General features: G+C 57.1%; 108 protein-coding genes, 1 tRNA gene and 1 riboswitch (2 of these 110 cut by a window edge). Of the genes, 55 read left to right on the plus strand and 54 right to left on the minus strand.

Annotation, left to right across the window (positions count from 1 at the left end; translation table 11 throughout):
- The 3 genes from speB to yqgB form a co-directional block, all read right to left on the minus strand.
- On the minus strand, positions 1-671 hold the 5' portion of the coding sequence (gene speB / locus INF73_RS02555; RefSeq protein WP_193540900.1) for an agmatinase. The gene continues 250 nt to the left of window position 1, outside the view; 671 of the gene's 921 nt are visible here — the first part of the coding sequence; it begins with the start codon at positions 669-671; the stop codon falls past the left edge of the window.
- Between the two features lie 209 nt (positions 672-880).
- On the minus strand, positions 881-2,857 hold the full coding sequence (speA, locus tag INF73_RS02560; RefSeq protein WP_045629995.1) for a biosynthetic arginine decarboxylase: 1,977 nt from the start codon (positions 2,855-2,857) through the stop codon (positions 881-883).
- 8 nt (positions 2,858-2,865) lie between these two features.
- A complete protein-coding gene (gene yqgB / locus INF73_RS02565) occupies positions 2,866-2,997 on the minus strand; it encodes an acid stress response protein YqgB (RefSeq protein WP_127312443.1) in 132 nt (43 codons plus the stop codon).
- 189 nt (positions 2,998-3,186) lie between these two features.
- On the opposite strand from yqgB, the gene INF73_RS22205 reads away from it, so the two are divergent.
- The 9 genes from INF73_RS22205 to ruvX all read left to right on the plus strand — a co-directional run bounded on the left by INF73_RS22205 (position 3,187) and on the right by ruvX (position 10,731).
- On the plus strand, positions 3,187-3,474 hold the full coding sequence (locus INF73_RS22205) for a hypothetical protein (RefSeq protein WP_045260764.1): 288 nt from the start codon (positions 3,187-3,189) through the stop codon (positions 3,472-3,474).
- A gap of 186 nt (positions 3,475-3,660) precedes the next feature.
- A complete protein-coding gene (gene metK, locus INF73_RS02580) occupies positions 3,661-4,815 on the plus strand; it encodes a methionine adenosyltransferase (RefSeq protein ID WP_041908329.1) in 1,155 nt (384 codons plus the stop codon).
- 359 nt (positions 4,816-5,174) lie between these two features.
- Entirely contained in the window at positions 5,175-6,572 is a 1,398-nt protein-coding gene (galP, locus tag INF73_RS02585; RefSeq protein WP_028014363.1) for a galactose/proton symporter, read from the plus strand.
- Between the two features lie 58 nt (positions 6,573-6,630).
- Positions 6,631-7,128, plus strand: coding sequence for a SprT family zinc-dependent metalloprotease (locus INF73_RS02590; protein WP_028014364.1), 498 nt, complete (start codon positions 6,631-6,633; stop codon positions 7,126-7,128).
- 94 nt (positions 7,129-7,222) lie between these two features.
- Positions 7,223-7,930 carry a deoxyribonuclease I gene (gene endA, locus INF73_RS02595; RefSeq protein WP_028014365.1) on the plus strand — a complete coding sequence of 236 codons (708 nt, stop codon included), beginning with the start codon at positions 7,223-7,225 and terminating at the stop codon, positions 7,928-7,930.
- 51 nt (positions 7,931-7,981) lie between these two features.
- Positions 7,982-8,713 carry a 16S rRNA (uracil(1498)-N(3))-methyltransferase gene (gene rsmE, locus INF73_RS02600; RefSeq protein ID WP_041908327.1) on the plus strand — a complete coding sequence of 244 codons (732 nt, stop codon included), beginning with the start codon at positions 7,982-7,984 and terminating at the stop codon, positions 8,711-8,713.
- A 19-nt stretch (positions 8,714-8,732) separates the two neighbouring features.
- On the plus strand, positions 8,733-9,680 hold the full coding sequence (gene gshB, locus INF73_RS02605; protein ID WP_193540902.1) for a glutathione synthase: 948 nt from the start codon (positions 8,733-8,735) through the stop codon (positions 9,678-9,680).
- 74 nt (positions 9,681-9,754) lie between these two features.
- Positions 9,755-10,315, plus strand: coding sequence for a YqgE/AlgH family protein (locus INF73_RS02610; protein WP_028014368.1), 561 nt, complete (start codon positions 9,755-9,757; stop codon positions 10,313-10,315).
- Positions 10,315-10,731 (plus strand): Holliday junction resolvase RuvX, encoded by a 417-nt coding sequence (ruvX, locus tag INF73_RS02615; protein ID WP_193540903.1) that lies wholly within the window; start codon positions 10,315-10,317, stop codon positions 10,729-10,731. Before INF73_RS02610 ends, ruvX begins: the two co-directional genes overlap by 1 nt.
- Before the next feature lie 10 nt (positions 10,732-10,741).
- Here ruvX and INF73_RS02620 read toward each other — a convergent pair whose 3' ends face one another.
- Complete coding sequence (locus INF73_RS02620) at positions 10,742-11,722, minus strand: type IV pilus twitching motility protein PilT (RefSeq protein ID WP_041908325.1); 981 nt, start codon at positions 11,720-11,722, stop codon at positions 10,742-10,744.
- Between the two features lie 17 nt (positions 11,723-11,739).
- Between INF73_RS02620 and INF73_RS02625 the strand changes: the two genes are divergently transcribed.
- The 6 genes from INF73_RS02625 to INF73_RS02650 all read left to right on the plus strand — a co-directional run bounded on the left by INF73_RS02625 (position 11,740) and on the right by INF73_RS02650 (position 15,456).
- Complete coding sequence (locus INF73_RS02625; protein WP_028014370.1) at positions 11,740-12,441, plus strand: YggS family pyridoxal phosphate-dependent enzyme; 702 nt, start codon at positions 11,740-11,742, stop codon at positions 12,439-12,441.
- A gap of 21 nt (positions 12,442-12,462) precedes the next feature.
- Positions 12,463-13,029 (plus strand): YggT family protein, encoded by a 567-nt coding sequence (locus INF73_RS02630; RefSeq protein WP_193540904.1) that lies wholly within the window; start codon positions 12,463-12,465, stop codon positions 13,027-13,029.
- Positions 13,026-13,322, plus strand: a complete 297-nt coding sequence (gene yggU, locus INF73_RS02635; RefSeq protein WP_193540906.1) for a DUF167 family protein YggU — start codon at positions 13,026-13,028, stop codon at positions 13,320-13,322. Before INF73_RS02630 ends, yggU begins: the two co-directional genes overlap by 4 nt.
- Before the next feature lie 3 nt (positions 13,323-13,325).
- Entirely contained in the window at positions 13,326-13,919 is a 594-nt protein-coding gene (locus tag INF73_RS02640) for an XTP/dITP diphosphatase (RefSeq protein WP_010435473.1), read from the plus strand.
- Positions 13,912-15,054: a radical SAM family heme chaperone HemW gene (hemW, locus tag INF73_RS02645; protein WP_192971636.1), complete on the plus strand. Its 1,143-nt coding sequence runs from the start codon at positions 13,912-13,914 to the stop codon at positions 15,052-15,054. The genes INF73_RS02640 and hemW overlap by 8 nt, the downstream gene beginning before the upstream one ends.
- Positions 15,055-15,117: 63 nt before the next feature.
- Entirely contained in the window at positions 15,118-15,456 is a 339-nt protein-coding gene (locus INF73_RS02650; protein WP_192987102.1) for an endonuclease domain-containing protein, read from the plus strand.
- 82 nt (positions 15,457-15,538) lie between these two features.
- Here INF73_RS02650 and INF73_RS02655 read toward each other — a convergent pair whose 3' ends face one another.
- From INF73_RS02655 to trmB, 3 genes are read right to left on the minus strand one after another with little or no spacing between them, the layout of a single operon-like run.
- Complete coding sequence (locus tag INF73_RS02655) at positions 15,539-16,255, minus strand: DUF2884 domain-containing protein (protein WP_041908321.1); 717 nt, start codon at positions 16,253-16,255, stop codon at positions 15,539-15,541.
- 57 nt (positions 16,256-16,312) lie between these two features.
- Positions 16,313-16,639 carry a YggL family protein gene (locus INF73_RS02660; RefSeq protein ID WP_028014375.1) on the minus strand — a complete coding sequence of 109 codons (327 nt, stop codon included), beginning with the start codon at positions 16,637-16,639 and terminating at the stop codon, positions 16,313-16,315.
- On the minus strand, positions 16,639-17,358 hold the full coding sequence (trmB, locus tag INF73_RS02665; RefSeq protein ID WP_193540908.1) for a tRNA (guanosine(46)-N7)-methyltransferase TrmB: 720 nt from the start codon (positions 17,356-17,358) through the stop codon (positions 16,639-16,641). The genes INF73_RS02660 and trmB overlap by 1 nt, the downstream gene beginning before the upstream one ends.
- Positions 17,359-17,502: 144 nt before the next feature.
- Here trmB and mutY point away from each other — a divergent pair, with 144 nt between their 5' ends.
- The 4 genes from mutY (at position 17,503) to INF73_RS02685 (ending at position 21,947) form a co-directional block, all read left to right on the plus strand.
- Positions 17,503-18,555: an A/G-specific adenine glycosylase gene (gene mutY / locus INF73_RS02670; protein WP_193540910.1), complete on the plus strand. Its 1,053-nt coding sequence runs from the start codon at positions 17,503-17,505 to the stop codon at positions 18,553-18,555.
- Positions 18,556-18,581: 26 nt separating this feature from the next.
- Complete coding sequence (locus INF73_RS02675; RefSeq protein ID WP_023309138.1) at positions 18,582-18,854, plus strand: oxidative damage protection protein; 273 nt, start codon at positions 18,582-18,584, stop codon at positions 18,852-18,854.
- A 56-nt stretch (positions 18,855-18,910) separates the two neighbouring features.
- Entirely contained in the window at positions 18,911-19,987 is a 1,077-nt protein-coding gene (mltC, locus tag INF73_RS02680) for a membrane-bound lytic murein transglycosylase MltC (RefSeq protein ID WP_045260773.1), read from the plus strand.
- 703 nt (positions 19,988-20,690) lie between these two features.
- A complete protein-coding gene (locus INF73_RS02685; RefSeq protein ID WP_041908317.1) occupies positions 20,691-21,947 on the plus strand; it encodes a nucleoside permease in 1,257 nt (418 codons plus the stop codon).
- A 90-nt stretch (positions 21,948-22,037) separates the two neighbouring features.
- Here INF73_RS02685 and citG read toward each other — a convergent pair whose 3' ends face one another.
- From citG to INF73_RS02725, 8 genes are read right to left on the minus strand one after another with little or no spacing between them, the layout of a single operon-like run.
- A complete protein-coding gene (gene citG / locus INF73_RS02690; protein WP_193540912.1) occupies positions 22,038-22,841 on the minus strand; it encodes a triphosphoribosyl-dephospho-CoA synthase CitG in 804 nt (267 codons plus the stop codon).
- A complete protein-coding gene (citX, locus tag INF73_RS02695; RefSeq protein WP_193540914.1) occupies positions 22,819-23,358 on the minus strand; it encodes a citrate lyase holo-[acyl-carrier protein] synthase in 540 nt (179 codons plus the stop codon). The genes citG and citX overlap by 23 nt, the downstream gene beginning before the upstream one ends.
- Entirely contained in the window at positions 23,355-24,878 is a 1,524-nt protein-coding gene (citF, locus tag INF73_RS02700; protein WP_193540915.1) for a citrate lyase subunit alpha, read from the minus strand. The genes citX and citF overlap by 4 nt, the downstream gene beginning before the upstream one ends.
- Positions 24,879-24,888: 10 nt before the next feature.
- Positions 24,889-25,764 (minus strand): citrate (pro-3S)-lyase subunit beta, encoded by an 876-nt coding sequence (gene citE, locus INF73_RS02705; protein ID WP_028014383.1) that lies wholly within the window; start codon positions 25,762-25,764, stop codon positions 24,889-24,891.
- Complete coding sequence (gene citD / locus INF73_RS02710; RefSeq protein ID WP_150145036.1) at positions 25,761-26,054, minus strand: citrate lyase acyl carrier protein; 294 nt, start codon at positions 26,052-26,054, stop codon at positions 25,761-25,763. The genes citE and citD overlap by 4 nt, the downstream gene beginning before the upstream one ends.
- 16 nt (positions 26,055-26,070) lie before the next feature.
- Positions 26,071-27,093, minus strand: a complete 1,023-nt coding sequence (gene citC / locus INF73_RS02715; RefSeq protein ID WP_153656863.1) for a [citrate (pro-3S)-lyase] ligase — start codon at positions 27,091-27,093, stop codon at positions 26,071-26,073.
- A 10-nt stretch (positions 27,094-27,103) separates the two neighbouring features.
- Positions 27,104-27,967 carry a fumarylacetoacetate hydrolase family protein gene (locus tag INF73_RS02720; RefSeq protein ID WP_059355464.1) on the minus strand — a complete coding sequence of 288 codons (864 nt, stop codon included), beginning with the start codon at positions 27,965-27,967 and terminating at the stop codon, positions 27,104-27,106.
- A gap of 17 nt (positions 27,968-27,984) precedes the next feature.
- Positions 27,985-29,346, minus strand: a complete 1,362-nt coding sequence (locus INF73_RS02725; protein WP_193540917.1) for a 2-hydroxycarboxylate transporter family protein — start codon at positions 29,344-29,346, stop codon at positions 27,985-27,987.
- 345 nt (positions 29,347-29,691) lie between these two features.
- Here INF73_RS02725 and INF73_RS02730 point away from each other — a divergent pair, with 345 nt between their 5' ends.
- Both INF73_RS02730 and INF73_RS02735 read left to right on the plus strand, forming a co-directional pair.
- A complete protein-coding gene (locus INF73_RS02730) occupies positions 29,692-31,317 on the plus strand; it encodes a sensor histidine kinase (RefSeq protein ID WP_193541036.1) in 1,626 nt (541 codons plus the stop codon).
- A complete protein-coding gene (locus INF73_RS02735) occupies positions 31,307-31,999 on the plus strand; it encodes a response regulator (protein WP_047367414.1) in 693 nt (230 codons plus the stop codon). The genes INF73_RS02730 and INF73_RS02735 overlap by 11 nt, the downstream gene beginning before the upstream one ends.
- Before the next feature lie 44 nt (positions 32,000-32,043).
- Here INF73_RS02735 and INF73_RS02740 read toward each other — a convergent pair whose 3' ends face one another.
- A complete protein-coding gene (locus tag INF73_RS02740; protein WP_193540919.1) occupies positions 32,044-34,182 on the minus strand; it encodes an ornithine decarboxylase in 2,139 nt (712 codons plus the stop codon).
- A 181-nt stretch (positions 34,183-34,363) separates the two neighbouring features.
- On the opposite strand from INF73_RS02740, the gene INF73_RS02745 reads away from it, so the two are divergent.
- From INF73_RS02745 to INF73_RS02755, 3 genes are all read left to right on the plus strand, one after another.
- Positions 34,364-35,077, plus strand: a complete 714-nt coding sequence (locus INF73_RS02745; RefSeq protein ID WP_045260780.1) for a DUF554 domain-containing protein — start codon at positions 34,364-34,366, stop codon at positions 35,075-35,077.
- Between the two features lie 95 nt (positions 35,078-35,172).
- Positions 35,173-35,248: transfer RNA gene (locus INF73_RS02750), tRNA-Phe, on the plus strand.
- Between the two features lie 519 nt (positions 35,249-35,767).
- On the plus strand, positions 35,768-36,586 hold the full coding sequence (locus INF73_RS02755) for a DUF4225 domain-containing protein (protein ID WP_059358309.1): 819 nt from the start codon (positions 35,768-35,770) through the stop codon (positions 36,584-36,586).
- Here INF73_RS02755 and INF73_RS02760 read toward each other — a convergent pair.
- From INF73_RS02760 to INF73_RS02770, 3 genes are all read right to left on the minus strand, one after another.
- Positions 36,564-36,890: a hypothetical protein gene (locus INF73_RS02760; protein ID WP_023298582.1), complete on the minus strand. Its 327-nt coding sequence runs from the start codon at positions 36,888-36,890 to the stop codon at positions 36,564-36,566. The two genes, INF73_RS02755 and INF73_RS02760, sit on opposite strands and share 23 nt — an antisense overlap.
- A gap of 398 nt (positions 36,891-37,288) precedes the next feature.
- Positions 37,289-39,076: a hybrid sensor histidine kinase/response regulator gene (locus tag INF73_RS02765; protein ID WP_193540921.1), complete on the minus strand. Its 1,788-nt coding sequence runs from the start codon at positions 39,074-39,076 to the stop codon at positions 37,289-37,291.
- Complete coding sequence (locus tag INF73_RS02770) at positions 39,073-39,705, minus strand: response regulator transcription factor (protein ID WP_028014393.1); 633 nt, start codon at positions 39,703-39,705, stop codon at positions 39,073-39,075. The genes INF73_RS02765 and INF73_RS02770 overlap by 4 nt, the downstream gene beginning before the upstream one ends.
- A 175-nt stretch (positions 39,706-39,880) precedes the next feature.
- On the opposite strand from INF73_RS02770, the gene INF73_RS02775 reads away from it, so the two are divergent.
- Both INF73_RS02775 and INF73_RS02780 read left to right on the plus strand, forming a co-directional pair.
- Positions 39,881-40,195 (plus strand): lipoprotein, encoded by a 315-nt coding sequence (locus INF73_RS02775; RefSeq protein ID WP_028014394.1) that lies wholly within the window; start codon positions 39,881-39,883, stop codon positions 40,193-40,195.
- Positions 40,196-40,309: 114 nt separating this feature from the next.
- Positions 40,310-43,312 carry an autotransporter outer membrane beta-barrel domain-containing protein gene (locus tag INF73_RS02780; RefSeq protein WP_193540922.1) on the plus strand — a complete coding sequence of 1,001 codons (3,003 nt, stop codon included), beginning with the start codon at positions 40,310-40,312 and terminating at the stop codon, positions 43,310-43,312.
- 61 nt (positions 43,313-43,373) lie between these two features.
- On the opposite strand, the gene INF73_RS02785 is transcribed toward INF73_RS02780, so the two are convergent.
- Positions 43,374-43,901 carry a helix-turn-helix domain-containing protein gene (locus INF73_RS02785; protein ID WP_045260784.1) on the minus strand — a complete coding sequence of 176 codons (528 nt, stop codon included), beginning with the start codon at positions 43,899-43,901 and terminating at the stop codon, positions 43,374-43,376.
- Between the two features lie 673 nt (positions 43,902-44,574).
- Here INF73_RS02785 and pgaA point away from each other — a divergent pair.
- Genes pgaA through pgaD form a run of 4 tightly spaced genes read left to right on the plus strand, consistent with a single transcriptional unit; the run spans position 44,575 to position 50,714 of the window.
- The gene (gene pgaA / locus INF73_RS02790) at positions 44,575-47,013 is read left to right on the plus strand and encodes a poly-beta-1,6 N-acetyl-D-glucosamine export porin PgaA (protein WP_193540924.1); all 2,439 of its coding nucleotides are present in this window, start codon (positions 44,575-44,577) and stop codon (positions 47,011-47,013) included.
- 8 nt (positions 47,014-47,021) lie between these two features.
- Positions 47,022-48,959: a poly-beta-1,6-N-acetyl-D-glucosamine N-deacetylase PgaB gene (pgaB, locus tag INF73_RS02795; RefSeq protein WP_193540926.1), complete on the plus strand. Its 1,938-nt coding sequence runs from the start codon at positions 47,022-47,024 to the stop codon at positions 48,957-48,959.
- Positions 48,952-50,283, plus strand: coding sequence for a poly-beta-1,6-N-acetyl-D-glucosamine synthase (pgaC, locus tag INF73_RS02800; RefSeq protein WP_028014399.1), 1,332 nt, complete (start codon positions 48,952-48,954; stop codon positions 50,281-50,283). The genes pgaB and pgaC overlap by 8 nt, the downstream gene beginning before the upstream one ends.
- A complete protein-coding gene (gene pgaD / locus INF73_RS02805) occupies positions 50,280-50,714 on the plus strand; it encodes a poly-beta-1,6-N-acetyl-D-glucosamine biosynthesis protein PgaD (protein ID WP_045260787.1) in 435 nt (144 codons plus the stop codon). Before pgaC ends, pgaD begins: the two co-directional genes overlap by 4 nt.
- Positions 50,715-50,768: 54 nt before the next feature.
- Here the strand turns inward: pgaD and gss are convergent, their stop codons facing one another.
- The 6 genes from gss to INF73_RS02835 all read right to left on the minus strand — a co-directional run bounded on the left by gss (position 50,769) and on the right by INF73_RS02835 (position 58,121).
- Positions 50,769-52,631: a bifunctional glutathionylspermidine amidase/synthase gene (gene gss, locus INF73_RS02810; protein WP_193540928.1), complete on the minus strand. Its 1,863-nt coding sequence runs from the start codon at positions 52,629-52,631 to the stop codon at positions 50,769-50,771.
- Between the two features lie 116 nt (positions 52,632-52,747).
- Positions 52,748-53,719, minus strand: a complete 972-nt coding sequence (locus INF73_RS02815; protein ID WP_045260789.1) for an ABC transporter ATP-binding protein — start codon at positions 53,717-53,719, stop codon at positions 52,748-52,750.
- Positions 53,716-54,690 (minus strand): ABC transporter ATP-binding protein, encoded by a 975-nt coding sequence (locus tag INF73_RS02820; RefSeq protein ID WP_193540930.1) that lies wholly within the window; start codon positions 54,688-54,690, stop codon positions 53,716-53,718. The genes INF73_RS02815 and INF73_RS02820 overlap by 4 nt, the downstream gene beginning before the upstream one ends.
- On the minus strand, positions 54,683-55,528 hold the full coding sequence (locus INF73_RS02825; protein ID WP_028014404.1) for an ABC transporter permease: 846 nt from the start codon (positions 55,526-55,528) through the stop codon (positions 54,683-54,685). The genes INF73_RS02820 and INF73_RS02825 overlap by 8 nt, the downstream gene beginning before the upstream one ends.
- Before the next feature lie 5 nt (positions 55,529-55,533).
- Positions 55,534-56,487, minus strand: a complete 954-nt coding sequence (locus INF73_RS02830; protein WP_082071011.1) for an ABC transporter permease — start codon at positions 56,485-56,487, stop codon at positions 55,534-55,536.
- 44 nt (positions 56,488-56,531) lie between these two features.
- On the minus strand, positions 56,532-58,121 hold the full coding sequence (locus INF73_RS02835; RefSeq protein ID WP_045260792.1) for an ABC transporter substrate-binding protein: 1,590 nt from the start codon (positions 58,119-58,121) through the stop codon (positions 56,532-56,534).
- Positions 58,122-58,366: 245 nt separating this feature from the next.
- Here INF73_RS02835 and yghU point away from each other — a divergent pair, with 245 nt between their 5' ends.
- Both yghU and INF73_RS02845 read left to right on the plus strand, forming a co-directional pair.
- On the plus strand, positions 58,367-59,233 hold the full coding sequence (gene yghU / locus INF73_RS02840; protein ID WP_023333386.1) for a glutathione-dependent disulfide-bond oxidoreductase: 867 nt from the start codon (positions 58,367-58,369) through the stop codon (positions 59,231-59,233).
- Between the two features lie 158 nt (positions 59,234-59,391).
- Complete coding sequence (locus INF73_RS02845; RefSeq protein WP_041908148.1) at positions 59,392-59,724, plus strand: glycine zipper domain-containing protein; 333 nt, start codon at positions 59,392-59,394, stop codon at positions 59,722-59,724.
- 49 nt (positions 59,725-59,773) lie between these two features.
- On the opposite strand, the gene INF73_RS02850 is transcribed toward INF73_RS02845, so the two are convergent.
- The gene (locus tag INF73_RS02850; protein ID WP_045260793.1) at positions 59,774-61,321 is read right to left on the minus strand and encodes a methyl-accepting chemotaxis protein; all 1,548 of its coding nucleotides are present in this window, start codon (positions 61,319-61,321) and stop codon (positions 59,774-59,776) included.
- 219 nt (positions 61,322-61,540) lie between these two features.
- Between INF73_RS02850 and INF73_RS02855 the strand changes: the two genes are divergently transcribed.
- On the plus strand, positions 61,541-62,581 hold the full coding sequence (locus INF73_RS02855; RefSeq protein WP_193050810.1) for an aldo/keto reductase: 1,041 nt from the start codon (positions 61,541-61,543) through the stop codon (positions 62,579-62,581).
- Positions 62,582-62,657: 76 nt separating this feature from the next.
- On the opposite strand, the gene INF73_RS02860 is transcribed toward INF73_RS02855, so the two are convergent.
- Together INF73_RS02860 and INF73_RS02865 are read right to left on the minus strand one after the other, a co-directional pair.
- Positions 62,658-63,146: a TIGR00645 family protein gene (locus INF73_RS02860; protein ID WP_003862473.1), complete on the minus strand. Its 489-nt coding sequence runs from the start codon at positions 63,144-63,146 to the stop codon at positions 62,658-62,660.
- Between the two features lie 81 nt (positions 63,147-63,227).
- Positions 63,228-63,731: an ESA_00282 family adhesion-associated protein gene (locus INF73_RS02865; protein WP_193052540.1), complete on the minus strand. Its 504-nt coding sequence runs from the start codon at positions 63,729-63,731 to the stop codon at positions 63,228-63,230.
- A gap of 103 nt (positions 63,732-63,834) precedes the next feature.
- On the opposite strand from INF73_RS02865, the gene INF73_RS02870 reads away from it, so the two are divergent.
- A complete protein-coding gene (locus INF73_RS02870; RefSeq protein WP_041908138.1) occupies positions 63,835-64,239 on the plus strand; it encodes a hypothetical protein in 405 nt (134 codons plus the stop codon).
- A gap of 1 nt (position 64,240) precedes the next feature.
- Positions 64,241-64,693, plus strand: a complete 453-nt coding sequence (locus INF73_RS02875; protein WP_193540932.1) for a cytoplasmic protein — start codon at positions 64,241-64,243, stop codon at positions 64,691-64,693.
- Between the two features lie 42 nt (positions 64,694-64,735).
- On the opposite strand, the gene exbD is transcribed toward INF73_RS02875, so the two are convergent.
- Both exbD and exbB read right to left on the minus strand, forming a co-directional pair.
- Positions 64,736-65,161, minus strand: a complete 426-nt coding sequence (gene exbD, locus INF73_RS02880; protein WP_032643392.1) for a TonB system transport protein ExbD — start codon at positions 65,159-65,161, stop codon at positions 64,736-64,738.
- A gap of 4 nt (positions 65,162-65,165) precedes the next feature.
- Positions 65,166-65,897 (minus strand): tol-pal system-associated acyl-CoA thioesterase, encoded by a 732-nt coding sequence (gene exbB / locus INF73_RS02885; RefSeq protein ID WP_028014417.1) that lies wholly within the window; start codon positions 65,895-65,897, stop codon positions 65,166-65,168.
- A 251-nt stretch (positions 65,898-66,148) separates the two neighbouring features.
- On the opposite strand from exbB, the gene metC reads away from it, so the two are divergent.
- The gene (gene metC, locus INF73_RS02890; RefSeq protein ID WP_193540934.1) at positions 66,149-67,336 is read left to right on the plus strand and encodes a cystathionine beta-lyase; all 1,188 of its coding nucleotides are present in this window, start codon (positions 66,149-66,151) and stop codon (positions 67,334-67,336) included.
- Between the two features lie 143 nt (positions 67,337-67,479).
- Positions 67,480-68,139, plus strand: coding sequence for a DedA family general envelope maintenance protein YghB (yghB, locus tag INF73_RS02895; RefSeq protein WP_028014419.1), 660 nt, complete (start codon positions 67,480-67,482; stop codon positions 68,137-68,139).
- Positions 68,140-68,184: 45 nt separating this feature from the next.
- On the opposite strand, the gene INF73_RS02900 is transcribed toward yghB, so the two are convergent.
- Positions 68,185-69,084 carry an AraC family transcriptional regulator gene (locus INF73_RS02900; protein WP_193540936.1) on the minus strand — a complete coding sequence of 300 codons (900 nt, stop codon included), beginning with the start codon at positions 69,082-69,084 and terminating at the stop codon, positions 68,185-68,187.
- Between the two features lie 195 nt (positions 69,085-69,279).
- On the opposite strand from INF73_RS02900, the gene yqhD reads away from it, so the two are divergent.
- Both yqhD and dkgA read left to right on the plus strand, forming a co-directional pair.
- Positions 69,280-70,443 carry an alcohol dehydrogenase gene (gene yqhD, locus INF73_RS02905; RefSeq protein ID WP_041908132.1) on the plus strand — a complete coding sequence of 388 codons (1,164 nt, stop codon included), beginning with the start codon at positions 69,280-69,282 and terminating at the stop codon, positions 70,441-70,443.
- 105 nt (positions 70,444-70,548) lie between these two features.
- On the plus strand, positions 70,549-71,376 hold the full coding sequence (dkgA, locus tag INF73_RS02910) for a 2,5-didehydrogluconate reductase DkgA (protein ID WP_193540938.1): 828 nt from the start codon (positions 70,549-70,551) through the stop codon (positions 71,374-71,376).
- Positions 71,377-71,449: 73 nt separating this feature from the next.
- On the opposite strand, the gene INF73_RS02915 is transcribed toward dkgA, so the two are convergent.
- From INF73_RS02915 to INF73_RS02935, 5 genes are all read right to left on the minus strand, one after another.
- Positions 71,450-73,621: a YgiQ family radical SAM protein gene (locus INF73_RS02915; protein WP_048959528.1), complete on the minus strand. Its 2,172-nt coding sequence runs from the start codon at positions 73,619-73,621 to the stop codon at positions 71,450-71,452.
- A 131-nt stretch (positions 73,622-73,752) separates the two neighbouring features.
- Positions 73,753-75,165 (minus strand): cell division protein FtsP, encoded by a 1,413-nt coding sequence (ftsP, locus tag INF73_RS02920; RefSeq protein ID WP_028014423.1) that lies wholly within the window; start codon positions 75,163-75,165, stop codon positions 73,753-73,755.
- A gap of 58 nt (positions 75,166-75,223) precedes the next feature.
- Positions 75,224-75,961 carry a 1-acylglycerol-3-phosphate O-acyltransferase gene (gene plsC, locus INF73_RS02925; protein ID WP_028014424.1) on the minus strand — a complete coding sequence of 246 codons (738 nt, stop codon included), beginning with the start codon at positions 75,959-75,961 and terminating at the stop codon, positions 75,224-75,226.
- Between the two features lie 162 nt (positions 75,962-76,123).
- The gene (gene parC, locus INF73_RS02930) at positions 76,124-78,382 is read right to left on the minus strand and encodes a DNA topoisomerase IV subunit A (RefSeq protein ID WP_041908127.1); all 2,259 of its coding nucleotides are present in this window, start codon (positions 78,380-78,382) and stop codon (positions 76,124-76,126) included.
- 118 nt (positions 78,383-78,500) lie between these two features.
- Positions 78,501-78,902: a YgiW/YdeI family stress tolerance OB fold protein gene (locus INF73_RS02935; protein ID WP_023309189.1), complete on the minus strand. Its 402-nt coding sequence runs from the start codon at positions 78,900-78,902 to the stop codon at positions 78,501-78,503.
- 139 nt (positions 78,903-79,041) lie between these two features.
- On the opposite strand from INF73_RS02935, the gene qseB reads away from it, so the two are divergent.
- From qseB to lysM, 5 genes are all read left to right on the plus strand, one after another.
- The gene (gene qseB, locus INF73_RS02940) at positions 79,042-79,701 is read left to right on the plus strand and encodes a quorum sensing response regulator transcription factor QseB (RefSeq protein WP_047364588.1); all 660 of its coding nucleotides are present in this window, start codon (positions 79,042-79,044) and stop codon (positions 79,699-79,701) included.
- Entirely contained in the window at positions 79,698-81,035 is a 1,338-nt protein-coding gene (qseC, locus tag INF73_RS02945) for a quorum sensing histidine kinase QseC (protein WP_193540940.1), read from the plus strand. The genes qseB and qseC overlap by 4 nt, the downstream gene beginning before the upstream one ends.
- A 105-nt stretch (positions 81,036-81,140) precedes the next feature.
- On the plus strand, positions 81,141-81,722 hold the full coding sequence (locus INF73_RS02950; RefSeq protein ID WP_041908121.1) for an NAD(P)H-dependent oxidoreductase: 582 nt from the start codon (positions 81,141-81,143) through the stop codon (positions 81,720-81,722).
- A 31-nt stretch (positions 81,723-81,753) separates the two neighbouring features.
- Entirely contained in the window at positions 81,754-82,068 is a 315-nt protein-coding gene (locus INF73_RS02955; RefSeq protein WP_008502984.1) for a putative quinol monooxygenase, read from the plus strand.
- A gap of 85 nt (positions 82,069-82,153) precedes the next feature.
- Positions 82,154-82,594: a peptidoglycan-binding protein LysM gene (gene lysM / locus INF73_RS02960; RefSeq protein ID WP_028014428.1), complete on the plus strand. Its 441-nt coding sequence runs from the start codon at positions 82,154-82,156 to the stop codon at positions 82,592-82,594.
- Positions 82,595-82,626: 32 nt separating this feature from the next.
- On the opposite strand, the gene INF73_RS02965 is transcribed toward lysM, so the two are convergent.
- Genes INF73_RS02965 through INF73_RS02975 form a run of 3 tightly spaced genes read right to left on the minus strand, consistent with a single transcriptional unit; the run spans position 82,627 to position 86,944 of the window.
- Positions 82,627-83,814 (minus strand): glycoside hydrolase family 88 protein, encoded by a 1,188-nt coding sequence (locus INF73_RS02965; RefSeq protein ID WP_193540942.1) that lies wholly within the window; start codon positions 83,812-83,814, stop codon positions 82,627-82,629.
- 17 nt (positions 83,815-83,831) lie between these two features.
- Complete coding sequence (locus INF73_RS02970) at positions 83,832-85,097, minus strand: oligosaccharide MFS transporter (RefSeq protein WP_193540944.1); 1,266 nt, start codon at positions 85,095-85,097, stop codon at positions 83,832-83,834.
- 32 nt (positions 85,098-85,129) lie between these two features.
- Positions 85,130-86,944 (minus strand): DUF2264 domain-containing protein, encoded by a 1,815-nt coding sequence (locus tag INF73_RS02975; RefSeq protein ID WP_193540946.1) that lies wholly within the window; start codon positions 86,942-86,944, stop codon positions 85,130-85,132.
- 166 nt (positions 86,945-87,110) lie between these two features.
- Between INF73_RS02975 and INF73_RS02980 the strand changes: the two genes are divergently transcribed.
- Positions 87,111-87,950, plus strand: a complete 840-nt coding sequence (locus tag INF73_RS02980) for an AraC family transcriptional regulator (RefSeq protein ID WP_059358347.1) — start codon at positions 87,111-87,113, stop codon at positions 87,948-87,950.
- 41 nt (positions 87,951-87,991) lie between these two features.
- Here the strand turns inward: INF73_RS02980 and INF73_RS02985 are convergent, their stop codons facing one another.
- Genes INF73_RS02985 through INF73_RS03005 form a run of 5 tightly spaced genes read right to left on the minus strand, consistent with a single transcriptional unit; the run spans position 87,992 to position 92,653 of the window.
- Complete coding sequence (locus INF73_RS02985; RefSeq protein ID WP_028014433.1) at positions 87,992-88,867, minus strand: MurR/RpiR family transcriptional regulator; 876 nt, start codon at positions 88,865-88,867, stop codon at positions 87,992-87,994.
- Positions 88,864-89,814 carry an iron-siderophore ABC transporter substrate-binding protein gene (locus tag INF73_RS02990; protein WP_193540948.1) on the minus strand — a complete coding sequence of 317 codons (951 nt, stop codon included), beginning with the start codon at positions 89,812-89,814 and terminating at the stop codon, positions 88,864-88,866. Before INF73_RS02990 ends, INF73_RS02985 begins: the two co-directional genes overlap by 4 nt.
- Before the next feature lie 9 nt (positions 89,815-89,823).
- The gene (locus INF73_RS02995; protein WP_193540950.1) at positions 89,824-90,864 is read right to left on the minus strand and encodes an iron ABC transporter permease; all 1,041 of its coding nucleotides are present in this window, start codon (positions 90,862-90,864) and stop codon (positions 89,824-89,826) included.
- Positions 90,861-91,844 carry an iron ABC transporter permease gene (locus INF73_RS03000; protein ID WP_193540952.1) on the minus strand — a complete coding sequence of 328 codons (984 nt, stop codon included), beginning with the start codon at positions 91,842-91,844 and terminating at the stop codon, positions 90,861-90,863. Before INF73_RS03000 ends, INF73_RS02995 begins: the two co-directional genes overlap by 4 nt.
- On the minus strand, positions 91,841-92,653 hold the full coding sequence (locus INF73_RS03005) for an ABC transporter ATP-binding protein (protein ID WP_028014437.1): 813 nt from the start codon (positions 92,651-92,653) through the stop codon (positions 91,841-91,843). The genes INF73_RS03000 and INF73_RS03005 overlap by 4 nt, the downstream gene beginning before the upstream one ends.
- Before the next feature lie 385 nt (positions 92,654-93,038).
- Between INF73_RS03005 and INF73_RS03010 the strand changes: the two genes are divergently transcribed.
- The gene (locus INF73_RS03010) at positions 93,039-95,177 is read left to right on the plus strand and encodes a TonB-dependent siderophore receptor (RefSeq protein WP_193540954.1); all 2,139 of its coding nucleotides are present in this window, start codon (positions 93,039-93,041) and stop codon (positions 95,175-95,177) included.
- An 83-nt stretch (positions 95,178-95,260) separates the two neighbouring features.
- Here the strand turns inward: INF73_RS03010 and parE are convergent, their stop codons facing one another.
- From parE to nudF, 5 genes are read right to left on the minus strand one after another with little or no spacing between them, the layout of a single operon-like run.
- Positions 95,261-97,153 (minus strand): DNA topoisomerase IV subunit B, encoded by a 1,893-nt coding sequence (gene parE / locus INF73_RS03015; protein ID WP_028014439.1) that lies wholly within the window; start codon positions 97,151-97,153, stop codon positions 95,261-95,263.
- Between the two features lie 28 nt (positions 97,154-97,181).
- Positions 97,182-97,763 (minus strand): esterase YqiA, encoded by a 582-nt coding sequence (yqiA, locus tag INF73_RS03020; protein ID WP_041908103.1) that lies wholly within the window; start codon positions 97,761-97,763, stop codon positions 97,182-97,184.
- On the minus strand, positions 97,763-98,590 hold the full coding sequence (gene cpdA, locus INF73_RS03025; RefSeq protein ID WP_028014441.1) for a 3',5'-cyclic-AMP phosphodiesterase: 828 nt from the start codon (positions 98,588-98,590) through the stop codon (positions 97,763-97,765). The genes yqiA and cpdA overlap by 1 nt, the downstream gene beginning before the upstream one ends.
- Before the next feature lie 27 nt (positions 98,591-98,617).
- Positions 98,618-99,040 (minus strand): DUF1249 family protein, encoded by a 423-nt coding sequence (locus INF73_RS03030; RefSeq protein ID WP_003862516.1) that lies wholly within the window; start codon positions 99,038-99,040, stop codon positions 98,618-98,620.
- Positions 99,037-99,669, minus strand: coding sequence for an ADP-ribose diphosphatase (gene nudF / locus INF73_RS03035; protein ID WP_028014443.1), 633 nt, complete (start codon positions 99,667-99,669; stop codon positions 99,037-99,039). Before nudF ends, INF73_RS03030 begins: the two co-directional genes overlap by 4 nt.
- 204 nt (positions 99,670-99,873) lie before the next feature.
- Here nudF and tolC point away from each other — a divergent pair, with 204 nt between their 5' ends.
- From tolC to INF73_RS03050, 3 genes are all read left to right on the plus strand, one after another.
- Positions 99,874-101,352, plus strand: coding sequence for an outer membrane channel protein TolC (tolC, locus tag INF73_RS03040; protein WP_028014444.1), 1,479 nt, complete (start codon positions 99,874-99,876; stop codon positions 101,350-101,352).
- A 161-nt stretch (positions 101,353-101,513) separates the two neighbouring features.
- The gene (locus INF73_RS03045; RefSeq protein WP_028014445.1) at positions 101,514-102,179 is read left to right on the plus strand and encodes a DUF1190 family protein; all 666 of its coding nucleotides are present in this window, start codon (positions 101,514-101,516) and stop codon (positions 102,177-102,179) included.
- Between the two features lie 2 nt (positions 102,180-102,181).
- A complete protein-coding gene (locus tag INF73_RS03050) occupies positions 102,182-103,342 on the plus strand; it encodes a glutathionylspermidine synthase family protein (RefSeq protein WP_193540956.1) in 1,161 nt (386 codons plus the stop codon).
- Positions 103,343-103,379: 37 nt separating this feature from the next.
- Here the strand turns inward: INF73_RS03050 and ygiD are convergent, their stop codons facing one another.
- Positions 103,380-104,168, minus strand: coding sequence for a 4,5-DOPA dioxygenase extradiol (gene ygiD, locus INF73_RS03055; protein ID WP_193540958.1), 789 nt, complete (start codon positions 104,166-104,168; stop codon positions 103,380-103,382).
- Positions 104,169-104,298: 130 nt separating this feature from the next.
- Here ygiD and zupT point away from each other — a divergent pair, with 130 nt between their 5' ends.
- The 5 genes from zupT (at position 104,299) to INF73_RS03080 (ending at position 110,294) form a co-directional block, all read left to right on the plus strand.
- Positions 104,299-105,072 (plus strand): zinc transporter ZupT, encoded by a 774-nt coding sequence (gene zupT, locus INF73_RS03060; RefSeq protein ID WP_028014448.1) that lies wholly within the window; start codon positions 104,299-104,301, stop codon positions 105,070-105,072.
- 333 nt (positions 105,073-105,405) lie between these two features.
- Positions 105,406-105,966: a fimbrial protein gene (locus tag INF73_RS03065; protein WP_045261131.1), complete on the plus strand. Its 561-nt coding sequence runs from the start codon at positions 105,406-105,408 to the stop codon at positions 105,964-105,966.
- Positions 105,967-106,039: 73 nt separating this feature from the next.
- Entirely contained in the window at positions 106,040-108,478 is a 2,439-nt protein-coding gene (locus tag INF73_RS03070; protein WP_192971924.1) for a fimbria/pilus outer membrane usher protein, read from the plus strand.
- Positions 108,479-108,487: 9 nt separating this feature from the next.
- Positions 108,488-109,249, plus strand: a complete 762-nt coding sequence (locus INF73_RS03075) for a molecular chaperone (RefSeq protein ID WP_028014451.1) — start codon at positions 108,488-108,490, stop codon at positions 109,247-109,249.
- Positions 109,233-110,294 carry a fimbrial protein gene (locus INF73_RS03080; RefSeq protein WP_193540960.1) on the plus strand — a complete coding sequence of 354 codons (1,062 nt, stop codon included), beginning with the start codon at positions 109,233-109,235 and terminating at the stop codon, positions 110,292-110,294. Before INF73_RS03075 ends, INF73_RS03080 begins: the two co-directional genes overlap by 17 nt.
- Before the next feature lie 45 nt (positions 110,295-110,339).
- On the opposite strand, the gene ribB is transcribed toward INF73_RS03080, so the two are convergent.
- Entirely contained in the window at positions 110,340-110,993 is a 654-nt protein-coding gene (gene ribB / locus INF73_RS03085; protein WP_028014453.1) for a 3,4-dihydroxy-2-butanone-4-phosphate synthase, read from the minus strand.
- A 107-nt stretch (positions 110,994-111,100) separates the two neighbouring features.
- Positions 111,101-111,251, minus strand: a riboswitch (FMN riboswitch).
- A gap of 121 nt (positions 111,252-111,372) precedes the next feature.
- Here ribB and ubiK point away from each other — a divergent pair.
- Entirely contained in the window at positions 111,373-111,669 is a 297-nt protein-coding gene (ubiK, locus tag INF73_RS03090; RefSeq protein WP_028014454.1) for a ubiquinone biosynthesis accessory factor UbiK, read from the plus strand.
- 64 nt (positions 111,670-111,733) lie between these two features.
- On the opposite strand, the gene hldE is transcribed toward ubiK, so the two are convergent.
- The gene (gene hldE, locus INF73_RS03095) at positions 111,734-113,164 is read right to left on the minus strand and encodes a bifunctional D-glycero-beta-D-manno-heptose-7-phosphate kinase/D-glycero-beta-D-manno-heptose 1-phosphate adenylyltransferase HldE (protein WP_003862540.1); all 1,431 of its coding nucleotides are present in this window, start codon (positions 113,162-113,164) and stop codon (positions 111,734-111,736) included.
- Positions 113,165-113,204: 40 nt separating this feature from the next.
- Positions 113,205-115,343, minus strand: the 3' portion of a protein-coding gene (gene glnE, locus INF73_RS03100) for a bifunctional [glutamate--ammonia ligase]-adenylyl-L-tyrosine phosphorylase/[glutamate--ammonia-ligase] adenylyltransferase (RefSeq protein ID WP_193540962.1). Its footprint extends 717 nt past the window's final position; the window shows 2,139 of its 2,856 coding nt (coding positions 718-2,856); its start codon lies beyond the right edge, outside the window; its stop codon occupies positions 113,205-113,207.

Raw genomic sequence — 115,343 nt, forward strand, 5'->3', positions numbered from 1 at the left:
GGCATATCGCCGACGATCTGCTTAACCTGAGTCAGAATATCGTCCACGCCGCGATCGTTCACCTGGCCCGCGTCCAGCACGGTGAAGCCGTTGTCTTTGTCGAACTCGGTACGGATGCCGATCTGCACGGAGTGGTTCGGGTCGATCAGCCCTTCGTTTGGCGCAGTGTAGAACATGGTGCCGTGGTCGAATTCGCAGCCGTTCGCGTAGGTGTCGGTATGCGCGTCAAAGTGCACCAGCGCCATTTTGCCGAAGTGCTTCGCGTGGGCGCGCAGCAGCGGCAGGGTCACGAAGTGGTCACCGCCGAAGGAGAGCATGCGCTTGCCGGCAGCCAGCAGTTTCTCGGCGTGCGCCTGCAATTTTTCGCTCATTTCGCGCGCGTCGCCGAAGGCGTACACCAGGTCACCGCAGTCCACCACGTTCAGGCGCTCGCGCATGTCGAAGTTCCACGGGAAGCGGTTGTGCTCCCAGGCCAGGTTGGTGGAAACCTGACGGATTGCCGCCGGGCCGTGACGACCACCCGCACGACCGGAGGTTGCCATGTCGAACGGTACGCCGGTGATCACCCAGTCCGCATCGCTGTCGTACGGCTGGAAGTTCATTGGAAGGCGTAAAAAACCAAACGCGTTAGATACCAGAGAGTTATCGTACTGATGACCTAAAGTGCTCATGTCCTGACCTCTTTTAACGTCGATACATTAAAAACAGATGAAAAAAATCCCCTCCGCGTCGTTAAACCCGACGAGGAAGGGATTGATTCGTAAATCGCATATTGGGGCGAATTATCGCCGGTAATTCATACGGGTTCAAGTGAGTATAGGGCATTGTGCGGTCTGATGCCCTCACCCCAACCCTCTCCCACCGGGAGAGGGAGGATTTACTACTCGTCTTCCAGGTAGGTGTACCCGTACAGACCCGCTTCAAACTCTTCCAGGAACTGCTGCTGCAAGGCATCGTCCAGACCGGTGTTTTTCACCTGGTCGCGGAACTGGGTGAGCAGTTTTTTCGGATCCAGCTGCACGTATTCCAGCATATCCGCCACGGTGTCCCCTTCATCGGACAGCTCAACCTCGACGCTGCCGTCAGGGAAGACAAACACGTCAACCGCTTCGGTATCGCCGAACAGGTTGTGCATGTTGCCGAGGATCTCCTGATACGCACCCACCATAAAGAAGCCCAGCATGGGCGGGTTCTCCGGATCGTACTCCGGCATTGGCATCGTCGTTGCGATACCGTCACCGTCAACGTAATGGTCAATCGCGCCGTCAGAGTCACAGGTGATGTCCAGCAGCACCGCGCGACGTTCCGGGGCGTGGTTCAGCCCTTCCAGCGGCAGAACCGGGAACAGCTGGTCGATACCCCAGGCATCCGGCATCGACTGGAACAGGGAGAAGTTGACGTACATTTTGTCCGCCATACGCTCCTGCAACTCGTCGATAATCGGACGATGCGCGCGGTTGCTTGGGTCGAGCTGTTTCTGCACTTCATGGCACATGTTCAGATAGAGCTGCTCCGCCCACGCGCGCTCCTGCAGGCTGAAGGTGCCCGAAGAGTAGCCGACGTGAATATCGTGCAGATCCATCTGGCTGTCGTGCAGCCATTCGCGCAGGGAGCGACGCGTGCCCGGCTCGTGCATCTCCTGCCAGGTTTCCCACATACTTTGCAGAGAGCGTGGCGCATCGTCTGCCGGAGGCGTCGCTTCGGTGATTTCACTCCGCTCAACGCCGATGATGTTAGAGACCAGCACCGTGTGGTGCGCGGTAACCGCGCGGCCGGACTCGGTGATCACCGTCGGGTGCGGCAGGCCGTGCTCTTCACAGGCATCGCCAATCGCCCAGATGATGTTGTTGGCGTATTCGTTCAGGCCGTAGTTTACGGAGCAGTCGGACTGCGAACGGGTCCCTTCGTAGTCCACGCCCAGGCCGCCGCCCACGTCGAAGCACTGAATATTCACGCCAAGCTTGTGCAGCTCAACGTAGAAACGGGCTGATTCACGCACGCCGGTGGCGATGTCGCGAATGTTGGCCATCTGCGAACCGAGGTGGAAGTGCAGCAGCTGAATGCTGTCCAGACGCCCGCGCTCGCGCAGGATCTCCACCAGCTGCAGCACCTGGTTCGCCGCGAGGCCGAACTTGGATTTTTCACCGCCGGAAGACTGCCATTTACCGGAACCCTGCGACGCCAGACGCGCACGCACGCCGAGGCGTGGGATCACGTTCAGACGCTCGGCCTCTTCCAGCACGATGGCAATTTCGGTCATTTTCTCGATAACCAGATAGACCTTGTGGCCCATCTTCTCGCCAATCAGCGCCAGACGAATGTACTCGCGGTCTTTATAGCCGTTACAGACGATCACCGACCGAGTCATGCCCGCGTGCGCCAGAACCGCCATCAGCTCCGCTTTGGAGCCTGCTTCCAGTCCCAGCGGTTCGCCGGAGTGGATCAGGGATTCGATTACGCGGCGGTGCTGGTTCACCTTGATCGGGTAAACCAGGAAGTAGTCGCCGTTATAGCCGTAGGATTCACGCGCGCGCTTGAACGCGGCGTTAATGGAACGCAGGCGATGTTGCAGGATCTGCGGGAAGCAGAACAGTGCAGGCAAACGCTGGCCCTGCGCTTCACGGGCTTTCACCAGCTTAGCGAGATCCACGCGCGCTTCAGGGACGTCCGGATCCGGGCAGACGCTGATGTGGCCCAGTTCGTTGACGTCGTAGTAGTTATTGCCCCACCAGGCAATATTGTAAGTGCGCAGCATCTTGCTGGCTTCCTGGGAGCTCATCGCAACCTCCTGCATAGAACGTAGTACACCCTGTTCGCCCGCTGACGAAGGCGAAAAAGAAGACATGTCGTCAGACATAGCGAACCTCAACTCTTTGTATTAAGTGTAAAACAGTTGACTACTATCGCAGCGTTATACGGCGATAACAACCCATAAACGGCTCCGTTTCCCAGCAGAGTATGCTGAAATCCAGACCGTGCGACCGGTTTCTTATTCATATCATTGTAAAACACGTATCCGAACTCTGTATGACAAGGTTCGGCGAAACCACGAGAAAACTCTTGTATTAACAAGAGCGCCCTTGTTCAGTTTTCACAGAGCGTAACCGGCCCTTGAATCCTGAGAAGCGCCGAGATGGGTATAACATCGGCAGGTTTGCAGACTAGAAATGCGGGTTGCGGGAATCAATGGCGCGCCAGAACGGCAGCGCTGAATTAGCGGAAAACGATGGTTCATTATCTCGTATCACCTCCACGGCCGCCTCTGATGAAACGGACCCCAAGCCAAAGCTAAAAGTTCACTGCTTAACCCGGCTGGAAGTGGCGACACGATGTATTCATCGAGCGCTGATTTTATATGAGCCGCGCGCCGCGTTTTATACCGAGAAGGGGGCTAAAAAGCAAAACAAAAATACGCGTGTTGCCAGCAGCGTCAGGAAAAATTTCCAGCAACCATTTCAACGCAGTGAGAGATGAATCAAAAAAAACTGGAAATCGGGCGAAGAAGTGACCTAAAATAGCCATCCAGATGTTAATCCATCTATACTGATTAACACTCATACTGCCAGTGTCAAAAACCTGCAGGCCTTGGTAGAATTATCTCCTTTGGCTATTCCACACAGCAGCTTGAGCTAACCAAATTCCTCTTAGGTGAAATAAAACATGGCAAAACACCTGTTTACGTCCGAGTCCGTATCAGAAGGACATCCTGATAAAATTGCTGACCAAATCTCCGATGCGGTACTGGATGCGATCCTGGCGCAGGATCCTAAAGCGCGCGTAGCGTGTGAAACCTATGTCAAAACCGGCATGGTTCTGGTTGGCGGTGAGATCACCACCAGCGCATGGGTTGATATCGAAGAGATCACCCGTAACACGGTGCGTGAGATCGGCTATGTGCATTCTGATATGGGCTTTGATGCCAACTCCTGCGCGGTACTGAGCGCGATTGGCAAACAGTCTCCGGACATCAACCAGGGCGTTGACCGTGCCGATCCGCTGGAACAGGGCGCGGGCGACCAGGGCCTGATGTTCGGTTATGCAACCAACGAAACCGACGTGCTGATGCCAGCGCCTGTGACCTACGCACACCGTCTGGTGCAGCGTCAGGCTGAAGTGCGTAAAAACGGCACCCTGCCGTGGCTGCGCCCGGATGCGAAAAGCCAGGTCACCTTCCAGTACGACGACGGCAAAATCGTCGGTATTGACGCTGTGGTGCTGTCTACCCAGCATGCCGAAGAGATCGATCAGAAATCCCTGCAGGAAGCAGTGATGGAAGAGATCATCAAGCCGGTACTGCCGACCGAATGGCTGAGCTCAGCAACCAAATTCTTCATCAACCCAACTGGACGCTTTGTTATCGGCGGCCCAATGGGCGACTGCGGCCTGACCGGTCGTAAAATCATCGTTGATACCTACGGCGGCATGGCGCGTCACGGTGGCGGCGCGTTCTCCGGTAAAGATCCGTCTAAAGTTGACCGTTCTGCCGCGTACGCTGCACGTTATGTGGCGAAAAACATCGTTGCTGCCGGCCTGGCCGACCGCTGTGAGATTCAGGTTTCCTACGCTATCGGCGTGGCTGAGCCAACCTCCATCATGGTGGAAACCTTCGGTACTGAAAAAGTGCCTTCAGAACAGCTGACCCTGCTGGTGCGCGAGTTCTTCGACCTGCGTCCATACGGCCTGATTCAGATGCTGGATCTGCTGCACCCAATCTACCAGGAAACCGCTGCATACGGTCACTTTGGTCGTGAACATTTCCCATGGGAAAAAACCGACAAAGCCGCTCTGCTGCGTGAGGCTGCCGGTCTGAAGTAATCGACAGCCGAGAGTATTAAACAGGCCAGCCTTTGTGCTGGCTTTTTTTATGTCGGGTGGCGGCTAAAGCCGCACAACTGAAAGCGATTACACCGCACCGGCACCACTCCGCTTTCAGAATAATCTCTTTGCATGTTCGCCTTTCTTCTGCTGTTACATTTCCTTTCAGTTAAGTCTGAAATTCAAACAAACGCGATGCGCATCACCTCGTTTACCTCTATATTTTCAAAGCTTTAATAATTTTTACGGTTGCACGTTAGTGTAACCGATTACACCATTGTGATTAATCTCACATATTTTTATGGGTCGCTCACCTACCCTTATCATCAATAAAACTGATAACCCAACTGGAGGGCATAATGCCTGACAATAAAAAACAGGGGCGTACGTCCAACAAGGCGATGACTTTCTTCGTCTGCTTCCTCGCCGCCCTGGCAGGATTACTCTTTGGCCTGGATATCGGCGTCATTGCCGGCGCTCTTCCCTTCATCGCAGACGAATTCCAGATTAACGCGCATACCCAGGAATGGGTGGTTAGCTCCATGATGTTCGGTGCGGCCGTTGGGGCCGTCGGCAGCGGCTGGCTCTCCTTCAAGCTCGGACGCAAAAAGAGTCTGATGATCGGTGCGATCCTCTTCGTCGCCGGTTCGCTCTTCTCCGCTGCCGCCCCTAACGTTGAAGTGCTTATTCTTTCCCGCGTGCTGTTGGGCCTTGCGGTGGGCGTGGCGTCTTACACCGCCCCGCTCTACCTCTCCGAAATAGCGCCGGAGAAAATCCGCGGCAGTATGATTTCCATGTACCAGCTGATGATCACCATCGGTATTCTCGGCGCTTACCTGTCCGATACCGCGTTCAGCTACAGCGGCGCATGGCGCTGGATGCTCGGCGTGATCATCATCCCGGCTATTCTGCTGCTGATTGGCGTCTTCTTCCTGCCGGACAGCCCGCGCTGGTTTGCCGCCAAACGTCGCTTCGTTGATGCCGAACGCGTGCTGCTCCGCCTGCGCGATACCAGCGCGGAAGCGAAAAACGAGCTGGAAGAGATCCGCGAAAGCCTGAAGGTAAAACAGTCCGGCTGGGCGCTGTTTAAAGAGAACAGCAACTTCCGTCGGGCGGTGTTCCTCGGCGTGCTGCTGCAGGTGATGCAGCAGTTCACCGGGATGAACGTCATCATGTACTACGCGCCAAAAATCTTTGAACTGGCGGGCTACACCAACACCACCGAGCAGATGTGGGGCACCGTCATCGTGGGCCTGACCAACGTGCTGGCGACCTTTATCGCCATCGGCCTGGTGGACCGCTGGGGACGTAAGCCAACCCTGACGCTGGGCTTCCTGGTGATGGCGGCCGGTATGGGCGTCCTCGGCACCATGATGCATGTGGGCATTCACTCCCCAACCGCCCAGTACTTCGCGGTGGGCATGCTGCTGATGTTTATCGTCGGGTTTGCGATGAGCGCCGGTCCGCTGATTTGGGTACTGTGCTCTGAAATCCAGCCGCTGAAAGGGCGTGATTTTGGTATCACCTGCTCTACCGCAACCAACTGGATTGCCAACATGATCGTCGGCGCAACGTTCCTGACCATGCTCAACACCCTGGGCAATGCCAACACCTTCTGGGTCTACGCCGGTCTGAATATCTTCTTTATTGTGCTGACCATCTGGCTGGTTCCAGAAACCAAACATGTTTCTCTGGAACATATTGAACGTAACCTGATGAAAGGTCGTCCGCTGCGCGAAATCGGCGCCCACGACTAATCCTCTTGCGGGAGGCGCCTCTTGCGCCTCCCCGCTTCCCGCTTTATGCTCTGCCCCTATGAAAGCTCCCCGTCTCCCCATCGCCATTCAGCAAGCCGTTATGCGCAGCCTGCGGGAAAAACTTGCCCAGGCGAATCTGAAACTCGGCCGCAATTACCCTGAACCGAAGCTGGTCTATCAGCAGCGCGGCACCGCAGCCGGCACCGCCTGGCTGGAATCGTACGAGATCCGCCTGAACCCGGTGCTGATGATGGAAAACCAGCAGGCGTTTATTGAAGAAGTGGTGCCGCACGAGCTGGCGCACCTTCTGGTATGGAAGCATTTTGGCCGCGTCGCACCGCACGGCAAAGAGTGGAAGTGGATGATGGAAGCGGTGCTCGGCGTTCCGGCGCGCCGTACCCATCAGTTCGAGCTGGAATCGGTGCGCCGCAATACCTTCCCCTACCGCTGCCAGTGCCAGCAGCACCAGCTTACCGTCCGCCGCCATAACCGCGTGGTGCGCGGCGAGGCGACCTACCGCTGCGTCAAATGCGGCGAACCGCTGATTGCGGAGTAATCACCTGAACTTTCAGGAACTTTCCTGATCTGACTGATTGCATACAGGAACAACATTCGTTACGTTGCGGGCTCGTTTTGACACGGAGTGTAAGATGTCCCGTAATGTTTCTCTCGCGGTCGCTTTTCTGGCGACGGCGCTTTCCGGTCAGGCCCTGGCCGACGGTATCAACAGTTTTTCCCAGGCCAAGGCAGCAGGCGTGAAGGTGAACGCCGATGTGCCGGGCGATTTCTACTGCGGCTGCAAAATTAACTGGCAGGGCAAAAAAGGGGTCGTTGACCTCGAATCCTGCGGCTATAAGGTGCGTAAAAACGAAAACCGCGCCAGCCGCATCGAGTGGGAGCATGTCGTTCCGGCCTGGCAGTTTGGTCACCAGCGCCAGTGCTGGCAGGACGGCGGACGTAAAAACTGCGCCAAAGATCCGGTTTATCGCCAGATGGAAAGCGACATGCATAACCTGCAGCCTGCGGTTGGTGAAGTGAACGGCGACCGCGGCAATTTCATGTACAGCCAGTGGAACGGTGGCGAAGGCCAGTACGGCCAGTGCGGTATGAAGGTGGATTTCAAAGAGAAAGTCGCCGAGCCCCCTGCCCGCGCGCGCGGCAGCATCGCCCGCACCTACTTCTACATGCGTGACCGTTATGACCTCAACCTTTCACGCCAGCAGACGCAGCTGTTCAATGCCTGGGATAAGCAGTATCCGGTGACGGAATGGGAATGCCAGCGCGACGAACGTATCGCCAGAGTCCAGGGGAATCATAACCCGTACGTCCAGCGGGCTTGCCAGGCGCAAAAGAGCTAACCTACACTACGGCAATTCGCTTATACCGCATGACATATGGAATTTTTGACTATGCGCATTCCCCGCATTTACCACCCTGAACTGATTACCGCAGGCCGCGAAATCGCCCTGTCTGACGACGCCGCCAACCACGTTGGCCGCGTGCTGCGCATGGGGGCTGGCCAGGCAATACAGCTGTTCGACGGCTCTAATCAGGTTTTCGACGCGGAAATCACGCGGGCGGATAAAAAAAGCGTGCATGTGAATGTCTTGCGCGGCGAAGTGGACGACCGTGAATCGCCGCTGCACATCCACCTTGGGCAGGTGATGTCGCGCGGAGAAAAGATGGAGTTCACCATTCAAAAATCCATTGAGCTGGGTGTAAGCCTCATTACGCCACTTTTTTCCGAGCGCTGTGGCGTTAAACTGGATGCGGAACGTCTGAACAAAAAGATCCAGCAGTGGCAGAAAATCGCCATTGCGGCCTGCGAACAGAGCGGTCGCAACCGTATTCCGGAGATCCGCCCGGCGATGGATCTGGAGGACTGGTGTGCAGAAGAGGATAGCGGGCTGAAGCTCAATCTTCATCCGCGCGCCAGCGCCAGCATCAATACGCTGCCGCTGCCCGTTGAGCGCGTACGCCTGCTGATTGGTCCCGAAGGCGGCCTGTCGGCGGACGAAATTGCGATGACGGCGCGCTACCAGTTTACTGATATTCTGTTGGGACCTCGCGTTCTGCGCACTGAGACAACGGCACTCACGGCCATAACCGCGCTACAGGTACGGTTTGGCGATCTGGGTTGAAGTATTAACGGAGAAGAACATGATAAAGCTCGGCATCGTGATGGATCCCATCGCAAACATTAACATCAAGAAAGACTCCAGCTTCGCCATGCTGCTGGAAGCGCAGCGTCGTGGCTATGAGCTCCACTATATGGAGATGAACGATCTTTATCTGATCAACGGTGAAGCCCGCGCACGCACCCGCATCGTTAACGTCGAGCAGAACTACGACAAATGGTACGAATTCGGCACCGAGCAGGACATTGCCCTGGCCGACCTCAACGTCATCCTGATGCGTAAAGATCCGCCGTTTGACACCGAATACATCTATAGCACCTACATCCTTGAGCGTGCCGAAGAGAAAGGGACGCTGATCGTCAACAAGCCGCAGAGCCTGCGCGACTGCAACGAGAAGCTTTACACCGCCTGGTTCTCTGACCTGACGCCGGAAACGCTGGTAACCCGCAGCAAAGCGCAGCTGAAAGAATTCTGGCAGAAGCACGGCGACATCATCATGAAGCCGCTGGACGGCATGGGCGGCGCGTCTATTTTCCGCGTGAAGAACGGCGACCCGAACATTGGCGTGATTGCCGAAACGCTGACCGAGCTGGGCACGCGTTACTGCATGGCGCAAAACTATATTCCAGCGATCAAAGATGGCGATAAGCGCGTGCTGGTCGTGGACGGTGAGCCGGTGCCTTACTGCCTGGCGCGTATCCCACAGGGTGGCGAAACCCGCGGTAACCTGGCGGCAGGTGGCCGCGGCGAGCCGCGCCCGCTAACCGAAAGCGACTGGGAAATTGCCCGCCGCGTTGGCCCAACGCTGAAAGCCAAAGGCCTGATCTTCGTTGGCCTGGATATCATCGGCGATCGCCTGACTGAAATTAACGTCACCAGCCCAACCTGCATTCGCGAAATCGAAGCGGAGTTCCCGATCTCGATCACCGGAATGCTGATGGACGCTATCGAAAAACGTTTACAGAAATAAACTGTGACAGCGCCTGGGTTTATCCCCATACTGGGCGCTGTCGCTTTTTAAACCAGGAAACAGTACCTCTGACAATGAATTTACAGCATCACTTTCTTATTGCCATGCCTGCTCTCCAGGATCCGATTTTTCGCCGCGCAGTGGTTTATATTTGTGAATACAATGAAGACGGCGCGATGGGTATTATCATCAACAAACCGCTGGAAAACCTGCAGGTTGAAGGGATTCTGGACAAGCTGAAAATCTCGGCTGAAGCGCGCCTGCCGGAAATCCGGCTTGATAAACCGGTGATGCTGGGTGGACCTCTTGCCGAAGATCGCGGCTTTATCCTGCATACCCCGCCGGTATTCTCTTCCAGCATTCGCATCTCCGATAACACCGTGATCACCACCTCGCGCGACGTGCTTGAAACGCTGGGCACCGCTGAGCAGCCTTCCGAAGTGCTGGTGGCGCTGGGCTATTCGTCGTGGGAGAAAGGCCAGCTTGAGCAAGAGATCCTCGATAACGCCTGGCTTACCGCACCTGCGGACATGAATATTCTGTTTAAAACCCCTATTGCCGATCGCTGGCGTGACGCGGCAAAGCTGATTGGCATTGATATTCTGACCATGCCTGGCGTAGCGGGGCACGCGTAATGAGCGGCACCCTTCTCGCCTTCGACTTCGGCACCAAAAGCATCGGCGTCGCCGTGGGTCAATGGATCACCGGCACCGCCCGCCCGCTCACGGCGCTGAAAGCTAACGACGGCACGCCGGACTGGAACCTTATTGAGCGCCTGCTCAAAGAGTGGCAGCCGGACGACGTGATTGTCGGCCTGCCGCTGAACATGGACGGCACCGAGCAACCGCTTACCGCCCGCGCGCGTAAATTCGCCAATAAAATCCATGGCCGCTTTGGCGTCTCCGTGAAGCTTCACGACGAGCGTCTCAGCACCGTCGAAGCGCGTGCAGGCCTGTTTGAACACGGTGGCTTCCGGGCGCTCAACAAAGGCAGCGTAGACTCCGCTTCAGCCGTTATCATCCTCGAAAGCTACTTCGAACAGGGCTTTTAAACGCAGGGGCCTACAGCCGCCCCTGTGCCCGTCTCTCCGCCAGGCTCTGGTCAAAGTTCTGCATTCCCGCCTGCTGGCCGGTTTGAATGATGCCGGGCAGCTGCCACGTCTTCCCCTCACGAATCAGATTCGCCGCCGCCGCGGTATTTACCAGCAGCTCGTACAGCGCGACGCGCCCGCCCTGAAGATCGGGAAGCAGCTTTTGTGCCAGCACTGCCCGCAGGCTGCCAGCCAGCTGGTTACGCACCGGATCTTTCTCCTGCGCCGGGAACGTATCGACCAGCCGTTCAATCGCCTGTGCTGCCCCGCGCGTGTGCAACGTCGCCAGCACCAGATGCCCGGTCTCCGCCGCCGTCAGCGCCAGGCGGATCGTTTCGCTGTCGCGCAGCTCCCCCAGCAAAATAACGTCCGGGTCCTCGCGTAACGCACTGCGCAGCGCCTCTGCAAATGACGGGCTGTGCTGGCCTATCTCCCGCTGCTGAATCAGGCAACGTTCACTCTGGTACATAAACTCCACCGGATCTTCAAGCGTGAGGATATGGCCGTCAGTATGGCGGTTGAGGAAGTCGACCATTGCGGCCAGCGTGGTGGATTTACCGCTACCGGTCGCTCCCGTTACCAGAATCAACCCGTTGTCGCTGGACAACAGTTCGGGAATAGCGCGCGGCACCCCAAGCGAAGGGAGCTGCGGACAGGAACGCGGCAACAGCCGCAGGGTAACGGAGATGCCCTTCATCTGCTTAAACGCACTGCCGCGCAGACGCTGGTCTCCTGCGACCGTCACGGCAAAATCGACCTGCCCGTTTGCCCACCATGCGCCCTGCTGTTCGTCGTTGAGCCACGCCTTTAGCAACGCCCCGACATCCGGCGGCGGAAACGGGGCCGGCTCAAGGCGGCCCAATCTGCGCCAGCGCGGTGGTGAATCACTGCACAGGTGTAGATCGGAGACGTTATGCTTTACACTAAGGGCCACAATTTCTTCCACATCCATAGACTACTCCTCGGAAAATGAACGACATTGCGCATAACCTGGCACAGGTCCGGGACAAAATCTCAGCCGCTGCAACGCGTTGCGGCCGTGCTTCAGAAGAAATTACGTTGCTTGCAGTCAGCAAAACCAAGCCTGCGAGCGCTATCGCAGAAGCGATTGCTGCAGGTCACCGGGCGTTTGGCGAAAACTACGTGCAGGAAGGTGTGGATAAAATTCGCTACTTCCAGGAGCAGGAGACGTCCGATCTGCAATGGCACTTTATTGGTCCCCTGCAGTCGAACAAAAGCCGTCTGGTGGCAGAGCACTTTGACTGGTGCCATACCATCGACCGTCTGCGTATTGCTTCCCGTCTGAGCGACCAGCGCCCGGCGGAGATGCCTGCGCTTAACGTGCTGATTCAAATAAACATCAGTGATGAAAACAGCAAGTCCGGCATTGCGCTGAGCGAGCTGGATGCGCTGGCAGCAGAGGTGGCCGCCCTGCCGCGCTTAACCCTGCGCGGGCTGATGGCCATTCCGGCACCTGAGTCAAGTTATGAAAGGCAGTTTGCCGTGGCACAGCAAATGGCTGTAGCATTTGAGGCGCTTAAAGCGCGCTATGAAACGGTAGACACGCTTTCACTGGGCATGTCGGATGATATGGAAGCCGCCATCGCGGCAGGCAGCACTATGGTGCGCATCGGCACAGCCATTTTCGGTGCGCGCGACTACACCAAATAATAAGGAAACCTGAGGAACGCCATGAAGACGTTGACTTTCCTGCTCTCAACGGTCATTGAGCTGTACACGATGGCGCTTTTGCTGCGCGTCTGGATGCAGTGGGCCCGCTGTGACTTTTACAATCCGTTCTCCCAGTTTGTCGTGAAAATCACGCAACCTGTTGTCGGACCGCTGCGCCGTATTATCCCGGCCATGGGCCCCATCGACAGCGCTTCGCTGCTGGTGGCGTTTATTCTGAGCGTGCTCAAAGCCATCGTGCTGTTTATGGTCATCACCTTCCAGCCGATTATCTGGATTGCCGCCGTTCTGATTCTGATCAAAACCGTCGGTTTGCTGATCTTCTGGGTACTGCTGGTGATGGCGATCATGAGCTGGGTAAGCCAGGGGCGTAGTCCGGTAGAGTACGCCTTGATTCAGCTGGCCGAGCCGCTGCTGCATCCGATCCGTAACCTGCTTCCGTCCATGGGCGGCATCGACTTCTCCCCGATGATCCTGGTGCTGCTGCTCTATGTGATCAACATGGGGATCGCCGAACTGCTCCAGTCTACGGGCGATATGCTGCTGCCGGGGCTGTGGATGGCGCTATGAGTGCAGTAAGCACCTGCGCCGTCGGGCTGGTTTTACGGCTGTATATTCAGCCGAAAGCCAGCCGTGACAGTATTGTTGGGCTGCATGGCGACGAGCTAAAGGTCGCCATCACCGCCCCACCGGTCGATGGCCAGGCGAACGCGCATCTGACCAAATATCTGGCAAAACAGTTTCGCGTCGCCAAAAGCCAGGTCATCATTGAAAAAGGTGAACTTGGGCGGCATAAACAGGTAAAAATCCTTAATCCTCAATCTATCCCGACGGAAGTCGCGGCTCTGACAGAACAGGACTAAACCATGCAGAAAGTTGTTCTCGCGACCGGTAACGCCGGTAAAGTGCGCGAGCTGGCCTCGCTATTAAATGATTTTGGGCTGGACGTGGTGGCTCAGACCGAGCTGGGCGTGGAGTCCGCCGAGGAGACGGGCCTGACGTTTATCGAAAACGCCATTCTGAAAGCGCGCCATGCGGCGCAGGTAACCGGCCTGCCCGCGATTGCCGACGACTCCGGTCTGGCCGTGGATTTCCTCGGCGGCGCGCCGGGAATTTACTCCGCGCGCTATTCCGGGGTGGACGCCACCGACCAGCAGAATCTGGAAAAGCTGCTCGTGGCCCTGAAGGACGTTCCCGACGAACAGCGTACCGCGCAGTTCCACTGCGTGCTGGTCTACATGCGTCATGCAGAAGACCCGACGCCGATTGTCTGTCACGGCAGCTGGCCGGGCGTGATTACCCGTGAAGCGGCGGGCAACGGCGGCTTTGGCTACGACCCGATTTTCTTTGTCCCGACCGAGGGCAAAACCGCTGCGGAACTGACCCGCGAAGAGAAAAGTGCGATTTCCCACCGTGGACGCGCGCTGAAACTGTTACTGGAAGCACTACGTAATGGCTAATTTGCCGCCTCTGAGTCTTTATATTCATATCCCGTGGTGCGTGCAGAAATGCCCGTACTGCGATTTCAATTCGCACGCGCTGAAGGGCGAAGTGCCGCACGATGACTACGTCGCGCATCTGCTGGCCGACCTGGACGCCGATGTGCCGTACGCACAGGGACGTGAAGTTAAGACCATTTTTATTGGTGGCGGTACGCCGAGCCTGCTGTCAGGCCCGGCAATGCAGACGCTGCTGGACGGCGTGCGTGCGCGCCTGAACCTGGCGGCGGATGCAGAAATTACGATGGAAGCCAACCCCGGCACCGTTGAGGCCGACCGTTTTGTCGAGTATCAGCGCGCGGGCGTGAACCGTATCTCCATCGGCGTGCAGAGCTTTAGCGAGCCGAAGCTGAAGCGTCTGGGGCGCATTCACGGCCCGGAAGAGGCCAAGCGCGCGGCGAACCTGGCAACGGGGCTTGGGCTGCGCAGCTTTAACCTCGATTTGATGCATGGCCTGCCGGATCAGTCGCTGGAAGAGGCGCTGGACGATCTGCGCCAGGCCATTGCGCTGAATCCACCGCACCTGTCGTGGTATCAGCTCACCATTGAGCCGAACACGCTGTTTGGCTCGCGCCCGCCGGTGCTGCCGGATGACGACGCGCTGTGGGATATCTTCGAGCAGGGCCACACGCTTTTGACCGCTGCCGGGTATCAGCAGTATGAAACGTCCGCCTACGCGAAGCCGGGCTTCCAGTGTCAGCACAACCTGAACTACTGGCGTTTTGGTGATTATCTGGGGATTGGCTGCGGCGCCCACGGCAAGGTGACCTTCCCGGATGGTCGCATCCTTCGCACCGCCAAAACCCGCCACCCGCGCGGATTTATGGAAGGACGCTACCTTGAGCGTCAGCACGACGTTGAGGCGGCGGATAAGCCGTTTGAGTTCTTTATGAACCGTTTCCGCCTGCTGGAAGCCGCGCCGCGCGCGGAGTTTTCGCTGTACACTGGCCTGGCGGAATCGGTGATTCGTCCGCAGATTGACGAAGCGCTGGCAAAGGGGTATCTCACCGAGAGTGAGGAATGCTGGCAGATCACCGAGCACGGCAAGCTGTTCTTAAACTCCCTTCTTGAGCTGTTCCTCGCCGAAGATTCCTGAAGGCTGATTCAGGATTTCGCATCCCGTTCTGCCGGCTAAGGGAAAGGCTGGCAGAGTATGGGGATGGAAAAATCAAAACAACTCCGTAAACAAATGACGCCCGAAGAGTTACGCCTCTGGTATTTACTCAGGGGACGCCGCTTCTTTGGCTATAAGTTTCGCCGCCAGATGCCGATTGGTGCATATATCGTGGATTTTGCCTGTTTTAAGGCAAGGCTGATTATCGAGCTGGACGGTGGCCAACATCAGAATAACGAAACCTATGATTCACGTCGTACTGAATTTTTGAATGCGAACGGCTGGGAAATACTACGGTTCTGGAATAACGAATTCAGGACAAACGAGGAGGAGGTGTTAATGGCTATCAGGCAACGACTGCGCTGCCTGATGCCCTCACCCTAGCCCTCTCCCACAGGGAGAGGGAACAATTACACCCTCTCCCCTGGGGAGAGGGCTGGGGTGAGGGGCCCAGCGCGCAGCGAACTTACTTCAGCGTCCCCACCAGCGCCTTCCGGCTGTCTTCCAGCGACACCACGCGTTTACACACGTCTTTGCCGAACTGCTGGAAATCATCTTCCTGGTTCTTCCATTCGTTCTGAATGGAAGTCTGCAAGCCGCCCAGGCTGCCCAGCACGCCCTGCAGCGGGTTACCGCCGCCTTTCAGCACGGCTTTGGCGCCCATCTCGTTGATGCTGTCCTGCAGGATGCCGCCCATCGCCTGGTTCACCAGCTGCTGGCCGTCAGCGCGGACCTGATCGATCGCCTTATAGTGGAACGTCAGGCCATCAGAGCGCGTCTCGATAATGCGGTTCATCTGCTCTTTGAGCTGCTTGTCGAGCTTCGTAAGGCGGGAGCGCATATTACTGCTCTCCCCCACCTCTTTAGTGATGATTTTGTCCAGCGCGACGCGGCTCTTTTCGACGCGCGTCAGGGCGCCTTCATTAATCCATGGCAGCGCGGTACGCAAATCGGCCTGATAATCTTTCGCCTGCTCACGCTGTGCGGCAGTCAGGTTGTACTGTTTGCCGTTAAAGGTGACGTTCCCTTCCGGCGTAATCACCAGATTGCCGTTCTCGCCTTTGACCTGCACGGTTTGCGGGCTTAACACCACGTCATCACGCGGGGTGACGCTACATTGATAATCCGCATGGGCGGTGAATCCGGTTGCCATCAAAGCAACAGCCAGCAACGTTTTGCGCATCTTAAACACTCCCTCAGACAAAATGGGCCAGCTAATGCTGGCCCGCTTACTGCTTTATTAGTCCCACCAAACGTCGAAAAGTTCGCTCACGCGGACATCTTCCAGCTTGTGCTCTTCAAGCCATTTGCGAACCAGGGCCTGATGTTCTTCGGTGCATTTGCCCACTTCCTGGGTGCAGATCAGACCTTCCCATGCCAGGTAGCCGCTACCGTCGAAGGCCAGCTTGTTAGGCTCGATCACCTCGTTGATGAACGCATCAACGTCCTGGTCGATCTGCTCAACGCTGGTGCCTTCCGGGAAACGCCAGGCAACGGAGAAGCCCACTTCCTGGAATTCTTCGATGTGCATCTTTTTACGCAGACGACGGCTACGATTCTTTGCCATTATTTCACCCTCTCGAACATTAAGTCCCATACGCCGTGACCAAGACGATGGCCACGCTGTTCAAATTTTGTCACCGGACGCGATTCCGGACGCGGTACGTAGTCGTTGCTCTCGGACTGATTTTTGTACCCGTCCAGAGACGACATCACTTCCAGCATGTGTTCCGCATAAGGTTCCCAGTCGGTCGCCATGTGGAAAACGCCGCCCAGCTTGAGCTTGCTTTTCACCAGCTCGGCAAACGGTGCCTGAACGATACGGCGTTTATTATGACGCGCTTTGTGCCATGGGTCAGGGAAAAAGAGCTGAACCATGTTCAAAGAATTGTCAGGAATCATTTTGTGCAGCACTTCCACCGCGTCGTGACACATCACGCGCAGGTTCTCAACGTCCTCTTCGTGGGCCGTTGCCAGGCACGCACCGACGCCCGGGGAGTGTACTTCAATGCCGAGGAAGTTCTGCTCCGGGCGCGCTTTCGCCATAGTGACCAGCGAGGTGCCCATACCAAACCCGATCTCCAGCGTGACGGGCGCGTCGCGGCCAAACAGCTCGGTAAAGTCGAGCGGCTGCTCGCTGAACTCAACGCCCATCACCGGCCAGTAGTTGTCCAGCGCGTGTTGCTGCCCTTTGGTCAGGCGGCCCTGACGGCGGACAAAGCTGCGAATACGGCGCAGCGGGCGACCGTTTTCATCAAATTCCGGTGAAATGACGTCGTTTTTCATAAAAGAGTTGTCTGCTTGTGAGAATGTTCGGGAAACGGGCATTATCCAAAGTTAAGGCTTCTATGCAAGCATGGGAAAGATCCGGTTTACAGCAGATTGACGCTGTGCTGCAATCTGCGTCCCTGATTATGCGAATCGATGACCATGCAAGCCTCTCAATTTTCAGCCCAGGTGCTGGACTGGTACGACAAATACGGGCGTAAAACCCTGCCCTGGCAAATTGAAAAAACGCCCTACAAAGTATGGCTCTCCGAGGTGATGTTGCAACAAACGCAGGTCGCCACCGTGATCCCTTACTTCGAGCGTTTTATGGCACGCTTCCCGACGGTCACCGACCTGGCAAACGCGCCGCTGGACGAAGTACTGCACCTGTGGACCGGGCTGGGCTATTACGCCCGCGCGCGCAACCTGCACAAGGCCGCGCAGCAGGTCGCCACCCGCCACAAAGGTAAATTCCCGGAAACCTTCGACGAGGTTGCCAATTTACCCGGCGTCGGACGTTCAACCGCAGGCGCGATCCTCTCCCTTTCATTAGGCAAGCATTTCCCGATCCTCGACGGCAACGTGAAGCGCGTGCTCGCACGCTGCTACGCCGTTGACGGCTGGCCGGGTAAGAAAGACGTTGAAAAACGCCTGTGGGAGATCGCTAAAGCGGTCACCCCGGCGAAGGGCGTAGAGCGTTTTAACCAGGCGATGATGGATCTTGGCGCGATGGTCTGCACGCGCTCAAAACCGAAGTGCGAACTCTGCCCGGTGAACAACCTCTGCGTGGCGTATGCCAACCAGTCATGGGCGCAGTATCCGGGTAAGAAACCCAAACAGACGCTGCCGGAGCGCACCGGCTATATGCTGCTGATGCAGCACGGTGACGACGTCTTCCTCGCCCAGCGTCCGCCGAGCGGTCTGTGGGGTGGTCTATACTGCTTCCCACAGTTTGAAGATGAAAACTTGCTGCGTGAATGGCTTAAACAGCGCGGCATTGCGGCAGATACCCTGACGCAGCTGACCGCGTTTCGCCACACCTTCAGCCATTTCCATCTGGATATAGTACCGATGTGGCTTCCCGTGTCCTCATTCACCTCCTGCATGGATGAAGGCACCGCTCTCTGGTATAACTTAGCGCAACCGCCATCAGTCGGGCTGGCGGCTCCCGTGGAGCGCCTGTTACAGCAATTACGTGCCGGTGCAATGGTTTAGCATCGGCAACACAAAGAGGAATACGTATGGCCAGAACCATTTTTTGTACTTTCCTGCAGCGCGACGCTGAAGGCCAGGATTTCCAGCTCTACCCGGGCGACCTGGGCAAGCGCATCTATAACGAGATCTCCAAAGAAGCCTGGGGACAGTGGCAGAAAAAACAGACCATGCTGATCAACGAGAAAAAGCTCAGCATGATGAACCCGGAGCACCGCAAGCTGCTGGAGCAGGAGATGGTGAGCTTCCTGTTCGAGGGCAAAGACGTCCACATCGAAGGCTATACGCCGCCGGAAAAATAACAGCGTGCGGGTGAAACCCCGCCGTTAAAGCAAACACAACACGCACTCCCGGAATGATGAAAAAACTTTTAGCGCTAGCCCTTGTTGCGCCGTTGCTGGTCTCGTGCTCGTCCAAAAAAGGCGATGATTACAATGAAGCCTGGGTCAAGGACACCAACGGTTTTGACATTTTGATGGGGCAGTTTGCCCATAACATCGAGAACATATGGGGATTTAACGAAGTTCTTATTGCCGGACCGAAGGACTACGTTAAGTACACCGACGCCTATCTGACCCGTAGCCACATCAACTTTGATGAGGGTACGATCACCATTGAGACCATCGCAGGCACCGACCCTGCGGCACGGCTGCGTCAGGCGATCGTCAAAACCCTGCTGATGGGTGACGATCCGGGATCTATCGATCTCTACTCCGATGCGGACGACATCACCATTTCGAAAGAGCCGTTCCTGTACGGTCAGGTTGTCGACCAGACCGGACAGCCGATCCGCTGGGAAGGTCGCGCCACGAAATTTGCCGACTACCTGCTGCAGACGCGCCTGAAGAGCCGCTCTAACGGCCTGAAGATTATCTACAGCGTTACCATTAACCTTGTCCCGAACCACCTCGACAAGCGTGCGCATAAGTATCTGGGCATGGTGCGTCAGGCGTCGCGTAAGTATGGCGTGGACGAGTCGCTGATCCTGGCGATTATGCAGACCGAATCCTCGTTCAACCCGTACGCGGTGAGCCGTTCCGACGCGCTGGGGCTGATGCAGGTTGTCCAGCACAGCGCCGGTAAAGACGTCTTCCGCTCGCAGGGGAAATCCGGCACGCCGAGCCGCAGCTACCTGTTCGATCCGCAAAGCAATATTGATACCGGCACGGCCTATCTGGCGATGCTGAACAATGTCTATCTCGGCGGAATTGATAACCCGACGTCGCGTCGCTACGCGGTAATCACCGCCTATAACGGCGGCGCGGGCAGCGTGCTGCGCGTCTTCTCGAATGACAAAGTGCAGGCTGCGAACATCATCAACAGCATGGCGCCGGGGGATGTTTACTCCACCCTCACCACCCGCCACCCGTCTGCGGAATCCCGCCGGTACCTGTATAAGGTGAATACGGCGCAGAAAAACTATCGTCGTCGATAATCAACACACCTTCTCCAGCAAGGAGAAGGTGTTCTGCTTCCCCTCTCCCTGTGGGCTGAGGGATCCCCAGTAATTTTTAAGCAGAAGCATTAACGTTGTTTCAGAACGATTTAAGGCTTTCAGCGATGCTCTGGTCCGGCTGTAAATCGCTGAGGCGTTTCCTGCAGGCCGGGGCGAGGCGCAGGGATGCGCCGAGAGGGCGGGCTTTACAGGGATGTTACCTCCGCCCGTCCCCGATAAGCCGAAAGGAATTAGCCGAAGGTACCGCGTAGCGGCGATTTACCGCCGGGAGCCCGGGTCGCCAGGGCGGTGGCGATTGAGCCGCCCTGGCACGTTCACCGAAACAGCATTTACAGAGTAGCAAGGAACATAAAGTGAACGGAATGACCTCCACTGCCGTATGTTCCCCTCACCCTAACCCTCTCCCCAAAGGGGCGAGGGGATTGTTCAGTGCTCGCATTAATTTATGGGGATTCCTCTGCCCTGTGGGAGAGGGTCAGGGTGAGGGCATCAGGCCGCACCTATCCTCCACCCATACGAAAATGTTATTTGCATCACAATCCAAACTGCAAATTAATGTGGATTGCATTTTTTTGCGGGAGGTAACAAAACATATCGTTGCCAACTGATAGAATTGCATCAAATAACAACCCTGAATGTTCCTATAACAACATATCTCCCGCTCACTTGTGAGGAAAGTAACATGAACCTTAAGCTGCAGCTTAAAATCTTGTCGTTTCTGCAGTTCTGCCTGTGGGGTAGCTGGCTGACTACACTCGGCTCCTATATGTTTGTGACGCTCAAGTTTGATGGTGCGTCAATCGGTGCCGTCTACAGCTCGCTGGGTATTGCGGCTGTTTTCATGCCAACGCTGCTCGGTATCGTGGCGGATAAATGGTTAAGTGCGAAATGGCTGTATATGCTTTGCCATCTGGTGGGTGCGGGGACGCTGTTTATGGCGGCCGAAGTGACCACGCCGGGGGCGATGTTTATGGTGATCCTGCTTAACTCGCTGGCGTATATGCCAACGCTTGGGCTGATCAACTCCATCTCCTACTACCGCCTGAAATCTGCCGGCCTGGATATCGTCACCGACTTCCCGCCAATCCGTATCTGGGGCACCATCGGCTTTATCATGGCGATGTGGGGCGTGAGCTTCGCGGGCTTCGAGCTGAGCCATATGCAGCTGTATATTGGTGCTGCGCTCTCCGTACTGCTGGCGCTGTTCACCCTGACGCTGCCAACCATTCCGGTATCTAACCAGCAGAAAAACCAGAGCTGGAGCACCATGCTTGGCCTGGATGCCTTCGCCCTGTTCAAAAACAAGCGCATGGCGATCTTCTTTATCTTCTCCATGCTGCTGGGCGCGGAGCTGCAAATCACCAACATGTTCGGCAACACCTTCCTGCACAGCTTCGATAACGATCCGCTGTTTGCCGGGAGCTTTATCGTTGAGCACGCGTCGGTGATGATGTCCATCTCGCAGATCTCCGAGACGCTGTTCATCCTGACCATCCCGTTCTTCCTGAGTCGCTACGGCATCAAAAACGTCATGCTGATCAGTATCGCCGCGTGGATGCTGCGCTTCGGCCTGTTCGCCTACGGCGACCCGAGCGCGTTCGGCACCGTGCTGCTGGTGCTGTCGATGATTGTTTACGGCTGCGCCTTCGACTTCTTCAACATCTCCGGTTCGGTGTTTGTGGAAAAAGAGGTGAAGCCTGAAATCCGCGCCAGCGCGCAGGGCATGTTCCTGATGATGACTAACGGCTTCGGCTGTATTCTGGGCGGCGTGGTGAGCGGTAAAGTGGTTGAGATGTACACCACCAACGGTATCACCGACTGGCAGCCCGTGTGGCTGATCTTCGCGGCGTATTCGCTGGTGCTGTTCTTCGCGTTCCTCGCGCTGTTCAAGTACAAGCACGTTCGCACAGCGCACGGTACACAGCCGATTGCGCATTAATCCTTGATGGCTTTTGCCCGGTGGCGGCTTCGCCTTACCGGGCCTACAAAAGCACGGAGAGTAGGCAGGGTAAGCGTTAGCGCCACCCGGCTATTTTATTGCAGAGAGCATCCACCCCACCGACAGCAAATCCGCGCTGCCGCCCGGACTCAGGTTTCGTTCAATCAGTGCCTTATCCATCTTAAGCAACGCGTCGCGATCCCAGCCGTTAGCCAGCAGTTTCCGCGCATAGCCCTGAACGTAGCGCAGCCCCTGAATGCCGCCGCGTGACACGAGATTACTGTCCTGATTGACCGCCATCAGGCGCAACAGCAGGCCGTGAAGCGACTGTCCGTTCCACTGCCCCAGCGCCTTACGCACCGTCGCAAAGCCGCTCTCCGCCTCGCCTCGCGCCCCGGTTAAGCCGTACTGCTGAAACTGCCGCTCGCCCGCCGTCGCCTGCCCGCTGCGCGCTGCCAGCTCCCGCGACACCAGCCCGCTGCAGATGTTACTCACCTCACAACAGAGGCTGTCCGCAGAGACATTTTTCACACGCCCGGCAGCGAAGCACAGCAGGCCGAGAGCAAAAATCCCGCCCTTATGCGTGTTCACGCCGTTCGTCGCGGCGTACATCGCCTGCTCGCAGGCCATCCCCATCGGGCGGATAATCCGCAGCTGTGCGTCAGCGGGTTTATCCGCATGCACGTTACCGAGTTCAGCAAAGCGCGAAAACCACGGTGCAATCGCCGCGATGCTGCGGACAAACAGCGCGTGGTCCATATCGCGATGGGAACCGTTGTTGAGCTTGTCCACCAGCCCCGGCTTGGGCGTCAGCTCCAGCTCCTGCCACAGCGCCGCTTCGGCAAGCGCGGGCACATCAACCGGGCGCGGTTTAGTCGCGAGCAAACCAGTCATCGATCGTCTTCTCCACGCGGGAAACTACCTGCTCAACGGGATGGCGCCGCGAACGGGAGCAGGCATGCGCGGGCTCGTCGCAGATCAGACAGCGCCTGAGGTTTGCCCCCAGCGACTGACGCCCGACGTGGCCGTGCTGAGGGCAGATCACGTCCAGATCCCACAGCCTGCCGAGCGGGTGCGTCTGCTCCAGTTCCGCGCAGTGCGCTTTGATTTCCGCCGCCGGATGGGCGACGCACCAAAAGGCTTCCGGTCCGGTGGGCAGCCACAGCACCTGCCGGTCCAGCACCTGCCAGCGGTTCTCCCACAGCAGCTGGTCGCACATCTGGAGCGCCACGCCCATGGTGTTGCGATAGCGCAGGCTGTCCTTGATTTCCCCTGGCGTGACCAGCGTTAGGGAGATCACCGGCTGTTTATAGTGCTCAAGCATGTCAGCCTGACGGGCTGCGCGACGCTCTTTCGCCGCCAGCAGTTCCTCCAGGCTGACACCCGCCCGCACGGGTGTCGCTAAAATCATACTGACTCCTTCACCTGTCGTACGGTGTCGATCACGCTGCCGTCGCGGTAGCGGATCACCCCGACGATTTTGTCTGTAAATTCAATCGGTTTCGGTACGCCGGTCAGGGAAATCGCCCGCTCATAGAGCGCGCTGATGTCCACTACCTTCAGCCCGGCCTCCAGCAGCCGCTCGCGGATCTCCTGGCGCGCCGGGTTGACTGCAATACCGTGGTCGGTGACCAGCACGTCGATGCTCTCCCCCGGCGTGAGGCGCGTGGTGACGCGCTTGACCACCGTCGGAATGCGGCTGCGCAGCAGCGGCGCGACCACGATGGTCAGGTTGGCTGCCGCCGCCACGTCGCAGTGTCCGCCGGATGCGCCGCGCATCACGCCGTCGGAGCCGGTGATGACGTTGACGTTGAAATCAACGTCAATTTCCAGGGCGCTGAGGATCACCACGTCGAGCTGGTCGCAGCTTGCCGCCTTGCTGCCGGGGTTGGCGTAGACGTTGGTGGAGATCTCTACGTGGTTCGGGTTGCGCGCCAGCGAAGCCGCCGCCTGGCCGTCAAAGCACTGGGTGTCGAGCAGCTTTTCGATAAGCCCCTTCTCGTGCAGATCCACCAGGCTGCCGGTGATGCCGCCGAGCGCAAAGCGCGCCTTCACGCCGCTGCGCTCCATCTTCTCTTCCATAAAGCGGGTGCAGGCGGTGGCCGCCGCGCCGGAGCCGGTCTGCATCGAGAAGCCCGGTTTGAAATAGCCGGAGTGTTCAATCACGTCCGCCGCATAGCGGGCGATCATCAGCTCGCGCGGGTTGCTGGTGACGCGCGCCGCGCCGACGCTGATTTTCGCCGGATCGCCCACGCTCTCCACCTGCACGATGTAGTCCACCTGGTCCTGCACCAGGCTGGCGGGCATATTCGGGAATGGCACCAGCTCTTCGGTCAGCAGCACCACCTTACGGGCAAAGTGCGCGTCCACCATCGCGTAGCCGAGCGAGCCGCAGCACGATTTACCGTGCGTGCCGTTAGCATTGCCAAACGCATCGCTGCACGGCACGCCGAGAAACGCCACGTCGATATTCAGCTCGCCGCCCTGGAGCAGCTTCACGCGCCCACCGTGGGAGTGAATCTGTACCGGCTCGTCCATCAGCCCGTGGGAGATGGCGTCCGCCAGCCTGCCGCGCATGCCCGAGGTGTAAATCCGGGTGATGACGCCGCTTTCAATATGCTCGATCAGAGCGTCGTTGCAGGTCATCAGCGAGCTGGAGGCCAGAGTCAAATTTTTAAATCCCATCCGCGCCAGCAGCGCCACAACGGTGTTGATCACCCGGTCGCCTTCGCGAAAGGCATGGTGGAAGGAGATGGTCATCCCGTCCTGCAGGCCGCTGCGCGCTACGGCTTCTTCAAGGGAGGCACATAGCTTGCGGTTGTGCTTCGCGTCACTGTCCGCCAGCCAGGGCGTCGCGCTGTGGGCAGTATCAAAGGGTTTCAGGTCCCGCAGATGGGGGAAGTTTACGTGGAGAAGTTCAGTCTGATTCATTTTGTCATCCTTACCGACGCACGCCGGAGGCCGCCGCGCGCTCCAGCACCACCTGCGCGTGGTTAATAATCGGTGCATCCACCATTTTGCCGTTGAGCGACACCACGCCCAGGCCGTTACGCTCGCCCTCTTCTGCCGCCTCAATCACCCTTTTGGCATGATCCACCTCTTCCTGCGTCGGTGCATAAGCGTTATGCAGCAGGTCAATCTGGCGCGGGTTAATCAGCGATTTGCCGTTAAAGCCCATCTTGCGGATCAGATCGACCTCGCGAAGGAACCCGGCCTCGTCGTTAACGTCTGACCACACCACATCGAAGGCGTCGATGCCCGCGGCGCGAGCGGCGTGCAGCACGGCGCAGCGGGCATAGAACAGCTCGGTGCCGTCGCCGCGCTCGGTCTGCATGTCCATCACGTAGTCAAAGGCGGCCAGCGCGATGCCGATGAGGCGCGGGGAGCTGCGGGCAATCGCCACGGCATTGATGACGCCAATGGCCGACTCAATCGCCGCCATCACGCGGGTGGAGCCGACCTCGCGGCCGCACTCGCGTTCGATGCGCTCAAGATGGCCTTCCAGCTCGTAGACGTCGTCCGGGGTGTCGGTTTTTGGCAGGCGGATCACGTCCACACCCGCGCGCACGGCGGCTTCCAGATCCAGCAGGCCAAACGGCGTGCTGAGCGGGTTAATGCGCACCACGGTTTCGATATCCTGATACATAGGGTGCTGTAGCGCGTGGAAAACCAGCATGCGCGCGGTGTCCTTCTCACGCAGGGCGACGGCGTCCTCAAGGTCAAACATGATGGAGTCGGGGCGGTAGATAAACGCGGTGGAAAGCATGGCGGCGTTGGCGCCCGGCAGGAACAGCATACTGCGGCGGAGTTTGCTCATTTCAGCGCCTCCCAGTTGATGGCCCGTTCATCGGCGGCACGCATCAGCGCGCTTTGCAGGCGGGCGCGAATAACACAGTCCAGCGCCCCTTTGTCTTCAATAATGATGAGCCCCTGGCGCACGTTCATGGCGCGCAGCGTGTCGTTGACCACCTGGCGAATGTGCTCGCCAAACTGCTTAATCACTTCACTGTGGATGACAATCTCCAGCTCTCCGTGAGCGGGGGCGATTTTCACCATCAGGTCGCTGGACTCCTGCGTTCCGGCCAGCGCCTCCCTTACAATATTCATGATAAATTCCTGATAGTTATGCGACTTCCGCACTCGCACGATAGTGTGTTTCGAGATGCGCGAAGGTGGAGTCCGGGACGATCTCCCGGATCCGGGAAAACTGCTGTGTCTTGAGTAAACGGCGAACTTCGGACGCCGAAATGGCGTTGCCGGTGGCCTTGATGCGCGGCATTTCCACCACTTCGATATGCGAGGCCAGCAGGTCATGCAGCGTCTGGTTGTACTGGCGGGTGATGTCGCAAAACGGCTCCGAGCCGATGAAGCGGTGCGTGATGCCGAGCGCCGGGGCGATGAAGTCCCGGAAGATCAGCACGTCGATCTCGCTCCACGCCTGCTGCACTTTTCCGGTCTCCTTCAGGAAGTAGGCCGGGAAGGTGGCGCGGGAGATGATGTACTGCGAGCCTTCATGCACCACCACGTTCGGCAGATGGGCTACGCCCGCGCGCACCATCTCGAGACGCGCGCTGAACGGGAAGAACGAGGCGTCTTCACGCACCACGAACAGATGCAGGGCATCGCACCGCGCCGCCGCCTGCTCCACCAGATGGCGGTGGCCGAGGGTGAACGGATTGGCGTTCATCACTATCGCGCCAGTTTTCTCCCCGTCCTTTCGCATCCGGCTTAAGGTACGGCAGTAGCGCGCGATCCCCTGCGGGGTGTTCTCCATCAGCACCGCGTTGTTCCCGCTCTGGGCAATTGGCCAGAAGCCGCTGCGGGCAAAGCGCTCCCGGTTGCACGGACGGGTGCAGAGGAAGAGGTGAAAATGGCCGCGCTCCAGCGCCGCATTTTCCACCTCTGCCAGCAGCCGCGCGCTGAGGTTTTCCCCACGAAGCTGCTCGTTGACCGCCACGCATTTGATGACGTTGCCGGCAAGTCCTGCGCAACCCACCAGCTGCGCGCCGGACCAGGCTTCGACAAACAGCGTGATGTCGTTGTCCAGGCCAAGGCCGCTGTCTGCCAGCAGGTAGCGGATCTGGCTTAAGCGTTCCGGGTGTTTCGCCACCAGCGTCTGGCGAAAATCGATGGGTTGACTGTTCATGCCGCCTTTCTCAGTGTGCCGCCGCAAGCCCGACGGCTGGCGCTTCAACAATCACGTTGCTTAGATGACCGATATGCTCGATCTCCACCTCAATGCGATCCCCCTCTTTCATAAACAGCGGCGGGTTACGCTTTTTACCCACGCCGCCCGGGGAGCCGGTGATGATCACGTCGCCCGGGCTTAAGCGGGTAAAGGTGCTGATGTACTCGATGAGCTCCGCGACCTTGTGGATCATGCTGCTGGTGTTGTCCTCCTGCACCATGCGGCCGTTAAGCCAGGTGCGGATCGCCAGGCTGTGCGGGTCCGGTATCTCATCCGCCGTCGCCATCCAGGGGCCAAACGCCCCGGTCTGACGCCAGTTTTTACCGGCGGTGAACCAGGTGTGCTGCCAGTCGCGGGCTGAGCCGTCCATGTAGCAGCTGTAGCCCGCCACGTGGCGAAGGGCGTCATCGCGGCTGATGTTCTCCCCACCCTTACCGATGATCACCGCCAGCTCGCCTTCGTAGTCGAATTCGCTGGAGTGGCGCGGCTTCAGCACCGGCTCGTTGTGGCCGGTCTGTGAGTCCGGGAAGCGGACAAACAGCGTCGGAGCCGGGTTGTGCTGGTCAAACTCCTTGCGTTTGTCGGCGTAGTTCATGCCCACGCAGAGGATTTTTTCCGGCTGCACGATCACCGGTAAGAAGGTGATGGCGCTCAGCGGCACGTCCACCGCGTCGTTCAGGTAACGGGTGGCCTGCGCCAGCCCGTTGCCCTGCAGCAGCGCTTTAAGGTCGCCGTAGCGGTCGCCGAGACGGCGGCCTAAATCAATCACGCCCTCGGCCTGAACGATGCCGTAGCTGCGTTTTCCCTGGTATAAAAAGCTTGCGAGTTTCATTGTTTTTTCCTGAATACTTAGACGAGGAAGTTGCCCAGAATCAGCAGTGAGACAGAGACGTTAATCGCCCCGCCGATACGGGTAGCAATCTGGGCGAACGGCATCAGGCTCATGCGGTTGCCTGCGGTCAGTATCGCCACGTCGCCGGTACCGCCCTGTCCGCTCTGACAGCAGGAGACGATGGCGACATCAATCGGGTGCATACCAATCTTTTTACCGACGAAGAACCCGGTCGCCACCAGCGCGGAGACGGTGCTGATAATCACCAGCAGGTTGCTGACGGTGAACGCCGCGACCAGCTCGTGCCACGGGGTAATGGCCACGCCAACGGCGAACAGGATTGGGTAGGTCACGGAGGTCTGGAAGAATTTGTACACCACCTGCGAGCCCTCCAGCAGGCGCGGAGAAGCGCCGTTGCAGAGCTTCACCAGCACCGCCATAAACAGCATGCCAACGGGCGCAGGCAGGCCAATCAGCTTGTGGCCGAGCATGCCCAGCATGTACAGCAGCACCGCCAGCAGCGCGCCGGAGGCGATAGTCGTCACGTCCGCTTTACCGGAAAACGCAGGCTGAGAGACGGTGGCATCGGCATTCGCGCGGTTAGGCATCAGCTGGCCTTCACCGGTCAGGTGCGGGTAGCGTTTACCGAGCTGGTTCAGGCAGCCGGAGATGATGATTGCCGTCAGGCCGCCGAGCATGACCATCGGCAGCACGCGGCCGAGCGCTACGCCCTGGTCCATATGCAGCAGGGTGGCATAGCCGATGGAAAGCGGAATCGCCCCTTCCCCGACGCCGCCCGCCATGATCGGCAGAATGATAAAGAAGAAGATCTGGAACGGCTCCAGGCCCAGCGCCAGCCCCACGCCCATGCCAACAATCATGCCGACGATTTCACCGCACAGCATCGGGAAGAAGATGCGCAGGAAGCCCTGAATCAGCACCGTGCGGTTCATGCTCATGATGCTGCCGACGATAATGCAGCAGATATAGAGGTAGAGAATGTTGGTGGATTTGTAGAATTTGGTCGTGGATTCCACCACCACGTCCGGCAGCAAACCGTAGTAGACCAGCGCGGAAGGGATAAAGGTGGCGCAAATCGCCGCCGCACCAAGCTTGCCGACAATCGGCAGGCGTTTGCCGAACTCACCGCAGGCAAAGCCGAAGAAGGCCAGCGTCACCACCATCACCACGATATCGCTCGGCAGCTTTCCGCCCAGGCAATCAATCGCGATCAGCGCGCCCGCCAGAACGAACAGCGGCAGAGGAATAATCCCGATTTTCCAGGTATCCATAATATGCCACCACCGCTCCTTGAGGGATGGCCGCTGAATTTCAATCGGGTCGTGGGTAACAGAGAAAGAATCATCAGTTGTGCTCATAATAAGCCCCTTAGTTATTTTGTGCGTTCAGCTTAGAGTCACAAAGGCCTACTTTATGTGAGGAATGGCATATTAAAAGCGAAGTTTTAATGGCAGCTATGGTTTTTATGGTTTCTTTTATTTAATGTGATTTATGCCTTATTTATTATCGTGGTTTTTATGGTTTCTTTTCTGAATTGAACGACCAAATAACATTTAACTTAGCAGCATGAAGATCATAAGCCTTCTGGACAAATCATTTACAGCCCTTGCTGTGCAAGGGATCACAAGTTTCCCGCAAAGCGGACATCCGCATGAAAAAAGATGATATATTGACGATCTTTGCCGCTACTTTTCGTGATGGTTATGAAAGTCTCTTTCCAGATTAAGCTGTTTATTTCGCTCGTTGCCTTTTTCTCAGTGCTTTTTGTGCTGCTGGGCGGATATTATTATGCCGATGTCGGAAAACAGCTTTATCAGGAAATGAGTGCGCGCGCTAAAATACAGGCGGAAGAGATTGCGCTTATTCCGTCATTGCGTACTGAAGTTGAACAAAAAGATATCAACGCCATTCATGATTTCATGCAGAAAATGGCCGCGCACAGCGACGCCAGCTTTATTGTCATTGGCGATAATGCGGGACGGCATCTTTTTCACTCCGTCTTTGCCGACAGGGTGGGCACGACGCTGGTCGGCGGCGACAATGAAGCCGTATTGCAGGGGAAAAGCACGACAACCATACGTAAAGGCGGGTTGGGCATTTCACTGCGCAGTAAAGCGCCCATTTTCAACGACGCCGGGCAGGTGGTCGGCATTGTTTCAGTTGGCTATCTCACCAGCTACCTGGACACCATTACCGTCAGTAAAGTGGTCAATATCCTGATTGCCGCCGTGCTGCTGCTGATCGCCCTCTTTGTCTTCTCCTGGTTCTTTACCCGTAGTATTAAGAAGCAGATCTTCTCCCTGGAGCCACGAGAGATCGGTCTGCTGGTGCGCCAGCAAAAGGCGATGATGGAGTCCATCTACGAAGGCGTGATTGCCATTGATAACGAACGGCGCATAGAGGTGATCAACCAGGCGGCGCGCAAGCTGCTGGGCCTGAGCCAGCCGGCCCGGGAACTGCGCGGGCAGCTGATAAGCCAGGTGATCGATCCGGTCCCGTTCTTCGACACGCAGACGATGCTGGCGAAAGATACCCATGACGAGATTTGCCGCTTTAACGATCTCACGGTGATTGCCAGCCGGGTACACATCATGCTTGAGGAGTCGCTGCAGGGCTGGGTGATCACCTTCCGCGATCGCAACGAGATCGACTCTCTCAGCAGCCAGCTCAGCCAGGTAAAACGCTACGTCGATAACCTGCGCATTATGCGTCATGAGCAGCTGAACCGGATGACCACCCTCTCCGGCCTGCTGCATATGGGCCGCTATGAAGAGGCCATTCGCTACATTCAGGCGCAGTCGGAGCATGCTCAGGAGCTGCTGGACTTTATCTCCTCCCGCTTTAGTTCCCCGACACTTTGCGGGCTGCTGCTGGGAAAAGCCGCCCGCGCGCGTGAGAAAGGCGTCGAGCTGAGTTTCGACCCGGCCTGTCGGCTGGACAAACCGTTCCTGCCGCTGGGAGAGCAAGAGCTGATTTCGATTATTGGCAACCTGCTGGATAACGCCATCGAAGCGACGCAGCGATCGCCGCTCCCGCATGCGCCGGTGGAAGTGCTGATAAAACTCAGCGAGCAGGAGCTGATTATTGAAGTGGCCGACCAGGGCGTTGGCATTACCCCGGCGATCCGTGACCGGATATTTGAACGCGGCATCACCACCAAAACGCGGGGCGATCACGGGATTGGCCTGTATCTGATCGAAAGCTACGTCACGCAGGCTGGCGGCACAATAGAAGTTGCCGATAACATGCCGCACGGGACCATTTTCTCACTGTTTATCCCGGCCTCGGGAACCGTCCGGCAACTGGAAGATACCGACTATGCAACATGAACTTATCGACGTACTGATTGTTGAAGACGAGAACGAACTGGCACAGCTGCACGCGGAGCTTATCGGTAAACATCCGCGCCTGAGGCTGGTGGGGATTGCCGCGTCGTTGGCCGACGCGCAGCGACAGCTGGAGAGCAAACAGCCGAAGCTGATGCTGCTGGATAACTACCTGCCGGACGGCAAAGGCATCACGCTTATCAGCAACCCGATGCTGGCCCGCGCCAACTGCTCGGTGATTTTCATCACCGCCGCCAGCGATATGGACACCTGTAGCCAGGCCATTCGAAACGGCGCGTTTGACTATATCCTTAAGCCGGTCTCCTGGAAGCGGCTCAGCCAGTCGCTGGAGCGTTTTGTGCAGTTTGCCGAACAGCAGCGGGTCTGGAAGATTGTCGACCAGCAGAACGTGGATTCACTCTATCAGTTACAGGCGAAAAACTATCGTCTGGACAACGGCAGCAAGGGAATAGAGGAGAACACGCTGGCGCGGGTGCAAACGCTGTTTAACAGCAAGGCGGCGCACTGCTTTACGGTGGATGAGGTGGTGAGCGAGACGGGGCTGAGTAAAACCACCACCCGACGCTATCTGGAACACTGCGTGGAGGTGGGTTTTCTGACGGTGGAGATGCTGTACGGGAAGATTGGGCATCCGAGAAGGATGTACCGCCGCGCAGAAGCCTGACGAAGTATTATAGGCCCGGTAAGCTTGCGCCACCGGGCCTACGTTCAGACATTCAATACGTACCCATACAGCCGCTTAATCCCGTCCGCATCCTTCTCGCTGTAAACACCCTGCAACTCCGGCGAGAAGCCCGGCAGCATATTAATGCCCTCTTCCAGCGCCAGGAAGTAACGCTGTACCGCCCCGCCCCAGACTTCTCCCGGCACCACGCACAGCACGCCTGGCGGGTACGGCAGCGCACCTTCGGCGGCAATGCGCCCTTCAGCGTCACGAATACGCACCAGCTCCACGTTCCCGCGAATGTACTCCTGGTTGGCATCCTGCGGGTTCATCACTACGGCGGGCAGGCTCTCCCGGCGGAACATCGCCTTCTGTAGATCCTTCACGTTAAAGCTGACGTAGAGATCGTGCATCTCCTGGCACAGTTGACGGATCGTGTAGTCGCGGTAACGCACCGGGTATTTTTGGTAGATGGTCGGCAGCACGTCGGCGAGCGGCGTGTCGTCTTCAATATGCTGCTCAAACTGCCCCAGCATCGCCACCAGCTGCGCCAGCTTCTCGCTGCTTTCGGCAGGCGTCAGCAGGAACAGGATCGAGTTGAGGTCGCACTTCTCCGGCACGATGCCGTTTTCGCGCAGGTAGTGGGCGAGAATGGTCGCCGGAATGCCGAAATCGGTATAGTGACCTGTTTCTGCATCAATGCCCGGCGTGGTCAGCAGCAGCTTGCACGGGTCGACGAAATACTGCTCGCTCGCATAACCCTCAAATCCGTGCCATTTGGCCCCCGGCTCGAAGCTAAAGAAGCGACGCTCGCTCGCGATGACCTGCGTGGGGTGATCCTGCCATGGCCGCCCCGCCACCACCGGCGGGATAAACGGTTTGATCATATGGCAGTTGGCGATGATGGCCTTGCGCGCCTCAATGCCCAGCTCGACGCACTCCGCCCACAGCCTGCGCCCGCTCTCGCCCTCGTGAATTTTGGCGTTCACGTCCAGCGCCGCAAACAGCGGATAAAACGGGCTGGTGGAGGCGTGCAGCATAAACGCGTTGTTCAGCCGCTTGTGCGGGCAGAAACGCGCCTGACCGCGAAGGTGATTGTCTTTTTTATGGATCTGCGAGGTTTGCGAGAACCCGGCCTGCTGTTTGTGCACCGACTGGGTCACGAAAATACCCGGATCGTTCTCGTTAAGCTCCAGCAAGAGCGGGGACGTTTCAGCCATCATCGGAATAAACTGCTCGTAGCCCACCCACGCGGAGTCAAAAAGGATGTAGTCACACAGATGGCCGATCTTGTCGATCACCTGGCGGGCGTTGTAGATCGTCCCGTCGTAGGTGCCAAGCTGAATGATCGCCAGGCGGAACGGGCGGGCCTCGTCGGCCTTTTCCGGCGCCGCCTCGCGGATCAGATCCCGCAGATACGCGTCATCAAAGCAATGCTCGTCGATCCCGCCGATAAAGCCAAACGGATTGCGCGCCGCCTCAAGATACACCGGCGTGGCGCCCGCCTGGATCAGTGCGCCGTGGTGGTTAGATTTATGGTTGTTGCGGTCGAACAGCACCAGGTCGCCGCGGGTCAGCAGCGCGTTGGTCACCACCTTGTTGGCCGCCGACGTGCCGTTCAGCACAAAGTAGGTTTTGTCCGCGTTGAATACTTTCGCCGCGAACTTTTGCGCGTGCTTGGCGGAGCCTTCATGGATCAGCAGATCGCCCAGCTTAACGTCCGCGTTGCACATGTCGGAGCGAAACACGTTCTCACCGAAGAAATCATAGAACTGTCGCCCTGCCGGGTGTTTTTTGAAAAAAGCCCCGTGCTGGTGGCCCGGACAGGCGAAGGTGCTGTTGCCCATCTCTACATACTGGCTCAGGGTATCGAAAAAAGGCGGCAGCAATTCCTCTTCGTAACGGCAGGCGGCGCTCTCCAGTTCCAGAAACTCCTGAGCTTTACCCGAGATAATCGCCGTGACGCCATCAGGCACCTCTCCAGGCTCTTGCGAGAACATAAACACCGGTAGCTGAAAGCCCGTACGCTTCAGCAACGCGAGAATGCCGCTGTAGCTTTCAACAACGGTAATGACGACTGCCGCCACATCGGTGAAATCGGTGTTATCCAGCGTCACCTTTTCACGGTGCGTAGAAACTTTGGATACCAGCTCATGGCTGACGGCAATTTTCATGGTTTTCATAAGCGCAAATACCCTCACCGAGCGGTGAGACAGGGAGGAGAAAATTCGCGCAATAATGTCACCTTTTATTTTCACGCGCAAGAAGGAATCAGTATGCACGAAACCACCCAAAGCTAAGGCTCGCGCAGCCCTGACGTGCCATAATAATGCAATATCAATGAGTAAATAACAGGAGTTAACCGTGGTTATCGGGCCATTTATTAACGCCGGAGCCGTATTGCTGGGCGGCGTACTGGGCGCAGTGTTGAGTCAGCGGCTGCCGGAGCGTATCCGTTCATCCATGCCCTCTATATTCGGCCTGGCATCCTTAGGCATCGGCATCCTTTTAGTGATCAAATGCGCCAACCTGCCCGTCATGGTGCTGGCTACACTGCTCGGCGCACTGATTGGCGAGTTTTGCTATCTGGAAAAAGGCATCAATAGCGCGGTGGGCAAAGCCAAAAACCTGATTGCCCGACCGGGTAAGGCGAAACACGGCACGCACGAGTCGTTTATTCAGAACTACGTCGCCATCATTATTCTGTTTTGCGCAAGCGGCACCGGGATTTTCGGCTCGATGCAGGAAGGGATGACGGGCGACCCAAGCATATTGATTGCAAAAGCGTTTCTCGATTTCTTCACCGCCACCATTTTCGCCACCACGCTTGGCATTGCCGTTGCGGCGATTTGCGTGCCGATGCTGCTGATTCAACTCGCGCTTGCCACCTGCGCCACCTTGATTCTCCCGCTGACCACGCCAGCGATGATGGCGGACTTCACCGCCGTCGGCGGCCTGCTGCTGCTGGCGACGGGCCTACGTATTTGCGGGATCAAAATGTTTGCTGTGGTGAATATGCTGCCCGCATTACTGCTCGCCATGCCGCTCTCTGCGCTCTGGACGCACTTTTTCGCTTAAGATTGCGGCGAAATGGCGAGAGATTGCGCAGTCTGTAACGAAAACAACATTTTTCGTTGACGGCAACGGGCAGATCGGGTTTAATGCGCCCCGTTGCCCGGATAGCTCAGTCGGTAGAGCAGGGGATTGAAAATCCCCGTGTCCTTGGTTCGATTCCGAGTCCGGGCACCACTTATTTATAACCCTCGCTTCGGCGGGGGTTTTTGCTTTCTGAGTCAGCAACTCGTTGTTTGAACAGTAGTTACACCCTTATCTCTCCTCCGGCCCCGCTTCCCGGTGGTACAACTGGCGTGTTTATCGCCTTTACCGCCACACAGAAGCAGAAAAACCTGACCTTCACCAATCTATTTGAGCATTACAAATGCACATATCAACTGGACAGAGCCCGACAGAGCGGCATCACGTATCCGTGATTACACCCCATCGGCTAACTGTTTTATTAGATTGATTGGTGGTAAATCCATTCGGGACATCCTGAAAAGTGACCTGTCGGCGTTCCGTACACTGCTGGAACAGTCCCAGGCTAACCGCAGTAAAGTAGGCCGAGGAACGAAGCTGTAAAAAGCGACTTCTACTTCAGACACCGTAACCACATTGCTACTATATTGTGTGTGCGTTGGCACGCATGGCTGTCAGGGGGGCGTTTATCAGTCTAAGCAGAGGCCGGTAAAGCAATTGAGAGGAACTACAATGGATGCAGCATTACTTAACATGATGCGCTCAGGTGGAAGAAATAAAGCCTGGGCGGAAACGATGGTGAATATGGAAGCCAGGAAACTGGTAAATACAGCCAACACTCTGTCGGCTTTTCATCTCAGCGATAGTTTGACTCGAATGAAGTTTGTTCAGGAAATTCGGGACCTCATAGAAAATCAGTTTACGTTAGCTCGTCGGGCTAAATCAGATGAAGAATGCATGGAATGCGTTAAGATTCTCAGAGAAGAAAACAGTAACCTGCTGGAACAAGCGCGTTTATTAAGAACGAAGGCAGCGAAGCTTTACGCTAAAGTCGAGTTTATCCGAGAGAATAACAAAATTGTTGGGTATGTGATCTCGGCTGTTAGTGTTGTCCTGGCCGGTGCTGAAATAGCCGCAGGATTTACCCTCATAGGCACTATGACCCCTCTCGGGGTTCTTGCTGGTGCGATTCTGGTTACTGACGGGGCAAACAGCATCAGTAAAGAAGTGGCTCGCTACGCAACTAACAACACTACCAGTGAAGGGCTGGTCGCGAATGCCGCGATGTCTACAGCTGAGTTTATGGGCTTTAGTCGTGAGAATGGGTTAGGTGTCTACAAATCAATTTCACTGGCCGCTAATGCGTACACCATTTTTGGATTGTTACGGCGACCTGGTACCTGGCGACTGTTTCGTTATCTCCCTGCTGACTATTACCGAAAGGTGAGCACACTGAGCCGCCCGCAGCTTACAATGAAAATAGCGGGTTATGGCGTGAAAGCTAAGATTATTTTTGATCTGTTGTCCGTCAGCGACCCGTCCCAGAATTAGTCAGCATTTTACGATAACGCCAGGATTTGTAGCCAAGTTTTGCTGGCGTTATATACCAGATGAAAGGTAGTACAATCAATAACGTGAGTGCAAGTGTCAGGCTTGTATCCTTGGATGCAAGTAAAAGAGTTAAAGCCAGTATGATGAAGGCAATAATAGTTATCCACTTCATAGCCTTAAAACGATTGGCCAGATCATGAGTTACGCTATCAAACGAACCACCGTAATTTTCAATATTGTTTTTTAGCTTTTGAAGATCTCGTTTGCTAAAACCTGATTTTAAAAGTGCCTCTTCGCTGGTCATTCTGTTATCCGTCCCATAACTCACTGAAACCTGTGACGAAGTTTAACTTAATTTGGCGGATAAATCGCTACCTGACGATATTCATCAAATTTATATATATCAACGAGTTGAAGATATCTTAGAGTATACGCTCGAAAACTGACATTATTGCCCACTGCGGAACTTCGCTGGTAGCAACTTTAATGACTCCTTCGGGGCCGTTTCCAACATCTCCCGCCCTGCCCGGTAGAAGCAACATGCAGATCACCACAGGAGGCATCATGCACGATGAAATCATTAATCAGGCCCGCGAAATCCTCCCTCAGCGGCTCAACCATACCGACACATTGGCATCACAGCAGGACACCGCGTACTATCTGGCCCTACAGTGAAGCGCAATGCTGCTATTATCTATTCCCCTATCCACGACACCCTGACCACTGCGTCAGCAGCGCATGCAGTTTAGCCGGCTCCAGAGGCTTGCGCAGCACCAGATACCCTTCCTGCTCCGCCTCCAGCAGAACAGGCGAATTAAATTCGCCGCTGACCATCGCGCCGCTCATGTCCGGCAGACGTTCAAAAAGCGCTTTCAGGATGTCAAAGCCGCTTTCGCCGGATCGCAGGCGCTGGTCGCACAGCACGGCAAACGGGGTGAAGCCGTCGTCGATGATGGCGAACGCTTCTTCAGCGGAGGCCGCGCAGCGCACCTTGATTCCCCAAACGCTCATAAGGCTCTCCCAGGCTGACGTCACCAGCGGGTCGTCATCGACGACCAGGCAAGAACCGCGCAGCGGCGCATAGCGTACCGGCGCAGAGGCGTTGTTATCGGCGGGCGGGATGTCCGTCGCGATCTCTTCGCCAGCATATTGAGTGAAGCGCATCCAGAAGCGTGAGCCTTTACCTTCTATGGATTGCATCCCGTACTTCACCTTCATCAGCCTGGCACAGCGGGCAACCACGGCGAGGCCCAGCCCGTGTCCGGCGCTGTCGATCTTCCAGGCCAGTTCGGGGCGGTAGTAAGGGGAGAAGATTTTACCTTTCTCGTCATCAGCGATACCGACACCCGTGTCCCACACCTCCACCAGGCACTCGTCACCGCGCGGTCGGATGGCAACCAGCACGCCACCCTGCTGCGTGTAGCGAAGGGCGTTTTGAATCAGGTTAATCAGAGATTGTCGCACCAGCAGCGGGTCGCCCATCACGTGGATGCGGCGTTTGGGTCGACGGGTGGACAGCCTAAGTGCACGGCTGTTGGCCTCTTCGCGAAACAGCGTGATCACCGAGTCGAGCAGAGCGCCGATGTCCACTTTGGTAGGGGCAGTGAGCACTTTCCCGGATTCAATCTTGCTGAGGTCGAGCAGAGAATTGAACATCAAATGCACCGAGCGAACGCTCTGCTGCAGGTCAAGCAGCTGGGGCGTCAGGCTGTCGTCCCGGTTTCGGTGGATAATCGCTTCGATCAGAAAGCCCATGGCGTGTACCGGCTGACGCAGGTCGTGGCTGGCTGTCGTCAGGAACTGATTTTTATCCAGCAGCGCCTGCTCCGCTTCCTCTTTGGCCTGGCGAAACTGTTCTGCCAGGCGTGAGCTTTTTTCCTCAAGCAGCGCTTGCTGAATAAAGTACGCGTGCGACGTTAACGCATGGCGGTAAATGGCGAAACCGTACAGCAGGTTCAGCATCAGCACAATGAATATCAGCTCGTCCAGCCGCCAGATGATGCCGATATTCAATACTCCCCAGGAGGCGAAGAAAAAACACGTAAAGGTGCTGATGACTGGCGTCAGATGCGTCGCATTGGCGGCGACGATGGCGGCAATACTGATATTAAGGAGCAGGAAAAAGTCAAAGTTCTGCGTCTGCGGAGTAATTAAATAGAGAGATGAAATCCCCAGCCCGTGAATAAAAGCGATCTTATTTATGCGCGGAAGCCAGCGGCGCAGGACGTCCTCTTCATCATGCTCTTTCACTTCGCGCTGGTAGCGTCGGTGCAATATGCGGATCGCCACGGCACATAGCAGGTAAATAATTATCCAGATAATGGTTAGGCCAAGTTCATCGCCCAGCAAATAGATCCAGATGGCAAAAGGAATACCGACAAATGGCACCGCGCTAAAGCTGAACACCAGCCGCAAAAAAGTGTTGTTTAGCAAACGGATCTGAGCGGGAGATGAGATACCATCCTTCTGTAAGCTCTGGAAAAACCTCATTCTGATGATTCCCGCTTGCCATGCAGAAGCGTGATGGCTTCGACCCGGCTGTTAACGCCTATCTTTTTCAATATATTGCTGATGTGTTCTTTGACCGTGGGCTCAGAAATTGAAAGCTGCGCGGCGATTCGTTTATTTGGCAGGCCGCGCATAATCATATTTAAAACGTCTATTTGTCGCGGCGTTAAGTTAAATTTACTTAACTTCTCATTATTCGATTCAACGGGAAAATCGTTTCTCTCAGGAAACCAGGTCAGATTATCAAGGAGTGCACAAACGGCCCGTGAGAACATTTCAGGCGGTTCGCTTTTCAATACAAATCCGTGTCCCCCGGCGGCGTGAACTTTCTGCCAGATGTCATTATTGTCATCCCCGCTGACCACCAGGAACCGTACCTGTGGGTAATGTTGTTTTACTTCTTTGAGTAATTTCAGTGCCGTTCCGGACGAAAGCCAAAAATCGATTACCAGCAAGCGCGGCGGGCCATTATCCCTAATTTGACGGTAGCAATCTTCCTCATTCGTCACCACGCTCGCCTGCTTAAACTGGCAATGTGAAATCAGAAAATTAGCGATGCCGCTTGCTACCAATGGATGGTCATCAACGACCAACGCATAATTCTGCCCCAAAGGATCCTCCTTTTACCTTCGCATATCTGAGTGTACAGATGAATTATTATCTACCCACCCTACTTTAGGAGGGTTTTTTCGATTAGGAAAGGGAAATATATTATTCGCTGATTTGGGTAATTGAAAACATAAATACAATCAGTGAAATTAACTGATTGGATATCAAGGATAATTTATGAAAAAACCACTCATCTTTTTAAGCGTTACGTTGATGCTCGCCGGTTGTTCCACGCTAAAAACCGATCAGGCTATTCCACTCCTGCAGGCGGAGACCGCTAAAATGCTGGGGTTGGGCTCATCGGATGAAATAACCGTTACCAATGTTAATGGCGCCCAGCCGGACGCACTGGGAGGGCAAAAACTGTCTTATCGCGCTACGACGGAAAAAGGGCGTATTTTCGATTGCTCATCAATGATGATGCCGGGGATTTTAGGATCCGCCCCGACGCTCAGCGCACCAACCTGTACCCCTGTTGTCACGCATAAATAATTAACGGCAAATGAAAAGGCGTACATAAATAACGCCTTTTATATTTTCTGACGTATCTGAGTTTTCATAAAAACGATTTTCCAGACATCACGCTAATGAGTACGGAGATAGCCCGTGAATAACTCTACATCGCATGCTTTAGCGGTTAAGACGCCGCTTTCCAGACTTTACCTCGCTCTATTTTCCGCGCCGCTGTTACTGCTTTCACCTGCCGATTTCGCGCGCGCAGCCGATGCCATTTTTGATGGCGAGGCGCGTATAACCGAAACGCTGGGTTACACCGGAGATGTTTACGTTGGACGTAATCAACCCGGAAACCTGCTGATTGATAATGGCAAAATCACCGCCTATAACATCAACATCGGTCGGCTGTTCGACGGCCAAATTTATGAAAGCGTGGTCACGGTCCGTGGGCCAAACGCTGAGCTTAACGCGGTGAACGATCAGTACGTTCTGCGCGGCGACCTGAATCTTGGCCTCGGCACCCTGCGAGTCGAAGAAGGCGCGCTGGCCAGCGCAAAAGAAATTGTTGTCGGCACCACCCGCGGCTACGACAGTCACCTTATCGCCACTGGCGCCGGCTCTCGCGTGACCAGTAATTTTCTCAGCGTAGGTACCGATCTGGGGGCACGCTCCACGCTGGCGATTGAAGACGGCGCGGCGCTCAGCACCGCCTACGATGCGCGCATCGGCAACGGTACCGGGCCGGGTGAAACCGACACGCTAAGCCCGAAAGCCACCGTCACGGGGAGCGGCTCACAGTGGAATGTTGGCCGTACGTTGACGCTTTATGGCGACCTGGACGTGCTGAACGGCGGTGCGGTCAACGTTGGCGGCGTGCAGGTGGCGGGCGTCTCCGGGGCAGGTAAAACCGCCGAGCTGGTTATTGCGGGCAAAGACTCGCGCTTTACCAGCGGCAGCAGCGTGAGCGTGGGCGATTATGGCAATGGCGTGCTGTCGGTGATTGACGGCGGTTCATTTTCCGCTGGCAGCAATACGCTGATCGTGGGGACCTCGGGTTCCGGCTCGAACCGGGGTGCGCTCATTATCGGCAGCCGCGGCAATATGGACACCGGCACGGGTTTAACTGAGCCAACGCTTGGCACAGCGGGCGGCGCGGGTACTCTCGATGCGAATACGGCAATCAGCCTGCGCGGCGGGCTGTTCGGCAGCTATGTCTACTTCAACCATACCGATGAAAATTACGTCTTCAGCAACAAGATGAGCGGCGAAGGTGAGGTGATCAATACTTCCGGGCAGACAACGCTGAATGGCGATCTTTCAGCCCTTCAGGCGAACGTGACCGCGCGCGGTGGCAAAGTCATTATCGCCAGCAACATCAACACCCAGCCAGAAGACGATATTTTTGATATTCAGACCCTTAGCGCCGAGAACGGCGGGACGCTGATCCTCAACGCGACGGCGGGATCCGACGTTAGCGACGGGCTGGGCTACAGCAGCGCCGCCTCAATCAAGGCCGGCGGAACGCTGGGAGGGAACGGCACGCTGGGCCAGACCGAGATCCTTTCCGGCGGGCATATCTCGCCCGGTGATGGCGATATCGGCACGCTGACGCTGAAACGTTATCTGAATTTTGTGGGTGACTCTTTCTATGACGTCGATATCGCCGGTGATGGCCGCAGCGACCAGCTGCTGGTCGCAGGCAAAACGACCATCAGCGATCGGGCTCAGGTACAGGTCACCGCGCTGGATCCGCAAACCAGCTACAAAACGGGCCAAAGCTACCGCATTTTAACCTCCGACGGGGGGATTGACGGTCAGTTCGCGGGGGCGGTGTCTAAATCCGCCTTCCTGGACGTGGCGCTCAACCAGAGCACCAACGCCGTCGATCTGACCATCGCGCAGAAAGAGACCGGCGGCGAGAATCCGGGAGGCGAAAACCCGGGAGGTGAAAATCCAGGAGGAGGAAACCCAGGCGGTGAGAACCCGGGCGGAGAAAACCCTGGCAGTGAGAATCCGGGCAGCGGCAAGCCGGGGATTTTCCAGACCGTCGCCAAAAGCAGCAACCAATGGAATACCGCCGGCGCGCTCTCCACCCTGACGCAAAGCGGCCCGTCTCTGGCGCTATATAACTCGCTGCTGGTACTCAGCGCGCCGGAAGCGCGCGAGGCGTTCAACCAGCTGTCCGGTGAAGTTTATCCGTCAATGCAGTCCAACCTGATCGCCGGCAGCGGGCAGGTGTTTAACGTCTTAAACCAGCGTATGCAGCGCGCGTTTGATAACGATAGCCTGCCGATACCACCGTTAGCGATGTCGCTGGTGCAGCAGCCGGAGCCGCAAAACAATGGCGTCTGGGGCCAGACCTTCAGCTCCTGGAGCCGAAACGACGGCGACGGTAACGTGGGCAAGCTGGACGGCAACACCACCGGCTTCCTGCTGGGAGCAGATCGCAAGCTGGCGGATCATAACGTGCGTGTCGGTGGCTACTTCGGCTACAGCCGCGGTGATTACGACGTCGACAGCCGTCGTTCCTCAACGGATACCGATAACTACCACCTTGGCCTGTATGCGGCGGGTCAACAGGATGCGTTCTCCCTTCGCGGCGCGCTGGGTTACACCTGGCACAAGATCGAAGGCGAGCGCAGCGTTGATTTCAGCGGCTTCTCGGATCGGCTGAAGTCGGATTACGACGCCAACTCGCTGCTGGCGTTCACCGAAGCGGGTTACCGCTTCGGCCAGCCTGAAATGAATATCGAGCCGTTCGTCAATTTATCGTACATTCGACTGCATACCGACAGCTTCAGGGAAGACGGCGGTGCCGCCGCGCTGAGCGTAAGTAACGAAACGATGAACACCTTCTACTCCACCCTCGGGGTGCGCGGTGTGACCGAGCTGCCGAAGAACGTGAACCTCTACGGTTCGTTGGGCTGGCAGCACGCCTATGGCGATAAGAATACCTCTTCGCGCATGGCGTTTGCGGGCAGCGACGCGTTCATTACTCAAGGGCAGGCCGTGGATGAGGACGTGATGGTGGGTGATATCGGCGTGAGCGTACAGCTGTCACGTGCTGCGACGCTGGATGTGGGTTATCAGGGGCAATATGGTGCGGATACCCGCGTCAACTCGGTTAACGCTAATCTGCGCTGGTCGTTCTGAATTATTTCCAGTAAAAGAACCCGCCCTTGTGGCGGGTTTTTGCTTTTAGGCTCTCAGGAATTCAGGGATCGTTCCCAACCGCATCCAGCAGTTTGTTTTTAAAGATAAACAAACACGCCTCGTTGAAGTTCTCCGCCCCCAGGCGTTCCGACAGCGCCGTCCGTTTGCGATAGAGGCTCTTCACCGACGTGTTCAGTTCATCGGCAATCGCTTCCATCGACATCCCTGCCCTCAACAACCGCAGCATGATCGCTTCGTGCGTGCCAAGCCGTAAGTTAAGCAGCCACTTGGTGGTCAGACGCCTGCCCTTCATATTGAGCACCAGGTTAAATAACGATGCCATATCCGGCGCCGTAAGCGACGTGTTCATAAACAACTTCATACTGAGTAGATTCTCCTCGCGATGTCGCATATCCAGCATAACGCAGCAGATCGTTTTTTTTGTTCTGGCCGGATGGCGTATCAGGTAATCATATAAACGGAGCGGAGAACGGCTATCAATCAACACAGAATATTCATCTGCACCGTTATCAAATATGTTTCTGTCAATCGAGTCGAGCAGGATAATATCCGGGAAAAATAGCCTCATCCCCCTGACAAGATAGCGATCCTGGGTCACTAACACTATTGAAGTTGCCACTAACCATCCCTTTTAGATTAAAGCAAGAACGCACCTTCAGAAAGAAGGCCGCCTTCGTTTTATAGCGCTGTAATATTAACGACAATATGTATTCTGGCGTTGAACATCCCTCAATACAGACATTGATGAGTAAGACTTCCTGTAGACTTTCATTCAATGGCTGGCGTTAATTATAAATAAAAAACAATCGCAGAAAAGTCACTTCACTGAACATTAAGACTTTTTGTCATGAAACTTCCCAAACATGCACCAGAAAGTACTTTAATTGCTACAATAAAACCTCGCCAGGAATATAAGCAAACTCAAAAAGACATAAATAAAACACATTAATATCAAATAGTTACAAATACATATTCAATTCAAAATAATCACAAAAGACATCTCATTCCAGAATTATCCCAAAACTACCCCTCTGCTTTTCACCATATTTATCCGGCAACATATCAGGTGTACATTACCTTCCACCCAGTTCCCAAAGAGGAGGTTCCATAATTACCTTAAAGTAAGTACCCCATAACGTTACTGCATTCAGATTTAATGTTCTCATTTATGGCCTTTAACGCAGAGTTAAAAGGCGGCCGTGTTATGCAATGGATTCATGATAAACAAATGGCAAATAGATATGGAAAGATCGCTTCGCTTCAATACGTTATTCTTTTATCGCGCCCCAGGATTATTGTTTCTGCTATTTCTGTTTCCTGTTCTCGTTCAGGCAACGGAATCCGTTTATGAGCAACAGATTCAACAGGCACGTAACGGTAATTACACGCCGTTTCTCAATTATCTTCAGCGGTATCAGCAACAGCATGCCCTGACGCCCGAGCAAGTGGCGGACTGGTTACAGGTGGCTGCGTGGGCAGGTCGTAATGACGAGGTGATTCAGCTCTGGCAGCGCTATGGCATTTATATGCCGCTGCCCGCTCGCGGCGTTGCGGCTGTCGCACAGTCCAGAAGAGATCAAAAAGCGTGGCAGCCTGCCTTATCGCTCTGGAAAGAGGCGCGTAGCCTTGCGCCATATAATGACGATTATCGTATCGGCCATATCAAAACTCTGGCCGATGCCCGCATGGATACGCTCGCTCTACAGGAAGCCCGCCAGCTGGTGAAAGAGGATCCCTCTCCGGCGCATCTTCAGACGCTTTCGTACGTCTGGTTACGCCAGGGAAAAAGCTGGGATCGGCTTTTAGCGGACACGCGCGCGCTGACCCTCGCGCCGGAGAATAACGCGCTCCTTAGCGAGCTGATTGACGCGCTAACGGATAACCGGGTGAGCACTCCCGCGCTGATGCTGTCACAAAGGGTAACGCTGACCCCCGCGCAGCGCCGCCGTCTGGAGCTTAATGCCGCCGCAGAATGGGTTCGCCTTGCCGACGTGCCTGGCAGAACGGAAAAGGAGCGCCTGCAGCTGGCGCAAACGGCACTGAATCGTTACGACGCCCTGCTCTCACGCTGGCAACACGAACCGCAGGCAGCGGAAGACATCGTCCTCGCCCGTATCGACAGGCTGGGTGCGCTGTACGCGCATGGCGATTACCCGCAGGTCATCCGTGAATATCAGGCGCTGACGGAGGCGCAGCATCCGGTGCCGGGCTGGGCCATCGGCTGGGCGATCTCCGCGTATCTGCAGGAGAAAAACGCCACTGCCGCCTTCTCGCTGCTGCAACGCTATCCGCAATACGCCGCCGATCCGCAGGACGAGGAGCATGCGCTTTTCTACGCCTGGCTGGACATGGGGCAGTATCAGGCCGCTCGCCAGTACGTAGAGCGCCAGACCCGCAGCGTTCCGTGGACCCGCTACGATTTCGGCTCGCCCACTCCGCAGCCCAACGATCGGTGGCTTACCGGGCAGTCGCTCAAATTTAACTATTTGCTCTCAACCAACGCCCTGCCGGATGCGGATAAGCTGGCGCACCGTCTGGCCACAACGGCGCCGGGCAATCAGGGGCTGCAGATTGACTATGCCACCCTGCTTCAGGCGCGGGGCCAGCCGCGCGCGGCCGAGCAAACGTTAAAAAGGGCGGAGGCGCTGGAGCCATCTAATCTGGAGCTGGAACAGCAGCAGGCTTACGTCGCCATGGATCTGCAGGAGTGGCGCCAGATGGATTTACTGGCCGACGACGTGCTTGCCCGCGCGCCCGTTGCTCGCAGCGCCAGGCGTCTGGACAGGCTCAGAACGGTGCATCACATGTCCGAGCTGCGCCTTAACGCGAGCAAGGGCTTGCACTCCGATAACCCCATCAGCGGGACGCACGACCTGAACGGGGATGCCACGCTCTATGGTCCACCGGTAGCGGATAGCTGGCGGCTGTTTGCGGGTACCCGCTATGCGCAAGGTAATTTCGATGAAGGCAAAGGCACCAGCCGTCACCTCCTGGGCGGCGTCGAGTGGCGTCCTCGCGACCTTCAGCTCGAAGCCGAGGTATCCAGCAACCGCTATCACGGTGAAAACAAGCCGGGTGCTCGCCTCTCAACCACGTACTTTCTCAATGATAACTGGCAGGTCAGCGGCAGCCTTGAACGCTTATCCCGCACCGCGCCGCTACGGGCATTACGCAACGGAATCAGCGCCAACCGGGGTGAAGGCGGGATCCGCTGGTATCAAAACGAGCGCCGTGAGTACCAGTTCAGCGCCGCCGTCAGCCGATTCTCAGACCATAATCGCCGACAGGAATACACCCTTACGGGTAAGGAGCGTCTCTGGCAGACCCCGACCCTGACGCTGGATCTTGAACCGGGGATCGCCGCCAGTAAAAACAGCCCGCGGGACACGCTCTATTACAACCCGGCGCGGGATCTGTCCGTGACGGCCGCCCTGTCCGTGGACCATGAGATGTACCGCCATTACGACACCCTCTGGAGCCAGCAGCTGGTGGCGGGAGGCGGCAGCTACTGGCAGAAAAACCAGTCCGTTGGCGCCATCGCCCTGCTGGGCTACGGGCAACGCGTCCAGTGGAATAACGTCATTGATACCGGCGTGATGCTGAACTGGGATAAACGCCCTTACGACGGCAAACGCGAGAGCAACCTCTCCGTCACGCTTGACGCGACTTTACGCTTTTAAGGATGAATATGCTGAACACACGTTTTTCCGTGAGCCTGATCCTCATCGGCTGGCTCTGCCTCAGCGCGAGCGTCTGGGCGCAGGCGATCTCGTTCGTTGCGCCCAGCGAGCGGCCGCAGCCGAAGGCGAGCAAACCCTGGCCGCAGAACCAGTTTCTGGTGCTGGCCTACCACGACGTCGAAGACGATGCCGCCGATCAGCGCTACCTCTCCGTGCGCACCAGCGCGCTAAACGAGCAGATTAGCTGGCTTCTGCACAACGGCTATCACGCCATCAGCGTGCAGGACATTCTGGACGCGCATGACGGCAAAAAATCGCTGCCGCCGAAAGCCGTTCTGCTCAGCTTTGACGACGGCTACAGCAGCTTCTACACCCGCGTCTGGCCGCTGCTTAAGGCCTGGAACGTGCCTGCGCTCTGGGCACCGGTGGGCAGCTGGGTGGATACGCCAGCAAACCAGAAGGTGAACTTTGGCGGCCTGATGACGCCCCGGGATCGCTTCGCGACCTGGGACATGGTGCGCGAGCTCAGCCAGTCTCCGCTGGTTGAGATCGGATCGCATACCTGGGCCTCGCATTACGGCATCGTCGCCAACCCGCAGGGCAGCCGGGAACCGGCCATCGCCAACCGCTTTTATGATAAAGCGACGGGGCGCTATGAAACTGACCAGCAGTTCAGCCAGCGGATCGGCGATGACGTCCGCAAGGTGACGGAGAAAATCGCGCAGGTGACGGGCAAAGCGCCGCGCGCCTGGGTCTGGCCTTACGGCGCCGCCAGCGGTACGTCGCTCGCCATCGCCAGGCAGCAGGGCTACCGGCTGGCCTTTACCCTGGAGGACGGGCTGGGTGACGTGCGCAATCTCGGTAGCATTCCCCGTTTGCTGATCGCCGGCAACCCCTCGCTCAAAGCGTTTGCCAGTTCGGTCAGCCGGGTTCAGGAGCACGATCCCGTGCGCGTGATGCACGTCGATCTCGACTACGTCTACGATCCCGATCCGGCTCAGCAGACCCAAAACATCAACAGGCTGATCCAGCGGGTCTACGACATGAAAATCAGCCACGTCTTCCTGCAGGCGTTTGCCGACCCGCAGGGCGATGGCAGGATCAGGGCGCTCTATTTCCCCAACCGCCGGCTTCCGGTCCGGGCCGATCTCTTTAACTTCGTATCCTGGCAGCTGCAAACCCGCGCGGGGGTGAAGGTCTATGCGTGGATGCCGGTGCTCTCGTTCGATCTCGATCCTGCCCTGCCGCGCGTGCAGCGCCGGGACAATCGAACCGGCCAGCTGCGCGAGGCCAATGAGCCCTACATCAGGCTTTCACCGTGGGACCCGCAGGTTCGCCTGCAGGTGACGGAAATCTATGAAGATCTGGCCCGCCATGCCAGCTTCAACGGGATCCTGTTCCATGACGATGCGGTACTGACGGACGTTGACGCTGCCGGGCAGGACACGACGCGCCAGAAAAGCCGGAGGCTTATCGGATTTACCCGCGCTCTGAGCCAGGCGGTGAAGCACATCCGCGGCCCGCAGACAAAAACCGCGCGCAATATGTTCGTCCTTCCCATTCTGCAGCCCGAAAGCGAAGCGTGGTTTGCGCAGAATCTCGATGATTTTCTGGCGGCCTATGACTGGACGGTGCCCATGGCAATGCCGCTGATGGAGTCCGTTCCGGCGAACGAGAGCAATGCCTGGCTGACGCGTTTGATCAAGGCCGTCGCCGCGCGGCCCGGCGCGCTGGATAAAACCATTTTCGAGCTGCAGGCCAGAGACTGGGAGCAGAAGCCGCAGCGCGCCGTCTCCGACAGTCAGCTTGCGGCGTGGATGCGCGTCCTCCAGCTGAACGGCATCAAAAACTACGGCTACTACCCTGACGATTTCATCAATAACCAGCCTGATATCTCGCGCATCAGGCCCGTCTTTTCTTCCTACTGGTACCCTGACAATGACTGATCGCATAATCGCCTTTTCAATTTTGTGTCTGGTATTCGGGCTGCCGTTAGGGGTGGCCGCCCTCTTTACCGGCGAGCTGATTCTGGATTTTGTCTTCTTCTGGCCGCTGTTTATGTCCGTGCTCTGGGTCACCGGCGGCCTCTATTTCTGGTTTCAGCTTGAACGCCGCTGGTCGTGGGATAAAGACACGCCCGCCCCGACGCTCGCCGGCGAGCCGCTCATCTCAATTCTGATCCCCTGCTTCAATGAGGAAAGAAACGCCAGAGAGACCATCAGCGCCGCGCTGGCTCAGCGATACGAGAATATTGAAGTGATCGCCATCAACGACGGCTCGTCTGATAACACCGCGCAGGTGCTGCAGCAGCTGGCGCTGGAGCAGCCGCGCCTGCGGGTGATTAACCTCGCGGAGAACCAGGGAAAAGCCGTGGCGCTCAAAGCCGGGGCGGCGGCGGCCCGGGGCGATCTGCTGGTCTGCATTGACGGCGACGCTCTGCTCGACCGCGACACCGCGGCCTATCTGGTCGCGCCGCTGATTCAGTATCCCCATGTCGGAGCGGTTACCGGGAACCCGCGCATTCGCACGCGCTCCACGCTGATTGGCCGCATTCAGGTTGGCGAGTTTTCGTCCATCATTGGGCTCATCAAGCGGACGCAGCGGATCTATGGCCGGGTCTTTACCGTCTCCGGCGTCATCGCCGCCTTTCGCCGACAGGCGCTGGCGGACGTCGGGTACTGGAGCCCGGACATGATCACCGAAGACATCGACATCAGCTGGAAGCTCCAGCTGCGCCACTGGGATATCTTTTTCGAGCCGCGGGCGCTGTGCTGGATCCTGATGCCGGAGACGCTGAAGGGCCTGTGGAAGCAGCGCCTGCGCTGGGCACAGGGCGGCGCGGAGGTATTTCTGGTCAACCTGCGCAAGATGGTGCGCTGGGAGCATCACCGCATGTGGCCCCTGTTTCTGGAGTACGCGCTGTCAACGCTGTGGGCCTTCGCGTATGCGATAACGGTGCTGCTGTACATCATCAGCCACGTCGCGCCCATTCCCGCCAGGCTGACCGTTGAAACCCTGTTTCCCCCGGCGTTTACCGGGCTGCTGCTGGGCGTGATGTGCCTGCTGCAGTTCCTGGTCAGCTTGTACATCGAGCGGCGCTATGAGCGCAAGGTGGCCAGCTCGCTTTTCTGGGTGATTTGGTTCCCGATGGTCTACTGGATGATTGGTCTGTTCACCACCCTCGTCGCATTTCCAAAAGTCATGCTTAAACGTCAGCGCGCCCGCGCGCGCTGGATCAGTCCGGACCGGGGAAAAGGAAGCCTTCAATGAACGAAAATACCTTAATTTTGACTGAACATCGGTTGCTGCCACGACTTTTTGATGCCGCGTTAACCGTGGTGGCGTGGGGCGGGTTTCTGTTCTTCCTGTATGCCAGGCTGTGGATGCAGTTAACCGAGGAGAGCGACCACCGGTGGAGCGTGATTATTGCCTCCTTTAATACGGTGTTGATCTATTTGCTGTTCGCCGCGCTCAACGGCTGGCTGCTGATTTTGTGGTATCAGTACAACCGCCGCCGCGCGAACGTAAGACGACGTCAGCCTGGCTTGTTGCATCATGACGAACTTGCCCGCAGCTTTAACGTCTCACCGCAGCTCATCTCGGAGATGAGCCAGCACAACCTGCTGACGGTTTATCATGACCAGATTGGACGCATCATTGAATTGAAAACCAGCGCGCAGCAGGACGAGGAAGCGCAGTAACAAAAAGCCCCCACAGAGAATACCCTGCGGGGGCTTTTTTAGCGCAGATGCTCGTTACTTATCCTTCAGTACAATCAGCGGCTCGATATCGCTCTCTTTTTTCACCACCAGCGAGTCATCACCGCGCAGGCAGGTCCCGCCGTAGTTTCCGCCCACGGTAAAGGTACAGACCTGAATGTACTTGCCGTCCACGTTTGGCAGGCACCACAGCTGCTGGTAGATATTTTTGCGGTCAACAAACTTGCCGCTGGATTTATCCAGCAGCTCGTCCTGGGCGCTGATGAGATCGATATTGCTGCCGCAGCGTCCGGCAATCGGCTTGACGGCGTATCCGGTCTGCTTCAGCAGGTCGTTCACCTCAAAATCGGTATCCAGCAGGTAACGGTGGTTCGGGAACAGCTGCCACAGGACCGGAAGAATCGCCTTGTTGCCGGGAATAACGGTCCACAGCGGTTCAAAGACCAGCACCTCCGGACGCAGCAGGACGTCAATCAGGCGCACTTCGCCTTCAGGATGTCCGGTGCGGATCGGCACGGCGGCATATTCGGTTTCGCTTACCTCGCGGATCTGCTCTATCGCCGTCTCCCACGCCCAGGTTTTCCACACGCAGTTGACGTGGCGACCTTCGTCGTCAATCAGCTGTCCGGCGCCATCCCAGCTCAGCGCCTCCAGCCCGTGCAGGATTTTGGTCTCGAACCCGGCCTGCATCAGCGAGCGCTGAATAAAGAGCGCGTGATAGTCCTCTTCGACATCGTTGTCCTGCATGATGTGGACGAACGGCCGGGCGTGGCTGTGCTTCCATGCGCCGGTCAGCTCTTCCAGCAGCCCTTCCGCCGGGTTGTGCCCGTTGCCGCGATAGCCGTTTTTCACCCACTCCTCAAGGATAAGCCCGCCCTCGGTATGGCAGGAGGCGGAGTCGGCGTTGTACTCGTAGACCTTAATCCCGCGCTCATCCATGCAGAAATCCATACGACCGGTGATCATATGGTGGCGACGCCACTGCCAGGAGAGGCGCAGGCGCGGCCAGAGGATTTTCGGGATGTCGAACAGCGCCAGCAGGCTGTCGTCTTTCAGCACTTTGTCGGTGGCGTGCAGGTACATCAGGTGCAGTTCGTTGGTGGCCTTGATCAGCTCCTGCTCGGCGCTTTCGGTAATGGTGAAGTACTGGCAGGGATCCTTGTTGATCACGTGGCCGTTGGCGCGGACATACGCCTGCTGCAGCGCGTCATTTTCGTTTAGCCATTTTCCGTCGAACTGACGTTTGTTTTTCAGCCGCGCGCCGCGGATTTTCAGCAGTTCACCGTCCGGTTCAGGCTGGGTAATGCTGTGCTCCGTGTCGTCCGTCTGGATCATCCAGCCGAGAATTTCGGTATCGCTGAAGGTGTCATGAAGGGTATAGCAGCCATTCTCCACGGTCATGCGCAGCTCGCGCGTCCACTGCTGTCCGAGCGGCAGCGGGGAGTGAATAACGTTCTGCTCCGCAATTCGCACCTTATCGTCCAGAAGCTGGGTGATCACCGCAACGTGGCCGGTCTCATGAAACTCGCCGCCTTTTTGCCAGATCAGCAGCGCCCCGGCGCGCGGCGCGCGCTTCGAGCCGTTGGCAAAAGCCTGAAGGGGCAGAATGTTATCGTTCACCACCTGGCGCAAAAAGCGCAGGGAGAAGATCTCCCACGCCATGCCGACATCGGTAAACACGAAGCCATAGTTGAGGAACAGGAAACGGCGGGCGAACTCAACGCACTGCCACTTGTGGCCCATGTATTCGTTGCCGATATAGCTGCGGAAATCCGCGTCTTCCGGGTATTTTCGCGGATCCAGACTGCCGTAATTCGATGAGTAAATCGCCACGCCACCCGGCGCATAGCCTAACAACGTCCCGAATGGCGCATCACTGCTTAACTTTCCTTTACGCATGTATCCAACCTAAAACAGGCAGGCGGCAATTTTTTATGGGTTGTCGTCGTCTGCACGTTGTAATTAACCTGACAGAGGAGCGTTTATCATACACCTGCGCGACGCGTGAATAACATTTAAAACAGCCAGCATGCCGCGAAATGCCCTGGCGCAATCTCCTGCATCGCAGGCTCCTGCGTCTGGCAAACCGGCATGGCGTGCGGGCAGCGGCTGCAGAACTTACAGCCCGGCAGCGCGGACGTGGGGCCTGGAATGTCGCCGCGCAGGGTGGCGTCTTCGAGATTGCGGATGCGCGGATCGGGCTGGGGAACCGCCGCCAGCAGCGCGCGGGTGTAAGGGTGTGCCGGGCGCTGATACAGTTCATTAGCCGGGGCCACCTCTACCAGTTTGCCGAGATACATCACCCCAATGCGGCTGGAGATATGGCGCACCATGGAGAGATCGTGGGCGATAAACAGATAGGTTAGACCCAACTCCTGCTGCAGGTCCTGCAAAATATTCACCACCTGCGCCTGCACCGATACGTCCAGCGCCGAGAGCGGCTCATCGCACAGCACAAATTCAGGATGCACGGACAACGCGCGGGCAATACTGATGCGCTGACGCTGCCCGCCGCTGAACTCATGCGGGAACCGTTCAAGGTGTTCGTGCTTCAGCCCCACTTTGTAGAGCAGCGTTTCCGTACGTTCTCGCTGTTCTTCGCGGCTGTAGCCGTGGATCTGCATCGGTTCGGCCACCAGCTGTCGCACCGTCATACCGGGGTTGAGCGAGGAGTAAGGATCCTGAAAAATTGCCTGCATCCGCTTACGCAGCGGCTTGAGCTCTCTTTCTCGGGCGTGGGCGATTGCCTGTCCGGCAAAGTGGATCTCGCCCGCGGTGATATCGAAAAGGCGCAGTATGGCGCGCCCGAGGGTGGATTTTCCGCAGCCGGACTCCCCCACCAGGCCAAACGTCTCGCCAGGCTGGATATCAAAGCTCACGCCATCAACCGCCTTCACGGCCACGCCTTTACGCAGCAAACCGCCGTTGAGCGGATAGTGCTTGCGCAGATCGCGCACGCTCACTAATGGCGCCTGTTGTTCACTCATGCCTGAATCTCCTCGGCCCATAGCCAGCAGGCGGCGCGATGGCCCTCTCCGGCGGTGTAAAATACGGGTTGCCGTTCACACTGGGGCATGCGCTTCGGGCAGCGTTCCGCAAATGGACAGCCCGGCGGCGGGTTAAGCAGGCCGGGCGGCGAACCTTCAATGGGCGATAAACGTTGATTCACCTCATCCGGGCGCGGCAGCGAGGCCAGCAGACCCTGGGTGTAAGGATGCGCAGGGCGATAAAAAATGTCCTCCACGCTCCCCTCCTCCATCACCAGCCCGCCGTACATCACCACCACGCGGCTGCAGACCTGCGCCACCACGCCGAGATCGTGGGTGATCAGCAAAATCGCGGTCCGGGTCTGCTGTTGCAGACTTTTCAGCAGGCGCAGGATCTGCGCCTGAATGGTCACGTCCAGCGCGGTGGTCGGCTCATCGGCAATAAGAAGCTTCGGATGGCAGGAGAGCGCAATAGCGATCATCACGCGCTGGCGCATTCCACCGCTGAACTCGTGGGGATACTGGTCGTATCGGCGTTCCGCTTCAGCAATGCCCACCTGATCCAGCATGGCTATTGCTGCCGCTTTGGCCGCTTTTTTCGACAGTTTTTTATTTCGCACCAGGATCTCAGACATCTGCTTGCCGATAGTGAGCACCGGGTTCAGGGCGGTCATCGGATCCTGAAAAATCATCGCGATCTCGTTGCCGCGAATGGCACGCATCTGCGCGGGCGTTTTCTGCGCCAGGTCCTCATTCTGGAAGCGAATGCTGCCGCCGGTTATCCGTCCGTTGCTCCCCAGAAGCTGGATAATCGACTTACAGGTGACGCTTTTCCCGCAGCCCGACTCGCCGACGATACCGACGAGTTCCCCCGGCTGAACCTGAAAGCTCACGCCACGCACCGCCTGAACCTCGCCCTCGCGGGTGCGGAACGTGGTTTGCAGGTTCTCAAGCGCTAATAAGTTACTCATCGCGATTTGCTCCCGGCTCAAAGGCGGTACGGAACACATCGCCCAGCACGTTAAAGCTGAACACCGTCAGCAGGATCAGAATGCCGGGGAACATCGCCAGCCACGACGCTTCGCCAATATAAGACTGGGCGTTGTTGAGCATGCTTCCCCACGACGCCGCCGGTGCCTGCACGCCGAGCCCTAAGAAGCTGAGCGTCGACTCCATAAGAATGGCCGAGGCGATATTCAGCGTGGCGGCCACGATAATGGTCGGCAGCACGCCGGGAATGATGTGGCGCACGATAATACGCAGCGGATGCGCTCCCGACGCGCGGGCATAAAGCACGTACTCGCGCTCTTTCACCGATAGGGTTTCAGCACGCACCAGACGCGACATGTTCATCCACGTCAGCAGGCTGATAATCAGAATGATGTTATCCACGCCCGGCTTGAGGTAAGCATTCACCACCAGCAGCAGGAAGAAGGCCGGAATGGCCATCAGGATATCCACGGCGCGCATCATCAGGTTATCCAGCCAGCCGCCAAAATAGCCGCTCACCGTTCCTACCACCGTGCCGATAAGCGTGGAAAAGAGCATGGCAAGAAAACCGACCATCAGGGAGATCTGGCCGCCGTACAGCGCGCGGGTAAAGTAGTCGCGCCCGTATTCGTCGGTGCCGAACCAGTGCGCGGCATCCGGCGGCAACGTGCGCGCGCCGAGCGCCATCCGATCCGGATCGTACGGACTTAACCCCGCACAGAGCGCGGCGACAACGAAAATAAAAAGCACAAACAGGGAGAACTGCGCCGGACGGTTGCGGCGCAGCTGGTGACGAACCTGCTGCCAGCGTCTGCTCATCCGGGTTACCTCAGCGTACGAATGCGGGGATCGGCGAAACGATAAAGCAGATCGGCGATCAGGTTGCCGACGATCAGCATCATCGACGAAAGCATGATGATCGCCATGATCAGCGGGTAGTCCAGCGAGGCGATCGACTGGATCCCGAGCAGCCCCATCCCCGGCCACGAGAAAACGCTTTCCGTCACATAGGCCCCCACAATCAGCTCACCGAACGACAATCCGAACAGGGTAATCACCGGCAGCAGCACGTTTTTCAGCACGTGGCGGAACAGAATGCTGGAACGCGTGGCGCCGTAGGCAAGCTGGGTCTGCACGTAGTCGGCGGAGAGCTGCGAGATGGTGTTAGAGCGGATGTAGCGCACGTAGCTGGAGAGGTTATAGAACGTGAGCGCAATACACGGCAGCACGCCGTGGCGCAGCAGATCCAGCCCGTTATCCTCCATGCCGATGGTGCGCATCCCCATGCTGGGGAACCAGTTAAGCTGCACGGCAAAAACGGTGATGAGCAAAATGCCGAACCAGAAAATCGGTACCGAGATGCCGATATAGGCAAACAGGTTCAACAGGTGATCCAGCCAGCGGTGCTTAAATGCCCCCGCCAGCAGCCCCAGCGGGATCGCCAGCACGATAGCCATCAGCAGCGACGCCCCCATCAGCCCCAGCGTGGCCGGAATGCGTTCGCCGATCATCTCCAGCACCGGGCGGTGGTAAATCAACGAATAGCCGAGATCGCCCTGCAGGACGCTTTTCAGCCACAAGACGTACTGCGTGACCAGCGGCTTATCCAGCCCCAGGCTCTGGCGAATTCGCTCAATATCTTCCGGCGCCATACGCGGCGTGATGTACGCGGCCACGGGGTCGCCGGGCGCGAGCTTGACCAGCAAAAACGCCACCAGCGAAATAAAGAAAAGCATCGGCAGCAGCTGCAGCAGCCGACGCGTGAGGAGTGTGTTCACGACGTGCCCTTAAAAGGCCCCGATCTTACGACCGGGGCAACAGCCTATTTTTGATAAATTTTTGACAGATCCTGGAACAGATAAACCGGCTTCGGCTCCGCTTCCTTCGTGCCGCCGAAGCGTTTATCCACGGCGACGGTCGCATTGGTGTAGGCGATCGGGTAGTAGGTCATCTCGTTCGCCACGGTCTGCTGAATTTGCTTGTAGATATCGGCACGTTTCGCGGCGTCGGTTTCCACGGCACCTTTATCCCACAGGGCATCAAACTGCGGATTTTTGTAGTGCGCGTAGTTATAGGCTTCGTTGCTCATGAATAGCGATTTGTAACCGTCCGGCTCTGCTCCCATAATGTAGCCGCCCAGGTTCAGTTCCCACGCGGTGTTGTTCATATCAAGACTGCGCTGAGACATGGCGTTGGAGTCCAGCGGCATCAGCTCCACGTTCACCCCAATGCCCTTCAGCGCCTGCTGAATGTAGAGCGCCATGCTCTCCTGGGTTTTGTTGGTGTTCACATACGCCAGGCGTAGCTTGAGATTATCCGGCGCGCCGGACGTCTTCAGCAGGTCTTTGGCTTTTTGCAGATCGAATTTGTACTGTTCAACGTCATCCGTCTTGTAAAGCGTATCTGGCGTCAGGAACGAGGTTGCCGGTTTAGCGTAGTCCAGCGAGGTAAACGCGGTCTGGGTTAGCTCGTCTTTGTTGATGGCGTACGCGATGGCCTGACGCAGCGCTTTGCTCTTCATCACCGCCACGTTCTGGTTGAACGTCATATAGGCCAGACGGCCTTCCGGATAGACCACGAAGTCAAATTTCCCGGTATTTTTCAGGCGGTTCACATCCTGCGGGTCAACCATCTTGAGGTTGATTTCACCGTTTTGCAGCGCCAGGTTGGCGGCGTTGCTGTCTTTGGCGAAACGGTAGGTGACGGAATCGAGCTTCGGTTTGCCGTTCCAGTAATCGTCGAAGCGCGTAAGGGCGTAATACTGACCGGCGCGATACTCTTTAAATTTGAACGGCCCGGAACCGACCGGCGCATCGTTTTTGGTGCTCTTTTCCAGGTCGCCTTCACCGGCGAACACGTGCTGCGGGATCGGGTAGATCTGCACCAGGGTGCCGGTAAAGGCCGCGCTGACCTGCGGTAAGGTGAACTTAACGGTGCGCTCATCAACCTTGCTCACTTCAACAGGCTTGCCGCCGTAGGTAAACATGCTGCGGAAAAAGCTGTGCTGTTTGGCATCCAGCAGCTTATTGAAGGTGAAGACCACGTCATCCGCCGTCAGCGGCTGTCCGTCTTGCCATTTTAGGTTGGGTTTTAGCGTCAGGGTATAGCTCAGGTTGTCGGCAGAAGGCGTCAAGCTTTCCGCCAGGCCCCACTCAATGTTGCCGTTATTAAAGCTGTACAGCGGGGCATAAAGCGCCTGCATGATGGTTAATGTTGTGCGGTCGCTGGCGTAGAGCGGATTAACGGCTAACGGGTCGCCGGAGGTAATCCCGATAATGAGCGAACCGCCCTCTTTTGGCGCGTCGCTTTTTGCCGCCGCGGCCGAATTTGTCTCTTTATTTTTCGCATCATCACAGCCCGCCAGGCCTAACGCGAGCGAAACGACCACTGCCGATAACAGAAGCTTGCGCATCTCACTAACTCCTTGCCTTATAAAGTGTTTATTACTGCATCTTTTATTTATGTTGAAGCATCATATTCAGCTTTAGCGGTTTACGCATTAATTATGAAAATGCGATTTTCGATTAAGCTTATGCCGGATTTGATATATATAAGCAGCAGAAGGAATAGCGGTTAATTGCTTGCGCTCACAACGTTAAACGCTTCACAAATCTCCTGCTACACTGCCTCAACACATCACTAAAAAGGCAGGTCAACATGTCAGACAACACGTATCAGCCACCAAAAGTATGGGAATGGAAAAAGAACGGCGGCGGCGCGTTCGCCAACATCAACCGTCCAATTTCCGGCGCAACGCATGAGAAAGATCTTCCTGTCGGCTCTCACCCGCTGCAGCTCTACTCGCTGGGCACACCGAACGGCCAGAAGGTGACCATCATGCTCGAAGAGCTGCTGGCGCTGGGCGTGACGGGCGCGGAATACGATGCGTGGTTGATCCGCATCGGCGAGGGCGACCAGTTCTCCAGCGGGTTTGTCGACGTGAACCCGAACTCGAAAATACCGGCGCTGCGTGACCACTCCACGAACCCGCCAACGCGCGTCTTTGAATCCGGCAATATCCTGCTCTATCTGGCGGAGAAATTCGGTCACTTCCTGCCGAAAGATCCGGCGGGACGCACCGAGACGCTGAACTGGCTGTTTTGGCTCCAGGGCGCGGCACCGTTCCTCGGCGGCGGTTTTGGTCACTTCTACAACTATGCGCCAGTAAAAATCGAGTACGCGATTGACCGCTTCACCATGGAAGCCAAGCGCCTGTTCGACGTGCTGGATAAACAGCTGGCGCGCGGTCGCTACGTGGCGGGTGAGGAATACACCATCGCGGACATCGCCATCTGGCCATGGTTCGGCTGCGTGGCGCTGGGCAGCGTGTACAACGCCGCCGAGTTCCTGGATGCAGAGAAGTACACCAACGTGCAGCGCTGGGCGAAGGACGTGGCGAATCGCCATGCCGTTAAGCGCGGACGCATCGTTAACCGCACCAGCGGCGAGCTGAACGAGCAGCTCCACGAACGCCACGCGGCGAGCGACTTCGAGACCAATACGGAAGACAAACGTCAGGCGTGACGTTTCGCCGGGCGGCTCCCCGCCCGGCAGCCGCGATCCTTGCCCAGGGCATGATTAGCCTAAAGGTTGAGTGGCTATTGCTGGCACTATCTGGACGTTTTTCTCACCTCAGAATGAGAAACGCCGTATCAACTGACAGCAGTCACAAAGGATCTGTTATGAAACTGATTAAAACAACGCTGGTTATCAGCGCCCTCATTTTTTCCACCTCGGGAATGGCTATCGACAAAACCGCCGCCGGCGCGGTAGCAGGTGCTGCTATTGGCGCAGCCACGGGCAAAGATCTGAAATCAACCGTGGGCGGTGCCGTGGTTGGCGCAGGCACGGGGGCAATGTTCAAAAACGGCGAAAAAGGCAAAGACGCACGTAAGGGCGGTGCCGTGGGCGCCGTCGTTGGCGCGGGCGCGGCTGCGGTGACGGGCAATAGCGTGCTGAAAGGCGCGGCCGTGGGTGCCGGCACGGGCGCGCTGATTGGTGAAGCGACGCACTAACAGCACTGGGAAAAGAAAGAAGTAAGGCCGCATCAGGCGGCCTGTTGTGTTATGCCGTCAGGCGGAACTTCTGCACCGAACGCTGAAGCTCTTCGGTCTGGCGTTCCAGCGCTGCGGCTGCCGCGGAAACCTCTTCGACCAGCGAGGCGTTCTGCTGGGTGACACCGTCCATCTGCGTAATGGCAATCCCGACCTGCGAAATGCCCTTACTTTGCTCCTCAGAAGCCGACGCGATTTGCTTCATAATGGTCGTCACCTCCGTCACGTCGCGCAAAATCGCATCCATGGTGGTGCCCGTGTCGCTCACCAGCTGCGCACCCTGCTCAACGCGGGTCACGGAATCGGTAATCAGACCCTCAATTTCTTTTGCCGCATTGGCGCTTCGGCTTGCCAGGTTGCGGACTTCACCCGCCACCACGGCGAATCCACGCCCCTGCTCGCCCGCGCGCGCCGCTTCTACGGCCGCATTGAGCGCCAGAATATTGGTCTGGAAGGCAATGCTGTTGATGACGTTGGTGATTTCAGCAATTTTCTTCGAGCTTTCCGAAATACCGCTCATGGTGGTGACCACCTCTTCCACCAGCGAGCCGCCGCGGCTGGCGGTGGTTGAGGCCACATCGGCAAGCTGGCTGGCCTGACGCGCGCTTTCGGCGTTCAGCTTCACGGTAGCGGTCAGCTGTTCCATGCTGGCCGCCGTCTCTTCCAGCGCGGCAGCCTGCTCTTCGGTACGGGAAGAGAGATCGTTGTTGCCGCTGGAGATCTCCGTCGCGCCGCGCCAGATATTCTCACTGCCGGAGCGAATGGTGCTGACCGCTTCACGCAGGCTGTCCTGCATGGCGCTCAGCAGCGGCACCAGCTGTCCCACGCAGTTGCGGCCGAAAGGCGCAATGGGCTGGCTGAGATCGCCCTGGGCAATCTGGCGAAACTGCTGGCGAATGCGCTCCAGCGGTTTGACCAGCATCGCCACCAGGTAGCGGTCGGTAAAGAGCAGGATCAGCAGGCCGATAATGGTGGCGACGATAATAACCGTGCGGGTCATGCTGGTCAGGCCGTCGACCACCATGCGGGTGCTGTCGAGCGTCTTCGCGGCGGCATTGTTGAACTTCTCGGCAGCGGCACCGAACGCACGGCTTAGCGGCGGCGTAACGTTGTTGGCCTGCTGGCGGTAGCCGTCCAGGGTCGCCTGCTTCGCCTGCTCCATTTGCGGCGTCACACCCTGTTCAAGCAGCGCCTGCCAGGCACCGATCACCTGCGCAGAGACCTGCTCATCCATTGGGCCAGGCGAGATCGCCTTCATTTCGGCCAGTTTCTTACCCATGTTGTCCAGCGCCTGTTGGGCAGAGGACAAATCCGGCGTGCCGCCAGCGGCTTTGACCTCCATGGCGCGGCTCAGACGGGTCACAAAGCGGAAATACTGATCGTTGCCCTGGCTGAGCACCATCATCTGTTTAACCAACTGGCGATCGACTTCATTGCCGTCTGATACCCGTGACAGGGACCAGGTGCTGTACAGCCCGACGCCCGCCCACATTAAACAAAAAATCCCGAGGATCGTCAGCATGACGAAACGGATCGTGAAATTACGGAGCATATTCATAAGTCTTCCTTGCCGTGAGGGTGAATTCGCCCAGAGGCGAGTGCTACTCTCGTTATCGGCAGGGTGCAGGGAAATTATAACCTTTTGTGATTATTTTTCGTTAGCGTGGCTTCACAGGTCGCACAGCCACCGTTAACCCTTATCTTCGCACGACATGATGTGATAAGTTCAGAATGAAAACGACGTTTCAAAAAATCATCTATAAGAAAAGGAGACATCATGTCCTGGTACCCTGACGCTACCCGCTACGAGAATATGCAGTACCGCTACTGTGGCAAGAGCGGCCTGCGCCTGCCCGCGCTGTCGCTGGGCCTGTGGCATAGCTTCGGCCACGTTCAGCCCCTTGACTCCCAGCGCGCGCTGCTGCGTAAAGCCTTCGATCTCGGGATTACCCATTTCGATCTTGCCAACAACTACGGCCCGCCTGCGGGAAGCGCGGAAGAGAACTTTGGCCGCCTGCTGCGTGAGGACTTTGCCCGGTATCGCGACGAGCTGATTATCTCCACTAAAGCCGGTTACGACATGTGGCCAGGCCCGTACGGTTCAGGCGGCTCACGCAAGTATCTGCTCGCCAGTCTCGACCAGAGCCTGAAACGTATGGGCGTCGAATACGTGGATATTTTCTATTCCCACCGCGTGGATGAAAATACGCCAATGGAAGAGACGGCCTCCGCGCTGGCTCATGCTGTTCAGAGTGGGAAAGCGCTGTACGTGGGCATTTCCTCCTACTCTACCGAGCGCACACAAAAAATGGCCGCGCTGCTGCACGAGTGGAAGATCCCGCTGCTGATCCACCAGCCGTCCTATAACCTGCTTAACCGCTGGGTCGATAAGACCGGCTTGCTGGATACGCTGGAAGCAAACGGCACGGGGTGTATTGCCTTTACCCCGCTGGCGCAGGGTCTGCTGACCGGAAAATACCTGAACGGTATTCCGGAAGGTTCTCGCATGCAGCGCGAGGGGAACAAAGTGCGCGGCCTGACGCAGAAAATGCTGACGGAAGCTAACCTGAACAGTCTTCGTCTGCTTAATGAGATGGCGCAGGCGCGCGGGCAGACGATGGCGCAGATGGCGTTGAGCTGGCTGCTGAAAGATGCTCGCGTGACGTCAGTGCTGATTGGCGCGAGCCGCCCGGAACAGCTGGAGGAGAACGTTCAGGCGCTGGGTAATCTGCGCTTTACGGAAGATGAACTGACGCAGATTGACCAGCACGTGGCGGACGGGGAACTGAATTTGTGGCAGGCGTCGTCGGATAAATAGTGTGGTTCGATGCTTTCTCCCCTCACCCTAACCCTTCCACCGAGAGAGGGTTAGGGTGAGGGGAGAAATGTGTACCTTATTTCTTACTGATCTTATCCAGATACCCCATCACAAACGCCGACAGCACAAACGTCAGGTGGATAATCACATACCACATCAGCTTATTATCCGGGACGTTTTTCGCGTCCATAAACACGCGTAACAGGTGGATAGAGGAGATTGCCACTATAGATGCCGCAACTTTATTCTTCAGCGACGAGGCGTCCATTTTCCCCAGCCAGCTGAGCTTTTCTTTATGCTCGGCGATATCAAGCTGAGAGACGAAGTTCTCATAACCGGAGAACATCACCATCACCAGTAAGCCACCCACCAGCGTCATATCCACCAGCGACAGCAGAACCAGAATTAAATCGGCTTCCGCCACGGAGAAAATGTTAGGCAATACGTGGAAAATCTCCTGGAAGAACTTGATCGTCAGGGCGACCAGCGCCAGGGAAAGACCGAAATAGACGGGTGCGAGCAGCCAGCGAGAGGCATACATTGCGTTTTCAAAGAAGCGTTCCATAAAATCCTGTCTGCAAACGAAACCAGCGCTCAGTATATCTCAACGGCGCTGACTGTTTGCAAGAACTAACCAGTACGCCACTCAGACGTCGTCCGGGTTAACCTCAGGACGCGCATACTCCGGCCAGACCAGCGCCACCAGCTCCGGGTAGGCTTCCAGGCTAAACTCGCGAAAACACTGGCGAAGGTTTAATACGTCCAGGTCGGAATACGAGACCTTCTCACCGTTAAGACAGCGCTTTTTGATATTGTCGTAATATTTATAAACCGCTGAATTCAGATCGCTACAGCGACGCTGCGCCTCAAACAGACCGGGCGTGTCATTAATTTCCGACATTTTCATGCGCTTAATTGTCGCGTGTAAGAAGTCGATATATTCATGATTCACCCGCCAGTACCAGACAGGCGTAACGGAGTTCATCAAAACAGAGAAATGATCTTCTCCTTCCTCTTTTGTCATCAGTTCAGGTTGTGGCGGTTCACTGGTGTCTTTCGACACTTTCGTTTTATTGAACTCCTGCATCAATAAAAGCACACCAGCGGTCAGTAATAGTAATGTGATGACCGTAAAAAAGATGCTGTTCATGGGTTGGCTCCATTTTTTTTGATTTTAAAATTGCCTCATGATATTGTCAACGAATCTCACGCCTTTACCAACCCCACCCTGTTGAAATTAAAGGAAATTAAAAATGCTGCCCGACTATCTCGTCCCGGCTAAGTACCACATTACGCCTGTGGAACAGCAACCGACGGAAGAAGAAAAAAAGGCCAGTTTCACTCAGGGGAAAAGAAAGCTCTCTGATTTCGAGCCTGATATATTAATTGGCGTTTCTCACACTGGCAAATCCCGTAATATGCTGCTGGAAGAGCACGATCGCCATATAAAAGACCGCTTATTTCGCGCTATAAAAATTGAAGCCTTCGTCCACCTGCTGAATGACCTGCAGGCAGAAGGCGAAATAGATGCCCAGAAACTAAGTCAAATAATGGCTGAAAAAACGAAGGAAATAAATGAGGCCGGCAATGAAATTTGGCTTAATCTAATTACGCGAGAAAAAAACAACCCTATTTTTTATACCCTGGGGGAAGATTAACGTGAAAGAAGTTAAAGACAATAACGTTTATTTGACTTTAGATGATAAAAAAAGTGATGAATTTATCTTAAAGCAAAATATCGAGGCGCTAAGAAATGCAAAAAATGCCGAGATGACGCGTATTACACAAGACCTGGTATCGATCCCGGCAACGCTGGTGCGTCTGAAATGGCAGAATCGCCGCGAGATTTATCCGTTACAGGTTAAAGAAGAAATTTACGGCGCCGTGATGAACGCCATCATCGAACAGCGTCCAGAACTGAAAGAGAAACTGCTGGGACGTCTTGAGGCCAACTATCAGTATCTGCTTGCCAGAGAAGTCGCCACCCTGCGCCTGACGCGCAAACTGTCAGCCGGTGAGTACCGTACGTCAAACGTCACCTGCGTTGCGCTCGATGAGGACGCGCTGACCACCACCCCCTCTACCGCACCGACGGACAACAAAAACGCATAAACCGACAGGCATAAAAAAAGCCGGCTTTCGCCAGCTTCTTTATCACTTCGAGGCCGCTTTCTCTTCCCCGACCAGCCCAATCTTCAGATAACCCGCCTGATGCAGCGTGTCCATTACCTTCATCATGGTTTCGTAGTCGACGGTTTTGTCCGCCCGGAAGAAGACGGTGGTGTCCTTCTTGCCGCCGGTCAGCTGGTCCAGCGCCGGAATAACGGAGGCATCCGTCACAGGGTCGTTCCCCAGGAACATGGATTTATCCGCTTTCACCGACAAATAAATTGGCTTTTCCGGACGCGGCTGCGGCTGGCTGGAGGAGGCAGGAAGATTCACCTTCACGTCGACCGTCGCCAGGGGTGCTGCCACCATGAAGATAATCAGCAGCACCAGCATGACGTCGATAAACGGCGTCACGTTGATTTCGTGCATTTCGCCGTTATCGTCCAGATTTTCGTTTAGACGCATTGCCATACAATCAACCTACGCGCAGTTTAGACGCCGCATGCACCGGCTTCACGGCGCTGGCATTCAGGTCGAGATCGCGGCTTTGCAGCAGCAGAACCTGAGCGGCAACGTCGCCGAGTGTGGCTTTGTAGTTGCCGATCATACGCGCGAATATGTTGTAGATAACCACCGCCGGAATTGCCGCGACCAGACCGATTGCCGTCGCCAGCAGCGCTTCGGCGATACCCGGGGCAACTACCGCCAGGTTGGTGGTTTGGGTCTGGGCAATGCCGATAAAGCTGTTCATGATGCCCCAGACCGTACCGAAAAGACCGATGAACGGTGAAATCGCGCCGATGGTCGCCAGATACCCATTGCCGCGTCCCATGTGTCGGCCAACGGCCGCCACGCGACGCTCCAGACGGAAACCGGTACGCTCTTTAATGCCTTCGTTATCTTCACTCCCGGCGGAGAGTTCCAGCTCGTTCTGAGCTTCATTCACTAACAGGGTGGTCAGGCTTTTCGGGTGGAAGGATGAGGTCATCTCAGAAGCCTGGTCCAGAGAGCGGGCTTCTGCCAGCTGCTGCTGTTCCCGCTTGAGGCGACGCTTCTGCGAAAGCAGCTCAGCGCTTTTGCTGAAGAAGATAGCCCAGGTGACAACGGACGCCAGAATCAGGCCGATCATCACAATCTTAACCACGATGTCAGCATGATGATACATGCCCCAAACGGAGAGATCCGTCTGCATCAAATTATTACCCACTCTGTATCTCCAGGACGCAAATCACAAAATCTGAACGTAATAATATCAAAAAGCCGTCGAATTGATAGTCGTTCTCATTAGTATTTACATGGTGCCGTAATTTTCGCTCAGTTTCCTTGCGCTTACGCAGTAAAAATTTCTTATGCGCTTTTTTGCTAATATTTTCTGCTTATTCGATAAGCATGCGGGTGCAGTTTTTTACAATCGTGGTAGTCTGGACGTCCAGACGTATAAAAACAGGGTTAGCGAACATGACCAAGAAGCATCTTGATACCACGCTGGTGCAGGCGGGACGCAGCAAGAAATACACTCAGGGATCGGTCAACAGCGTGATTCAACGCGCTTCCTCGCTGGTGTTTGATACCGTTGAGGAGAAAAAAATCGCCACGCGTAACCGCGCGAAAGGTGGGCTGTTCTACGGTCGCCGCGGCACGCTAACCCATTTTTCGCTGCAGGAAGCGATGTGCGAGCTGGAGGGGGGCGCGGGCTGCGCGTTGTTCCCGTGCGGTGCGGCGGCGGTCGCGAACACCATTCTGTCGTTTGTGGAACAGGGCGACCATATCCTGATGACCAACACCGCCTATGAACCCAGCCAGGATTTCTGCACCAAAATTCTCAGCAAGCTCGGCGTGACCACCAGCTGGTTTGACCCGCTGATTGGTGAAGGCATTGCTGAACTTATCCAGCCAAACACGCGCATTGTGTTCCTGGAATCTCCTGGCTCCATCACCATGGAAGTGCACGACGTTCCGGCTATCGTGAAGGCCGTGCGCAGCAAAGCGCCAGAGGCGATTATCATGATCGACAACACCTGGGCGGCAGGTGTGCTGTTTAAGGCGCTGGAATTCGATATTGATATCTCGATTCAGGCGGCAACGAAATACCTGATTGGACACTCTGACGGGATGATTGGCACCGCGGTTTCCAACGCGCGCTGCTGGGACCAGCTGCGGGAAAATGCCTACCTGATGGGCCAGATGGTGGATGCAGACACGGCATACATGACCAGCCGGGGCATTCGTACGCTCGGCGTGCGTCTGCGTCAGCATCATGAAAGTAGCCTGAAAATCGCTGAATGGCTGGCGCAGCATCCGCAGGTTGAGCGCGTGAACCATCCGGCGCTGCCGGGTAGTAAAGGCCATGAGTTCTGGCAACGTGACTTTACGGGCAGCAGCGGGCTGTTCTCGTTTGTCCTTAAAAAACGGCTGAGTAATGACGAACTGGCAAGCTATCTGGATAATTTTACCCTCTTCAGCATGGCCTACTCCTGGGGCGGTTTTGAATCCCTGATCCTGCCGAATCAGCCGGAGCAGATCGCGGCCCTGCGCCCCGGCGGAGAAGTGGACTTCAGCGGCACCCTCATTAGATTGCATATCGGTTTAGAAAATGTGGACGATTTAATTGCGGATTTATCTGCAGGCTTTGAACGTATCGTGTAGAGTGCGGGCTGAAAATGTACTCCCCGGACGCTTTTGTGAACACTGCATGCAGAAAAGTCTGCATGAGTTGCGCCTGCGATCAATCCCGACAGGTGAAATTGGGAGTACAATAGCGTTATCTCTGCTGTTCCACAGGAAAGTCCATGGCTGTTATTCAAGATATTATCGCGGCGCTCTGGCAACATGATTTTGCCGCCCTGGCGGATCCCCACGTTGTAGGCGTCGTCTATTTCGTGATGTTCGCGACGCTGTTTCTGGAAAATGGATTACTGCCAGCCTCGTTTTTACCCGGTGACAGTTTGCTTTTGCTTGCCGGGGCGCTGATCGGCAAAGGCGTCATGGACTTTACGCCAACGATGGTTATCCTTACCTCCGCCGCGAGCCTGGGCTGCTGGCTGAGCTATCTGCAGGGCCGCTGGCTGGGGAACACGCGCGTGGTGAAGGGCTGGCTGGCGCAGTTACCGCATAAATATCACCAGCGTGCGACCTGTATGTTTGACCGCCACGGCCTGCTGGCGCTGCTCGCCGGGCGTTTCCTGGCGTTTGTGCGCACCCTTCTGCCCACCATGGCGGGTATTTCCGGGCTGTCTAACCGCCGCTTCCAGTTCTTCAACTGGCTGAGCGCCCTGCTGTGGGTTGGCGTGGTAACCACCCTCGGCTACGCGCTGAACATGATCCCCTTTGTGAAGCACCATGAAGATCAGGTGATGACCTTCCTGATGATCCTGCCGATATTCCTGCTGGTTGCTGGGCTGGTGGGTACCATTGCGGTGGTGATTAAGAAAAAGTATTGCAGTGCATAAACAAAAGCCGGGTGGCGCTACCGCTTTCCCGGCCTACGTTTACCCTCAGGCGCCCTGTATCGTTCTTATACGTGACGCATCTTCTCCCGGCGTGACGCCGAAATAGCGCTTAAACTCCCGACTGAACTGCGACGCACTTTCATAGCCGACGCGCATGGCCGCCGCGCTGGCCTTCATGCCGTCGTGGATCATCAGCATCCGTGCCTTATGCAAACGGTAGGTTTTGAGGTACTGCAGCGGCGAGGTGCTGGTCACCGACTTAAAGTTGTGGTGAAACGCCGAAACGCTCATGTTCGCTTCCGCCGCCAGCTGGTCAACGCTGAGGTTCTCCGTGTACTGGCTTTCAATACGCTTGAGCACGCGGCTGATCAGGCTGAAGTGGGTCTGTCGGCTCACCAGCGCAAGTAACGCCCCGCCGCCCGGCCCCAGCAGCACGTGATAAAGAATTTCGCGGATAATCTGCTTGCCGAGGATACGCGCGTCCAGCGGCCTTTCCATGACGTCCAGCAGGCGCTCAATGGCGCAGAGGATCTCTTCCGACAGCGTCGCCGAGTTAATCCCGCTGGAGGCCATCGACGGCTGGAAAAGCTCGTCTTCGCCAATCTCCATCAGCAGCTCCTGCAGCTGAAGAATATCGACGTTGACGCGAATACCCGCCAGCGGGACCGCCTCTGTCGCGAAGGTTTCACATTCGAAGGGTAAAGGTACCGTCAGGAGCAGATATTCATTGGTGTCGTAGCGGAACACCCGCTCATTGATATAGCCAATCTTATGGCCCGAAAAGAGAAAAACGATGCCCGGCTGGTACATCACCGGCGTGCGCGTCCCGGGCTGCGTGCCGTAGAGCAGGCGAATATCCGGCAGCAGATCGTAAACATTATTTTGCTTATCTATCATGCGTTTAATCTGCGAGGTAAGCTGAAGGCAGATCGCTTCACGGTTCATTTTACGTTACTCCGGGTACGGTTTCCGACCCTCACAGTCTGCGCATTTTTACGAAGTTTCTCCAGCGCTCTGTAGAAATAGGCAAGACATCGGCAGGAATGTGCATTGAGAGCCTGGCCCCGGACGGCCACAATGAGCAGCATCAGGTAGCCATCAGCGCCACCACGGTTTTTCACCCACTAAAGGGAACGAGCAATGAACAACTTTAATCTTCACACCCCAACCCGCATTCTGTTTGGTAAAGACGCTATCGCCGACCTGCGCGCGCAGATCCCTGCTGACGCCCGCGTGCTGATCACCTACGGTGGCGGCAGCGTGAAAAAAACCGGCGTGCTGGATCAAGTTTACAGCGCTCTGGACGGACTGGACGTGCGTGAGTTCGGCGGCATTGAGCCAAACCCGTCTTACGAAACGCTGATGAACGCGGTGAAAATCGCCCGCGAAGAAAACATCACCTTCCTGCTGGCGGTCGGCGGCGGCTCCGTGCTGGACGGCACTAAATTCATCGCGGCGGCAGCGCACTACGCTGATGGCATCGATCCGTGGCACATCCTGGAAACCCGCGGCAGCGACATTAAAAGCGCGATCCCGATGGGATCCGTATTGACCCTGCCAGCGACGGGTTCTGAATCCAACAAGGGCGCGGTCATCTCCCGTAAAACGACCGGTGATAAGCAGGCCTTCATGAACGAACACGTTCAGCCTGTCTTTGCCATTCTGGATCCGGTTTACACCTACACCCTGCCCGCGCGTCAGGTGGCGAACGGCGTGGTCGACGCCTTTGTTCACACCGTCGAGCAGTACGTGACCTACCCTGTTAATGCCAAAATTCAGGATCGCTTCGCGGAAGGCATTCTGCTCACGCTGATTGAAGACGGCCCGAAAGCGCTGAAAGAGCCGGAAAACTACGACGTGCGTGCCAACGTCATGTGGGCCGCGACGCAGGCGCTGAACGGCCTGATCGGCGCTGGCGTGCCGCAGGACTGGGCAACCCATATGCTGGGCCACGAGCTGACGGCGATGCACGGCCTGGACCACGCCCAGACGCTGGCCGTTGTGCTGCCTGCGCTGTGGAACGAAAAACGGGATACCAAGCGCGCCAAACTGCTGCAGTACGCCGAGCGCGTGTGGAACATCACCGAGGGTTCTGACGATGCGCGTATTGATGCCGCCATTGCAGCGACCCGTAACTTCTTTGAAAGCCTGGGCGTGCCAACGCGTCTGTCCGGCTACGGCCTGGACGGCAGCTCCATCCCTGCCCTGCTGGCAAAACTTGAAGAGCACGGTATGACCCAGTTGGGCGAGCACGGCGACATTACGCTGGACGTCAGCCGTCGAATCTACGAAGCGGCACGCTAAGCGTTTTTGGCATCCTGACTTTCGTTTTTTGACATTTCGTCCAGACTTAATGCACACCCCATCGCCGGAGTCCCCCTCCGGCGATGCGCACCTGAAGGAGGAAAAATGGCAAACCAAACCGTAATCAAGCTGCAGGACGGCAACGTGATGCCCCAGCTGGGGCTAGGTGTATGGAAAGCCGGTAACGACGAGGTCGTCTCCGCCATTCATAAAGCACTCGAAGTCGGCTATCGGTCGATTGATACCGCCGCCGCGTACAAAAACGAGGACGGCGTGGGGACCGCGCTGGCCAGCGCCGGCGTCCCCCGCGATGAGCTGTTCATCACCACTAAACTGTGGAACGACGATCAAAAGCGCCCCCGCGAAGCGTTGCAGGAGAGCCTGGAGAAACTCCAGCTTGATTTCATCGATCTGTACCTGATGCACTGGCCGGTTCCGGCCATCGACCATTACGTTGACGCCTGGAAAGGGATGATTGAACTGCAGAAAGAGGGGCTGGTGAAAAGCATCGGCGTCTGTAACTTCCAGGTGCATCACCTGCAGCGCCTGATTGACGAAACGGGCGTCGCTCCGGTGATTAACCAGATCGAGCTGCACCCGCTGCTGCAGCAGCGCCAGCTTCACGCCTGGAACGCCACCCACAAGATCCAGACCGAGTCCTGGAGCCCGCTGGCGCAGGGCGGTGAAGGCGTGTTCGATCAGAAAATCATCCGCGACCTGGCGGATAAATACGGCAAAACCCCGGCGCAGATCGTCATTCGCTGGCATCTGGACAACGGCCTGGTAGTGATCCCGAAATCGGTCACGCCGTCGCGCATTGCCGAGAACTTCGACGTCTGGGATTTCCGACTGGACAAAGACGAGCTGGGTGAAATTGCGAAGCTGGATAAAGGTAATCGGCTTGGGCCGGACCCGGATCAATTTGGCGGGTAATCGCGTTAAAACGCCGGGTGGCGGCTTCGCCTTACCCGACCTACAAAAAACCCCGGCAAGCCGGGGTTTTCTTTTACGCTTTACGCTTCACAGGTTTCTTCACACTGGAATTACCGTTCGAACGCTGATGCACAATCGGCGTATGTTTGGTCAGCGCCGGGCGCGTATTGCGGTTCTGGCGACGCGCTTCGCGCATCTCATCCAGCGTAGGAGCCGGAACCAGGCAGTCGCGGCGCGAGCCAATGAGGTGTTTTTTACCCATCTCTTCCAGCGCCTGGCGGATCAGCGGCCAGTTTTTCGGATCGTGGTAACGCAGCAGCGCCTTATGCAGACGACGCTGTTTATCCCCTTTCGGCACCACCACCTCTTCACTCTTGTAGCCAATCTTACTCAGCGGGTTTTTGCCGGTGTAATACATGGTCGTCGAGTTGGCGAGTGGTGAAGGATAGAAGTTCTGCACCTGATCCAGACGGAAGCGACGCTGCTTCAGCCACAGCGCCAGGTTCACCATGTCTTCATCGCGCGTGCCAGGGTGCGCGGAGATGAAGTACGGGATCAGATACTGCTCTTTGCCCGCCTGCTTCGAGTAGGTGTCGAACAGCTGCTTAAAGCGATCGTAGCTGCCCATGCCCGGCTTCATCATCTTCGACAGCGGGCCTTCTTCGGTGTGCTCCGGCGCAATCTTCAGATAACCGCCGACGTGGTGCGTCGCCAGCTCCTTGATATAGCGAGGATCTTCCACGGCGATGTCGTAACGCACCCCGGAGGCGATGAGGATCTTTTTGATGCCCTTCAGGTCGCGCGCGCGGCGGTAGAGGTTGATCGTCGGCTCGTGGTTAGTATCCATGTGCTCGCAAATGCTCGGGTAGACGCAGGAGAGACGACGGCAGGTCTGCTCCGCGCGCGGCGACTTGCAGCGCAGCATATACATGTTCGCGGTTGGGCCGCCGAGATCGGAGATCACGCCGGTAAAGCCCGGCACCGTGTCGCGAATGGCTTCGATCTCATTGATGATCGAATCCTCAGAGCGGCTCTGGATAATACGGCCTTCGTGTTCGGTAATGGAGCAGAAGGAGCAGCCGCCGAAGCAGCCGCGCATGATGTTGATCGAGAAGCGGATCATCTCATACGCCGGGATACGGGCGTTGCCGTACGCCGGGTGTGGCACGCGCTTGTACGGCAGCGCAAAGACGCTGTCCATCTCTTCGGTGGAGAGCGGGATCGCCGGTGGGTTGATCCAGATGAAGCGCTCGCCGTGCTTCTGCATTAGCGCGCGGGCGCAGCCCGGGTTGGTTTCATGGTGCAGAATGCGGGACGCGTGCGCGTAGAGCACCTTGTCGGCTTTCACCTTCTCGTAGGACGGCAGCAGCACGTAGGTCTTTTCCCACGGCTTCGGACGCGGCGGCTGCACAACGATAGCCTTCGCTTCCGCTTTCTTCGGTTCAACCGGCTTGTTATCGGCACACGGCAGATCTTCACCGTACGGGTGCGGGATCGGGTCGATTTTGCCCGGCATATCAATAATGCGTGAATCCACCCCGCTCCAGCCCGGCAGCGCTTCTTTCACCATGATCGCAGTATTGCGCACGTCGCGGATGCTGCTTACCGGCTCGCCCTGCGACAGACGGTGCGCCACTTCCACCAGCGGACGCTCGCCGTTACCGTAAATCAGCATGTCGGCCTTGGAGTCCACCAGCACCGAGCGGCGCACGGTATCTGACCAGTAGTCGTAGTGCGCGGTGCGGCGCAGGCTCGCCTCGATGCCGCCGAGGATCACCGGCACGTCTTTCCAGGCTTCTTTGCAGCGCTGGGTATAAACCAGGGTCGCGCGGTCCGGACGTTTGCCCGCCACGTTATCCGGTGTGTAGGCGTCGTCATGGCGCAGCTTACGGTCGGCGGTATAGCGGTTGATCATCGAGTCCATGTTGCCGGCGGTCACGCCGAAGAACAGGTTTGGTTTCCCCAGACGCATGAAGTCGTCTTTGCTGTTCCAGTCGGGCTGGGAGATGATCCCCACGCGGAAGCCCTGCGCTTCGAGCATACGGCCACAGATGGCCATGCCGAAGCTCGGGTGGTCAACGTAGGCATCGCCAGTGACCAGAATGATATCGCAGCTATCCCAGCCCAGTTGGTCCATCTCTTCCCGGGACATCGGCAGGAACGGCGCCGGTCCAAAGCAGGCCGCCCAGTACTGGGGCCAGGAGAAGAGGTCACGATCCGGCTGGATCAGGGAAATTGCGCTCATAGTGCTTCCGAAGAAAAAATAGACAAAAGGGCGGGGATTATACGCTGGAACATTGTGGGAAATGAAGGGGTATTATGCGGGCTGCTGCCCTCACCCCAACCCTCTCCCACAGGGAGAGGGAGAAAAGCACGTTACGGCGCCGGATTCACCAGCATCTGCCCCACGGAACCCCTGTCCATCATCTCCAGCGTCTGGCTGTGGAACAGGAACGGGAAGTGCGGCCACGAAGGCTGACCGTAGTAGACGAGCAGTTCAACCTGGCCGTCCACCCAGACGGTATCTTTCCAGCCGCGGTCTTCCGGGAACGGCATCGCGCCGTTGACGTTGCGGATCAGAAATGACACACCTTCAATATGGAACGACTGCGGCATGTCTGACCGAACCGTCCAGCGCTCCCACGTTCCCTGCTGAGCGGTGATATCAATGCGATTTACATCCCACAGCGCGCCGTTGATGCCCGGATCGTCGCCCAGGCTGATATCACGGCTGCGCACCGGCGAGCCGCTCATGATCTCCTGCGGCAGCAGGCGCATCGGCAGGCTATCGGTGACCAACGGCAGCAGGCCGGTTGGACGCAGAGTAAGCACCAGCGTGGAAACCAGAATGCTCGACGGCTCAAAGAACCCGCGAATACGGTCAACGATGCTCGCGGCTTCACCACAGGTGACGGAGACTTCGTCCCCGTTGGTCATATCCACCAGAATTTCACGACGTTCACCCGGCGCCAGCGCCAGCTGTTTAACGGAGACCGGCGCGGGTAAAAAGCCCTGGTCGCCGGAGATCACATGCAGCGGGCGGCCATCGCTCATCTGCAGCTGATAGCGACGCGAGTTAGAGGCGTTGAGCAGGCGCAGGCGCACCCAGCCGCGGGACACTTCCACGTACGGGCTCTGCGCGCCGTTAACCAGCAAGGTATCGCCGACAAAGCCACCGCTGCCCGGCTCGCTGTACTCCGGCGTGCCGAAGTTATCCAGACGTTTGTCCTGAATAATGACCGGGAAATCGTCCACGCCGTAGTGGTTCGGGATCGGCAGAGATTTACTGACCTCATCTTCCACCAGCCACATGCCGGCCAGACCGTTATAGACCTGCTGCGCCGTACGGTTAGGGGTATTGGCGTGATACCACAGGGTTGCCGCGCTCTGGCGAATCGGCAGGACGGGCGCCCAGTCGGCGTTGGGGGACATCATTCGCGCCGCGCCGCCAATCAAAGGGCCAGGAACCTGTAAGCCGCTGATGGTCATGGCAACATTTTCCGCCGTACGGTTGCTGTAAATGAGCTTAACGTCATCACCGTTCCACACGCGGATGGTCGGCCCGAGGTAGCGCCCGTTAATGCCCCACACCGGCGCGCGCGTGCCCTGGGTAAAGGACCAGTGGCTGCGCTGAAGCGTGAGGAAAAGCGGCTGCCCGCGACGGGATTCAATTAACGGCGGAATGGGCAGCGGCTGCTGCTGCCCGGCGGCGCTGGCTGTCAGCGGCATCGCACCCGCACAAAGGGCAATCCCCGAAGCCTGAATAAACTGACGCCGACTGAGTGACATATAAGCTCCATCTGAAACGACTAACAACGCGGGAATTCTTTTTCCCTTTAACGCCGAATTAAACCTTACCGGCGGCTTCTCTTTCTGCGACTTCTTTATCCAGCAGCGCAATATGCTGAGCCATGAGCTCGCGGCAGTGTGCTGCCAGTTCGCGCACTTGGTCTTTACCGTATTTGCTGGTATCGACGGGTGGCAGCATTTCGACAATCACCAGACCATTATTCAGGCGGTTAAGATTAATCTTATTAGAAGTATTGGAAACGCACACGGGAATAATTGGAACACCTGCCGCAATTGCGGCATGAAACGCGCCGGTTTTAAACGGCAGCAGGCCGCGGCCGCGGCTACGCGTCCCTTCCGGGAACATCCAGATTGAGATCCGGCGCTTTTTAAAATGATTCACCACTTCTGCAATCGTGCCGTGCGCTTTTGCACGGTTGTTACGGTCGATCAGCAGGTTACCGGTCAGCCAGTACAGCTGGCCAAAAAACGGGATCCACAGCAGGCTTTTTTTCCCCACCGTCACGGTCGGAGGCAGAACAATATTGGAGGCCGTCACCATATCGTAGTTGTTCTGATGGTTGGCGATATAGATGGCGTTACCGAAGTTCTCCGCTCCTTCAGGCAGGCGTTTTTCAACCTTCAGGCCAAACAGCGGCGCAAGGCGACCGAACATATGGCCAAAGGTGGCAACATGCTTCGGATTACGCGGGCTGAACAGGCAGTAAATAGAGCCGAAAATACAGACCAGAATGCAGTAAATAACGGTAAGAATAAGACGAACAATGTATAGCATAGCGACCTCTGAAGCCCTGACAGCTGACAATTATACTTCACCTGTGGCCAGGTAAGGACTTTATTACGAGCGCGTATTGTTAATCGCAACGCACGAATTAACAACGATTTTACGGGAAATTTTATTGAAATACCCCCTCCGGACAGAGGGGGTGTCATGACATTACTCTTCGCTGTCGCCCGCGCTGCTGCGCGCAGGCGAATCAATCTCCACGCGGTCGATACGCTGCAGGCCGCGCATCAGCGAACCGCGGCGACCGCGCTCGCCCACCACTTTCTGCAGCTCTTCCGGGCGAAGCTTGATTTTACGCTTGCCAACGTGGATGGTCAGCGTGCTCTGCGGCGGCAGCAGGAAGAGGTGCGCCAGGCCATCTTCACCTTTCGCGGCTTCCGCCGACGGGATGTTGATGATCTTGTTGCCCTTACCTTTCGACAGCTCCGGCAGGTCGCTGACCGGGAACATCAGCATGCGTCCGGCAGAGGTGATCGCCAGCAGCATGTCGCTCTCGTTCTCAATCACCAGCGGTGTCATCACGCGGGCATTGTCCGGCAGGCTGATCAGCGCTTTACCGGCACGGTTACGCGACACGAGGTCGTTAAAGGTACAGATAAAGCCGTAGCCCGCATCGGACGCCATCAGCAGCTTCTGGTCGTCGGCCTCCATCAGCATGTGGTCAACCGTTGCGCCCGGCGGCAGCGTCAGCTTACCGGTGAGCGGTTCGCCCTGGCCGCGCGCGGAAGGCAGCGTGATCGGGTCGATAGCGTAGCTGCGGCCCGTGGAGTCGATAAACGCCACCGGCTGGTTGCTCTTGCCTTTCACCGCCGCTTTAAAGCTATCGCCCGCTTTATAGCTTAGGCCCGGCGCGTCGATATCGTGGCCTTTGGCGCTGCGCACCCAGCCGCTCTGCGACAGTACAATGGTCACCGGCTCGGACGGCTGCATGTCGTGCTCGTTCATCGCCTTCGCTTCTTCGCGCTCGTGCAGCGGAGAACGACGGTCGTCGCCGAAGGCATCGGCATCCGCCTGCAGCTCTTTCTTCAGCAGGGTGTTCATCTTGCGTTCGGAGGCGAGGATCGCCTGCAGCTGATCGCGCTCTTTTTCCAGCTCGCTTTGCTCGCCGCGGATCTTCATCTCTTCCAGCTTAGCGAGATGGCGCAGCTTCAGTTCGAGGATCGCTTCGGCCTGGGTTTCGCTGATGCCAAAGCGCGACATCAGCGCAGGCTTCGGCTCGTCCTCGGTACGGATGATCTCAATCACTTCGTCGATATTGAGGAACGCCACCAGCAAACCTTCGAGGATATGCAGGCGCTTAAGCACTTTCTCCAGACGATGGTTCAGACGACGGCGCACCGTATCGCGGCGGAACGTCAGCCACTCGCTGAGGATCTCCAGCAGGTTTTTCACCGCCGGACGACCGTCGAGGCCAATCATGTTCAGGTTGATGCGGTAGCTTTTTTCCAGATCGGTAGTGGCGAACAGGTGGTTCATCACCTGCTCCATGTCCACGCGGTTAGAGCGCGGCACGATCACCAGACGGGTCGGGTTCTCGTGGTCGGATTCGTCGCGCAGATCGTCCACCATCGGCAGCTTTTTATTGCGCATCTGGGCGGCGATCTGCTCCAGCACCTTCGCACCGGACACCTGGTGCGGCAGCGCGGTGATCACCACGGCGCCGTCCTCTTTATTCCACACCGCGCGCATGCGCACGGAACCGCGACCGTTCTGGTAGATTTTGCGGATTTCTGCACGCGAGGTGATGATCTCGGCTTCGGTCGGGTAATCCGGCCCCTGCACGATATCCAGCAGCTCGTCCAGCGAGGTTTTTGGCTGCTCGATCAGGGTGATGGCGGCTTTCGCCACTTCACGCAGGTTGTGCGGCGGAATGTCCGTCGCCATGCCGACCGCAATACCGGTCGTGCCGTTCAGCAGGATGTTCGGCAGACGCGCAGGCAGCATCTTCGGCTCCTGCAGCGTACCGTCGAAGTTTGGCACCCAGTCAACGGTTCCCTGACCCAGCTCGCCCAGCAGCACTTCGGCGTATTTGGACAGGCGGGATTCGGTATAACGCATCGCTGCGAAGGATTTCGGATCGTCCGGCGCACCCCAGTTCCCCTGCCCGTCCACCAGCGGATATCGGTAAGAGAACGGCTGGGCCATCAGCACCATCGCTTCATAGCAGGCGCTGTCGCCATGCGGATGGTATTTACCCAGTACGTCACCGACGGTACGGGCGGATTTCTTGAACTTAGCGGTGGCGTTCAGCCCCAGTTCGGACATCGCATAGACGATGCGGCGCTGAACGGGCTTCAGGCCATCCCCGATAAACGGCAACGCCCTGTCCATGATGACGTACATGGAATAGTTCAGGTAGGCGTTTTCCGTGAATTCATGTAGCGCGAGGCGCTCTGCCATATCGCTCATTACGTGTGATTCCTCAACTCAGAAACCGAAGGGTTTCAGGCAATATTGCCGCAGATACTACCTCATCTGACGAATTGAGTCACAAAGAAAAAGGGCCGCATAAGCGGCCCTTTTCGGGTTATTTGTTCAGCTTGATAACCTGCTTCACGTCGATTTCAAACTCGTTCCAGTCTTTGTCGACTTTACCCTGCAGCTCTACTTTATCCTGCGGGGTGACGGTCACGCCGTTCCAGCGCTTGTGGTCAATCTCAACCACCACCGTGCCGGACTCGTCGCGGAAGGTGTAGCGGTCATCGGACAGGCGCTCGGTAATGTTCCCGCGCAGCTTCACCCAGGCATCGTCCTTCAGATCTTTCACTTTAGCCGCGGTGGTGAGGTTGGCGTTGTTATCGACAAAACCGCCCTGCTGGGTTTGCGTCTGGGTCTGTGTCGCGGATGGGCCAGTAAAGCCGCCCTGTGCAGCAAAGACCGGCGCGGTGGTCATCATCATGATGGCAGCAATTGCAGCGAATTTTTTCATCTTCATCTCTCCCTTTAATGTCGTTTCGCAGTCCATTAAACAGGGTAAACCTTAACAACTTCTTAAGGGGAAAATTTATTTATTTTTACTGTACAGCAGGCGCTTGCAGAGGGTTTACTGACGGCATCAAGGAGGGAACATGCGCATTTTACTGGTAGAAGACGACAGGTTAATCGGCGATGGCATCAAAGCAGGCTTAAGCAAACTGGGCTTTAGCGTGGACTGGTTTACCGACGGGAAAACCGGGCAGGCCGCGCTCGCCTCAGCGCCCTATGATGCCGTGGTGCTTGACCTGACCCTACCGGGAATTGACGGTCTGGAGATCCTGCGCGCCTGGCGCGAAAGCGGGCGCAGCGAGCCGGTACTGATCCTGACCGCGCGGGATGCGCTGAACCAGCGCGTTGAAGGGCTGCGCCTCGGTGCGGACGATTATCTCTGTAAGCCGTTCGCGCTGATAGAAGTGGCCGCCCGTCTGGAAGCGCTGGTGCGCCGCAGCCACGGCCAGACCCGCAGCGAGCTGCGCCACGGCAAGGTGACGCTCGATCCGGCAAGCCTCGTCGCCACGCTGGAGGGCGAAACGCTGACGCTTAAACCCAAAGAGTTCGCCCTGCTGGAGCTGCTGATGCGCAACGCGGGCCGGGTGCTGCCGCGCAAGCTGATCGAGGAAAAGCTTTATACCTGGGACGATGACGTCTCCAGCAACGCCGTCGAAGTCCATGTCCATCATTTACGCCGCAAGCTCGGGAGCGAGTTTATCCGCACCGTGCACGGCATCGGCTACACCCTGGGTGACGCATGAAGCTGAGCCTGAAGCTGCGCCTGACGCTCCTCTTTTTAGCGCTGTCTCTGACGGCCTGGTTTGCCGCCAGCCTGGTGGCGTGGCAGCAGACCACCCACAAGCTCGATAAGCTGTTCGACACCCAGCAGATGCTGTTTGCCAAACGGCTGCTGACGATGGATCTGGACGAGATCCGCGCGCCGGAGCGCATGCGCGAGGTGCCGAAAAAGGCCAAACACGGGCATCTGGACGATGACGCGCTGGCCTTCGCTATTTACGCTTCAGACGGCACGATGCTCCTTAACGACGGCGAAAACGGGCGCGATATCCCATATCACTATCGTCGTGACGGCTTTGATGACGGACGGCTTCAGGATGACAACGATGAATGGCGCTTTTTATGGCTGACGTCGCCAGACGGAAAATACCGCGTGGTGGTCGGCCAGGAGTGGGAGTACCGGCAGGATATGGCGCTGGACGTGGTCAGCTCGCAGCTGACACCGTGGCTGGTGGCGCTGCCGGTGATGCTGCTGTTGCTTATTGTCCTGCTGAGCCGGGAGCTGAAGCCCCTGAAAAAGCTGGCCCAGACCCTGCGTTCCCGCTCGCCGGACGCCACCGACGCCCTGCCCACTCAGGGCGTGCCGGCGGAAGTGCGCCCCCTGCTCGACTCGCTGAACCATCTCTTTACCCGTACCCAGGAGATGATGACCCGCGAGCGCCGGTTTACCTCCGACGCCGCCCACGAGCTTCGCAGCCCCCTGGCGGCGCTGAAGGTGCAAACCGACGTGGCGCAGCTTTCTCAGGACGATCCGCAGGCGCAGGAAAAAGCGCTGGCGCAGCTGCACGCGGGTATCGACCGCGCCTCCCGGCTGGTGGATCAGCTCCTCACCCTGTCGCGCCTGGACTCGCTGGACAGCCTGGACGGCGTAGAACAGATAGCGATGGCCGACCTGCTGCAGTCTGCGGTAATGGATATTTATCCTCCTGCACAGCAGGCGGGTATTGATATTCGCCTGCACATCAACGCGCCGGAGGTGACCCGAACGGGTCAGCAGCTGCTTCTGAGCCTGCTGGCGCGCAACCTGCTGGATAACGCCACCCGCTACAGCCCGCGCGGCTGCGTGGTAGACGTGACGCTGAACACCCGTAGCGTTACCGTGCGCGACAATGGCCCGGGCATTTCGCCCGATGCGCTGGCGCGTCTCGGCGAGCGCTTTTATCGTCCACCGGGTCAGGACGCCACGGGCAGCGGGCTGGGGCTATCCATTGTGAAACGCATTGCCGCGCTGCACGGCATGCGCGTCTCGCTGGGCAATGCGCCAGAAGGCGGCTTTGAAGTGAAGGTTAACTGGTAAGGGATTATTGCATTTAGCGCAAAAGACTTTGCACATTTTGCTTATTTTTCCGCTCCGTCCTCGCGCGTAGAATACCCGGCATACTCTCATCACCGAGGACAAATAATGAGCAATATTCTGATTATCAACGGCGCGAAAGAGTTCGCGCACTCTAAAGGCCAGCTGAATGACACCCTGACCGAGGTCGCGGACGGTTTCCTGCGCGACGCCGGGCATGATGTTAAGGTCGTGCGCGCGGACAGCAACTATGACGTGAAGGCCGAAGTGCAGAACTTCCTGTGGGCCGATGTGGTTGTCTGGCAGATGCCGGGCTGGTGGATGGGCGCGCCGTGGACCGTGAAAAAATACATGGACGACGTCTTCACCGAAGGTCACGGTTCGCTGTATGCCAGCGACGGACGCACCCGCTCAGACGCCTCTAAAAAATACGGCTCCGGCGGCCTGATTCAGGGCAAAAAATATATGCTCTCCCTGACCTGGAACGCCCCTCTGGAAGCCTTCACCGAAAAAGATCAGTTCTTCGAAGGCGTGGGCGTAGACGGCGCGTATCTGCCGTTCCACAAGGCGAACCAGTTCCTGGGAATGGATCCGCTGCCGACCTTTATCGTCAACGACGTGATTAAAATGCCTGACGTCCCGAGCTATATCGCAGAATATCGCAAGCATCTCGCGAAAATTTTTGCTTAACTGGTAGCCTGGAATTAAAGGAGTAGTAACCATGCTTACAGTAATCGCAGAAATCCGTACTCGTCCAGGTCAACATCACCGCCAGGCGGTGCTGGATCAGTTCGCGAAAATCATCCCAACCGTACTGAAAGAAGAAGGCTGCCACGGCTACGCGCCGATGGTGGACGCCGCTACCGACGCAAGCTTCCAGGCCACTGCGCCAGACTCCATTATCATGGTTGAGCAGTGGGAAACCGTCGCGCACCTTGAAGCACACCTGCAGACCGCGCACATGAAAGCGTGGAGCGATGCGGTGAAGGGTGACGTGCTGGAGACCCACATCCGTATTCTGGAGCAAGGGGTTTAAAACCTGCCTTCCCTCTCCTTCCGGGGAGGGAATTCTCTCTGACCTGCTATGCTTATTCTGACTTCATGATTAACAGGAGGATGGAATGGGTCTTTTTAACTTCGTGAAAGAAGCAGGCGAAAAGCTATGGGATAACCTGACCGACCACAAAGGTCAGAGCGACAAAATCACCGAGCACCTCAAGAAACTCAACATTCCCGGTTCAGACAAAGTTCAGGTTAACGTTACCGACGGCAAGGCCAGCGTGACGGGTGACGGGCTGACCCAGGAGCAGAAAGAAAAAATCCAGGTCGCCGTCGGCAACATCGCGGGCGTCAGCGAGGTGGAGAACAACATCACCACGACCGATGCCAAAGATGAAGCCACCTACTACACGGTAAAATCCGGCGACACCCTGAGCGCTATCTCCAAAACCGTGTACGGCGATGCCAACCAGTACAACAAGATTTTTGAGGCTAACCGCCCGATGCTCTCCAGCCCGGATAAAATCTACCCCGGCCAGACGCTGCGTATTCCTAAAGCGTGATCCGCGAGTCGGGGGATGCCCCCCGACCGTTTTTACCAGTACAGTTTCCAGCTCTGCGTAAAGCGCACCAGCGCCTCCACGTAGAAGTAATCTCCCCAGCTCGCACACTCGTCCACCCCTTTGTTGCTCGCCAGGTGATAGACCGAGTGCTTCAGTAGCCCGGTGCCCTTCTCCTCTTTGCCTATCAGGTAGTGCTTCGTCAGTGACGACATAATGCCTTTGGCCCATTCCAGATACCGCTCCCGGTCCGGATCCGTCACGGGCAGGTGCTTCACCAGCTCCAGCAGCCCGCACACCGCAATCGCCGCCGAGGACGAATCGCGCAGCGCGTCGGTCCCCACCAGCGCCAGATCCCAGTGGCAGACGTAGTCTTCCGGGAGGCGGTTGAGGAAGTAGTTCGCCAGCCGCTTCGACAGGGCGATCATCGTCTCGTCGCCGGTATAGATATAGCTCAGCAGGAAGCCGTAAATGCCCCACGCCTGCCCGCGTGACCAGCAGGAGTCATCGGCATAGCCCTGCTGGGTATTGCCGTAGCGCGGCGCGCCGGTTTGTACGTCCATATAATAGGTGTGGAACGTGGAGGCATCGTCGCGGATGAGATAGTTTGCCGCCTGCATGACGTGCGCTTTTGCGGCGTCAGCAAAGCGCGGATCCCCCGTCTGCTCCGTCGCCCAGTAGAGCAGCGGCAGGTTCATGTTGCAGTCGATGATCATCCGTCCGGCCTGCTCCGGGTCTGAAAGATCGCCCCACGCCTGAATGATTTTCGCCTTCTCATGAAAGCGCTCCAGCAGGGCTTCAGCCGCCAGCAGGGAGAAACCGCGCGCCTCGCGGCTGCCGGTAAGTCTCCAGGCCGCCACGCAGGAGAGCGTGTACAGGAAGCCCAGATCGTGAGTGTTGGTGTCGCTGCGCCCGGCGATGCGCAGGCCGAAGGAGCGCACGTGTTTTTCCGCCATCGAGCGGAATTTCTCCTCGCCGCTCATCTCCCACGCCAGCCACAGCTGGCCGGTCCAGAAGCTGGTTGTCCACTCTACGTTGTCGGTCAGCGGGTAATAACCGTTCCGGCAGGTTTCCGCCGGGAACTGCTCTCCGAATGCCGTTAAATGACGGCTAATCAGCTCGAGGACGTGGCTACGCGCAGAGATCAGTTCATCGCTAAACAGGCGCGAGTCTACTGGAGCAGGAATGGCAGACAGGCGTTCCTCTCTGATACGACTTAACATATTTCGGTTCCTTGTGGTCAGCGTGATGAAGGTTCTGCTACGTTCAGCGGGCGGGGGCCGCGCCATTTGCTCTGGCAGGCGGATAACGTAAAGGCAGAAATAAAGGTAAAGATCAGCGCCGTCGCCCCCATGATGATATAGGTCTGTTCAAAGCCGATGCGGTCATACATATATCCGGCAGGCGAGGAAACCACCACGTTCCCCACGTACAGCATCGCCTGATAGCCCAGTAAATACATGGTGGCGTTCACGCGCTTGTCGAAATGCTCCGCAATATATTTAAAGACCGACACCAGCAGCAGGCAAATTTCCATACCGTATAGCGGCTTGAGCACGGAAATTAACAGATGCGAGTCGCACATCCCGGAAATAATCAAACGCGCCCCGACGATCAGCCCGACAATTAATAGCCCGCGCCTGGCGCCAATAAAGTTAACGAACAGCGGGACAACCATATACATGACGAATTCTATGCCCGACTGCACGGTGCCGAGATAACCAAACACCGCGTTGCCCTCATGAATGTCGTCAAAGAAGGTGACGAAATAGCGCGAGAACTGCTGCTCGGCGATAAACATCATCCAAGCCACGCCCGCCACGTACAGGCAAAAAGCCCAGAATTTACGGTTACGCAGCAGGGCATACACATCTGCGGGGGCGATTTTCTCTTTGGTCAGTACCGCATCGGCATGAACGGAGTTAGTGTTCACTTTCAGGCTGAGCAGGACAACCAGCATCACGATCGACGTCACGCTGCCCATAATGAAGTTATAGGTCGGTGAGAGGTTGAACAGCAGGCCGGAGAAGGACGATGCCACCGCCCAGCCGAGCGAGCCCCACATACGAATTTGCCCGAACTCCATGCCGTTTAAGCGGCTGAAGCGGTCGGAATAAGATTCACACGCCGCCACGCCCGCATACCAGGCAAAGCTTAAATAGAGCGCGCCGATAATAATCCCCAGCAAGGTGCTGGACATTAACAGCGGCTGATAGACGTAAATAAAAAACGGTGCCATCAGAGCCGACATGGCGACCACAAAATAGAGCAGATATTTGCTCATGCCGATTTTATCGAGAATATAGCCGTAAATGGGTTTGAGAATAACGGAAAATATTCCGTTCACCGCGAACACGGTTCCAATTACCGTCCCGCTGAGATTCGCTTTTTGGCCCAGCCAGATCGCCAGCAGGCCAATACTCGCGGACCAGGTAAAGAAATAGAGAAAAATAAAGCTGCTGATTTTGTAATATTCGGTTCTGTTGGTTGTCGATGTATTTTTCATACCATCCTCGCCGAGGTGTAGGGTCAGAATTTTTATAACGTGAACGACAGCAGACGTTCGCCTCCAGGGTCGCGGATTACGACCCGGGTATGGTTCATATCCAGCTGCGGCGCGGCCGCAACGTTCTGTTTCTCACTGGCAATGACGGCGCAGCAGAGCCAGCGCTCTCCCGGATGGAGATCGGTTTTTAACAGCGGAATGGAGGCGCACTCCGGGAACATGATGCTGCTGTTCGGCGGCGTGACGATGCTGTCCGGGGTGCGTTCAATGAAAGGCGACAGATCGACTATCGCACTGCTACCGTTCTCTGCCGCCAGATAGCTGCCGCGCGCGCGGATCTGGTGCTCCGTTTTCATCACGGCGAAACCGCCCTCCGCCGTTTGCAGCGTGCGCGCGCTGTTGATGCGGTGCAGCCGCAAATGCCACTCGCCGAAGGGGATTTGCCAGGTCTCGATGTGCACGTCGTGCCAAGGCGACCAGCGTGAATAGATGTAGTTTTCATCCACCCGCACCACGTCGCACTCGCGACGGCCGCGGAAATAGTTATCCCCGTCCGCCAGCAGCAGCATGGAATCACAGGCCGCATGCTTCAGGCCAAAGCGCCCGCGCTCAATGGTGAAGCCAAAGCGGCTGGAGTAGGCAAATTTGGTGTATTTCGCTTCGGTGTTGACGTAGTTGTTCAGCTCCAGCTGACCGGCGGTGAGCATGGTGACGTGCTGAGAGTTCGTCGAATGCATCAGGATCTGCTGCGCGTGCGGGATGACGTGCTTCTCCGCCAGCGCGGGCAGCGGCTGTTCTTCTGCCTGCCAGAACGGATGCGTCTCCGGCAGCGCCAGAATCAGGTAGCTTTTTAGCGCCCAGTAGGGCGAGCCGGGAGAGTTATAGTCCTCACACATGGCGAGGTTCGGACAGGCAAAACCGAGGGTCAGAATGCCGTCCCGGTCGGTAATCGTCCGCTGCTGCCACCAGCGGAGATGGCGCAGGATAATGCCCTTCACAATACCCGGCGTGAATACGTCAAGTTCAGAGAAGACAACCGCGCTCCAGAAGGCGACCATCGCAAAGCGGTAGGTCAGGCTGCGGCCAAACGGTACCGACGCGCCGTCCGCGGCGGACCAGTAGATAAAGTCCTCCGCAAACAGACGCGAGCGCTCGCGCAGCACTACTGCCCTCGCCTCGTCGCCGCTTAAAGTGGCGTAAATCAGGCCGTAGAAGTGGAACGCCATGGAGATGTAATAATCTTTCGGGCGACCCGCGCCGTCGGAATACCAGCCGTCACCCAGGTAATAGGCCTCCATCAGCGCAAACCGATGGTCGATGGCGGCCTGGTCGTACGGCAGCCCGGCGCGCTTGAAGCCCAGCTGGACCATAATGGCAAAGTAGTTCCAGTTGCTGTCGGGCATCTGCGCGTCGGCAATCTGATTCAGCCACGTGTGCAGGTTCATCACCTCGCGCTCGCTGAAGCAATCGGTGAGTTTATTCCCCAGCAGGGAAAGCCCCAGACCGTAGGATGCCATCTCGACCAGACGCTGATCGTACGGAGCGGTTTCGCCCCAGTAGCCCGGACTTTGCGGATCGGTGCCGATCCTGATGGCCTGCATGTACTTCTCGCTAAACGGCGAAGCATCGCCCGAAGCCAACAGCGGAAACAGCCCCCATAGCGCGCGGGAGAGCCCCTCCATCTGCGCGATATCCGTCGCGTAGTGCGCGCAGGTATCACCCAGCGAGAACCGCGAATGATTTACCGGAAACTGCTTATCCAGCGCGCCAAGTAAGGTATTCAGAGACGCCACGACGTCCTGGCGTGAAGACAACAGATTTGATTTTTCTTCGCTTTCCGCCCGCATAGTTCCACCCTCGTCATCAACTGCGGCCAAGCATAGTGAATGCGTAAGGTGGAGAAATGTTAGCCACGTCACAGGTGAGAACGTTCGATAAACCTGCGGTTGATAAAATTTAAAAAGGTGGTTTATAAATCTTTTCTGACGGGGAAAAGTTGAGTTTTATTGCACTATGCATGACGCGCCCATAACCGATCGTCTTGAGCTTATTACCTTAAACGACACCGTAGCGTCGTTCAGCCGCCTGTTTGCTAACACGGTGCGTTACCACCACTGGCATCAGTGTCTTGAAATTCTCTATGTGGAAGAAGGGTTTGGCGTCGCGATTGTCGATAACCGTCACTACACCATGCGCCCCGGACGCCTGTTTTTCTTTCCGCCGTTTACCCTGCATAAAGTCAGGGTAGACGAACAGGCGGAAGCGATTTACCGGCGCACGATTATTCACCTCGACCACCATGCGGTGCTGAAGTGTCTGCGTGATTTTCCGCACACGCAGCAGCGGCTGGAGAAACTCTCGCGTCGCGGCTCAGAGGCGTGGGTGGTTGACCTGGCACACTGCCACAGCCATGTCGATCATCTGTTCAGCCGTTATCCGCCGCCGATGAGCAGCGAAAGCATCGCCGGGCTGCTGATTAGCCTGTTTGCTATGTTGCCTGACGATCGTACCGGCGCACCGGGCAGCAGCACGGGGATCGCCAGCCAGGTGATGTTCTGGCTGGACGAGCATTATCAGGAGAAATTCCGCCTCGACGCGCTGGCAGCGGAACTGGGCAGATCGCGCAGCTACGTGTCGCGAAAATTTCATGTGGAGACGGGGGAGAAAATCCACCACTACCTGAACACGCTCCGCCTGCGAAAGGCGTGCGAATGCCTGCTGCACAGTGACGCGAGCGTGCGGGAGATTGCCGCGCGGGTGGGATTTTCTGACGTGACCTGGTTTATCAGCGCATTTAAGAAGGGGATTGGCGAGACGCCGCTGCAGTACCGGAAGAACCATCGTGCGGTATGACACCCTCACCCGCCCCTCTCCTTCAAAGGAGAGGGAGACAATCAACTGCTTTTCTTGCCCGGCTTTAGCCCACGGTGAAGCTCGTTGATGCGCTTCATCGACTTGATGGTGCGCTGCGGCTCGGTGGAGGCGACGGATAACACAATCATCTCCAGGCACAGCAGCACCGTGCCGTGGAGCGGGATTTTGCCCTTCTCGCCGCCGCGCGGTACGTGGATCACCACGCTGGCCTCTTTGCTGAATCGGGAGTCGGTGGCATTGGTGAGCAAAATGGTGGGGATCCCCAGCCGTTTCGCTTCGCGCAGCGTTGTCTGTCCTTCCCGATGCGCGGATTTTTGCGCCATCATGATCAGCACATCCCCGCGCTGGAGACCTATCAGCTGCTCGGCCAGCCCTATTCCGGTGCGGTTAAGCGGCGTGGCGGGTAGCCCCATCCGGCTGAACAGCCTGGCGGTGTAGTCGGCCAAAATCCCGGACGCGCCAATCCCAAATATGGCAACCTGCCTCGCCTGCGCCAGCAGCGAGACCGCCTGCGCCATCGCGAAGCGGTTGTGGGGTTCAGACAACACTTCACACGTATGCTGATGCCCCTCCAGCACAAAATCAATGCTCGCATTGACGTCGCTGGTCAGCGTATTCACCGTGGTGGAGATCTTTTCGCTGGAGGTCACGACCGGGCCAAACCACTGCTCCAGCGTCTGCTTGAGATCGCGCAGCCCGGCGAAACCCAGCGCCTGGATGGCGCGAACGACGGTAGCGTCCGACGTTTTCAGCAGCGTCGCGATCTCCATTGCCGTCTGCTCCATCACCGCTTCACGATTTTCATTGATATAGCGCGCCACCTGCAGCAGGCGCGGCGTGAGCTGGTGCGACCGGGAGCGGAGGCGGTCGCCGAAGAGATCAACTTTACGGCTCATCGTGACGCCTCCGGCAGCGGACGTCCGGCAATCTGCGACTGGACCTGCGCGGCCATCAGCCCTAACGAGGCGAACGAGTTTGAGATGGCCTCTTCACGCGAGATCAGCACGTAATGTCCGGTCCGACAGGCATTCAGGAACTGACACCAGCCCGGCATCACCGCATCCATCGCCGCCAGCTCATCCTGCGGTTTGCCGCCCGTATCCCCGCGCCAGGTGGCGAAAACGAAATCCGCATCCAGCTCCGGCAGCCGCTCGGCGCTGACGTCAATGCGTCCACCTTCCGGGATGGACTCAATCAGCGGCGGGAAGGTGAACGCGGCATCACGCAGCACGCGGCCCAGCGAGTGATAGCTGTGCATGGCGTTGATTTTCCCCTGATTGGCCTGAATCACCGACACGCTCACTTTGCGGGTATCAATAGTCGCTTTCAGCGCCTTAATTTGCTCCTGATAGCGCCGCTCCAGAACCTTGAGCCGCGCCTGCGTGCCCGTCAGCTGCGCCAGCTTGCGGTAGATCTCCGGCGCGCCGCCATCGAGATGATCGATACTCACCGTCGGGGCAATTTTCTCCAGCTGTTCCACCGGGGTATTTCGCGTCGGCTCGGTAACGATCAGGTCAGGCTTTGCGGCGGCGATGGCTTCAATGTCGATATCCGCAGTGCCGATAAACTTGATGTCGGAATTATCGAAGTCGACGCCGGTCAACATGCCGCTGGAGCGCAGAAAATGGCTGCCGTCCGGCCGGGTGCGGCCATGGCTCGCCACCGGCGGTACGCCAAGCTCAATCAGCGGAATAGTAATGTCCAGGTCGTGTAGCGAGACGATCCGTTTCGGATGCACCGGCACCGCCACCTTACGGTTCAGATCGTCAGTAAACATCTGCGTCGGCTCGGTCGCGCTCGCCGCAAACCCCACCAGCAACAGCAATGAAAACAGTATGCGCATGTTAATCCCCTAAAATCTGTCCCGGCGCTGCCAGAGCAGCAGCAGGAAAAACGGTCCGCCAATCAGTGAAATCACAATTCCCGCCGGCAGCTGCAGCGGGAGGAATGCCAGCCGCCCGACGTTATCCGCCAGTAGCACCAGCAGCGCCCCCAGCACGGCGCTACCCGTCAGGAGCGCCGTTTGCCCGCCGCGGAGCAGCAGGCGCGCCATGTGCGGCGCAATCAGCCCGACAAAACCAATGCTGCCCACGCAGGAGACGCAGGCCGCCGTCAGCACTACCGGGGCGAGAACCCTTAGAAGCGCCAGCCGGTTTGTGCGCACGCCAAGGCCCGCTGCGGTGTGGTTACCAAGCAGCGCCACGTCCGCAGCGCGGGCGGTAAACAGCAGCAGCGCAAACGCCGGAAGCGCCCAGGCAGCGGCAATGCAGACCAGCGTCCAGTTTGCCGCGTGGAGGCTGCCCGCCAGCCATAGCATCGCCGTCTGCACGTCGCGCACGTCCGCCGTGGTCATAAAGACGCCCATTGCGGCGGCAAAGACCCACGACACGCCGATGCCGATCAGGATGAATCGCGGACGTGAGATATCGCGCGCCAGGGCCACCACCAGCAGCGCGGTGAGCAGCCCCCCGGCCATGCCAACCAGCGGCCGCCAGGCCAGGCCCAGCGCCGGGAACTGAAATATCAGCAGCAGTACCGCCGCGCTACAGCCCTCTTTCACCCCGATAAGCCCCGGATCGGCCAGGCCATTGCGGGTAATGGACTGCATTGCCGCCCCCGCCATGCCGAGCATCCCACCGCACAGCGCCGCCATCAGCAGGCGCGGCAGGCGGATATCCATCACGATGTAGCGCGTCTCTGACGTCAGGTTTTCTGGATAAAACAGCGCGCGCCCGATGGCGGAAGTGGGGATGGGCAGAGAGCCGTGCGTCAGGCCAAACCCCGTCAGCAGGCAGGCGGCCAGCGTCAGGATGACCAGACATACCAGCGCCTTTGGGCGGACCAGCGCCGAGAAGGTGCCAACGCGTAGCGCACGCAGTCCGGCGCGGTTCATTTAAACATCCTCGAGGCCATGAAGATAAAGACCGGGGCGCCAACCAGCGCGGTCATGATGCCGGTTGCCAGCTCCCAGGGCGAAAACAGCGTGCGGGCAGCGATATCCGCCAGCAGCAGAACCAGCGCCCCGCACAGGGCGGACAGCGGCACCATCACGCGCAGATCAACCGACACCAGACGGCGAACGAGCTGAGGCACCACGAGGCCGATAAAGCCGATCGGCCCGGCGAGGGAGACCGCCGCACCGCAAAGCAGCGCGATGGCCATCAGGGCAAGCAGCCGCGTTTTCAGCAGCGATACGCCAAGCCCCTGCGCCATTCTGTCGCCCAGCGCCAGCATGTTGAGCGAGGGCGACAGCCAGAGCGCCAGCGCAAAGCCCACGCCAGCCACCCACAGGGCAGCGGCAATCGTTTCACCGCTGACCCCCGCTAAATCCCCCGCCAGCCAGGTGCGCATGGCAAGCAGCGTCTGTTCATCGAGGATGAGCACCGTGGCGGTAATCGACGAGGCAAACGCCGACATCGCCACGCCGCACAGCGTGACCTTCATCGGCGTAAGCCCGGTGCGTCCGGACGAGGAGAACGTGAGCACCAGCAGAAACAGCGCCGCGGCTCCGGCGGCGGCAATCAGCGGGCGCCCAAACGGCAGCGTCATCCCCAGCGCACTCGTCAGCACCACCGCCAGCGCCGCCCCGGCGTTGAGCCCCAGAATATGCGGTTCGCCGAGCGGGTTGCGGATCGTGGATTGCAGCAGCACGCCCGCCACGCCGAGCGCGGCGCCCGTCACCATCGCGGCGCAGAGGCGCAGCAGTCTGAGCTTGATGATGATGTTATGGTCGAAATTGCGCGGATCGAAGTGAAGGATGGCCTCCACCACCGTATGCGGGGCGATAAAGCGGGCGCCGATCCCCAGATGGGCAATCGCACCCGTTGCCAGCAGCACGGCGAACATCAGGAAAGCCAGAGAGGTGCGCATCATGGCTGTTTTGCGACCTGGCGAAACGGCATAAAGAACGGTTTACCGGTCAGCGGATTGATGGACATATGCACGTCGACATCAAACACCGCTTTAATCAGCTCCGGCGTGCAGGCGTCCCCTTCATGCAGTACGCCCTCGACTTTTCCCTGGCGTAAAAAGACCAGCGAATCGCCGTAGCTCACGGCGAAGTTGAGATCGTGCAGCACCACCACCACGGTACGTCCGTGCTCGCGCGTCAGCGTATGCAGCAGTTCGAGGATCTCCACCTGATAGCGGAGATCGAGGAACGTGGTGGGTTCATCCAGCAGGATATAGGGCGTTTGCTGCGCCAGCGCCATGGCGATCCAGCAGCGCTGACGCTGGCCGCCGGACAGGCTTTCGACGGGCATGTGGGCAAACTCGGCCGTGCCGGTCAGGCGCAGGGCCTCCTCCACAGCCTGCTCGTCCTCGTCGCTCCACTGGCGCATAACGTTCTGCCAGGGAAAACGCCCGCGCGAGACCAGTTCAAAGACGGTTAACCCTTCCGGCAGCAGCGGAGACTGCGGCAGGATGCCAAGCTGGCGGGCGACGGCTTTCGTCGGCTGCGCGTGGATCGCCTTGCCGTCGAGAACCGCCGCGCCGCCAAGCGGCTGAAGCAAACGCGCGATGGTACTCAGCAGCGTGGATTTTCCGCAGCCATTCGCCCCCACCAGAACGGTGATTTTCTGCTGGGGGATCGCAAGGGAAATATCATCAACGATGATTTTTTTCTGATAACCGGCAGAAAGATTCTCCAGAACCAGACCCGGTTTTGTCGTGTTGTGAGCCACGTGCATGCCAACGTAATAAAAAAGGGAAACAAATATAAATAAAAATCATTCTCTTTTGAGAGTTTGAGGCCGCGCCATGTAGTAGTCAAGGGAAGAAACACCCTGAAAAAACCAGGGGTAACGGTGTGTTACTACACTGGCCGGTAAAACAATAAAGACTTAATTTTCAATTGATTAATTGATTACCCCTGTGCTTTTCTGTTACGTTTCAGAGATGTAGCCGATTTTTAGCTTTTTTTCATTTACTACTACATTTCCGCATGATTGAATGATTCTCAATTACATGTTCGATGCCAGTTCTGGCTAACGGGCAGACCATAAAGGGCAATGACTCACAGGTTCTTCCGTGAAGGTGCTTCACGGATATTTTGGGATAACAGTTGTAATGGCTACGTTCACACCTTCACTCTCTGGGATAAAAGGGCGCGCGCTCTTTTCACTGCTGTTTATGGCGCCGCTGTCGCAGGCAGCAGACACCACGGCTAAAGACGGCGAAACGCTTACCGTCACCGCCGATCCAAATGCTACGGCGGAGGCCACCAACGGCTACCAGCCGCTGAATACCTCCACCGCCACGCTGACCAACATGCCGATGCTGGATATCCCGCAGGTGGTGAATACCGTTAGCGATAAGGTGCTGGCGGATCAGCACGCCACCACGCTCGATGAAGCGCTCTATAACGTCAGCAACGTGGTGCAGACCAACACTCTGGGCGGTACGCAGGATGCCTTCGTACGCCGCGGGTTTGGCGCAAACCGCGACGGCTCCATCATGACCAACGGCCTGCGCACTGTGCTGCCGCGCAGCTTTAACGCCGCAACCGAACGCGTGGAGGTGCTGAAAGGCCCGGCCTCAACGCTGTACGGCATTCTCGATCCGGGCGGCCTGATTAACGTCGTCACGAAGCGCCCGGAGAAAATCTTCGGTGGCTCGATTTCTGCCACCTCTTCCAGCTTTGGCGGCGGCACCGGACAGGTCGATGTCACCGGTCCGATTGAGGGCACGCGCCTGGCGTATCGCCTCACGGGCGAGTATCAGGACGAGGATTACTGGCGCAACTTCGGCAACGAACGCAGCACGTTTATCGCCCCGTCGCTGACCTGGTTCGGCGACGATGCCACCGTGACCGTGCTCTATTCGCATCGCGACTATAAGACGCCGTTCGATCGCGGAACGATCTTCGATCTCAACACTAAAAAGGCCGTCGACGTCGATCGCAAAACCCGCTTTGACGAGCCGTTTAACGTGACCGACGGGCAGTCCGATCTCGCTCAGCTTAACGCGGAATACCGCCTCAACAGCCAGTGGACCGCGAAGTTCGACTACAGCTACAGCCAGGATAAATACAGCGACAACCAGGCCCGCGTCATGGCCTACGATTCAAAAACCGGCACCCTGACCCGCCGGGTGGATGCAACCCAGGGCTCGACCCAGCGCATGCACAGCACCCGTGCGGATCTGCAGGGCAACGTGGATATCGCGGGCTTTTATAATGAGATCCTCACCGGCGTGTCGTATGAAAATTACGATCTGCTGCGCACGGACATGATGCGCTGTAAGAACGTCAAAGGTTTTAATATCTATAATCCGGTTTACGGCAAACTCGACGAGTGTACAACCGTCTCCGCCGCTGACAGCGACCAGACGCTCAAGCAGGAGAGCTACTCGGCCTACGCCCAGGATGCCCTGTACCTGACGGATAAATGGATTGCCGTCGCCGGGCTGCGCTACCAGTATTACACCCAGTACGCGGGCAAAGGTCGTCCGTTTAACGTCAATACCGACAGCCGCGACGAGCAGTGGACGCCGAAGCTGGGGCTGGTTTACAAACTGACGCCAGCAGTCTCGCTGTTTGCCAACTATTCGCAGACGTTTATGCCGCAGTCGTCCATTGCGAGCTATATTGGCGACCTACCGCCGGAAACCTCAAACGCGTACGAAGTAGGGGCAAAGTTCGATCTGTTCGACGGCATAACCGCCAATATCGCGCTGTTTGATATCCACAAACGCAACGTGCTGTACAACGAAAGCGTGGGAGGTGAAACCATCGCCAAAACCGCGGGCCGCGTGCGCTCTCAGGGCGTGGAGGTGGATCTCGCAGGATCGCTGACGGAGAACACTAACATTATCGCCAGCTACGGCTATACCGACGCGAAGGTACTGGAGGACCCGGATTACGCGGGTAAACCGCTGCCGAACGTGCCGCGCCACACCGGCTCACTCTTCCTGACGTACGATATTCATAATGCGTTTGCCGGGAATACCCTGACGCTCGGCGGCGGCGGGCACGGCGTAAGCCGCCGCTCGGCGACCAACGGCGCGGATTATTATCTGCCGGGCTATTTCGTGGCGGATGCGTTTGCGGCGTATAAGATGAAGCTGCAGTATCCGGTGACGCTGCAGGTGAACGTGAAGAACCTGTTTGATAAGACCTACTACACGTCGTCGATTGCGACCAACAACCTGGGCAACCAGATTGGCGACCCGCGCGAAGTGCAGTTTACGGTGAAGATGGAGTTTTGATTTAAAAAAGCCCGGTGGCGCTAATGCTTACCGGGCCTACGATCCATTCCCTCTCCCTGTGGGAGAGGGTTAGGGTGAGGGCATCAGGCCTCAATATCCGCCATATCCCCTTTCTCCTGCAGCCAGTTACGTCGGTCTTCCGAACGTTTCTTGGCGAGGAGCATATCCATCACGGCGTTGGTTTGCTGTTCGTCTTCGTCGCTGATCGTCAGCTGCACCAGGCGGCGCGTGTTCGGATCCAGCGTCGTTTCGCGCAGCTGCATCGGGTTCATTTCGCCCAGCCCTTTAAAGCGCTGCACATTTGGTTTGCCCTTCTTACGCTTAAGCTGCTCCAGCACGCCCGCCTTCTCTTCTTCCGTCAGCGCGTAGTACACCTCTTTGCCGAGGTCGATACGGTAGAGCGGCGGCAGCGCCACGTGAACGTGACCGTTTTTCACCAGCGTGCGGAAGTGCTTCACAAACAGCGCGCACAGCAGCGTGGCGATGTGCAGACCATCGGAGTCCGCATCCGCGAGAATGCAGATCTTGCCGTAGCGCAGCTGGCTCAGATCCTCGCTGTCCGGATCGATGCCGATCGCAACGGAGATGTCGTGCACTTCCTGCGAGGCCAGCACTTCGTCTGAAGAGACTTCCCAGGTGTTCAGGATCTTACCCTTGAGTGGCATGATCGCCTGATATTCACGATCGCGCGCCTGTTTGGCCGACCCACCCGCCGAATCCCCTTCCACGAGGAACAGCTCGGTGCGGTTGAGATCCTGCGCGGTGCAGTCCGCCAGCTTGCCCGGCAGCGCAGGGCCGCTGGTCAGCTTTTTACGCACCACTTTCTTCGCGGCACGCAGACGACGCTGGGCGCTGGAGATGGCCATTTCAGCCAGCATCTCAGCCGCCTGAACGTTCTGGTTCAGCCACAGGGTAAACGCATCTTTCACCACGCCGGAGACGAACGCCGCGCACTGGCGCGATGACAGACGTTCTTTGGTCTGACCGGCAAACTGCGGATCCTGCATCTTCACGGAGAGCACGTAGGCGCAGCGGTCCCAGATATCTTCCGCCGAGAGCTTCACGCCGCGCGGCAGAATGTTGCGGTATTCGCAGAACTCACGCATCGCGTCCAGCAGTCCCTGACGCAGGCCGTTGACGTGGGTACCGCCGAGCATGGTTGGGATCAGGTTGACGTAGCTTTCGGTCAGCAGCTCGCCGCCTTCCGGCAGCCACAGCAACGCCCAGTCCACCGCTTCGGTATCACCGCTAAAGTTACCGACAAACGGTTTTTCCGGCAGCGTCGGCAGGCCGTTTACCGCTTCGCACAGGTAGTCGTTCAGGCCATCGGCGTAGCACCAGGTCTGCTCGGTGTTGTTGACGTGATCTTTAAAGGTAATTTCCACGCCCGGGCACAGTACCGCTTTGGCTTTCAGCAGGTGCGTCAGACGAGAAACGGAAAAGCGCGGGCTGTCGAAGAAGCTTTCGTCAGGCCAGAAGTGGACGCTTGTGCCGGTGTTGCGTTTAGCGCACGTGCCGACAACCTGCAGATCCTGCACCTTCTCGCCGTTTTCAAACGCGATGTTGTACACCTGACCGTCGCGACGGACGTTCACTTCCACGCGTTTGGACAGGGCGTTCACCACGGAAATCCCCACGCCGTGCAGACCACCGGAGAACTGATAGTTCTTGTTGGAGAACTTACCGCCCGCGTGCAGTCGGCAGAGAATCAGCTCAACGGCAGGCACGCCCTCTTCCGGGTGGATGTCCACCGGCATGCCGCGACCGTCGTCGATGACCTCCAGCGACTGATCGGCGTGCAGGATGACGTCAACGCGCTTGGCATGGCCCGCCAGCGCTTCGTCCACACTGTTATCAATAACTTCCTGGCCCAGATGGTTCGGGCGCGTCGTATCGGTATACATCCCCGGGCGGCGGCGAACCGGCTCAAGCCCGGTGAGTACCTCAATGGCATCAGCGTTATAGGTTTGCGTCATGATTTAAACTAGCAATTCGCATTGATTGTCAGTGGCTGTGCAGTCCAAGAAAATCGACAATCTGGGTGAAATGATCCTCAAAGCCCGTGAAAGCATGGTTTCCGCCCTCTTCTATAGTCTGGCGGCAGGAGGCGTAATACGCCACTGCCTGGCGGTAATCCAGCACTTCATCACCCGTCTGCTGCAGCAGCCAGATGAGATCCGGCGCTTCAAGCGGGTCGACCTGCATAACTTTGAGATCGTAAATATGGCGTGACTCTAGCACATATTGCTGCCCGGTGTAGGGGTTCTCGTTTTCGCCAAGAAAGTCCCTCAGCAGCTCAAATGGCCGTACCGCCGGATTAACCACAACGGCGGGCAGCATAAAGCATTGTGAGAGCCAGGTGGCATAGTACCCGCCCAGCGATGAGCCGACTACGCCAAAGGATTCACCGCCGTGTTCAAGCACTATCGATTCGAGCATTTCCGCCGCCTCCGCCGGGTACGGCGGCAGCTGCGGGATAATCATCTCAACGTGGGGGTGATGCTCGCTCAGCCACTGGCGAAACTGCGTCGCTTTTGCGGAGCGCGGCGAGCTGTTGAATCCGTGCAGATAAAGGAGCGTAGACATCAGTAGCCTTCTGAAGCGGTATCCGGGCGGAACTCTGCGCCTGCCAGACGGCAGACTTCCGTGGTCAGCGTGCCGTCGGCATGCAGTTCCAGCCAGCGCCAGCCTGGCGCGATGGTATCCAGCGTAAAGTTGGCGCAGTGCGGCTTAAACTGCACACAGGTTGACGGCGTCGCCAGCATGCGGCGTCCGTTCCAGTCGAGATCCTGTTCCTGATGGATGTGTCCGCACAGCAGGTGTTTCACGCGCGGATATTTCGCCAGTACGCTATCCAGCGCCGCGGAGTTACGCAGGCTGTGCTGATCCAGCCAGCTGCAGCCCGCCGGCAGCGGATGATGATGGAGCAACAGCAGCGTATGACGTTCAGGTTCGGCAGCCAGTTTGGTCTCCAGCCAGTCGAGTTGAAACTCGCTTAATTCACCGTGCGGGACGCCAAATACCTGGCTGTCCAGCAGCAGGATCTGCCACTGTTCACCCGCAAATACGCATTTCGCCGGAGAAATCCCCGCATCCTGAAGGGAGCTGTACATTGCGGGCTGGAAATCGTGGTTTCCGGGCAGCCAGACGCAAGGCACGCTAAAGCTCGCGATGCCTTCAGCAAAATGCTGGTAGGCCGCGGAGGACTGGTCCTGCGCCAGATCGCCCGTTGCGACAATCAGGTCGCAGTCGCGATGTTCAGCGTGAATGGCGCTCAGTACCGCCTGATAACTCTCCCAGGTATTAACCCCCAGCAAAGTTTCATGCTTTTCGGCAAAAAGGTGGGTATCGGTGATTTGTAATATCCTGACTGGCGCCCCACCAGCAACAGTCAGGTTCAACAGGCTTTCCAAATGGTGTCCTTAGGTAGGTTTATGACGCTAACAAACCGGAATCGCCATTGCTCCATGTGCTAAACAATATCTTAGCCAGTCGGCTAAAAACTGGTTAATTTGATGCTTTTCGTCGCGTTGATGCAACTTTTTATTCGGATAATCATACCGCGCCTTGAAGCGAAAGATCTGCTGACTTGAACACACTTCAGCGACCATCGCGTCATGATAGAGACGCACCGTCATTGACGGCAGGCTCCAGTAGCTGATGCTGGGCGCTGTTTGTTCTATTTCCACCAGCGTAGTGTAGCGCGTTGATTCTGTTATCGTTAACCGATACTGCGCGTTGCTCACCTGATAGCTTACCGTTTCGCCGGGTGCGTCGTTTCTCGGCAGCAGGCGGCGCAGCTGTGCGAAATTGGTTTCGCACAGGCGCATCATTTCTGGGAAGTCAGGCGTATAGCGCTTCATTTTTTCCACTCATTTCGTAATGTCTGATAATGCAGCTGCAGCCATTGCAGGGCGATGACAGACGCTGCGTTGTCGATTTTCCCCTCTTCTACCCACTGATAAGCCTGTTCCCGGCTCACCACATGAACCCGAATATCTTCGTTTTCATCAGCCAGACCGTGAATACCTTCTGCGGTCGTGGCGTCCACTTCGCCCACCATAATGGATAAGCGTTCGCTGGTGCCACCCGGACTCGCCAGATAGCTCAACACCGGTTTTGTGCGGCCTACCACCAGCCCGGCCTCTTCCAGCGCCTCGCGACGGGCGACGTCTTCAACCGACTCGCCCTCTTCGATCATCCCTGCCACCATCTCCAGCAGCCACGGGCTTTCACTGGTGTCATACGCGGCAATGCGGATCTGCTCCACCAGGACGACTTCGTCACGCACTGGGTCAAAGGGTAGCAAGACAGCCGCATGCCCGCGCTCAAAAATTTCACGTCTGATTTCGCCGCTCATTTCACCGTTGAACAGGCGATGCCTGAAACGGTAAAGATCCATCGAAAAAAAACCGCTATAAAGCGTTTCTCGTGCAATAATTTCTACATCGTTTTTGGCGAATGTCACGGGCAACTTTTCTGGTTTTTGCATGAGTCGAGTCCTGGTAGCAATGGTGATGAAATTATGAATTTCAAGGCTGTTTGGCTGCCGTTTGTAAGGCTATATGGTAGATTGGTGCAAATTACCGCCAGATGGCACGTAACGCCAACCTTTTGGTGTGGATGATTCTGTTAGAATCGGCAATTATTTTTTAATTAGATCAGCGCTAATACTGCTTCACAACAAGGAATGCAAATGAAGAAATTGCTCCCCATCCTTATCGGCCTGAGCCTGACGGGCTTCAGTGCAATGAGCCAGGCGGAAAACCTGTTACAGGTCTACCAGCAGGCACGTCTGGGCAACCCTGATTTACGTAAATCAGCGGCCGATCGTGATGCTGCGTTTGAAAAGATTAACGAAGCGCGTAGCCCACTGCTGCCGCAGTTAGGTTTAGGTGCAGATTATACCTACAGCAACGGTTTCCGCGACGCTAACGGCGTTAACTCCAATGCTACCAGCGCCTCACTGCAATTAACACAGACGCTGTTTGATATGTCCAAATGGCGCGCCCTGACCCTGCAGGAAAAGAGCGCGGGCATCCAGGATGTGACCTATCAGACCGACCAGCAAACGCTGATCCTGAATACTGCCACCGCGTACTTCAACGTGCTGAGCGCCATTGATGCGCTCTCCTACACCGAAGCGCAGAAACAGGCGATCTACCGCCAGTTGGATCAAACCACCCAGCGCTTCAACGTGGGTCTGGTGGCGATCACCGACGTGCAGAACGCCCGTTCACAGTACGACACCGTGCTGGCCAACGAAGTGACCGCGCGTAACAACCTCGACAACGCGCTGGAATCCCTGCGCCAGGTGACCGGGAATTACTATCCTGAGCTGGCTTCCCTGAACGTCGACAGCTTCAAAACGGATAAGCCGCAGGCCGTTAACGCCCTGCTGAAAGAGGCGGAAAACCGCAACCTGACGTTGCTGCAGGCGCGTCTGAGCCAGGACCTGGCCCGCGAGCAAATTCGTCAGGCGCAGGACGGCCATCTGCCAACCCTGAGCCTGAGCGCGTCCACCGGCGTTTCTGACACGACCTACAGCGGCTCTAAAACCAATTCTGCCCAGTATGACGACAGCAATATGGGTCAGAACAAAGTGGGCCTGAGCTTCTCTCTGCCACTGTACCAGGGCGGTCAGGTCAACTCTCAGGTGAAACAGGCGCAGTACAACTTTGTTGGCGCGAGCGAGCAGCTGGAAAGCGCGCACCGCAACGTGGTGCAGACCGTGCGTTCGTCCTTCAACAACGTGAACGCGTCTATCAGTAGCATCAACGCCTATAAACAGGCCGTTGTGTCTGCACAGAGCTCCCTGGACGCGATGGAAGCGGGTTACTCGGTCGGTACACGTACTATCGTTGACGTGCTCGACGCGACCACCACGCTGTACAACGCGAAACAGCAGCTCTCCAGCGCGCGTTATCAGTACCTGATTAACCAGCTGAACATTAAGCAGGCTCTGGGTACGCTGAACGAGCAAGACCTGCAGATGCTGAACAGCGCGCTGGGCAAGCCGGTCTCTACCTCGCCGGACAGCGTTGCGCCGGAGAACCCGGAGCAGGTTGCCGCCGTTGATAACTTCAACGCTAACGGCAGCGCCCCTGCCGCACAGCCAGCGGCCGCGCGTAGCACGGCACCTGCAAGCAGCGGTTCTAACCCGTTCCGTAACTAAGAGTGTTATCACGCCCTCTCTCACCGGGAGAGGGCGCAGCTGAATCACACCCGAACGTAAGCCAACGTAAAGATCCCCCTGATTCCGCCCCTCTTCGCTTCATTTTCAACCACTCATCCACTATCCTGAGCGTTATTACCACTGGGTCCTGGAAGACAAACATGAAACGGACAAAAACGATCAATCACGCGTCGTTCCGCAAAAGCTGGAACGCACGTCATCTCACCCCTGTTGCGCTGGCAGTAACCGCGGTCTTTATGCTGGCAGGCTGTGAGAAAAACGACGAAACGGTTTCGCTGTATCAAAACGCGGACGACTGCTCCGCCGCAACCGGCCAGGCAGCAGAATGTAAAACCGCCTACACCAACGCCCTGAAAGAAGCGGAACGCACCGCGCCGAAATACGCCTCACGCGAAGACTGCGTGGCGGAATTTGGTGAAGGACAGTGTCAGCAGACGCCAGCTCAGGCAGGTACTGCGCCGGAAAATCAGGCGCAGGCGCAGTCCAGCGGCAGCTTCTGGATGCCATTAATGGCAGGCTACATGATGGGCCGCCTGATGGGCGGCGGTGCGGGCTATCAGCAGCAACCGCTGTTTAGCTCGAAAAACCCGGCCAGCCCGGCTTATGGTCAATATACCGATGCCAGCGGCAAAGGCTATGGCGCAGCGACCCCGGGCCGCACCGTGACAGTCCCGAAAACCGCGATGGCGCCGAAGCCTGCGACCACCAGCACCATCACCCGCGGTGGGTTCGGTGAGTCTGTGGCGAAACAGACCAGCATGCAGCGTAGTGCAACAGGCACTTCCACTCGCTCAATGGGCGGCTGATCATGGAACGAGTCGCTATTACCGAGCGCCCGGACTGGCGCGAAAAAGCCACTGAATACGGTTTTAACTTCCACACCATGTACGGCGAGCCGTACTGGTGTGAAGATGCTTACTACAAACTGACGCTCGACCAGGTGGAAAAACTGGAAGAGGTGACGGCCGAGCTGCACCACATGTGCCTGAAGGTAGTGGATAAAGTCATCGACAGCGACGAGCTGATGACTAAATTCCGTATTCCGAAGCACACCTGGAGTTTCGTCCGTCAGTCGTGGAAAACGAATCAGCCTTCGCTTTACTCTCGCCTCGATCTGGCGTGGGACGGCGTGGGTGAGCCGAAGCTTTTAGAAAACAACGCGGATACGCCGACCTCTCTTTACGAAGCGGCATTCTTCCAGTGGATTTGGCTGGAAGATCAGATGAACGCCGGAAACCTGCCGGAAGGTAGCGACCAGTTCAACAGCCTGCAGGAAAAGCTGATTGAGCGTTTCGCCGAACTGCGGGAGCAGTTTGGCTTCAATCTGCTGCATCTTGCCTGCTGTCGCGACACGGAAGAAGACAGGGGCACGGTTCAGTATCTGCAGGACTGCGCGGCCGAAGCGGAAGTGGCGACTGAATTCCTCTATATCGAGGATATCGGCCTGGGTGAAAAAGGTCAGTTTACGGATATGCAGGATCAGGTGATCAGCAACCTGTTCAAGCTCTATCCGTGGGAATACATGCTGCGTGAAATGTTCTCCACCAAGCTGGAAGACGCGGGCGTGCGCTGGCTGGAACCGGCGTGGAAGAGCATTATCTCCAACAAAGCCCTGCTGCCGATGCTGTGGGAGATGTTCCCGAACCACCCTAACCTGTTGCCAGCTTACTTTGCCGAAGATGAGTTCCCGTCGATGGAGAAATACGTCGTTAAGCCTATCTTTTCCCGCGAAGGCGCGAACGTCTCCATTATCGAAAACGGTAAAACGCTGGAAGCGGTTGAAGGGCCATACGGTGAAGAAGGGATGATTGTCCAGGAGTTTTATCAACTGCCGAAATTTGGCGACAGCTATACGCTGATCGGCAGCTGGCTTATTAATGATCAACCTGCCGGGATTGGTATTCGCGAAGATCGCGCGTTGATTACGCAGGATCTGTCACGGTTCTATCCGCATATTTTTGTTGAATAAAACTTGCCCGGTGGCGCTACGCTTACCGGGCATGTTTTTACCCCACCTGCACCGACAGCATACTCAAACTGCCCATCTCAATGCCGTCAACCGGAATGGTAACCGGCTCCTGACCGTCCCATGCACCTAACACATACAGCAGCGGCAGGAAGTGTTCCGGCGTCGGGTTAGAGAGCGAACCGCCTTCGTGATCCAGATAGTTCACTAACGGATGCTTCTCAACCGGGCCTTGCCAGGTCAGGTTCGCTTTGACGTAGGCGTTAAAAGCGCTCGCCCACGGATATGGCGTGTTCTCACCGTGCCAGCGCGCCGTACGCAGGTTATGCACCACGTTGCCGCTTGCCACCAGCATGATGCCCTCATCACGCAGGGTCGCCAGTTTGCGGCCCATTTCCAGATGCCAGGCCGCCGGTTTAGTGCTGTCGATGCTTAACTGCACCATCGGAATATCTGCATCAGGGTACATCTTAATCAGTACGCCCCACGAGCCGTGGTCAAATCCCCAGGCTTCTTTATCCAGCGTCACTGGAACAGGTGCGAGCAACTCTACCAGCCGCTGTGCCAGCGCAGGCGAGCCGGGAGCCGGATAATGCGTATCATACAGCACCTGCGGGAAGCCGCCGAAATCATGAATGGTTTTAGGCGTTTCCATGGCCGTCACGCCGGTACCACGGGTAAACCAGTGCGCAGACACCACCACAATCGCCTTCGGACGCGGCAATGTCTCCCCCAGATGACGCCAGGCGCGGGTATAAACGTTGTCTTCCAGAACGTTCATTGGGCTGCCGTGGCCTAAAAACAGTGCAGGCATACGAGAAGAAGACATGGTGGTATCCTTAGAGAAGGTGTCAATTTGATGGTTCTACATTACGCGCATTCAGGTGAAGATAAACGCAGATAACCGTGAAGATCATCATCAGGAAATTTGAACGTAAGATATCGCTTAAGGAGAGTGCATGTCAGTACCCTTAATTTTGACCGTGCTTGCGGGTGCCGCGACCTTTATCGGTGCGTTCCTCGGCGTGCTCGGGCAAAAACCGTCTAATCGTCTTCTGGCGTTCTCGCTGGGCTTCGCCGCTGGGATCATGCTGCTTATCTCGCTGATGGAGATGCTGCCAGCAGCGCTTCACACCGAGGGCATGTCTCCGGTTCTGGGCTACGGCATGTTCATCGTCGGCCTGCTGGGCTATTTTGCGCTCGACCGTATGCTGCCCCACGCCCACCCTCAGGATTTGATGCAAAAAAGCGTTACTCCAATCCCCGGCAACATCAAGCGCACGGCGATCCTGCTGACGCTGGGAATCAGCCTGCACAACTTCCCGGAAGGTGTCGCCACGTATGTCACGGCCAGCAGTAATCTGGAAATGGGATTTGGTGTCGCGCTGGCGGTAGCCTTACACAATATTCCTGAAGGACTTGCCGTGGCCGGGCCGGTTTATGCCGCAACGGGTTCAAAACGTACAGCCGTCTTCTGGGCGGGGATTTCCGGGATGGCCGAAATTCTCGGCGGCGTGCTGGCGTGGCTGATCCTTGGAAGCCTCGTCTCCCCTGTCGTGATGGCGGCGATTATGGCTGCCGTGGCCGGGATTATGGTTGCGCTCTCCGTAGATGAGCTGATGCCGCTGGCGAAAGAGATCGATCCTAACAATAATCCCAGCTACGGCGTGCTGTGCGGCATGTCGGTGATGGGGTTAAGCCTGGTTCTGCTGCAAACGGCAGGTATAGGCTGACACGGATGCCCTCATCGATGAGGGCAATTCTTTGATGCGCCCCAGCACAGCCGTTGCATTTTACACTGTCTGCGGCTCTGTATTTACAATTGGAAAATCAAGAGTTTTTATGGATATTTTTAAGTGCAATATTCCCCAATTAAATTGCGCTTAAAAAACCGCTGCTGCATGAAATATTAACCGGTTACGATAGTAATAAATTATATATTAACCTCCTCTAAAAATATCTTTAAGCCTCATTAATCGTAAAAGCCTCCCTCATCCCGTTATACTTTACGAGTATTCTGAAAATTAATATTCAGATTATGAATTCAATTGAAAAAGGATATTTTCATGTATATGGGTAAAAAAGTATTGTTAGCGGTTGCGATGGCTGCCATCGTTTCGGGTTCTGCTTTTGCTGATGACCAGGGTTCCGGCAAAATCAAATTCAAAGGCGTGGTCATTGATGCACCGTGCAGCATTGCACCAGACAGCGTTGATAAAGAAGTGGACCTCGGTGAAGTTACCACTGCCGTGATCAACGCTAACAAAAAGTCTACCGCTGTTCCGGTTGATATCAATCTGGAGAACTGCCAGCTTGACGATCCGGCGGACGAAACGGATACGCCAGTGACCAAAGTTGACGTGACCTTCACCAGCGCAGCAACTGACGCTACTGACACCAGCCTGATGAGCAACACCTATGCAAGCGGTGCTCAGAACGTCGGTGTTCGTCTGCTGGACAACAACGAAGCCAACATCACCCTGGGTTCGGCTCAAACGGTCGATCTGCTGGCGGGTTCCACCACTCAGACTCTGCACTTCAAAGCATTAATGGAAGTTGCTCAGGGTAAAACTGCCACAGCGGGTCAGGTTGAAGCGACTGCCAACTATGTGCTGATGTACAAATAAGGCAATGCATCACGATAAAACCGGCTGGCATTATTTGCCAGCCGGTATGTGATATTATTTTGGTAACAGGATGATGACATATAAATTACAATCTAAAATCATCATTGCGTCCCTGTTAATGACGAAGATTGCCTCTGCCACCGAGTTTAATATCAATGCCATTGATAAAGACCAGCGGAGTAGCGTTGATCTCTCCCTTTTTAAAAATGAAATAGCGGTTACCCCTGGCAGCTATTTTGTTACCGTATCAATTAACGACACACCGCTGGCTAACGGCTGGCAGCTTAGCTGGAAAGAGGTAAATAACACGGTACAGGTGTGTATTCCTCCTGAACTGGCGGATACGTTTGCCCTGAAAGAGGAAGTCCGCGACGCCTTACCCGAAAAAGAGGGATGCGTCGACTTTTCCTCCAGACCGGATATCACCTTTAATTTTGAACAAGCGACCCAGACGCTGAAGGTCACCGTACCCCAGGCATGGTTGCAGTACCGCGCCGCCGACTGGATGCCACCCGCAACATGGGACAATGGCGTACCGGGCGTGATTCTGGATTACAACCTGTTCGCCAGCCACTATCAGCCCAGCGACGGCAGCAGCACCAACAACGCCAACACCTATGGCACGGCGGGCGCGAATATGGGCGCATGGCGCCTGCGCAGTGATTATCAGTACAGCCAAACGCATACCGATGCAGGTTCGGATCATGACGGACGCTTTTCGCGCGTCTACATGTTCCGCCCTCTTCCTTCACTTGGTGCTAAGCTGACGCTGGGTGAAACGGACTTCCAGTCCTCAATCTTTGACGCTTTTACCTATACCGGCGCCTCCCTGATCAGCGATGAGCGCATGCTCCCCTGGTCGCTGCGTGGCTATGCGCCACAAATTACCGGTATCGCGCAAACCAACGCGACCGTCACCGTCAGCCTGGCCGATCGCGTAATTTATCAAAGTAAAGTTCCGCCTGGCCCCTTTGTTATTCAGGATCTTAACCAGTCCGTTCAGGGGACGCTGGACGTAAAAGTGACGGAGGAAGACGGGCGCGTCAGCACCTTCCAGGTCTCGGCGGAATCGGTGCCTTTTTTAACGCGTAAAGGGCAGGTTCGCTACAAGCTGGCGGCGGGTAAAGCGCGTAAAGACGCCTCTCATGACGTCGAAGACACCGGTTTTATGAGCGGTGAATTCTCATGGGGAATGCTGTCAAACACCTCGCTCTATGGCGGGACGCTTGCCGACGGGGATCATTACCGTTCCGTTGCCGCCGGGATCGGGCAAAATATGGCGCATCTGGGTGCCCTCTCTTTTGACGTCACGCAGGCCACCAGCCAGCTCCCCTTCCAGGATAGCCAGACGGGTTACAGCTATCGTTTTAACTACAGTAAGCGTTTCGATACCACCGGCAGCCAGCTTACGCTTGCCAGCTACCGCTACTCCGATCGGAAGTTCCTGAGCTATGCCCGCTTCCTTGATTATGACGACAACGATCGTCAGACAGAAAAGCAGACGTTGAGCGTAACGGCCAGCCAGTACATCAGCCCGTTATCGCTCAACCTCTACGTCAACGTACTGCGTCAGACCTGGTGGAATGAAGCCCCGTCCACGACGGGAAGCATTACCGCAGGCTATAACTTTGATCTGGGACGCTGGAAAAACCTCGGCGTCACCCTCTCCTGGAGCAAAACGCATTACGAAGATGAAGACGACGATACGCAGTTTTATCTTTCCCTGAGCGTACCGATCGATCCGGATCATCGTCTCAGTTACGATCTGCACAACAGCGATAGCCTGAGCCAAAATGTCTCCTGGTACGACACGTCCGATCGCAATAATACCTGGGGCGTCTCCGCGGGGACGGAGAGTGAACACGCGGACGCGGGCGCACAGATGAGCGGTAACTATCAGCATTATTCACCGTTTGGCGATCTGAATATCTCCGGAAGTTATAAAGCTGATGAATATAACTCCCTGAGCGCCAGCTGGAATGGCTCGTTTACCTCAACGGCCAAAGGCGCGGCGCTGCACCGTCGCAGCTACGGTAACGAACCGCGCGTGATGGTCAGCACCGACGGCGTCGGCAACATTCCGCTGAACATGTCGCGGGATGAAACCAACCGCTTTGGTATCGGCGTTTTACCGTCGGTTTCCAGTTACTCTCCCGCCAGCGTACAGGTCAATCTGGATAACCTGCCTGACGGCGTCGATGTGGACAACCGCATTACGACCACCACCTGGACCGAGGGGGCGATTGGCTATCGCCAGATTGCGACGCGCGCAGGCAACGATATTGCCGGCATTCTACGTACGCCAGCCGGCACCCCGCCGCTGGGCGCGATTGTTCATCTACTGGAAAGTGACCAGCAAATCGGCATGGTCGCCGACGAAGGCCACGTCTGGCTGGGTGCGGTAGAGCCTGAACAACAATTCCGGGTAACGTGGGGTGACAATCAGCAGTGTCGCTTCTCGCTGCCTTCACACCTTGAAAACAGTATGCAGTTGATACTGCCATGTCAGTAAGAAACCATGATGAAACTCACCTCTTTTACCAGCCTGTGCCTGATGTTAATCGGCACCGCATTTACCACCCACGCTGCCGTTAACCTGGACCGCACCCGCATTGTGTTTCCGGAAAGCGATAAGGCCAGCAGCCTCAAGATTGATAATCAGAGCAAAACGTTGCCTTATCTGGCGCTCTCCTGGATAGAAGATGAAAACGGACGCAAGGAGGACAGCCATTTTATGGCGCTTCCGCCGATCCAACGTCTTGAAGCGGGCGCCTCGTCTCAGGTCCGGATTGTGAAGCAGGCCGCGACCGCCCGGTTGCCGAAAGACCGGGAATCACTGTTTTATTTCAACCTGCGCGAGGTGCCGCCGAAAAGTTCCAGCGCGAGCGAGGAACGCAGCGTAATGCAGGTCGCGATGCAGAGCAGGATCAAACTGTTCTGGCGTCCCAAAGCGATCGCCAAAAAGGCAGGCGATCAGGCAGAAATGCGTATGGAAGTCACCGCAAACGCGAAAGGGCTCACCGTGCATAACCCTACGCCTTATTACATCACGCTGGCGTGGCTGAGCAAAAATGCGAAAACCATGCTGCCCGGTTTTGACAGCCTGATGATCGCCCCGTTTGCGACGGCAACAACCTCTACCGGTGACTATCACGGCAGCTACTACAGCATCGGCTACATCGATGATTACGGTGCGCTGAAAAAGGTCGACGCGCAATGTTCAGGCACGGCGAAATGTACGCTCAGCGAGCATAAGGTCGATAAAAATGCGCAAGCTCGCTAATCTGCTGTTCCTGCTGCTGATATCCGCTCTGCCCGTAAGAGAAGCGCTGGCGCTGGACTGCTATCTTGGTGCTTCAGGCGGGCCGGTTGAAGAGACAAAAACCATCTCGCCCTTTGCTATCCCCAGCAACGCGCAGGTGGGGCAGAAAATCTGGGAATCAGATGACATTAAAATCCCGGTTACCTGCGATCACAACGTCACCAGCGGCTTTCAGCCGGAAGACGTTTACGCCTGGGTCAACCCTTACCCGGCCGCAACGGACCCTTACTATGAGCTTGGCGTAACCTACGAAGGTGTGGACTACGATGCCACGGGCCAGCCGAATGGCGTGGATACCCGCCAGTGTCTCGATAACAAGAACATCCTCATCTATACCCCGGCTCAGATCCGGCAGATGGGCTGGGAAAACCTGATCTGCTCCGGTAACCCGGATGACGTCCATACCACACGCACGTTAATTGCCCGCTTTCGCCTGTTTGTAAAAATTAAGGCGATTCCGCCTCACGGCTACGTGAGTTCGCTCGGCGATTACATCGTGGTGCAGTTTGACGGTAAAGGCGGGGTCAACCAGATGGCCGACGCGAAAAACCTGAAGTATCACATCAACGGCTTGCAAAACATTACCGTTCTGGACTGCGGGGCAACCTTCAGCATCTACCCTGAAAACCAGGAGATCGATTTTGGCACCTTCAGCGCTCGCGACATTGTGAACCAGAAAACGCGCGTTCGTGAATTTACGGTTAAAACCACCAAGGTGCAGGACGCGCAGTGCTCTGATGGATTCAAAATGGACTCGTCATTCTACACGAACGAAAAGCTCAGCGCTGACGATACGGCGCTGTTGATTGGCAACGGGCTAAAACTGCGTATTCTGAACGGAACGGATCCGTTTACCTTCAACCACTATCAGGAGTATGCCGACTTCACCGGGAGTACGTTGCAGTATGAGCAAAAGTACACGGCAGAGCTGTCGTGGGATGAGGGAAAAGCGATCCAGTCCGGACCGTTTGAAACCGTGGTGCTGTTTAAAATTAACTACCACTAGCGACAAAAAAAGCCGGGTTTCCCCGGCTTTTTCACATCAGCGGTCTCAGCTGGCCTTGCGCTCGTGCGCCTGACGGTATTCCACCAGATCTTCAATTGTGACAACCGGCATGTTGTGCAGGCGCGCAAAGGTGATGCACTCTGGCGCGCGGGCCATGGTGCCGTCATCGTTAGTCAGTTCACACAGCACGCCCGCAGGCTTGAAGCCCGCCAGTGTCACCAGGTCGATAGTCGCTTCGGTATGACCGCCACGGGTCAGCACGCCGCCCGCCTGTGCGCGCAGCGGGAAGACGTGGCCCGGACGGTGCAGATCGGAGGGTTTCGCATCGTCAGCAATGGCGGCACGCACGGTGGTCAGACGGTCAGCCGCAGACACACCGGTGGTTACGCCATGCGCCGCTTCGATGGTCACGGTAAAGCCGGTACCAAAGGCGCTGGTGTTGTTCTCAACCATCATCGGCAGATCAAGCTGCTTACGACGATCTTCGGTAATACACAGGCATACGATGCCGCTGCCGTGACGGATGGTCAGCGCCATCTGTTCAACGGTCATGTTTTCGGCGGCGAAAATCATGTCGCCTTCGTTTTCACGGTTTTCATCGTCAAGCACCATCACACCGCGGCCTTCGCGCAGTGCATCCAGTGCATGTTCAACACGTTGAGTTGAAGTGCCAAAAGAGGAAAGTAGCGTCTGATTCATGGTAAAAAAAACCTCATTAACATTATGGTTACCAGAATCAGGGCAGTCTTAGGAGCGCCGTATAAGCGGCAAAAAGATAACGTGAGCGGGCCCATGCCCGACTGGATCGTTACTCTCTCCCATCCGGACTCTAACCGTCGGCCCCGGAATTACACCGGATCTGCTGACCTTTGAGAATTCACCCAAAGCGCTCGCGGGCTTTCAGCGCTAAGCTGATTTACCGCCGGTGGGGAATTTCGCCCCGCCCTGAGAATAAGCGAGATAACTATAACGCTATTGATTAACCTGGGCAATGCATAAGCTTCAAACAAATCTGCTTTATCCTGGGTCATGACGCGCTACAATGTTCATCAACACCGACTTATCAAGGGAAGCCATTATGATTGACCCGAAAAAAATTGAGCAGATCGCGCGTCAGGTTCATGAGTCCATGCCAAAGGGCATTCGTGAATTTGGTGATGACGTTGAGAAGAAAATCCGCCAGACGCTGCAGGCGCAGTTGGTTCGCCTTGATTTAGTCAGCCGCGAAGAGTTTGACGTGCAGACCCAGGTCTTGCTGCGCACCCGCGAGAAGCTGGCGCTGCTGGAACAGCGTCTGAGCGAGCTGGAAAACCGCAATGCGCCGGAAGAAGTGAAGCCAGCACCGGCCATTCCGCCGGTGGACGATCAGGAGTAAGTGCGGCCTGATGCCCTCTCCCACAGGGAGAGGGTGAAAAAAAACGGGCCAACTGGCCCGTTTTTTACTGACTGTCTTTCTGGATCTTCTTGATGATGTTGGTGGTTGAACACCCGTCCTCAAAATTGAGCACCATCACCTCACCGCCGTTGGCCCAGACCTCTTCGCTGCCTGCGATTTGCTCTGGCTTGTAATCGCCGCCCTTCACCAGCAGGTCTGGCAGGATCCCGGCAATCAGGCGCTGCGGGGTATCTTCTTCAAACGACACCACCCAGTCCACCGCTTCCAGCGCGCCAAGCACAATCATACGTTGCTCGAGCGGGTTCACCGGGCGCGTTTCGCCCTTCAGGCGTTTGGTCGACGCATCGCTGTTCACTGCCACAATGAGGCGATCGCCCAGCTTGCGCGCATTCGCCAGATACGACACGTGGCCCGCGTGCAGGATGTCAAACACGCCGTTGGTCATCACCACTTTTTCACCGCGCTTGCGCGCGGCGGCAACGGCCACCTTCAGCTCGTCTTCGGTCATGACGCCAAAACCGGTATCAGCACGCCCGCGCACCGCGTTTTCCAGCTCGATGGGCGAAACGGTTGAAGTACCCAATTTACCGACGACCACGCCCGCCGCGGCGTTTGCGAAGTAGCACGCCTCTTCCAGAGAGTTACCCGCGGCCAGCGTCGCCGCCAGCACGCCGATCACCGTATCACCGGCACCGGTCACGTCGTACACTTCCTGCGCCTGGGTTGGCATATGCAGCGGCGCCTTGCCCGGCTGCAGTAGCGTCATCCCCTGCTCGGAGCGGGTGACCAGCAGCGCGGACAGCTCAAAGTCAGCAATGATCTTCATGCCGCGCTCAACCAGTTCTTCTTCCGTTTTGCACTTGCCCGCCACCGCTTCGAACTCAGAAAGGTTTGGCGTCAGCAGGGTTGCGCCGCGATAGCGCTCAAAATCGGTGCCTTTCGGGTCGATCAGCACCGGTACGCTGGCTTTACGCGCCAGCTGAATCATCGTTTGCACGCTCGCCAGCGCGCCTTTGGCGTAGTCAGACAGCACCAGCGCGCCGATGTTGCCCAGCGCCTGGTTAATGCGCTCGTGCAGCGGCTCGGGATCAACGCCTTCGAACCCTTCTTCGAAATCGAGGCGGATCAGCTGCTGGTTACGCGACAGCACGCGCAGCTTGGTGATGGTTGGGTGCGTCGGAACAGAAACGAAGTCGCACTTCACGTTCACGTCCGCCAGCGACTTGCTCAGCGCACGCGCCGCATCGTCAATGCCGGTCAGGCCCACCAGACGCGAGTGCGCGCCCAGCGAGGCTATGTTCATCGCCACGTTTGCCGCGCCGCCGGGACGCTCTTCAATGGTGTCGACCTTAACCACCGGTACCGGCGCTTCAGGAGAGATGCGGCTGGTCGGCCCATACCAGTATCGATCCAGCATCACATCCCCGACAACCATTACTCCAGCACGTTCAAACTCTGGCAGTGTTACTTTCATTCCTGACTCCAGAAAGATTCACAATTTGCGCGCGATAATATCACACTTGTTTTGTTACGCACGGCTCCACCAGCCATTTCTGCCAGCTTGCCGTCACCTGGGCGCGCTCTGCGGTAAAACAGTCCAGCGCCACGTGGCCCGGCTGTTCCTGCAATGCCAGGTGATGAAGCTCATCGCGCAGCGTGGTGTAGGCGCGGGTTAAGGCCTGCGCCTCCTGCTCGTCCATAATGTCGTTTTGCGCCAGCAGTTCCAGAATGCGCACGTTATCGGACCAGCGCGTCAGCTTCGGCTTGTCGTGGGCATGCAGTAGCACCAGGTACTGAGTGATGAACTCAATATCGGTAATCCCGCCCTCATCGGCTTTAATATCAAAGCGATCGCGATGTTTGTTACCCAAATGCGCGCGCATTTTCTCACGCATTTCACGCACTTCAGTTTGCAGGGTGCTGCCCTCTCGCGGGGTCGTCATGACTGACTTACGGATCGCATCGAACTGCGTTTTGAGCTGCGGATCGCCGTACACCACGCGGGCGCGCACTAACGCCTGATGTTCCCACGTCCAGGCTTCGTTCTTCTGATAATCGGCAAACGCGTCCGTCGAGGTGACCAGCATGCCTGCCGCGCCGGACGGGCGCAGACGCGCGTCCACCTCGTACAGAATGCCCGACGAAGTGCGGGTGCTGAACAGGTGCATGATGCGCTGGGCCAGGCGCAGGTAGAACTGCCGCCCGTCAATCTCACGTTCGCCGTCGGTCATCACGTCCGCCGGACAGTCGTGCAGGAAAATCAGATCCAGATCGGAGCTGTAGCCCAGCTCCCAGCCGCCCAGCTTGCCGTAACCAACCACGGCAAACCCTCGCCCCTCGCGGTCAGCAAGGTGCTTCGGCTGGCCGTAGCGGGCCACCATCTGCACCCACGCCTGGTGGACTACCGCGTCGATGATCGCCTCCGCCAGCCAGGTTAAGTGATCGCTCACTTTCATTACCGGCAGCGTACCGGCGATATCCGCTGCCGCCACGCGCAGCATCTGCGCCTGCTTAAACTGACGCAGCGCCTCAAGCTGTTGCTCTTCGTCCTCTTCCGGCACGCGCAGCAGATACTGGCGCAGCTCGTCGCGGTAGGCGTCCATCGCCGTCGGCTGATAGAGCGTGTTCGGGTCGAGCAGTTCGTCCAGCAGCAGTGGGTATCGCGCCAGCTTGTTGGCCACCATCGGCGAGGCGGCGCAGAGGGAAATCAGGTGCTTCAGCGCGCCGGGAAACTCGCTCAGCAGTTCCAGGTAGGTGGTACGCGTGATAATCCCGCTCAGCAGCGGCATCATGCGCGACAGCGGCACTGGCGCATCCTCGCGGGAGCAGACCTCGCTCAGCAGGTGCGGCATCAGATGATCCAGCACCTGACGACCGCGCGGGCCAATGGCGCGCTTGTTCAGTTCGAGACGAAAATCGGCAATCAAGGCCACCACGCGATGGCGGGCGTCGTCGCTTAAGTGCGCCAGCACCGGCGTGGTGTCATCTTCCTGAAGCGCGTCCTGCCACAGTTCGCGCCAGTGCTCGGAGAGCGCATCGTCCGGCGATTCACTTTCGTCGTCACCAATAAGGTCGTTAAAGATGCGGCGAACGCCTGCCATATGGGCATCCAGCCGTTCGGTCAACGTTGACCAGTCATCCACCCGCATGCCCCAGGCCAGGCGCGCCCGGTTCAGCTCATCGCCTGGCAACGTCTGGGTCTGTTCGTCGTTAATGCTTTGCAGCAGGTTTTCCAGACGGCGCAGGAACAGATAGGACTCGCGCAGGGTTTGCGCGTCGCCGTCCGGCAGCAAATGCAGTTGCTCAATGGCGCTCAGCGTCGGCAGCAGCGAGCGGGACTGCAGCGACGGCTCGCGCCCGCCGCGGATCAGCTGGAAGACCTGAACGATAAATTCGATTTCGCGGATGCCGCCCGCGCCAAGCTTGATGTTGTCCTTCAGGCCGCGACGGCGCACCTCGCGGGCGATCATCCCTTTCATATTGCGCAGGGACTGGATCACGCTAAAGTCGATGTAACGGCGGAACACGAACGGGCGCAGCATGGCACGCAGCTCATTGGCGTAAGCGTCGTCGCTGTCGCCCATGATCCGCGCTTTGACCATCGCGTAACGCTCCCAGTCGCGCCCCTGCTCCTGGTAATAATCTTCCAGCGC

It is taken from the genome of Enterobacter cloacae complex sp. P6RS, from assembly GCF_014982245.1.
Taxonomy (GTDB): domain Bacteria; phylum Pseudomonadota; class Gammaproteobacteria; order Enterobacterales; family Enterobacteriaceae; genus Enterobacter; species Enterobacter bugandensis.

Coding starts and splice junctions, on each gene's coding strand:
- speA (WP_045629995.1), bottom strand. CDS start 2,857: ATGTCTGACGACATGTCTTCTTTTTCGCCTTCGTCAGCGGGCGAACAG.
- yqgB (WP_127312443.1), bottom strand. CDS start 2,997: ATGAATAAGAAACCGGTCGCACGGTCTGGATTTCAGCATACTCTGCTG.
- INF73_RS22205 (WP_045260764.1), top strand. CDS start 3,187: ATGGCGCGCCAGAACGGCAGCGCTGAATTAGCGGAAAACGATGGTTCA.
- metK (WP_041908329.1), top strand. CDS start 3,661: ATGGCAAAACACCTGTTTACGTCCGAGTCCGTATCAGAAGGACATCCT.
- galP (WP_028014363.1), top strand. CDS start 5,175: ATGCCTGACAATAAAAAACAGGGGCGTACGTCCAACAAGGCGATGACT.
- INF73_RS02590 (WP_028014364.1), top strand. CDS start 6,631: ATGAAAGCTCCCCGTCTCCCCATCGCCATTCAGCAAGCCGTTATGCGC.
- endA (WP_028014365.1), top strand. CDS start 7,223: ATGTCCCGTAATGTTTCTCTCGCGGTCGCTTTTCTGGCGACGGCGCTT.
- rsmE (WP_041908327.1), top strand. CDS start 7,982: ATGCGCATTCCCCGCATTTACCACCCTGAACTGATTACCGCAGGCCGC.
- gshB (WP_193540902.1), top strand. CDS start 8,733: ATGATAAAGCTCGGCATCGTGATGGATCCCATCGCAAACATTAACATC.
- INF73_RS02610 (WP_028014368.1), top strand. CDS start 9,755: ATGAATTTACAGCATCACTTTCTTATTGCCATGCCTGCTCTCCAGGAT.
- ruvX (WP_193540903.1), top strand. CDS start 10,315: ATGAGCGGCACCCTTCTCGCCTTCGACTTCGGCACCAAAAGCATCGGC.
- INF73_RS02620 (WP_041908325.1), bottom strand. CDS start 11,722: ATGGATGTGGAAGAAATTGTGGCCCTTAGTGTAAAGCATAACGTCTCC.
- INF73_RS02625 (WP_028014370.1), top strand. CDS start 11,740: ATGAACGACATTGCGCATAACCTGGCACAGGTCCGGGACAAAATCTCA.
- INF73_RS02630 (WP_193540904.1), top strand. CDS start 12,463: ATGAAGACGTTGACTTTCCTGCTCTCAACGGTCATTGAGCTGTACACG.
- yggU (WP_193540906.1), top strand. CDS start 13,026: ATGAGTGCAGTAAGCACCTGCGCCGTCGGGCTGGTTTTACGGCTGTAT.
- INF73_RS02640 (WP_010435473.1), top strand. CDS start 13,326: ATGCAGAAAGTTGTTCTCGCGACCGGTAACGCCGGTAAAGTGCGCGAG.
- hemW (WP_192971636.1), top strand. CDS start 13,912: ATGGCTAATTTGCCGCCTCTGAGTCTTTATATTCATATCCCGTGGTGC.
- INF73_RS02650 (WP_192987102.1), top strand. CDS start 15,118: ATGGAAAAATCAAAACAACTCCGTAAACAAATGACGCCCGAAGAGTTA.
- INF73_RS02655 (WP_041908321.1), bottom strand. CDS start 16,255: ATGCGCAAAACGTTGCTGGCTGTTGCTTTGATGGCAACCGGATTCACC.
- INF73_RS02660 (WP_028014375.1), bottom strand. CDS start 16,639: ATGGCAAAGAATCGTAGCCGTCGTCTGCGTAAAAAGATGCACATCGAA.
- trmB (WP_193540908.1), bottom strand. CDS start 17,358: ATGAAAAACGACGTCATTTCACCGGAATTTGATGAAAACGGTCGCCCG.
- mutY (WP_193540910.1), top strand. CDS start 17,503: ATGCAAGCCTCTCAATTTTCAGCCCAGGTGCTGGACTGGTACGACAAA.
- INF73_RS02675 (WP_023309138.1), top strand. CDS start 18,582: ATGGCCAGAACCATTTTTTGTACTTTCCTGCAGCGCGACGCTGAAGGC.
- mltC (WP_045260773.1), top strand. CDS start 18,911: ATGAAAAAACTTTTAGCGCTAGCCCTTGTTGCGCCGTTGCTGGTCTCG.
- INF73_RS02685 (WP_041908317.1), top strand. CDS start 20,691: ATGAACCTTAAGCTGCAGCTTAAAATCTTGTCGTTTCTGCAGTTCTGC.
- citG (WP_193540912.1), bottom strand. CDS start 22,841: ATGACTGGTTTGCTCGCGACTAAACCGCGCCCGGTTGATGTGCCCGCG.
- citX (WP_193540914.1), bottom strand. CDS start 23,358: ATGATTTTAGCGACACCCGTGCGGGCGGGTGTCAGCCTGGAGGAACTG.
- citF (WP_193540915.1), bottom strand. CDS start 24,878: ATGAATCAGACTGAACTTCTCCACGTAAACTTCCCCCATCTGCGGGAC.
- citE (WP_028014383.1), bottom strand. CDS start 25,764: ATGAGCAAACTCCGCCGCAGTATGCTGTTCCTGCCGGGCGCCAACGCC.
- citD (WP_150145036.1), bottom strand. CDS start 26,054: ATGAATATTGTAAGGGAGGCGCTGGCCGGAACGCAGGAGTCCAGCGAC.
- citC (WP_153656863.1), bottom strand. CDS start 27,093: ATGAACAGTCAACCCATCGATTTTCGCCAGACGCTGGTGGCGAAACAC.
- INF73_RS02720 (WP_059355464.1), bottom strand. CDS start 27,967: ATGAAACTCGCAAGCTTTTTATACCAGGGAAAACGCAGCTACGGCATC.
- INF73_RS02725 (WP_193540917.1), bottom strand. CDS start 29,346: ATGAGCACAACTGATGATTCTTTCTCTGTTACCCACGACCCGATTGAA.
- INF73_RS02730 (WP_193541036.1), top strand. CDS start 29,692: ATGAAAGTCTCTTTCCAGATTAAGCTGTTTATTTCGCTCGTTGCCTTT.
- INF73_RS02735 (WP_047367414.1), top strand. CDS start 31,307: ATGCAACATGAACTTATCGACGTACTGATTGTTGAAGACGAGAACGAA.
- INF73_RS02740 (WP_193540919.1), bottom strand. CDS start 34,182: ATGAAAACCATGAAAATTGCCGTCAGCCATGAGCTGGTATCCAAAGTT.
- INF73_RS02755 (WP_059358309.1), top strand. CDS start 35,768: ATGGATGCAGCATTACTTAACATGATGCGCTCAGGTGGAAGAAATAAA.
- INF73_RS02760 (WP_023298582.1), bottom strand. CDS start 36,890: ATGACCAGCGAAGAGGCACTTTTAAAATCAGGTTTTAGCAAACGAGAT.
- INF73_RS02765 (WP_193540921.1), bottom strand. CDS start 39,076: ATGAGGTTTTTCCAGAGCTTACAGAAGGATGGTATCTCATCTCCCGCT.
- INF73_RS02775 (WP_028014394.1), top strand. CDS start 39,881: ATGAAAAAACCACTCATCTTTTTAAGCGTTACGTTGATGCTCGCCGGT.
- INF73_RS02785 (WP_045260784.1), bottom strand. CDS start 43,901: ATGAGGCTATTTTTCCCGGATATTATCCTGCTCGACTCGATTGACAGA.
- pgaA (WP_193540924.1), top strand. CDS start 44,575: ATGGAAAGATCGCTTCGCTTCAATACGTTATTCTTTTATCGCGCCCCA.
- pgaB (WP_193540926.1), top strand. CDS start 47,022: ATGCTGAACACACGTTTTTCCGTGAGCCTGATCCTCATCGGCTGGCTC.
- pgaC (WP_028014399.1), top strand. CDS start 48,952: ATGACTGATCGCATAATCGCCTTTTCAATTTTGTGTCTGGTATTCGGG.
- pgaD (WP_045260787.1), top strand. CDS start 50,280: ATGAACGAAAATACCTTAATTTTGACTGAACATCGGTTGCTGCCACGA.
- gss (WP_193540928.1), bottom strand. CDS start 52,631: ATGCGTAAAGGAAAGTTAAGCAGTGATGCGCCATTCGGGACGTTGTTA.
- INF73_RS02815 (WP_045260789.1), bottom strand. CDS start 53,719: ATGAGTGAACAACAGGCGCCATTAGTGAGCGTGCGCGATCTGCGCAAG.
- INF73_RS02820 (WP_193540930.1), bottom strand. CDS start 54,690: ATGAGTAACTTATTAGCGCTTGAGAACCTGCAAACCACGTTCCGCACC.
- INF73_RS02825 (WP_028014404.1), bottom strand. CDS start 55,528: ATGAGCAGACGCTGGCAGCAGGTTCGTCACCAGCTGCGCCGCAACCGT.
- INF73_RS02835 (WP_045260792.1), bottom strand. CDS start 58,121: ATGCGCAAGCTTCTGTTATCGGCAGTGGTCGTTTCGCTCGCGTTAGGC.
- yghU (WP_023333386.1), top strand. CDS start 58,367: ATGTCAGACAACACGTATCAGCCACCAAAAGTATGGGAATGGAAAAAG.
- INF73_RS02845 (WP_041908148.1), top strand. CDS start 59,392: ATGAAACTGATTAAAACAACGCTGGTTATCAGCGCCCTCATTTTTTCC.
- INF73_RS02850 (WP_045260793.1), bottom strand. CDS start 61,321: ATGAATATGCTCCGTAATTTCACGATCCGTTTCGTCATGCTGACGATC.
- INF73_RS02855 (WP_193050810.1), top strand. CDS start 61,541: ATGTCCTGGTACCCTGACGCTACCCGCTACGAGAATATGCAGTACCGC.
- INF73_RS02860 (WP_003862473.1), bottom strand. CDS start 63,146: ATGGAACGCTTCTTTGAAAACGCAATGTATGCCTCTCGCTGGCTGCTC.
- INF73_RS02865 (WP_193052540.1), bottom strand. CDS start 63,731: ATGAACAGCATCTTTTTTACGGTCATCACATTACTATTACTGACCGCT.
- INF73_RS02870 (WP_041908138.1), top strand. CDS start 63,835: ATGCTGCCCGACTATCTCGTCCCGGCTAAGTACCACATTACGCCTGTG.
- exbD (WP_032643392.1), bottom strand. CDS start 65,161: ATGGCAATGCGTCTAAACGAAAATCTGGACGATAACGGCGAAATGCAC.
- metC (WP_193540934.1), top strand. CDS start 66,149: ATGACCAAGAAGCATCTTGATACCACGCTGGTGCAGGCGGGACGCAGC.
- yghB (WP_028014419.1), top strand. CDS start 67,480: ATGGCTGTTATTCAAGATATTATCGCGGCGCTCTGGCAACATGATTTT.
- INF73_RS02900 (WP_193540936.1), bottom strand. CDS start 69,084: ATGAACCGTGAAGCGATCTGCCTTCAGCTTACCTCGCAGATTAAACGC.
- yqhD (WP_041908132.1), top strand. CDS start 69,280: ATGAACAACTTTAATCTTCACACCCCAACCCGCATTCTGTTTGGTAAA.
- dkgA (WP_193540938.1), top strand. CDS start 70,549: ATGGCAAACCAAACCGTAATCAAGCTGCAGGACGGCAACGTGATGCCC.
- INF73_RS02915 (WP_048959528.1), bottom strand. CDS start 73,621: ATGAGCGCAATTTCCCTGATCCAGCCGGATCGTGACCTCTTCTCCTGG.
- ftsP (WP_028014423.1), bottom strand. CDS start 75,165: ATGTCACTCAGTCGGCGTCAGTTTATTCAGGCTTCGGGGATTGCCCTT.
- plsC (WP_028014424.1), bottom strand. CDS start 75,961: ATGCTATACATTGTTCGTCTTATTCTTACCGTTATTTACTGCATTCTG.
- parC (WP_041908127.1), bottom strand. CDS start 78,382: ATGAGCGATATGGCAGAGCGCCTCGCGCTACATGAATTCACGGAAAAC.
- INF73_RS02935 (WP_023309189.1), bottom strand. CDS start 78,902: ATGAAAAAATTCGCTGCAATTGCTGCCATCATGATGATGACCACCGCG.
- qseB (WP_047364588.1), top strand. CDS start 79,042: ATGCGCATTTTACTGGTAGAAGACGACAGGTTAATCGGCGATGGCATC.
- qseC (WP_193540940.1), top strand. CDS start 79,698: ATGAAGCTGAGCCTGAAGCTGCGCCTGACGCTCCTCTTTTTAGCGCTG.
- INF73_RS02950 (WP_041908121.1), top strand. CDS start 81,141: ATGAGCAATATTCTGATTATCAACGGCGCGAAAGAGTTCGCGCACTCT.
- INF73_RS02955 (WP_008502984.1), top strand. CDS start 81,754: ATGCTTACAGTAATCGCAGAAATCCGTACTCGTCCAGGTCAACATCAC.
- lysM (WP_028014428.1), top strand. CDS start 82,154: ATGGGTCTTTTTAACTTCGTGAAAGAAGCAGGCGAAAAGCTATGGGAT.
- INF73_RS02965 (WP_193540942.1), bottom strand. CDS start 83,814: ATGTTAAGTCGTATCAGAGAGGAACGCCTGTCTGCCATTCCTGCTCCA.
- INF73_RS02970 (WP_193540944.1), bottom strand. CDS start 85,097: ATGAAAAATACATCGACAACCAACAGAACCGAATATTACAAAATCAGC.
- INF73_RS02975 (WP_193540946.1), bottom strand. CDS start 86,944: ATGCGGGCGGAAAGCGAAGAAAAATCAAATCTGTTGTCTTCACGCCAG.
- INF73_RS02980 (WP_059358347.1), top strand. CDS start 87,111: ATGCATGACGCGCCCATAACCGATCGTCTTGAGCTTATTACCTTAAAC.
- INF73_RS02985 (WP_028014433.1), bottom strand. CDS start 88,867: ATGAGCCGTAAAGTTGATCTCTTCGGCGACCGCCTCCGCTCCCGGTCG.
- INF73_RS02990 (WP_193540948.1), bottom strand. CDS start 89,814: ATGCGCATACTGTTTTCATTGCTGTTGCTGGTGGGGTTTGCGGCGAGC.
- INF73_RS02995 (WP_193540950.1), bottom strand. CDS start 90,864: ATGAACCGCGCCGGACTGCGTGCGCTACGCGTTGGCACCTTCTCGGCG.
- INF73_RS03000 (WP_193540952.1), bottom strand. CDS start 91,844: ATGATGCGCACCTCTCTGGCTTTCCTGATGTTCGCCGTGCTGCTGGCA.
- INF73_RS03010 (WP_193540954.1), top strand. CDS start 93,039: ATGGCTACGTTCACACCTTCACTCTCTGGGATAAAAGGGCGCGCGCTC.
- parE (WP_028014439.1), bottom strand. CDS start 97,153: ATGACGCAAACCTATAACGCTGATGCCATTGAGGTACTCACCGGGCTT.
- yqiA (WP_041908103.1), bottom strand. CDS start 97,763: ATGTCTACGCTCCTTTATCTGCACGGATTCAACAGCTCGCCGCGCTCC.
- INF73_RS03030 (WP_003862516.1), bottom strand. CDS start 99,040: ATGAAGCGCTATACGCCTGACTTCCCAGAAATGATGCGCCTGTGCGAA.
- nudF (WP_028014443.1), bottom strand. CDS start 99,669: ATGCAAAAACCAGAAAAGTTGCCCGTGACATTCGCCAAAAACGATGTA.
- tolC (WP_028014444.1), top strand. CDS start 99,874: ATGAAGAAATTGCTCCCCATCCTTATCGGCCTGAGCCTGACGGGCTTC.
- INF73_RS03045 (WP_028014445.1), top strand. CDS start 101,514: ATGAAACGGACAAAAACGATCAATCACGCGTCGTTCCGCAAAAGCTGG.
- INF73_RS03050 (WP_193540956.1), top strand. CDS start 102,182: ATGGAACGAGTCGCTATTACCGAGCGCCCGGACTGGCGCGAAAAAGCC.
- ygiD (WP_193540958.1), bottom strand. CDS start 104,168: ATGTCTTCTTCTCGTATGCCTGCACTGTTTTTAGGCCACGGCAGCCCA.
- zupT (WP_028014448.1), top strand. CDS start 104,299: ATGTCAGTACCCTTAATTTTGACCGTGCTTGCGGGTGCCGCGACCTTT.
- INF73_RS03065 (WP_045261131.1), top strand. CDS start 105,406: ATGTATATGGGTAAAAAAGTATTGTTAGCGGTTGCGATGGCTGCCATC.
- INF73_RS03070 (WP_192971924.1), top strand. CDS start 106,040: ATGACATATAAATTACAATCTAAAATCATCATTGCGTCCCTGTTAATG.
- INF73_RS03075 (WP_028014451.1), top strand. CDS start 108,488: ATGAAACTCACCTCTTTTACCAGCCTGTGCCTGATGTTAATCGGCACC.
- INF73_RS03080 (WP_193540960.1), top strand. CDS start 109,233: ATGCGCAAGCTCGCTAATCTGCTGTTCCTGCTGCTGATATCCGCTCTG.
- ribB (WP_028014453.1), bottom strand. CDS start 110,993: ATGAATCAGACGCTACTTTCCTCTTTTGGCACTTCAACTCAACGTGTT.
- ubiK (WP_028014454.1), top strand. CDS start 111,373: ATGATTGACCCGAAAAAAATTGAGCAGATCGCGCGTCAGGTTCATGAG.
- hldE (WP_003862540.1), bottom strand. CDS start 113,164: ATGAAAGTAACACTGCCAGAGTTTGAACGTGCTGGAGTAATGGTTGTC.